This is a genomic window from Inquilinus limosus DSM 16000 (genome assembly GCF_000423185.1).
Classification (GTDB): domain Bacteria; phylum Pseudomonadota; class Alphaproteobacteria; order DSM-16000; family Inquilinaceae; genus Inquilinus; species Inquilinus limosus.
Window position 1 is genome coordinate 1 of the sequence record NZ_AUHM01000037.1, and the last position, 81,282, is coordinate 81,282.

Annotated in this window: 75 protein-coding genes and 1 tRNA gene; 55 read left to right on the plus strand and 21 right to left on the minus strand. The window is 69.8% G+C overall.

Features of this window, described 5'->3' with window-relative positions:
• Together G537_RS0125675 and G537_RS0125680 are read left to right on the plus strand one after the other, a co-directional pair.
• Window positions 1–237, plus strand: a 237-nt coding sequence (locus G537_RS0125675) for a transposase (RefSeq protein WP_026872550.1), incomplete at its 5' end; no start/stop codon positions are given.
• A 747-nt stretch (window positions 238–984) separates the two neighbouring features.
• Window positions 985–3,207, plus strand: a complete 2,223-nt coding sequence (locus G537_RS0125680; protein WP_026872551.1) for a calcium-binding protein — start codon at window positions 985–987, stop codon at window positions 3,205–3,207.
• Between the two features lie 148 nt (window positions 3,208–3,355).
• Here G537_RS0125680 and G537_RS42705 read toward each other — a convergent pair whose 3' ends face one another.
• Window positions 3,356–3,682 carry a hypothetical protein gene (locus G537_RS42705; protein WP_081689042.1) on the minus strand — a complete coding sequence of 109 codons (327 nt, stop codon included), beginning with the start codon at window positions 3,680–3,682 and terminating at the stop codon, window positions 3,356–3,358.
• 305 nt (window positions 3,683–3,987) lie between these two features.
• Between G537_RS42705 and G537_RS0125690 the strand changes: the two genes are divergently transcribed.
• The 9 genes from G537_RS0125690 to G537_RS0125730 all read left to right on the plus strand — a co-directional run bounded on the left by G537_RS0125690 (window position 3,988) and on the right by G537_RS0125730 (window position 10,861).
• Entirely contained in the window at window positions 3,988–4,707 is a 720-nt protein-coding gene (locus G537_RS0125690; RefSeq protein ID WP_026872553.1) for a hypothetical protein, read from the plus strand.
• Between the two features lie 281 nt (window positions 4,708–4,988).
• A complete protein-coding gene (locus G537_RS0125695; protein ID WP_026872554.1) occupies window positions 4,989–5,195 on the plus strand; it encodes a cation transporter in 207 nt (68 codons plus the stop codon).
• A gap of 228 nt (window positions 5,196–5,423) precedes the next feature.
• Complete coding sequence (locus G537_RS0125700) at window positions 5,424–5,921, plus strand: invasion associated locus B family protein (protein WP_245579144.1); 498 nt, start codon at window positions 5,424–5,426, stop codon at window positions 5,919–5,921.
• Window positions 5,922–6,176: 255 nt separating this feature from the next.
• Window positions 6,177–7,319, plus strand: a complete 1,143-nt coding sequence (rlmN, locus tag G537_RS0125705; RefSeq protein WP_026872556.1) for a dual-specificity RNA methyltransferase RlmN — start codon at window positions 6,177–6,179, stop codon at window positions 7,317–7,319.
• Between the two features lie 162 nt (window positions 7,320–7,481).
• Window positions 7,482–7,715 (plus strand): hypothetical protein, encoded by a 234-nt coding sequence (locus G537_RS39870; protein ID WP_034853041.1) that lies wholly within the window; start codon window positions 7,482–7,484, stop codon window positions 7,713–7,715.
• Window positions 7,712–7,981: a hypothetical protein gene (locus G537_RS39875; RefSeq protein WP_155888774.1), complete on the plus strand. Its 270-nt coding sequence runs from the start codon at window positions 7,712–7,714 to the stop codon at window positions 7,979–7,981. Before G537_RS39870 ends, G537_RS39875 begins: the two co-directional genes overlap by 4 nt.
• A complete protein-coding gene (locus G537_RS0125720; RefSeq protein ID WP_026872557.1) occupies window positions 7,978–8,529 on the plus strand; it encodes a hypothetical protein in 552 nt (183 codons plus the stop codon). Before G537_RS39875 ends, G537_RS0125720 begins: the two co-directional genes overlap by 4 nt.
• A gap of 103 nt (window positions 8,530–8,632) precedes the next feature.
• On the plus strand, window positions 8,633–9,511 hold the full coding sequence (gene yghU, locus G537_RS0125725; RefSeq protein ID WP_026872558.1) for a glutathione-dependent disulfide-bond oxidoreductase: 879 nt from the start codon (window positions 8,633–8,635) through the stop codon (window positions 9,509–9,511).
• A gap of 120 nt (window positions 9,512–9,631) precedes the next feature.
• On the plus strand, window positions 9,632–10,861 hold the full coding sequence (locus G537_RS0125730) for an argininosuccinate synthase (protein WP_026872559.1): 1,230 nt from the start codon (window positions 9,632–9,634) through the stop codon (window positions 10,859–10,861).
• A 62-nt stretch (window positions 10,862–10,923) separates the two neighbouring features.
• Here G537_RS0125730 and G537_RS0125735 read toward each other — a convergent pair whose 3' ends face one another.
• On the minus strand, window positions 10,924–11,958 hold the full coding sequence (locus G537_RS0125735; RefSeq protein ID WP_081689043.1) for a calcium-binding protein: 1,035 nt from the start codon (window positions 11,956–11,958) through the stop codon (window positions 10,924–10,926).
• A 690-nt stretch (window positions 11,959–12,648) separates the two neighbouring features.
• Between G537_RS0125735 and G537_RS0125740 the strand changes: the two genes are divergently transcribed.
• Window positions 12,649–12,855, plus strand: coding sequence for a cold-shock protein (locus tag G537_RS0125740; RefSeq protein WP_026872561.1), 207 nt, complete (start codon window positions 12,649–12,651; stop codon window positions 12,853–12,855).
• An 83-nt stretch (window positions 12,856–12,938) separates the two neighbouring features.
• On the opposite strand, the gene G537_RS0125745 is transcribed toward G537_RS0125740, so the two are convergent.
• From G537_RS0125745 to G537_RS39880, 3 genes are all read right to left on the minus strand, one after another.
• Window positions 12,939–13,280, minus strand: a complete 342-nt coding sequence (locus G537_RS0125745) for a MucR family transcriptional regulator (RefSeq protein ID WP_026872562.1) — start codon at window positions 13,278–13,280, stop codon at window positions 12,939–12,941.
• A gap of 262 nt (window positions 13,281–13,542) precedes the next feature.
• Entirely contained in the window at window positions 13,543–16,230 is a 2,688-nt protein-coding gene (gene acnA / locus G537_RS0125750) for an aconitate hydratase AcnA (protein WP_026872563.1), read from the minus strand.
• 88 nt (window positions 16,231–16,318) lie between these two features.
• Window positions 16,319–17,164: an alpha/beta fold hydrolase gene (locus tag G537_RS39880; RefSeq protein WP_081689049.1), complete on the minus strand. Its 846-nt coding sequence runs from the start codon at window positions 17,162–17,164 to the stop codon at window positions 16,319–16,321.
• An 85-nt stretch (window positions 17,165–17,249) separates the two neighbouring features.
• Between G537_RS39880 and G537_RS0125760 the strand changes: the two genes are divergently transcribed.
• From G537_RS0125760 to G537_RS43160, 24 genes are all read left to right on the plus strand, one after another.
• Window positions 17,250–18,332: an esterase-like activity of phytase family protein gene (locus tag G537_RS0125760; protein WP_026872564.1), complete on the plus strand. Its 1,083-nt coding sequence runs from the start codon at window positions 17,250–17,252 to the stop codon at window positions 18,330–18,332.
• Between the two features lie 96 nt (window positions 18,333–18,428).
• Window positions 18,429–18,854: a VOC family protein gene (locus G537_RS0125765; RefSeq protein WP_026872565.1), complete on the plus strand. Its 426-nt coding sequence runs from the start codon at window positions 18,429–18,431 to the stop codon at window positions 18,852–18,854.
• A 92-nt stretch (window positions 18,855–18,946) separates the two neighbouring features.
• Window positions 18,947–20,356, plus strand: coding sequence for a cell envelope integrity protein CreD (creD, locus tag G537_RS0125770; RefSeq protein WP_051249137.1), 1,410 nt, complete (start codon window positions 18,947–18,949; stop codon window positions 20,354–20,356).
• A 197-nt stretch (window positions 20,357–20,553) separates the two neighbouring features.
• Window positions 20,554–21,942 (plus strand): Ca2+-dependent phosphoinositide-specific phospholipase C, encoded by a 1,389-nt coding sequence (locus tag G537_RS0125775; RefSeq protein WP_081689045.1) that lies wholly within the window; start codon window positions 20,554–20,556, stop codon window positions 21,940–21,942.
• A 129-nt stretch (window positions 21,943–22,071) separates the two neighbouring features.
• Window positions 22,072–22,689 carry a heme ABC exporter ATP-binding protein CcmA gene (ccmA, locus tag G537_RS0125780; RefSeq protein ID WP_026872568.1) on the plus strand — a complete coding sequence of 206 codons (618 nt, stop codon included), beginning with the start codon at window positions 22,072–22,074 and terminating at the stop codon, window positions 22,687–22,689.
• Window positions 22,686–23,351, plus strand: coding sequence for a heme exporter protein CcmB (gene ccmB / locus G537_RS0125785; protein ID WP_026872569.1), 666 nt, complete (start codon window positions 22,686–22,688; stop codon window positions 23,349–23,351). The genes ccmA and ccmB overlap by 4 nt, the downstream gene beginning before the upstream one ends.
• A gap of 89 nt (window positions 23,352–23,440) precedes the next feature.
• Window positions 23,441–23,683, plus strand: coding sequence for a type II toxin-antitoxin system Phd/YefM family antitoxin (locus G537_RS0125790; RefSeq protein WP_026872570.1), 243 nt, complete (start codon window positions 23,441–23,443; stop codon window positions 23,681–23,683).
• A complete protein-coding gene (locus tag G537_RS0125795) occupies window positions 23,683–24,105 on the plus strand; it encodes a type II toxin-antitoxin system VapC family toxin (RefSeq protein ID WP_026872571.1) in 423 nt (140 codons plus the stop codon). The genes G537_RS0125790 and G537_RS0125795 overlap by 1 nt, the downstream gene beginning before the upstream one ends.
• Window positions 24,106–24,205: 100 nt before the next feature.
• The gene (locus G537_RS0125800; protein ID WP_026872572.1) at window positions 24,206–24,607 is read left to right on the plus strand and encodes an SET domain-containing protein; all 402 of its coding nucleotides are present in this window, start codon (window positions 24,206–24,208) and stop codon (window positions 24,605–24,607) included.
• 61 nt (window positions 24,608–24,668) lie between these two features.
• Window positions 24,669–25,445 (plus strand): heme ABC transporter permease, encoded by a 777-nt coding sequence (locus G537_RS39885; RefSeq protein ID WP_051249138.1) that lies wholly within the window; start codon window positions 24,669–24,671, stop codon window positions 25,443–25,445.
• Window positions 25,442–25,621: a heme exporter protein CcmD gene (gene ccmD / locus G537_RS39890; RefSeq protein WP_034853046.1), complete on the plus strand. Its 180-nt coding sequence runs from the start codon at window positions 25,442–25,444 to the stop codon at window positions 25,619–25,621. Before G537_RS39885 ends, ccmD begins: the two co-directional genes overlap by 4 nt.
• A complete protein-coding gene (gene ccmE / locus G537_RS0125815) occupies window positions 25,618–26,103 on the plus strand; it encodes a cytochrome c maturation protein CcmE (RefSeq protein ID WP_026872573.1) in 486 nt (161 codons plus the stop codon). The genes ccmD and ccmE overlap by 4 nt, the downstream gene beginning before the upstream one ends.
• Window positions 26,100–28,067, plus strand: coding sequence for a heme lyase CcmF/NrfE family subunit (locus G537_RS0125820; protein ID WP_026872574.1), 1,968 nt, complete (start codon window positions 26,100–26,102; stop codon window positions 28,065–28,067). Before ccmE ends, G537_RS0125820 begins: the two co-directional genes overlap by 4 nt.
• Before the next feature lie 10 nt (window positions 28,068–28,077).
• Window positions 28,078–28,629, plus strand: coding sequence for a DsbE family thiol:disulfide interchange protein (locus G537_RS0125825; protein WP_026872575.1), 552 nt, complete (start codon window positions 28,078–28,080; stop codon window positions 28,627–28,629).
• Window positions 28,630–28,832: 203 nt separating this feature from the next.
• On the plus strand, window positions 28,833–29,306 hold the full coding sequence (locus G537_RS0125830) for a cytochrome c-type biogenesis protein (protein ID WP_026872576.1): 474 nt from the start codon (window positions 28,833–28,835) through the stop codon (window positions 29,304–29,306).
• Window positions 29,303–30,676, plus strand: coding sequence for a c-type cytochrome biogenesis protein CcmI (ccmI, locus tag G537_RS0125835; protein ID WP_051249139.1), 1,374 nt, complete (start codon window positions 29,303–29,305; stop codon window positions 30,674–30,676). The genes G537_RS0125830 and ccmI overlap by 4 nt, the downstream gene beginning before the upstream one ends.
• Window positions 30,677–30,831: 155 nt before the next feature.
• Window positions 30,832–31,629, plus strand: a complete 798-nt coding sequence (locus tag G537_RS0125840) for an ABC transporter ATP-binding protein (protein ID WP_026872578.1) — start codon at window positions 30,832–30,834, stop codon at window positions 31,627–31,629.
• A 103-nt stretch (window positions 31,630–31,732) separates the two neighbouring features.
• Window positions 31,733–32,527, plus strand: coding sequence for an ABC transporter substrate-binding protein (locus tag G537_RS0125845; protein ID WP_051249140.1), 795 nt, complete (start codon window positions 31,733–31,735; stop codon window positions 32,525–32,527).
• Between the two features lie 99 nt (window positions 32,528–32,626).
• Window positions 32,627–33,424: an ABC transporter substrate-binding protein gene (locus G537_RS0125850; protein ID WP_026872580.1), complete on the plus strand. Its 798-nt coding sequence runs from the start codon at window positions 32,627–32,629 to the stop codon at window positions 33,422–33,424.
• A gap of 55 nt (window positions 33,425–33,479) precedes the next feature.
• Window positions 33,480–34,217 carry an ABC transporter permease gene (locus G537_RS0125855; RefSeq protein WP_051249141.1) on the plus strand — a complete coding sequence of 246 codons (738 nt, stop codon included), beginning with the start codon at window positions 33,480–33,482 and terminating at the stop codon, window positions 34,215–34,217.
• Window positions 34,218–34,219: 2 nt separating this feature from the next.
• Window positions 34,220–34,915, plus strand: coding sequence for an ABC transporter permease (locus G537_RS0125860; RefSeq protein ID WP_026872582.1), 696 nt, complete (start codon window positions 34,220–34,222; stop codon window positions 34,913–34,915).
• A gap of 47 nt (window positions 34,916–34,962) precedes the next feature.
• Complete coding sequence (locus G537_RS39895) at window positions 34,963–35,439, plus strand: GNAT family N-acetyltransferase (RefSeq protein WP_051249142.1); 477 nt, start codon at window positions 34,963–34,965, stop codon at window positions 35,437–35,439.
• Window positions 35,440–35,534: 95 nt separating this feature from the next.
• Entirely contained in the window at window positions 35,535–35,969 is a 435-nt protein-coding gene (locus G537_RS0125870; RefSeq protein ID WP_026872583.1) for a CBS domain-containing protein, read from the plus strand.
• Between the two features lie 132 nt (window positions 35,970–36,101).
• Window positions 36,102–36,266 (plus strand): DUF1328 domain-containing protein, encoded by a 165-nt coding sequence (locus G537_RS43160; protein ID WP_211230512.1) that lies wholly within the window; start codon window positions 36,102–36,104, stop codon window positions 36,264–36,266.
• An 88-nt stretch (window positions 36,267–36,354) separates the two neighbouring features.
• Here the strand turns inward: G537_RS43160 and G537_RS0125880 are convergent.
• Window positions 36,355–36,430: transfer RNA gene (locus G537_RS0125880), tRNA-Ala, on the minus strand.
• A gap of 193 nt (window positions 36,431–36,623) precedes the next feature.
• Here G537_RS0125880 and G537_RS0125885 point away from each other — a divergent pair.
• Window positions 36,624–37,586, plus strand: coding sequence for a complex I NDUFA9 subunit family protein (locus G537_RS0125885; protein WP_026872585.1), 963 nt, complete (start codon window positions 36,624–36,626; stop codon window positions 37,584–37,586).
• 94 nt (window positions 37,587–37,680) lie between these two features.
• Here the strand turns inward: G537_RS0125885 and G537_RS0125890 are convergent, their stop codons facing one another.
• The 3 genes from G537_RS0125890 to G537_RS0125900 all read right to left on the minus strand — a co-directional run bounded on the left by G537_RS0125890 (window position 37,681) and on the right by G537_RS0125900 (window position 40,847).
• Window positions 37,681–38,694, minus strand: coding sequence for an alpha/beta hydrolase (locus G537_RS0125890; RefSeq protein ID WP_026872586.1), 1,014 nt, complete (start codon window positions 38,692–38,694; stop codon window positions 37,681–37,683).
• A 62-nt stretch (window positions 38,695–38,756) separates the two neighbouring features.
• Window positions 38,757–40,295, minus strand: a complete 1,539-nt coding sequence (locus G537_RS0125895) for a glycosyltransferase family 39 protein (protein ID WP_026872587.1) — start codon at window positions 40,293–40,295, stop codon at window positions 38,757–38,759.
• Between the two features lie 219 nt (window positions 40,296–40,514).
• On the minus strand, window positions 40,515–40,847 hold the full coding sequence (locus G537_RS0125900; protein ID WP_026872588.1) for an antibiotic biosynthesis monooxygenase family protein: 333 nt from the start codon (window positions 40,845–40,847) through the stop codon (window positions 40,515–40,517).
• A 329-nt stretch (window positions 40,848–41,176) separates the two neighbouring features.
• On the opposite strand from G537_RS0125900, the gene G537_RS0125905 reads away from it, so the two are divergent.
• Together G537_RS0125905 and gltB are read left to right on the plus strand one after the other, a co-directional pair.
• A complete protein-coding gene (locus G537_RS0125905; RefSeq protein WP_026872589.1) occupies window positions 41,177–42,619 on the plus strand; it encodes an NAD(P)-dependent oxidoreductase in 1,443 nt (480 codons plus the stop codon).
• 22 nt (window positions 42,620–42,641) lie between these two features.
• The gene (gene gltB / locus G537_RS0125910) at window positions 42,642–47,198 is read left to right on the plus strand and encodes a glutamate synthase large subunit (RefSeq protein WP_026872590.1); all 4,557 of its coding nucleotides are present in this window, start codon (window positions 42,642–42,644) and stop codon (window positions 47,196–47,198) included.
• Between the two features lie 175 nt (window positions 47,199–47,373).
• Here gltB and G537_RS0125915 read toward each other — a convergent pair whose 3' ends face one another.
• Window positions 47,374–48,870 (minus strand): FAD-binding oxidoreductase, encoded by a 1,497-nt coding sequence (locus tag G537_RS0125915; protein ID WP_026872591.1) that lies wholly within the window; start codon window positions 48,868–48,870, stop codon window positions 47,374–47,376.
• Between the two features lie 94 nt (window positions 48,871–48,964).
• Window positions 48,965–49,345, minus strand: coding sequence for a tautomerase family protein (locus G537_RS0125920; protein ID WP_026872592.1), 381 nt, complete (start codon window positions 49,343–49,345; stop codon window positions 48,965–48,967).
• Window positions 49,346–49,463: 118 nt separating this feature from the next.
• Between G537_RS0125920 and G537_RS0125925 the strand changes: the two genes are divergently transcribed.
• From G537_RS0125925 to G537_RS0125935, 3 genes are all read left to right on the plus strand, one after another.
• Complete coding sequence (locus tag G537_RS0125925; RefSeq protein WP_026872593.1) at window positions 49,464–50,315, plus strand: LysR family transcriptional regulator; 852 nt, start codon at window positions 49,464–49,466, stop codon at window positions 50,313–50,315.
• A 134-nt stretch (window positions 50,316–50,449) separates the two neighbouring features.
• Window positions 50,450–51,121: a glutathione S-transferase family protein gene (locus tag G537_RS0125930; RefSeq protein ID WP_026872594.1), complete on the plus strand. Its 672-nt coding sequence runs from the start codon at window positions 50,450–50,452 to the stop codon at window positions 51,119–51,121.
• A gap of 174 nt (window positions 51,122–51,295) precedes the next feature.
• Window positions 51,296–51,871, plus strand: a complete 576-nt coding sequence (locus G537_RS0125935; protein ID WP_051249144.1) for a nitroreductase family protein — start codon at window positions 51,296–51,298, stop codon at window positions 51,869–51,871.
• Window positions 51,872–51,877: 6 nt separating this feature from the next.
• On the opposite strand, the gene G537_RS0125940 is transcribed toward G537_RS0125935, so the two are convergent.
• The gene (locus tag G537_RS0125940; RefSeq protein ID WP_026872596.1) at window positions 51,878–52,804 is read right to left on the minus strand and encodes a LysR family transcriptional regulator; all 927 of its coding nucleotides are present in this window, start codon (window positions 52,802–52,804) and stop codon (window positions 51,878–51,880) included.
• 115 nt (window positions 52,805–52,919) lie between these two features.
• On the opposite strand from G537_RS0125940, the gene G537_RS0125945 reads away from it, so the two are divergent.
• Window positions 52,920–53,945, plus strand: a complete 1,026-nt coding sequence (locus tag G537_RS0125945) for an aldo/keto reductase (RefSeq protein ID WP_026872597.1) — start codon at window positions 52,920–52,922, stop codon at window positions 53,943–53,945.
• Here G537_RS0125945 and G537_RS0125950 read toward each other — a convergent pair whose 3' ends face one another.
• From G537_RS0125950 to G537_RS0125960, 3 genes are all read right to left on the minus strand, one after another.
• Window positions 53,946–54,335 (minus strand): type II toxin-antitoxin system death-on-curing family toxin, encoded by a 390-nt coding sequence (locus tag G537_RS0125950; protein ID WP_026872598.1) that lies wholly within the window; start codon window positions 54,333–54,335, stop codon window positions 53,946–53,948. It lies immediately after the preceding gene.
• Window positions 54,336–54,560, minus strand: a complete 225-nt coding sequence (locus G537_RS0125955) for an AbrB/MazE/SpoVT family DNA-binding domain-containing protein (protein ID WP_026872599.1) — start codon at window positions 54,558–54,560, stop codon at window positions 54,336–54,338.
• 81 nt (window positions 54,561–54,641) lie between these two features.
• The gene (locus tag G537_RS0125960; protein WP_034853053.1) at window positions 54,642–55,400 is read right to left on the minus strand and encodes an MOSC domain-containing protein; all 759 of its coding nucleotides are present in this window, start codon (window positions 55,398–55,400) and stop codon (window positions 54,642–54,644) included.
• Between the two features lie 266 nt (window positions 55,401–55,666).
• On the opposite strand from G537_RS0125960, the gene clpB reads away from it, so the two are divergent.
• Complete coding sequence (gene clpB, locus G537_RS0125965; RefSeq protein ID WP_026872601.1) at window positions 55,667–58,276, plus strand: ATP-dependent chaperone ClpB; 2,610 nt, start codon at window positions 55,667–55,669, stop codon at window positions 58,274–58,276.
• Window positions 58,277–58,318: 42 nt separating this feature from the next.
• On the opposite strand, the gene G537_RS0125970 is transcribed toward clpB, so the two are convergent.
• On the minus strand, window positions 58,319–59,224 hold the full coding sequence (locus G537_RS0125970) for a LysR family transcriptional regulator (protein WP_026872602.1): 906 nt from the start codon (window positions 59,222–59,224) through the stop codon (window positions 58,319–58,321).
• 111 nt (window positions 59,225–59,335) lie between these two features.
• On the opposite strand from G537_RS0125970, the gene G537_RS0125975 reads away from it, so the two are divergent.
• The 6 genes from G537_RS0125975 (at window position 59,336) to G537_RS42365 (ending at window position 70,250) form a co-directional block, all read left to right on the plus strand.
• Window positions 59,336–60,076 carry an SDR family oxidoreductase gene (locus G537_RS0125975; RefSeq protein ID WP_026872603.1) on the plus strand — a complete coding sequence of 247 codons (741 nt, stop codon included), beginning with the start codon at window positions 59,336–59,338 and terminating at the stop codon, window positions 60,074–60,076.
• Between the two features lie 12 nt (window positions 60,077–60,088).
• A complete protein-coding gene (locus G537_RS45200; RefSeq protein ID WP_034853054.1) occupies window positions 60,089–60,451 on the plus strand; it encodes an Atu4866 domain-containing protein in 363 nt (120 codons plus the stop codon).
• A gap of 75 nt (window positions 60,452–60,526) precedes the next feature.
• Window positions 60,527–60,928, plus strand: a complete 402-nt coding sequence (locus tag G537_RS0125985; protein ID WP_034853055.1) for a VOC family protein — start codon at window positions 60,527–60,529, stop codon at window positions 60,926–60,928.
• Between the two features lie 236 nt (window positions 60,929–61,164).
• On the plus strand, window positions 61,165–63,519 hold the full coding sequence (locus G537_RS0125990) for a FecR domain-containing protein (protein WP_026872605.1): 2,355 nt from the start codon (window positions 61,165–61,167) through the stop codon (window positions 63,517–63,519).
• 68 nt (window positions 63,520–63,587) lie between these two features.
• On the plus strand, window positions 63,588–68,438 hold the full coding sequence (locus tag G537_RS44770; protein WP_026872606.1) for a PKD domain-containing protein: 4,851 nt from the start codon (window positions 63,588–63,590) through the stop codon (window positions 68,436–68,438).
• An 18-nt stretch (window positions 68,439–68,456) separates the two neighbouring features.
• Window positions 68,457–70,250: an adenylate/guanylate cyclase domain-containing protein gene (locus tag G537_RS42365; RefSeq protein WP_051249145.1), complete on the plus strand. Its 1,794-nt coding sequence runs from the start codon at window positions 68,457–68,459 to the stop codon at window positions 70,248–70,250.
• Here the strand turns inward: G537_RS42365 and G537_RS39910 are convergent.
• The 3 genes from G537_RS39910 to G537_RS39915 form a co-directional block, all read right to left on the minus strand.
• Window positions 70,214–71,368 (minus strand): NAD(P)/FAD-dependent oxidoreductase, encoded by a 1,155-nt coding sequence (locus G537_RS39910; protein ID WP_051249146.1) that lies wholly within the window; start codon window positions 71,366–71,368, stop codon window positions 70,214–70,216. The genes G537_RS42365 and G537_RS39910 overlap by 37 nt on opposite strands.
• The gene (locus G537_RS0126010) at window positions 71,365–73,353 is read right to left on the minus strand and encodes a LodA/GoxA family CTQ-dependent oxidase (protein WP_026872607.1); all 1,989 of its coding nucleotides are present in this window, start codon (window positions 73,351–73,353) and stop codon (window positions 71,365–71,367) included. The genes G537_RS39910 and G537_RS0126010 overlap by 4 nt, the downstream gene beginning before the upstream one ends.
• 218 nt (window positions 73,354–73,571) lie before the next feature.
• On the minus strand, window positions 73,572–74,552 hold the full coding sequence (locus G537_RS39915) for an amidoligase family protein (RefSeq protein WP_064742214.1): 981 nt from the start codon (window positions 74,550–74,552) through the stop codon (window positions 73,572–73,574).
• Window positions 74,553–74,729: 177 nt separating this feature from the next.
• On the opposite strand from G537_RS39915, the gene G537_RS0126020 reads away from it, so the two are divergent.
• From G537_RS0126020 to G537_RS0126040, 5 genes are read left to right on the plus strand one after another with little or no spacing between them, the layout of a single operon-like run.
• The gene (locus tag G537_RS0126020) at window positions 74,730–75,311 is read left to right on the plus strand and encodes a cytochrome c oxidase assembly protein (RefSeq protein ID WP_034853069.1); all 582 of its coding nucleotides are present in this window, start codon (window positions 74,730–74,732) and stop codon (window positions 75,309–75,311) included.
• Window positions 75,312–76,439, plus strand: a complete 1,128-nt coding sequence (locus tag G537_RS39920) for a c-type cytochrome (RefSeq protein ID WP_064742215.1) — start codon at window positions 75,312–75,314, stop codon at window positions 76,437–76,439.
• Window positions 76,436–77,422, plus strand: a complete 987-nt coding sequence (locus tag G537_RS0126030; RefSeq protein ID WP_026872609.1) for a c-type cytochrome — start codon at window positions 76,436–76,438, stop codon at window positions 77,420–77,422. The genes G537_RS39920 and G537_RS0126030 overlap by 4 nt, the downstream gene beginning before the upstream one ends.
• Window positions 77,423–79,972, plus strand: a complete 2,550-nt coding sequence (gene ctaD / locus G537_RS0126035) for a cytochrome c oxidase subunit I (RefSeq protein WP_026872610.1) — start codon at window positions 77,423–77,425, stop codon at window positions 79,970–79,972.
• Window positions 79,972–80,331: a hypothetical protein gene (locus G537_RS0126040; protein ID WP_026872611.1), complete on the plus strand. Its 360-nt coding sequence runs from the start codon at window positions 79,972–79,974 to the stop codon at window positions 80,329–80,331. Before ctaD ends, G537_RS0126040 begins: the two co-directional genes overlap by 1 nt.
• A 27-nt stretch (window positions 80,332–80,358) precedes the next feature.
• Here the strand turns inward: G537_RS0126040 and G537_RS0126045 are convergent, their stop codons facing one another.
• Window positions 80,359–80,757 (minus strand): RidA family protein, encoded by a 399-nt coding sequence (locus tag G537_RS0126045; protein WP_026872612.1) that lies wholly within the window; start codon window positions 80,755–80,757, stop codon window positions 80,359–80,361.
• A gap of 288 nt (window positions 80,758–81,045) precedes the next feature.
• Window positions 81,046–81,282 (minus strand): transposase (locus tag G537_RS0126050; RefSeq protein WP_026872550.1); only part of this gene is annotated, 237 nt, incomplete at its 5' end.

Here is an 81,282-nt window from a genome sequence, read left to right on the forward strand (position 1 = left end):
CCTGCTGCCGTGCGCAGCGCCATCGAAGGCACCGGCGCCAAGCTGCGCTTCCTGCCGGCCTATAGCCCAGACTTCAACCCGATCGAGATGGCCTTCTCCAAACTCAAGGCCTTCCTCAAGAAGCTCGCCCCCAGGACCGTCGACGACCTCTGGCAGGCGATCGCACTGGCCGTCGACGCCTTCACACCTGACGATTGCCAGAACTACTTTACTGCTGCCGGATATGACCGCGACTGATCGGAAAATGCTCTAGCCGGGCGCCCGCAAGGCGTCCGGCCCTGCCGTGCCGGCTGGCGGCCATCGGGTGCCAGCGACTGAGGTCGAGGTTGATGTCCGCCGGCCGGCCAACCTCCGTGCGCGGGTCGAGGCGCGAGCCGATCAGCGCCGACACGTTGCCCGACCTCGTGTTCCGGTGGGGCCCTCGGCCGTGCTGCTCCCCATCGATGCTCCGCAATGCGGGCGCGGATCGCCGCGTCCGCGCCTCGGCTGCTGTAGGGGCATGCTCTTCCCCGACGCGGGCGCGGCCAGGCGTCCGGCCTGTGACATCCGTCCCAGGCGCAACGCGGCGGCCCGTCGCCGGCGGCCACGCTGGATGCTGGGGGCGTGGAGGTCGCAACCGGAATGATGTTTGCCAAGTGTATTTGAATCATTCTTGTCTCATGACGATTCTTCTGTTCGCGGTGTAATACCCAAGCATCTACAAACAAAAATTATCTAGGAATTGAAGCAACAAAGACCTTGCGCAGAGCGCAATGTTTGCTATTGAATCGCCGATGGTAGGTGGTGCGTCCTACCGATAATGACACTTTTGTTGAAGCCTCGGTTCTGGGGAAGCGGATTGTTGTGCCCAATATTTGCCGCCCGGCAGGAACAATACAGCCGGGGCACCGCGGAGGAGACGCCGGAAACGGTCTCCATCTCGTTTCCGGCGTCTCGCGCTCTCCCAAATCGTCACGGCTTCTCTGGCTCTAAAAGGACTTCATCATGGCCAACATCAACGGAAACAATAACCCCAATACGCTGAACGGCACCGGTGCCGCCGACACCATCTGGGGCTGGGGCGGCAACGACGTCATCAACGGCGGGGCGGGTGACGACACCATGAACGGCGGGGCGGGTGCCGACCGGATGAACGGCGGCGACGGCACCGACGCGATCACCTATTCGGACGCGGCCTCGGCCGTCAGCATCAATCTGCAGACCGGCGCCGTGGGCGGTGCCGCCGCGGGAGACAGCTGGACGGGTGTCGAGAACGTGACCACCGGCGCCCACAACGACACCATCGTCGGCAATGCGGGCAACAACCAGCTCTGGGGCCTGGGCGGCAACGACAACATCAACGGCGGCGACGGCAGCGACAATCTGAACGGCGGGGCGGGTGCGGACACGCTCAACGGCGGCGCCGGCATCGACTGGCTCAGCTATTGGAGCGAGACCGTCGCTGTCTCGGTCAACCTCACCGCGGGCACGGCCAGCGGGGGCAACGCGGCCGGCGACCGCTATTCGAACATCGAGAATGTCTACGGCACCAGCGGCGCCGACACCCTGATCGGCAACGCTGTCGCGAATGCTCTGTCGGGCGACGAAGGCAACGACACCCTCCGCGGTGCGGGCGGGAACGACACGCTCAACGGCATGGTCGGCAACGACATCGTCGCCGGGGAGGCAGGGGCAGACACGCTGTATGGCGGCGCCGGCAATGACAACATGAATGGCGGGACCGAGAACGACACCGTCTATGGCCATGAAGGCACCGACACCCTCGTCGGCGATGCGGGGGACGACCTGCTGTTCGGCGGCGCCGGCGGCGACACCATCAACGGTGGGGCCGGCACCGACACGGCCAGCTACACGACCGGGACCGTGGCCGTGAACGTCAATCTCACCACCGGCACCGGCTCCGGCGGCGACGCCGCCGGCGACCGGCTGACGGCGATCGAGAATGTGAGCGGCACCGTCGGCAATGACACCTTGATCGGCAATGCGGCGGCGAATCTGCTGTGGGGTGGCGACGGCAGCGACAATCTGCAGGGCCGCGACGGCAATGACAATCTCCAAGGCGCGAACGGCAACGACACCCTGTACGGTGAGGTCGGAACCGATACCCTCGGCGGCGGTGAAGGCAATGACAACCTTATCGGGGGTGCCGGCAACGACACCATCAATGGCGGCAACGGCATCGATCTGGCGAATTACAGCACGTCGACGGCCGGCGTGACGGTCGACCTCACCGCCGGCACCGGCGTCGGCGGCGACGCGCAGGGGGACAGGCTGGCCGCCATCGAGAACCTGCTCGGCTCGAACCACAATGACCGTCTCTATGGCAGCGCGGTCGCCAATTCGATCAATGGCGGTGCCGGCGACGACTATCTGCAAGGCGGCGCGGGCGCGGACACGCTCACCGGCGGCGCCGGGGTGGATTGGACGGATTATTGGGACTCGACCGCCGGCGTCACGGTCAACCTCACGACCGGCACGGGCAGCGGCGGCGAGGCCCAAGGGGACAGGATCTCCGGCGTCGAGAACATCGCCGGGTCCAATCTGAACGACACCCTGGTCGGCGATGCGGGGGTGAACCGGCTCAACGGCCGTGCCGGTGCCGACAGCCTCAACGGCGCCGGCGGCAATGACCTGCTCGTCGGCGGCGCCGGGGCCGACGTTCTGGTCGGCGGCGCCGGCTACGACAGCGCGCTGTACGACAACGCCACGGCCGGCGTGACCGCGAACCTGGCCAATGCCGCGGCCAACACCGGGGATGCGGCCGGCGACACCTACAGCAGCATCGAGCATCTCGTCGGCAGCCGGTTCGCAGACACCCTGACCGGCAGCGGCGCCTCCAATTTCCTGTCCGGCTGGGGTGGTGACGACAGGCTCAGCGGCGGCGCCGGCGTCGACGTCCTGGATGGCGGCGCTGGTGCGGACACCTTCGTCTTCTCCGCTTACAGCGACGCCCCGGCCGCGGCCCCCGACCGGATCAACGACTTTTCCCAGAGCCAGGGCGACAAGATCGACCTGTCGGCCATCACCGGCGGCAACGGCAGCTTCATCGGCTCGGGAGAATTCGGCAATAACGCCGGCGAAGTCCGCATCGACGTGGGCACCACCCAGACCGCCGTCTACGTCGACATCAACGGCAACGGCACGGCCGATCTGCAGATCCGCCTCATGGGGGCGATCACGCTGACCGCGGACGATTTCGTCCTGTAACTCCCGTCGGCCCGGGCGTCTCGCGCGCCCGGGCCGTCATCCCGCGACCGGGTTCGACCGGTGCGCTCCGTCATGCGGGACGTCGGACGAGCAGGCCATCGCCGATGCCGCAAGCGCGAGGGCCGCACCGGGCGATGGCGAAGGCGCGTCAGTCGAACGGGATCGTCACGGTGATCCCCGGCGGCGGGGCCGGGGCCACCACCACCGGCGGGCGCTCATAATAGTAGGTGGGCGGACGCTCATAATAGACCCGCGGCCGGTACTGGCGCGGTCCGTCGCACTTCACCTCTTCCTTGTACTCGCCGTCGTCCCATTTGCGCTCGTATTTGCAGCGGCCGTCGCGCCATTCCTGCTTGTAGTCTCCGCCGCGCCAGCCCCAGCCATGACCGCTCTCGTCCTTCCACGGGTCGGCCATGGCGACGGCCGGCGTCAGGAGGAGTGCGACGGCGACCGCGTATTTCAACATCCTGTCCATCTCGATCTCGCCTTTCGGCGTCGGTTGACCCGTTCGCATGCTGAAACGAGCGCCCCGGGCGAACGTTCCGGGCGGGCACCCGCTGTTGAGCTCCCCCCGTCCCAAAAAGAACCCCGCCGGGGGCGGGGCTGAGGGGTCCAGTGGAAGGGAGCTGCAGAGCCCCCCGATCCAGGACGATGATCGGTCGCCGGTTATTCCGAAAAAAATCCGGCGAACGCCGGCCACCTCGGATTGGACCTGTCCAAGACCGTGCGCTCCCACGATCCATATGGACTTAAGTCACGTCTTTGTTCATGATATGTTCCATGAACATGGTGCAGACCGATGGCGAGGCGGGCGAGGCCCGGCCGTCCGATCCCGATCTGAACTGGACGGGATGGGCGCTGGAGAAGCTGCGCGAGGTGGTCGAGATCGACATCCGCAGCAAGCGGCTGACCGAGCGGCAGCAGCAGGCGACCCCGGCGGAGCCGCAGGAGCCGCCGGATTTCCCGCTGATGCAGTCGCGCCTGTCGCGCTCGATCCGGCTGTCGATCGCGATGGCCGAGCGGATCCGCGGCGACTACCTGCACCGCCGGGCCGAGGGCGAGGAGTCGGGGGCGCTGGAGCGCCGCCGCCGGCGGCGGGAGCAGGCCGTCAAGGCCGTGGTCGAGGCGGTCGCGGCGGCCGAGGCTGCGGACCTCGCCGCGGCCGGCGAGGCCGTCGACCCCAAGGAGACCGAACGCCTGCGGGAGCAGGTGTGGGAGCGGCTGGCCGAGGACGAGGTGCTGGACGTGCAGCTCGACACCCTGTCGGCCGGGGAGTTCGTGCGGGAGGTCTGCCGCTGGCTCGGCCGCCGGCTGGACCCGAGCCGGCTGCCGCAGGGCTGGGACGATGTCGCCGGGGTCCGTGACGATGCCGGCTCGGCCGGTGAGGGCACGGCTGCCGTCGCCGTGGCTGCCGAGGCCCGGCACGACTGGCCTCCACAATCGGACGTGCTCGAAGAGGGCCACCCTCCGTCCAGCCCCCCGAAGCCGGACAGCAGCTGAGTCTTGATGCGGCGCGCGACCGCGTAGGTTGGGTTCGCCGTCGGGCGAACCCAACATCTCACCGCCGCGCCTATGCCCATTGGGTTCGCGTGCCCCGAACCCAACCTACGAAGCCGCCATGCCTTCCACATTCCCCCTCCCCATGCGGGAGCGGGCAGGGGGAGGGGGCTGCGCGCGTCTGCGCGCCTGTGCGCGGCCCGGGACGACATCCACCCGGCGGGTCTTGACCTTCCCACTGCTGGAAGCCCCATTTCGGGGGAAGAACACTCCAGGAGGACGGAATGGAACTCGAAGTCGAAGGCATGACCTGCGGCGGCTGCGCCGAGGCGGTGAGGCGCGCGGTCCGGGCGGTGGCGCCCGGCGCCGAGGTCGCGGTCGACTTGGCCGGCGGCCGGGTGACGGTGTCGCCTTCGGGTGCCGCGCCGGATGCGGCGGCCGTGGCCGCGGCGATCGACCGGGCCGGTTTCCACGCCCGGGTGACGGGCTGATCGGGTATCGACGGGAAGAAGGAGAACGGGCGCCGGCCGGCGCTTCGCGCCGTGCCGCCTGCCGACGGGAATGGGATTAATAACCCCGCATGCGTTCGGGTGGTTCCCGTCGCGCGCAAATCCATGTATGTCCTGGGGTCGCCTCGGGCCGCGTCGTCCTGCCTTGCAACCCCGAATCAGAGTGGCGCTATGCTGAGAACCCGTCGTCGCAAGTCTTTCCTCGGTGTCATGGCCGGCCTCGTTCTCGCGGCCGGCGTTGCTCTGCCGGGCGCGGCCTCGGCGCAGAACGTGCAGTACATCTCCTCCAGCCGCGACTGGCACGCCTTCCAGTTCACCGAGAACGGCAGCAAGGCCTGCTACATCGCCTCGAAGCCGACCAAGGCCGAGCCCGCCAATGTCCGCCACGGCGACGTGTTCATCCTGGTCACCAACCGGCCGGCGGAGAAGCAGAAGAACGTGGTCAGCCTGCAGGTCGGCTACACGCTGAAGCAGGGCGCCGACGTCACCGCCAGCATCGGCGGCCGCAACTTCCAGCTCTTCACCGACGGCAACACCGCCTGGTCGCGCGACGCGGCGGCGGACGACGCGCTGGTCGGCGCGATGAAGGGCGGCTCGACCATGACGGTCAAGGCCACCTCCTCGCGCGGCACCGCCACCAGCTACACCTTCTCCCTGGCCGGCATCACCGCGGCGCTGAACGAGATCAACAAGGCCTGCGGCGCCTGACCGCAGGTCCTCTAGCCAGCAGTCGTCAGACCGCATTCGTTCATGTAAAGCAACGCGGCCCCTTCCCTTGGGGAGGGGCCATTGCCATTTGAAAGCCCGTCCGAGAATGCGCTGGAGTGAGTCGGCTGGTGGTGATGTCGAGAACCGGCGCGCAGCGGACATGAGTCCGTGAGCACCGGAAGCGGAGACAGCGCCGCCAGACGGCCGCTCCAGTAGCATTATCGGATGGGCTTTCAGGGTCCTCCGGAGGTCCCGATGGGTATTGAGACGCACGCCACGACATTCGCGCCGCCCGCGCCCCGCGCCGACGGCCGCATCAACCTGGTCGGCCTCGACCGTGCCGAGCTGGCGGAGACGCTGGCGGCGCTGGGCGAGCCGGCGTTCCGCGCGCGCCAGCTGTTCGGCTGGATCTACAAGCGCGGCGCCACCGATTTCCAGGCGATGAGCGACCTGGCCAAGGGCCTGCGCGCCAAGCTGGCGGACGGCTTCGCCCTCGACCGGCCGCTGGTGGTGCGGCAGCAGCAGTCCTTCGACGGCACCCGGAAGTGGCTGGCGCGGATGGAGGACGGGCAGGAGATCGAATCGGTCCACATCCCCGAGGAGGACCGCGGCACGCTCTGCGTCTCCTCCCAGGTCGGCTGCACCCTGACCTGCCGGTTCTGCCACACCGGCACCCAGCGCCTGGTGCGCAACCTCGAGGCGTCGGAGATCGTCGGCCAGGTCATGCTGGCCCGCGACGTGCTGCAGGACTGGGGGCGGGAAGGGGACGACCGCCAGCTCACCAACATCGTCATGATGGGGATGGGCGAGCCGCTCTACAATTTCGAGAACGTGAAGCGGGCGCTGAAGCTGGTGATGGATCCGGAGGGCATCGCCCTCTCGCGCCGCCGCATCACCCTGTCGACCGCCGGCGTGGTGCCGCTGATGAAGCGCTGCGGCGAGGAGCTGGGCGTCAACCTGGCGGTGTCGCTGCACGCGGTGACGGACGAGCTGCGCGACCAGATCGTGCCGATCAACAAGAAATACCCGGTCAAAGAGCTGCTGGACGCCTGCCGCGAGTATCCCGGCGTCAACAACGCCCGGCGCATCACCTTCGAATATGTGATGCTGAAGGGCGTCAACGACACCCCGGCCGATGCGCGCGAGCTGGTGCGCATCCTCAAGGGCATCCCGGCCAAGATGAACCTGATCCCCTTCAACCCCTGGCCGGGCGCACCCTTCGAATGCTCGACGCCGGAGGCGATCGAGCGCTTCGCCGACATCCTGATGGAGGCCGGCTACGCCAGCCCGGTGCGGACGCCGCGCGGCAGCGACATCCTGGCCGCCTGCGGCCAGCTGAAGTCGGACAGCGTGCGCCAGCGCGCCTCGGCCCGCGCCGCCGCGGCCGCCGTGCACTGATCCGCCGCTGATGATCCAGAGCTTTCCGCGATGTCCCATGCCGTCATGGCGAGCCCCGAAGGGGCGCGGCCATCCAGGGCGGCTCGCACCGGCCCCTGGATGGCCCCGGCGCTGCGCGCCTCGCCATGACGGTGTGGATTGGGTCTTCGGAAAGTGCCGCGCATGACCGTCGCCGAGTTCCTCCGCACCCCGGGCGCCTGGGCGCTGCTCTTCGCCCTCCTGGCGATGCCGGCGCTGGCCCGCATGCTCGGCCGCGCCGGCCTCGCCCGCGGCTGGGCGCTGCTGGCGCTGGTGCCGCATGTCGGCGTGCTGCTGGTCTTCGCCGTGCTGCTGTTCCGGCGCTGGCCGGCGGTCGCGGCGGCGGGAGGCGCTTCGGCCGGGGAGGGGAAGCGATGAGTGGCGTGCTCGAGACGCTGTCGGCGCTCTACGGCCCCGGCTGGATGGCGGCGCTGCCGCATTGGGGCATCAACCTCGTCATCGGCGTCTACATCGTGCTGCTGATGAGCTTCGCCGCCTATGCGCTGGTCAAGGCGCGGGTGACGCCGCTGTGGTCGATCCTGCTGCTGGTGCCCTATCTCGACGTCATCGTGCTCTGGGTCATCGCCTTCATCCGCTGGCCGCGCATCGACGGGCCGCGGCCGCACGTCGTCCACCGCGGATGAGGCGGGTCCGCCCGGCGCTGGTCCTGGCCTGGCTGGCCGTCTGGTCCGGCGCCGCGGGGGCGGAGGCCGACATCCGCGGCTGGGACGGCCTCACCTGGGGCATGACCGCGGACCAGGTGCGGACGGCACTGCCGCAGGCGGTGCCGCTGTCCCCGCCCTGGGACTTCGGCCCGCTCTATGCCGACCGGTTGGTGCGGGGCGTGGTCGTCGGCGGCATCGCCTTCGACCTGGTGCCGGAGCTGGCGCGGAAGGACGGAAGGCTGGCCCAGATCCTGTTCGAGCGGCGGTCGCCGATCCCCGGCCCGGCGGAGCTGCAGGCCTTCGTCAACGACCTGCATGCCCGTCTGGGGCCGCCGGCCGAGAACTGCATGGTCGAGGCCGGCCTCGTCACCCGGCTGTGGCGCTTCCCCTCGTCCCAGGTGGCGCTGACCATGGTCGACTTCTCCGCCGACGGCAGCCGCGGACGGCTGCAGCGGCTCCTGCTGCGCTACACCGCCGCCGACCGCGCGCCGCCCTCGCCCTGCGAACGGGACGGAGCCGGAACGTGAACGCGATGGCAACTGATCGCTTTTTTTTGAAACGGCCGCGTTCTAGGGTTGAGACCCGTCGAACGCCGCATTCTCTCCACGTCTCCCAGCAGGAGCATCGCGAATGAGCAGCCCGTCCGAATACACGCCGCCGCAGGTCTGGACCTGGAACAAGCCGAGCGGCGGGCAGTTCGCCAGCATCAACCGTCCGATCGCGGGGGCGACGCACGAGAAGGAGCTGCCGGTCGGCCGCCATCCCTTCCAGCTCTATTCGCTCGGCACGCCGAACGGCCAGAAGGTCACGATCATGTTCGAGGAGCTGCTGGCCGCCGGCCACGGCGGCGCCGAATACGACGCCTGGCCGATCCGGATCGGCGATGGCGACCAGTTCGGCAGCGGCTTCGTCGCGATCAACCCGAACTCCAAGATCCCGGCGCTGGTCGACCGCAGCGGCCCGACCCCGGTCCGGATCTTCGAATCCGGCGCGATCCTGATGCATCTCGCCGAGAAGTTCGGGGCCTTCCTGCCGGCCTCCGGCCCCGCCCGCGCCGAATGCCTGTCCTGGCTGTTCTGGCAGATGGGCAGCGCCCCCTTCCTCGGCGGCGGCTTCGGCCATTTCTACGCCTACGCCCCGGTCAAGATCGAATACGCGATCGACCGATACGCCATGGAGACCAAGCGCCTGCTCGACGTGCTCGACCGGCGCCTGGCCGAGACCGAATACGTCGCCGGCGATCAGTACACGATCGCCGACATGGCGTGCTGGCCCTGGTATGGCGGTCTGGCGCTGGGGCGGGCCTACAACGCGGCCGAGTTCCTGGATGTCCAGAGCTACAAGAACGTGCAGCGCTGGGCCAAGGCGATCGACGCCCGGCCGGCGGTGAAGCGCGGCCGCATCGTCAACCGCATGACCGGCGACCCGTCGGAGCAGCTGCACGAGCGCCACGACGCCGGCGACTTCGAGACCCGGACCCAGGACAAACTCGCCGCGGCCGGGGGCTAGCCGTTCCACGCCGATCAGGGCGCGGACGCGTCCGCGCCCTGATCGCGCCGCATGGCTCACATGTTGCCCGCCCGCCGCGATGCTCCTAATGTCCGGCGGTTTTTCCTTGTGGAGGCAGGCATGGCGGCCGACGGACAGCAGCAGGTCAAGAAGGTGGTTCTCGCCTATTCGGGCGGGCTCGACACCTCGGTCATTCTGAAGTGGCTGCAGGAGACCTATCGCTGCGAGGTCGTGACCTTCACCGCCGATCTCGGCCAGGGCGAGGAGCTGGAGCCGGCGCGGAAGAAGGCCGAGCTGCTCGGCATCAAACCGGAGAACATCTTCATCCGCGACGTGCGCGAGGAGTTCGTGCGCGACTTCGTGTTCCCGATGTTCCGCGCCAACGCCCTCTATGAGGGCGTCTATCTGCTCGGCACTTCGATCGCCCGGCCGCTGATCTCCAAGCACCTAGTCGAGATCGCGGCCGAGGTCGGCGCCGACGCCGTGGCCCATGGCGCCACCGGCAAGGGCAACGACCAGGTCCGGTTCGAGCTCTCGGCCTATGCGCTCAATCCGCACATCAAGGTGATCGCGCCCTGGCGGCTGTGGGACCTGACCAGCCGCACCCGTCTCCTCGCCTATGCCGAGGAGCGGCAGATCCCGATCGCCAAGGACAAGTACGGCGAGCCGCCCTATTCGACCGACGCCAACCTGCTGCACATCTCCTATGAGGGCAAGGCGCTGGAGGACCCCTGGGTCGAGCCGGACGAGGCGATGTACACCCGCTCGGTCAACCCGGCCGCGGCGCCGGACGAGCCGACCTATGTCGAGATCGAGTTCGAGAAGGGGGATGCCGTCGCGATCGACGGCGAGCGCCTGTCGCCCGCGGCGCTGCTGACCAGGCTCAACGAGCTCGGCGGCCGGAACGGCGTCGGCCGGCTCGACCTGGTCGAGAACCGCTTCGTCGGCATGAAGAGTCGCGGCGTCTACGAGACCCCGGGCGGCACCGTGCTGCTGACCGCCCACCGGGCGATCGAGTCGATCACCCTCGACCGCGGCGCCGCGCATCTCAAGGACGAGGCGATGCCGCGCTATGCCGAGCTGATCTACAACGGCTTCTGGTACTCGCCGGAGCGCGAGGCCATCCAGGCGCTGATCGACAAGACCCAGGAGCGGGTCAACGGCACCGTCCGGCTGAAGCTGTGGAAGGGCAACGTCATCGTCGCCGGCCGCAAGAGCCCGAACAGCCTGTACCGCCTCGACTACGTCACCTTCGAGGAGGATTCGGTCTACGACCAGCGCGACGCCCAGGGCTTCATCAAGCTGAACGCGCTGCGCCTGCGCCTCGGCGCCATGGCCCGCGGCAAGTAGCAACCCCAAAAGAAAAGCGCCCCGCCGGGCAGGCGGGGCGCGGTTCTGCCGGGCGGGGCCGATCAGACGTAGGTGAAGTCCGAGGCCGTCAGGCCCAGCGACGCCAGATCGGCCACGCTGTGGACGTTCGACAGCTGGACGAAGGTCTCCGCGTGGTCGGCCGAGGTGACATAGGCCAAGTTGGCGGTGCCGGTCGTGCTGTCATAGTAGGCGATGATGTCGCCGGCATGCTCGTTGGAGATCGCGCCCGCGGCGGCGGAGGCCGAGGTGAAGCCCTGGTCGGTGATCACGACCGCGTGCTCGCCATTCGCGCCGGACGCCGCGCCGCTGAAGAACGTATCCACCGCGCTGCCGGAGCCGCCGCTGGCGTTGTTGACGAAGTTCGCACCCGCGCCGTCGGTGCCGATCCCGACCGCGTCGAAGGCGAAGCTGTCGTGGCTCGGGTCGAAATCCCGGACGGTGGTGTAGCCCTGGATCGAACCGAACTTCGGGTCGTGGAAGCGGAACAGGAAGGTGTCGTCGCCGGCGCCGCCGGTGAGATAGTCCCTGCCGTCACCGCTGATGAGGGTGTCGTTGCCGGAATCGCCGTAGAGCTTGTCGTTGCCTTCGCCGACACCGGTGCGAGCGGTGTTGCGGCCGTTGTCGCCGGCGAGGACGTCGTTGCCCACGCCGCCGTAGACGGCGTCGTTGCCCTCGCTGCCGAAGACGTGGTCGTTGCCGGCGCCGCCATAGACGTGGTCGATGTTCTGGCCGCCGAAGACGAAGTCGTCGCCGTCGTCGCCATAGACGGTGTCGTTGCCCTGGTCGCCGTTGATGTTGTCGGCCCCGGCGCCGCCACGGACGGTGTCGTCGCCGAGATTGCCGACGAGGACATCGTTGCCGTCGTCGCCGCGGATCAGGTCGTTGCCCGAGCCGCCATCGATGTTGTCATGGCCGCCGCCGCCCTTGGCGACGTCGTTGCCCCACCCGGCCCGGATGACGTCGTTGCCCAGGTCGCCGTTGATCCGGTCGTGGCCCCAGGGATCGATGATCAGATCATCACCCGTGCCGCCGACAAGGATGTCGTCGCCCAGGCCACCCACGATAAGATTTGGCATGGCGAATACTCCCCTATGCTGCAAGTCTGTGTGCCCAAAGGCATGATACGCATATTCGTGACGGCTTCATGAATCATCACAAGATTTCGGGCATGTCTACTCTCAGAATCTGTTGTGGAATATGAGGTCAAGTCATCGATCGTTTTATGGATTTTAGATTAAAATGCTGTATATGGCCGTTGCCCTGGCTTTGCGGAATGCGAACCGGAAGCCGTGGATGACTCCCGTCCGCGAACTGGCCTGTATGGAATCTTCAACGGCGAACGATTTGAAATCCAATATTCTGCCGTTCGGTCTCCACAGAAACGAATCCGAAACCAGAATCGGAGATCGAAATTGGGCTGTTGGAGTATGATCGAGGTGTCGAAATCTTCCGGGGCCGGTCGGCAGCTTCCGCGCACGCTCAGCCGATCGACCGCGACGGCGCATCGGCTTTCACCATCGTCCCGAGGGCCGGTGGTCGCCGAACGTGTCGATCTGCGATGCCGCCATACCCGCATATTCCGGCCGGTTGCGGCTTCGGCCACCGCGTGGCCCGGATGCGCAAGTTTCGGTCGAATCCGCGCCCGGCGTCTAGGCGAGCGCCGGCGCGGTCCCTATGTGACTGGCTTCGGCCCACTTGGCCGGCCGGCCGGGACCTCATTCGGCCGTGAACGACGGCGGCTTCGGCCGCCCACTGGAGTAAGACGTATGGCGACAGGCACCGTGAAGTGGTTCAACACCACCAAGGGCTTCGGGTTTATCCAGCCGGACAACGGCGGCAAGGACGTGTTCGTCCACATCTCGGCGGTGGAGGCCGCGGGGCTGCGGACCCTCAATGAGGGGCAGCAGGTCTCGTTCGAGCTGGCGCGCGGCCGTGACGGCCGGGAGTCGGCGGCGAACCTGCAGGTCTCCTGACGGTCCGCAGCGAGCGCTGAATCGAAAGGGCGGCACCCTCGCGGGTGCCGCCCTTTTCCTTGGGATCGCCACGGCGATCCACGTCAGCGATGCCGCGATCGGAACCGCTCCCGCGGCGCCTCGCCGATCCGGGTGCCGGCGCGGGCGCCGCGCAGGGCGGTCGGCTCGCGCCAGGGCAGCGCCGTGCCCGGTTCGGCGATGATGCGGCGCCGTGCCGCGTCGCCGTCGATGGGGCGGGGCGCCTCCACCGCCCCCGAAGACCCTTCGACCAGCTCGGTCAGGGCGTCATAGACCTGCCGGATGATCTCCGGCACATGCGCCGTCGATGTCGCGGTGGTGCGGAGATGGGCGGCCACGATCGCGGTCGTGACCTCGAGAACCTGGTTCGGTGTCGCCAGCGCCGCTCCGATCTCATCGATGGGCATCCGGCCCCCTCATTGCTGTTGCTGTTGTCCGGTCACCCTCCAAGGACGTCCGGGCGGTGACGCCTATTCCGTCGGGGATCATCCTTTTGGGTGATCTCCCGGCCCGGCATCTCCACCGCCCCTCAAGGCGCGAGACGCGGTTCGGTTCCCTCATGCGGCTATGCTGCGCCGGATGGTCGCTGCGGCCGGGGACGATCCGGTCTCGGAAAACAGAAAAGCCCGGCTCGCGCCGGGCCTTTCCGAAGGTTCAGGTGAGAGAGGCTTACGCCGCCTGCTTCACCATGCTGCGCAGCACGTACTGCAGGATGCCGCCGTTCTTGAAGTACTCCAGCTCGTCCAGCGTATCGATGCGGCACAGCAGGGGCACGTCCTGGCGGCTGCCGTCGGCGCGGGTGATGGTCAGAACCATCTCCTGCCGCGGCTTCAGCCCGTCGGCGATGCCGAGGATGTCGAAGGTCTCGGTGCCGTCCAGCTTCAGGTCCAGGCGGGTGGTGCCGCCGGTGAACTGCAGCGGCAGGACGCCCATGCCGACCAGGTTCGAGCGGTGGATGCGCTCGAAGCTCTCCGCCACCACCGCCTTGACGCCGAGGAGGCGGGTGCCCTTCGCCGCCCAGTCGCGGCTCGAGCCCGTGCCGTATTCCTTGCCGGCGATGATCACCAGCGGCACGCCCTCGGCCTGATAGCGCATCGAGGCGTCGTAGATCGGCAGCACGTCGCCCGAGGGCTGGTGCTTGGTGAAGCCGCCCTCGACGCCCGGCACCAGCTCGTTGCGGATGCGGATGTTGGCGAAGGTGCCGCGCATCATCACTTCATGGTTGCCGCGGCGGGCACCGTAGCTGTTGAAGTCGAGCGGCCGGACCTGGTGCTCCAGCAGGTACTCGCCCGCCGGGCTGTCCTTCTTGATCGAGCCGGCCGGCGAGATGTGGTCGGTGGTGACGCTGTCGGCCAGCACCGCCAGCAGCCGGGCGCCACGCACGTCGGTCACCGGCTCCGGCTCCTTCTGCATGCCGGTGAAGAAGGGCGGGTATTGGACGTAGGTCGAGCCCGGGTTCCAGTTGTAGGTCTCGCTCTCCGCCGTCTCGATGCTCCGCCACTCCTGCGGGCCCTCGAACACATTGGCGTAGCGGCGGCGGAACATCTCCGGCGTCAGGCACTGCTCGATCGTCTCGGCGATCTCCCGGGCGGTCGGCCAGACATCCTTCAGATACACCGGCTGGCCGTCGCTGCCGGTGCCCAGCGGCTCGGTGGTGATATCCTTGGTCATGGTGCCGAGCAGGGCGTAGGCGACCACCAGCGGCGGCGAGGCCAGGTAGTTCGACCGCACATGCGGGCTGATGCGGCCCTCGAAGTTGCGGTTGCCGGACAGCACCGCCGCGACATTGAGGTTGCCCTTCTCGACCGCCGCCGCGATCTCGTCCGGCAGCGGGCCGGAATTGCCGATGCAGGTGGTGCAGCCGTAGCCGACGGTGTTGAAGCCGATGGCGTCGAGGTCGGCGGTGAGATTGGCGGCGTCGAGATACTCGGTCACCACCTGGCTGCCCGGCGCCAGCGAGGTCTTGACCCAGGGCTTGCGGGTCAGGCCCTTCTCGCGCGCCTTGCGGGCGACCAGGCCGGCCGCGACCATCACCGACGGGTTCGAGGTGTTGGTGCAGCTGGTGATGGCTGCGATCACCACGTCGCCGTGGTCGAGGTCATGGTCCATGCCCTCGACCTTGGTCGGGGCCGGGGCCGTGTTGGTGTCCGCAAGCTGCTTCTTGAACGCGCCGGCAGCCTGGGTCAGGGCGACCCGGTCCTGCGGCCGCTTCGGCCCGGCCAGCGACGGCTCGACGTCGCCCAGGTCCAGCTCCAGCGTGTCGGTGAACACCGGGTCGGACGTCGAGGCGTCGCGCCACATGCCCTGGGCCTTGGCGTAGGCCTCGACCAGGCGCACACGGTGCGGGTCGCGGCCGGAGAACTCGAGATAGCGCAGCGTCTCGGCGTCGATCGGGAAAAACCCGCAGGTGGCGCCGTATTCCGGGGCCATGTTGCCGATCGTGGCGCGGTCGGCCAGCGGCATGTGGTCCAGGCCCTCGCCGTAGAACTCGACGAACTTCCCGACCACGCCCTTCTTGCGCAGCATCTGGGTGACGGTCAGCACCAGGTCGGTGGCGGTGCGGCCTTCCTTCAGCTTGCCGGTGATCTTGAAGCCGATCACCTCGGGGATCAGCATCGACACCGGCTGGCCCAGCATCGCCGCCTCGGCCTCGATGCCGCCGACGCCCCAGCCCAGCACCGCCAAGCCGTTGACCATCGTGGTGTGGCTGTCGGTGCCGACCAGCGTGTCGGGATAGGCGACCTGGTTGCCGGTGTTGCGGTCCTTCTCCACCCACACGGTCTGGGCCAGGTACTCCAGGTTCACCTGGTGGCAGATGCCGGTGCCGGGCGGGACGACGCGGAAATTGTCGAAGGCGGTCTGGCCCCAGCGCAGGAAGGCGTAGCGCTCGTGGTTGCGCTCGAACTCCAGGTCGACGTTCTTCTGGAAGGCGGTCGGGGTGCCGAAGGCGTCGACCATGACCGAATGGTCGATCACCAGATCGACGGCCGAAAGCGGGTTGATCCGCTGCGGGTCGCCGCCGAGCGAGACCATCGCCTGGCGCATCGCCGCGAGGTCCACCACCGCCGGCACGCCAGTGAAGTCCTGCATCAGCACGCGGGCCGGGCGGTAGGCGATCTCGCGGTCGGACCGGCGGTCCTGCAGCCACTGCGCCATCGCCTTGACGTCGTCGACCGTGACCGAGCGGCCGTCCTCGAAGCGCAACAGGTTCTCCAGCAGCACCTTCAGCGAGAAGGGCAGGCGGGCGACGTCGCCCAGCTGGCCTTGGGCTGCTTCGAGGCTGAAATAATCGTAGCTCTTGCCGTCGACCGTCAGCTGGCGGCGGGTCTTGAGCGTGTCATGTCCGGTGAAGGTCACGGAAAGGCTCCTTCGGTCGAAGGCTGGTCGCGATGGGCTGTGCGGCCTTCATGTAGCGCGTCCGCGCAAGCCGTTCAAATGCAACGGGTTAAGAACCGTTCGCAACTGCGAAGACGGCGATCCGGGGCAGCACCCGGTCGGCCGCCTCGAAATGCGGCGCATGCCGGCAATCCGGCACCAGCCAGGTCTCGCAGGGGCCGGAAACCCCGGCCTTTATCGCATCCAGCTGGGCCGGCGTGCCGTATTCGTCCTCCACCCCCTGGATCGCCAGGACCGGGCAGCGGATCGAGGGAAGCAGATCGCGCATGTCGAAGCTGCGGAATCCGGGGGTCGGCCACAGCTCGGCCCAGTTGGCGAAGGTGAAGTCCGTCTTCTCGCCGTGATAACGGGCCAGGACGGCGCGCAGTTTCGATTCCGGGGCGTGGTAGGCGGCATGCGCGGCCGCTATGCCGGCCAGGGTCTCGTCCTCGACCATGACATGCGCCGCCTCGGTCGCCACCCAGGTGGTGCGGTCCGGCTGCGCCGCGGCGAAGATCAGGGCGATGCTGCCGCCGTCGCTGTGCCCGACCAGCCCGGCACGGTCGATCCCGAGGGCGTCGAGCACCCGCGGCAGCGCCTCGCGCCCCTCGCGGTACAGGTAGTCCGTGCCGCGCGGCCCCGGCAGTGGATCGGATCGGCCGAAGCCCAGCCGATCATGCGCCAGCACCGGGTGGCCGGTGGCGGTGGCGAGGCGGGCCGCGACATCGACGCCGCGGCGTGTCCACTGCGCGACGGAGCCGAGCCCTTCGTGTAGAAGAAGGATGGGGAGGCGCCCGGTGCTGCCGGGCGGATCGAGGCGCTGCCAGTACAGGCTGTGCCCGTCGACGCGGATGAAACCGTCGCTGCGCTGCAGCGCGGTGGAATCGTTCGCCGGGGTGGCCGCCGGGTTGTCCATCCGCCGCTCCGTCATCGAGGCAACACGCAGTCGTCATGCCGTTGTCGCGCCGCCGTGGTCAACAGGGCGCACAGGGGAGTGGGAAATGGCCAGGTTCGGAATCGTGCTCGGCGTGCTGCTGGCCTGTGCCGTGCTGCCGGCTCAGGCGGAGGGGATCGGCCGTCTGCGGCTGATCGGCGAGGCAACGCTGCCGAAGGGCTTGGATTACGAAGGCACGACCGTCGGCGGCCTGTCGGGGCTGGACTGGGATCCGGCGGCCCGGCAGTGGATCGCTTTCAGCGACGACCGCTCGGAAAAGGCGCCGGCCCGATTCTACGCGCTATCGATCGACTACGACGCCGAGGCCGTCCGCGGCATCGCCGTCACCGGCGTGACCCTGCTGCGGGACGCGGCCGGGCAGAGCTTCCCGCCCAAGAGCGTCGACCCCGAGGCGGTCCGCCGCGATCCCGCGACCGGCCTGCTGTACTGGAGCAGCGAGGGCGGGGTGAAGGCCGGGATCGATCCGACGATCAGCGTCGCCGCTCCGGACGGAGCCTGGCGGCGCGGCTTCGACCTGCCGCGGCGGTACCGGGTGTCCGAGGACAAGGACAGCGGTCCGCGGGACAACCTGACCTTCGAGGGGGTGGCGCTCGCGCCCGACGGGCGGACGCTGTTCGTGTCGATGGAGAGCGCCCTGGTCCAGGACGGGCCGGTGGCGTCTCTGGATGAAGGCAGCCCTGTGCGGATCGCCGGCTTCGACACCGCGACCGGCCGGCCGGGACCGGAATACGTGTATATGACGGACCCGATTCCGACGGCGCCGCTCCTGGGCGGTCACGCCGACAATGGCGTATCGGAGATCCTGCCCGCCGGCGACGGCACGCTCCTGGTGCTGGAGCGCGCCTATGCGCAGGGCCGCGGCAACTCGATCCGGCTCTACCGCGCCGATCCGGCCCTGGCGACCGACGTCTCCAGGCTCGATTCGCTGTTCGACGGCAGCTGGCTCGCCATGCCGAAGACCCTGCTGCTCGATTTCGGCACGCTCGGCGTGGCCCTCGATAATTTCGAGGCGATGGGCTGGGGACCGGCCCTCGCCAACGGCCACCGCAGCCTGGTCGTTCTGTCCGACGACAACTTCAATCCGCTGCAGGTGACCAAGGCCCTGGTGTTCGAGGTGCTGCCGGACTGAGCGCATGAGTCGTTCTCATCCGCGGGTGAGAAACCGCGATTGGACCGGCGCCGTCCGCCGCCTCACCCTGGCCTCCCGAAACGGAGGAGCCGAGGGATGGACGCGACACCGCGGATCAACGGGCTGGCCGAGACCTGCCTCTATGTCGAGGACGTCGACCGGTCGGCCGAATTCTACCAGCGGGTGCTAGGGCTGGAGGTGCTGGCTCGCTCGCCGCGGCTGGTGGCACTGGACGCCGGGCGCCAGGGCGCGCTGCTGCTGTTCCGCCACGGCCTGACCTCGGACGGCATGGTCGACGACGAGGGCACGATCCCGGGCCATGAGGGGCAAGGACGGTTGCACATGGCCTTCGCCATCGCGATGGAGGATCTGCCGGCCTGGCGGGCCCGGCTGGAGCGCGAGAGTATCCCGCTGGCCGGCGAAACCCAGTGGCGGCAGCGCGGGGGCCGCAGCCTGTATTTCCGCGACCCCGACGGCCATGCCATCGAGCTGGCGACGCCGGGGCTGCGCTCCAACTACTAGGCGCGGGCGCCCCGAGCTTTCCGCCGCACCGCCACGAAGCGGCCATCGGCGGCCCGGACGCTGCGGGCTTCGCATCCCTGAGCGAGCCCGCCATGAGCAACGACCCTGTCCCGCCGGCCGCCGCCTGGCCCGTCCGGCGCCTCCGCGCCGGGTCTCCGGCGCTGAAGGTCCTGGCCATCGTCCTCCTGACCATCGCCTTCCTGCTGCCGGTCTTCCTGATCTATGACGTGATCGGCGAGCGCGAGGACCGCTACCGTTCCGTGGTGGCGGAGATCGGCGGCAGCTGGGGCGGACCGCAGCGCGTCACCGGCCCGGTCCTGGTGGTGCCGTTCCGGGTGCCGTCCCCGCCCCATCCGGACGGGACCGCGGTGCCGCCGGTGGAGCGCCAGCTCGTCATCCTGCCCGACCGCTACGAGGTCGAGGCCAAGGCGACGCCGGAGACGCGCAAACGTGGCCTCTTCGAGACCGTGGTCTACACCGTCGACCTCGCCTTGTCCGGGCAGTTTCTGATCGGCGACGCCGCGGCCCTCGCCGGGCCGGAGGCGACGATCGACTGGGCCGGCGCCACTCTCTATGTCGGCGTGGCCGATCCGCGCAGCATCCGCGAGGGCGCGTCGCTGCGCTGGGACGGGCGCGACCTGCCGTTCCAGCCCGGCGCGCCGGGCGAGCTGGGCCAGCGCTTCGGCGCCGGTATGACCCTGCGCGTGCCCGGCCTGTCGGCGGCCTCGGCGCAGACGGCCATCCCGTTCTCCACCACGCTGCGGCTGAACGGCAGCCAGCGCCTCGACTTCCTGCCGCTCGGCCGCTCCACCCGGGTCACCGCCGGCTCGAACTGGCCGGATCCCAGCTTCGACGGCGCGTTCCTGCCGGTGCGCTCCAGCATCGGACCGCAAGGCTTCACCGCCGAGTGGGAGCTGTCCTATTTCGGCCGCGGCTATCCCCAGGCCTGGGTGGGTGGGGAGGGCGACTATCTCTCCGCCGTCTCCGGCTCCGCCTTCGGCGTGCGCTTCTTTCAGCCGGTCAACGCCTATCAGCAGACCGAGCGCTCGGCGAAATACGGGATGCTGTTCATCATCTTCACCTTCACCCTGTTCTTCCTGTTCGAGGCGGTGGCGCGGCTGCGCATCCACGTCTTCCAGTACGGGCTGGTCGGGCTGTCGCTGTGCCTGTTCTATCTGCTGCTGCTGTCCTTCGCCGAGCAGATCGGCTTCGCCGCGGCCTATGGCGTGGGCGCGGCGGCGGTGGTGGCGCAGATCGTGCTGTACTGCCGGCCGGTGCTCGGCACCTGGAAGCGCAGCCTGGTGCTGGGCGCGCTGCTGGCGATCCTGTACGGCGCCCTCTACGCGTTGATGCAGCTGGAGGATCTGGCCCTGCTGCTCGGCTCGGTCGGCCTGTTCCTGGCGCTCAGCGGCGTGATGTATGTGACGCGCCGGATCGACTGGTACGCCGCCGCGCCGACAACGCCCGCGGCCGTGCCCGATAGCGAGCCGCCGGCCTCGTGATCGGCAGGGGAGGAGGGCCGCGCGAACCGTCGGCCCTCCCGGCCCTTCGTCGAATGTCCACCGCTCCGCGAACACGTGTCCAATCGTCATGAACACGTGTTCAAACCGTCATCCGGGCGTCGTCGAAGCCGCCTAGCATCGCCGTCGCACGCCGGGCCGGGTCGGCCGGAACGCGGCGCTCGACGAAGGGGGAATCGATGGGACGGAACCTATTGTCCGGGGCGGCCGCGGCGGCCGTCCTGCTGCTGTCGGCCGTCGTGCCGGCCGCCGCGGAGGTGCCCGCCGGGCAGCCCGTGAGCTGGACGGCACCTTACAACCTCGCCTACTGGTCGCGACCGCACAACGCCTATGAGAAGGCGCATTTCGCCCGGCTGACCGACGTGCTCGACCGTGGCAACCAGGTGGTCGAGATCGACATCTACGACCAGAGCGGCTTCCCGGTGAAGCACGACCTGGGCGATTCGAGCACCGACAACAACTGCAAGGGCGGCGCCGGCGGCCTGCTGCAGGACTGCCTGCGCGACATCAAGGCGTGGAGCGATGCCCATCCCGGCCACCTGCCGATCACGGTGCAGCTCGACCTCAAGCCCAGCCAAGGCCTGTGGGGCTGGGACAGCAGCTACATGGCCGGGCTGAACTCCCTGGTCAGCCAGGAGTTCGGGGCCAAGGTCTTCCGGCCGGAGGATCTGCGCGCCTTCACCGGCTATGCCTCGCTGCGCGAGGGCGCCTACCGCGCCGGCTGGCCCACCACCGACTCGCTCCGGGGCCGCATCCTGGTGCTGATGATGGGCGGCCCGATCGGCGACAAGAACGACACCCAGGAAGAGTATGTGAACCAGTTCGGCAGCGCGGCGCAGATCTTCGTCTGCCCCGAGGCGCATGAGCCGAACGACTTCTATTGGAACGGCAACGCCAACGATTTCGACGACCCGAACACCAACAAATGGGTCGTCTGCGGCAACCACGAGGCGGTGAAGTACTGGTACAAGGACACGCTGACGGCCTATCAGAACAACCAGATCGTCAACCTCTGGTCCGGCACAGAAGCGCAGTTCGACGGTTTCCAGCAGATGTATCTCGCGGCCGGCTGGGGCGCCTCGATGATCAGCCGGGAGAGCCTCGAGACCTGGTCGAACAAGCTGCCGCTGAACGGCATGCGGCGGTCCGTCTCGACCGGCTTCCTGCTGCGCAGCGTGTCGAGCGGCCTCTGCGTCGAAGTCCAGAGCGGCCTCTACGCCAACGGCTCGGACCTCAATCAGCGTCCCTGCACCGGGAACGTGCCGCAGCAGTGGATCTACAGCGACGAGACCCAACTGCGCGCGGTCGGCAACGCCGAATACTGCTTCGACATCGAGGGCGGCAACGGCAACAACGGCGACCGGCTGCACATCTGGGACTGCGACGGCGGCTCCAGCGAGAAGTGGCAGCTGCAGCCGGACGGCCGGCTGATCGGCATGAACGGCCGCTGCGCCGACGTGGTCGACAACACCGTCGGTACCCGGCTGCAGATCCGCAACTGCACCGGCGGCGCCAGCCAGCGCTTCGACATCGTCAACAACCTGAACGCCAACAACCCGCATTACTGATCGGTTGTCGAGGGGCGCCGCGTCGCCGGGGCGGCGCGGAAGCATAGGGCAGGGCCGTCCGCGGCCCTGCCCCTTCCGTTCGGGGCGGTCGGGCTGCTATTGGCGGAGGATGACCGCCGCGACCCGCCGATGCCCGAGCCGACCCTGACCGCCGACGGCCTAGCCTGCCTGCGCGGCGGGCGGCTGGTCTTCGCCGACCTGTCCTTCCGGCTCGACTCTGGCGGGGCACTGGTGCTGACCGGGCCGAACGGCAGCGGCAAGTCCAGCCTGCTGCGCCTCGTGGCGGGGCTGGTGCCGCCCTTTGCCGGCCGGCTCGACTGGACCGGCGGGCCCGGCTCGATCGCCTATCTCGGCCATCAGGACGCGGTGAAGCCGGCGCTGACCCCGCGCGAATCCCTGCGCATCTGGGCTGCCCTTTCCGGCGCCTCGGCCGGCGACGGCGCGGTCAGGGCGGCGCTCGCCGCGGTCGGGCTCGAAGGGCTGGACGATCTGCCGTGCCGCTATCTCTCCGCCGGCCAGCGCCGCCGCCTTGCGCTCGCCCGGCTGGAGCTCGGCCACGCCCGACTGTGGCTGCTGGACGAGCCGACCCTCGGCCTCGACGCCGCCTCTGTTGCGCGGCTGGAGGGCCGCATCGCCCGGCACCGGGCCGCGGGCGGGCTCGTGATGCTGGCGACGCATGTGCCGCTGGCGCTCGACGGCGCGGACCGGCTGGCGCTGGAGGACTATGCCGCCGAGGCGCCGGCATGAGCGCCTTCTTCGCTCTGATCTGGCGCGACCTGCGCCTCGCCCTGCGCTCGGGCGGCGACGTCGCCGCGGTGCTGGCCTTCTTCGTCATCACCGTGGTGCTGTTCCCGCTCGGGGTGGGTCCGGAGCTGGCGCTGCTGGCCCGAATCGCCGCCGGCGTGGTCTGGGTCGCGGCCCTTCTGGCGACGCTGCTCGCGCTCGACCGCCTCTTCGCCCAGGACTACGAGGACGGGTCGCTCGACCTGCTGATGCTGTCGCCGCTGCCGCTCGAGGCCGCGGTGCTGGCCAAGGCGCTGGCCCACTGGCTGCTGACCGGCCTGCCGCTGATCCTGCTGTCGCCCCTGATGGCGGCGATGCTGGGGCTGGAGGCGCGGGCCTGGCCGGTGCTGATGCTGTCGCTGCTGCTCGGCACGCCCTGCCTCAGCCTGATCGGCGCCGTCGGCGCCGCCCTGACCCTCGGCGCCCGGCGTGGTGGAGCTTTGCTGGCGCTGCTGATCCTGCCGCTCTTCGTCCCGGTGCTGATCTTCGGCGCCGCGGCGGTGGAGGCGGTGGCGACCGGCCTGACGGCCCGCCCGCATCTGCTGCTGCTCGGCGGCTGCCTCGCCGCCGCCCTGCCGCTGGCCCCGATCGCGGCCGCGGCGGCGCTGCGCCAGGCGCAGTCCTAGGTCGCGTCGGCCACCGTGAATCCGAAGGTTCGGATGCAAATCGTTCGATGTCCGTGCTATATGACCATCTACATGGTCAGGAGCGTGGCATGGACACGATCAATCTGGCTGACGCCAAGGCCCATCTGAGCGAGCTCGTCGATCGGGTCGAGGCCGGTGAGTCGATCGCGATCACCCGTCGCGGCAAGCCGGTTGCGCGACTCACTGCAGTGAACGGACCCCGCAAGCGGATCGACATATCCATGCTCCGGGCGGTGACGGCAGCCATGCCGCCGCAGGCGCAGGGCGCCGCTGATCTGGTGCGCTCGATCCGGGATGGCGATCGCTACTGATGCTCTATGTCGACACGTCGCTGATCGTCGCGGCACTGTCCAACGAAACCGCGACCGCTCGCGCGCAGACATGGCTGGCGGGGCAGGACCCATCGCAACTTCTGATCAGCGACTGGACCATCACCGAGATGTCGTCTGCCATGGCGATCAAGCTGCGGACGGGTCAGATCACGCTCGAGCAGCGGGCGACGGCGCTGGCGACGTTCAACAAGCTGGTCGCCGAGAGCTTCACTGTCCTGCCGGTTGCCGGCGGCCATTTCAGGGTGGCGGCCACGTTCGTCGATCAGCACAGGCTCGGATTGCGGGCCGGCGATGCACTCCATCTCGCCACCGCATCGGCACACGGCGCCACCGTGCACACGCTGGACCAGCGGCTCGCCGAAGCGGGGCTCGCGCTCGGCATACCGACGCTGGTCATCTGATACATTCGCGGACGGCATGCCGTCATGCCGTCTCGGCCCTTCGTCCGGGGTGACGCGGCGCTCGGCCTCGCGTAATGCTTGGGGAAAAGGAACCCGGCCGATGCTTCTCGTCCCCACCACCGTCGGGCCCAGCCGGATCGAAGGGCTGGGCCTGTTCGCCACCGCGCCGATCGCCGCCGGCACCGAGGTCTGGCGCTGGCACCCGGTGTTCGACGTCTTCGTGCCGGACGCCGAGATCGCCAAGCTGCCGGAGCCCGCGCGCGACTATCTCGAGCGCTACGCCTATCCGGCGCCGGATCTGCCGGGCGGGCTGTCGCTGAACCTGGACGATGCCCGCTTCATGAATCACAGCGACGACCCGACGCTGGAGACGGTGGGCGAGGTCTGCATCGCCCGGCGCGACATCGCGGCGGGGGAGGAGCTCACCTGCGACTACGGCGCCTTCCACCCCGATCTCCGCGACGTGATCCGGGCCGGCACGGCCGCAGGGCGCGGCAATTGAGCCGGCGGACACGCGGCCTAGCTTTGTCTATCGTAGGATCCAACGACCGCCACGCCACGCCATGCACCGCTTCGCCAACCCGGCCCGCTTCCTGCGCCTGAGCGCCGCCCTGCGGCCCTGGGCCCTCGGCGTCGCCTTGCTGACGCTCGCCGCCGGGCTGTGGCTCGCCCTGTTCGATTCGCCGCCGGACTACCAGCAGGGCGAGACGGTGCGGATCATGTATGTCCACGTGCCCTCGGCCTGGATGGCGATGATGGTCTACGCCAGCATGGCCGTGGCCTCGGCCGTCGGCCTCGTCTGGAAGCATCCGGTCGCCGAGCTCTACACCAAGGCCGCGGCGCCGCTCGGCGCCGGATTCACGGCGCTGTGCCTCCTCACCGGCTCGCTCTGGGGCCAGCCGATGTGGGGCACCTGGTGGGTGTGGGATGCGCGGCTGACCAGCGTGCTGATCCTCTTCTTCATCTATCTCGGCTACATCGTGCTGGTCTCGGCTTTCGACGACCCGCAGCGCGGCCTCAAGGCCGGTGCGGTGCTGACCCTGGTCGGCGCCGTCAACCTGCCGGTCATCAAGTTCTCGGTCGACTGGTGGAACACGCTGCACCAGCCGGCTTCGGTGATGAAGCTCGACGGGCCGTCGCTCGACCCGGCGATGCTGTGGCCGCTGCTGCTGATGGCGGTCGCCTTCACCGCGCTGTTCGTCTGGCTGGTGCTGCTGCGCATCGAGACGGAGATCGCCGAGCGCCGCATCCGCGCCCTGCGCCTGGCCACCGCCATGGCCGCCACCAATCGTGGGGCAGGGGGCGACGAGGCGCCGGGGCTGGAGCAGCCGGTCGGATGACGGGTGTGGCCGAGTTCCTCGCGATGGGCGGCTACGCCGCCTATGTCTGGACCGCCTACGGCGCCGCCGTCGTGGTGCTGGCCGGCTTGGTCTTCGCCACCCTGGCGCGGCGGCGCAGCAGCCGGCGCAGCCTGGAGGCGCTGGAGCAGCTGCGCGGCCGCGGGAGACGGGCATGACCCGCAAGCGCCGCCGGCTGATGCTGCTGGGCCTCGCCGCCCTCGGCCTCGGCACCGCCTCCGCCCTGGCCCTGACCGCCTTCCAGGACAATCTGCTGTTCTTCTACAGCCCGACCGAGCTGCATGACGGCAAGGTGGCGGAAGGCCAGCGCTTCCGGCTCGGCGGGCTGGTGGTGCAGGGCTCGCTGCAGCGCCTGCCCGACGGGCAGACCATCGCCTTCACGGTCACCGACACGGCCTTTGACGTGCCGGTGCGCTACGCCGGCATCGTGCCGGACCTGTTCCGGGAGGGGCAGGGCGTGGTGGCGCATGGCCGGGTCGGGCCGGACGGCGTCTTCGTCGCCGACGAGCTCCTGGCCAAGCACGACGAGAAGTACATGCCGCCCGAAGTCGCCAAGGCCCTGCAGGACGCCGGCCATCCCGGCGCGCCCGGCGCCGCCGGGAAGCCCGCCCTTCCCGCCGGCACGGTGGCTGCGCAATGATCCCCGAGCTCGGCCACTACGCCCTGGTCCTGGCGCTGCTGCTCGCCCTGGTGCAGTCGACCCTGCCGCTCTGGGGCGCGGCCAAGCGCCACCCCGGGCTGATGGCGGTGGCGGAGCCGGCGGCGACGCTGCAGCTCGCCGCGATCGCCGTCGCCTTTGCGGCGCTGACCTGGGCCTATGTCGTCTCCGACTTCTCGGTGGCGGTGGTCGCCGGCAATAGCCACTCGCTGAAGCCGCTGCTCTACAAGGTGACGGGCGTCTGGGGGAACCACGAGGGCTCGATGCTGCTCTGGGTCCTCATCCTGGCGCTGTTCGGCGCCGCGGTCGCGCTGTTCGGCAACAACCTGCCGCCGACGCTGCGGGCCCGGGTGCTGGCGGTGCAGGGCATGGTCGGGGTCGGCTTCCTGGCCTTCATCATCCTGACCTCGAACCCTTTCCTGCGGCTCGACCCGGCGCCGCTCGACGGCCAGGACCTGAACCCGCTGCTGCAGGATCCCGGCCTGGCCTTCCATCCGCCCTTTCTCTATCTCGGCTATGTCGGCTTCTCGATGGCCTTCTCCTTCGCCGTCGCGGCGCTGATCGAGGGCCGGGTCGACCCCGCCTGGGCGCGCTGGGTGCGGCCCTGGACGCTGGCCGCCTGGGCATTCCTGACCGTCGGCATCGCGCTCGGCTCCTACTGGGCCTATTACGAGCTCGGCTGGGGCGGCTGGTGGTTCTGGGACCCGGTCGAGAACGCCTCGCTGATGCCCTGGCTGTCCGGCACCGCGCTGCTGCACTCCGCTCTGGTGGTGGAGAAGCGCGACGCGCTGAAGAGCTGGACCATCCTCCTCGCCATCCTCACCTTCGGCCTCAGCCTGGTCGGCACCTTCCTCGTGCGCTCCGGCATCATCACCTCGGTGCACGCCTTTGCGGTCGACCCGGAGCGCGGCGTCTTCATCCTGCTGCTGCTGGCGCTCACCGTCGGCGGCGCCTTCGCGCTCTACGCCGTCCGCGCGCCGCGGCTGAAGCTGGGCGGCGTCTTCGCCCCGATCAGCCGGGAGGGGGCGCTGGTGCTGAACAACCTCTTGATCTGCACCGCCACGGTGACGGTGTTCATCGGCACGCTCTACCCGCTGCTCGACAAGACGGTCTCGGTCGGCAAGCCCTATTACCAGCTCACTTTCGTGCCGCTGATGACACCAGTGGTGGCGGTGATGGTGATCGCCCCGCTGATGGCCTGGAAGCGCGGCGACCTGCCCGGCGTGCTCGGCCGGCTGAAATTCGCCGCCATCGGCGCCATGATCGTGGTCCTTGCCGCGCTCTGGCTGCAGGGCCGCGGGCCGGTGCTGGCGCTGGTCGGCATCGCCTTCGGCACCTGGGTGGTGCTCGGCGCCGCCACCGAAATCGCCGAGCGGGTGCGGTTGTTCCGAATCCCGCTGCGCGACAGCCTGTCCCGCGCCATCGGCCTGCCCCGCAGCGCCTGGGGCACGGCCCTCGCCCATGCCGGGCTCGGCATCGCCCTCCTCGGCATGATCGGGTCGAGCTACTGGTCGACCGAGCGGCTGGTGGTCGCCGGGCCCGGCGACCGCATCGACCTCGCCGCCGGCTATGCGGTCGAGTTCGACGGCGTGACGGCGGGGCAGGGGCCGAATTACGAGACCCGTCTCGGCGACCTGAAGCTGCTGCGCGACGGCGGCTTCGTCACCGACCTCGCGCCCGAGAAGCGCTTCTATCCGGTGGCCCGCATGCCGACCAGCGAGGTGGCGATCCACACCACCCTGACCGGCGATGTCTATGTCGCGCTGGGCGAGGAGCAGGCGGACGGGCGCTGGAGCCTGCGCCTCTACCACCACCCGCTGGTGCCGTGGATCTGGGGCGGCGCCCTGGTCATGGCCTTCGGCGGCGTGCTCTCGCTCAGCGACCGCCGGCTGCGTGTCGGCGCGCCGCGGCGTGCGGTGGCGCCGGCCGTCGGATCGCCGGCCTGAAGGATCGTCGATGCGCCGTCTTCTGTTCGTCCTGCCGCTGCTTCTGCTCGCCGCCCTGGCCATAGGGATCGGGGTCAAGCTGCTGTCCGGCAGCGACCCGCAATCACTGCCTTCGGCCCTGATCGACAAGCCGCTGCCGGAATTCTCGCTGGCGGCGCTGCCGGGCCGGCCAGGTAACGTTGGGGCGGACGGCCTGGCCAGCACCGATTTCGGCGGTACGCCGATGCTGCTGAACGTCTTCGCCAGCTGGTGCGTGCCCTGCCTGGCGGAGCATCCGGTGATCACCAAACTCGGCCGCGAGGACGGCATCCCGGTCGCGGCGATCAACTACAAGGACAAGCCGGAGGACGCGCTGGCCTGGCTGAAGCGAAACGGCGACCCGTACCGCCGGATCGGCGCCGATGCTGATGGCCGGACCGCGATCGACCTCGGCGTCTACGGCGTGCCGGAGACCTTCGTGATCGACAAGGCCGGCCGCATCCGCTACCGCCACCCCGGCCCGCTGACGCCGGACATCGTCGATCGCGAGATCCGGCCGCTGCTGGCGGAGCTGGCGAAGTGATCATGGCCACCCCCCTCAGTAGAACCGCCATTTCTTGTCCCCCCTCCCCTTGCGGGAGGGGGGTAGGGGGAGGGGGTTGTCGAGGCCAGGACGGGATCGTTGCCGATCCGGGTGCAGTCCAGCCGCGGAACTCGGCGAAGACAGTGCGAGCGGAGGGAACTCCCTCCCCCTACCCCCCTCCCGCAAGGGGAGGGGGGACTCGGTTGGGGCAAGCGGTTCGGCTGGCGCTCACGGCTGTGTTCCTCTGCCTAACCTTCGCCGCCCCCGCCGGCGCGATCGAGCCGCAGGAACAGCTGGCCGATCCGGCGCTGGAGGCCCGCGCCCGCACGATCAGCCAGGAGCTTCGCTGCCTGGTCTGCCAGAACGAGTCGATCGACGATTCCAACGCCGATCTGGCCCGCGACCTGCGCCGCATCGTGCGCGAGCGGCTGACCGCCGGCGACACCGACGACCAGGTGCTGGGCTTCATCACCGCCCGCTACGGCGACTACGTCCTGCTGCGGCCGCCGCTCAAGCCCGGCACGCTGGTGCTGTGGTTCGGCCCGGTGGTGCTGCTGTTCGCCGCCATCGCCCTCTTGATCCTGCGCCGCCGGCGGCGTCCGGCGGAGGCGCCACCGCTGTCGCCGGAGGAGAGCCGCCGTCTGGCCCGGCTGTTGGACGAGGAATCGGCGCCGTGACCGGCTGGATGTTCTGGATCGTCGCGGCGCTGATGACCGCGGGCGCCGTGGCGCTGCTGCTGCGCCGCCTGTTCGCCGCGGGCGCATCGCTTCCCTCCGGCTCCGATGCCGCCATCTACCGCGACCAGCTGAAGGAGCTGGAGCGGGAGCTCGCGGCCGGCGAGATCGGCCCGGCCGAGGCCGAGGCGGCGAAGGCCGAGATCGGCCGCCGCCTGCTGGCCGCCGCCGGCGATGCCAAGCCGCTTCCGTCTTCGCCCGCAGTCCCGCCGCGCCGCGTAGCGTTCGGCCTCGCCGTGCTGCTGCCGGTGGCCGCCCTGGCGATCTATCTGGCGGAAGGCGCGCCTGGCCTGCCGTCGCAGCCCTTCGCCAGCCGCGACCCCGGCGAGCGGCAGGCGATCCAGACGGCTGTGGCGGAGGCGCGGGCGCTGGAGCAGCGTCTGGCCGCCTCGCCGCAGGACCGCGACGGCTGGATCGAGCTCGGCCGACGCTGGAGTCAGCTGGGCGACAGCGCCAAGGCGGCCGACGCCTATGGCCGTGCGATCGGCCTGGGCAACGCCGATGCCGAGCTGACCGGCCGCTACGGCGAGGCCCTGGTCGGCGCCAACGCCGGCACCGTGACCGACACCGCGCGTGCCGCCTTCGAGCAGGCGCTGAAGCTGCGGCCCGGGGACATCCGCGCCCGCTACTTCCTGGCGCTCGGCCACGCCCAGGCCGGCGACGACCGCGCGGCGCTGGAGCTGTGGCAGGGGCTGATGCGGGATTCGCCGGCCGACGCGCCCTGGGTTCCGTCCGTCCGTCAGCATCTGACCGAGGCGGCGCAGCGCCTCGGCCTCGACCCGAAGACCGCTGTCCCGGAGCCGCAGGCGCCGACAGCTCAGCCGCGCGGCCCGGCCGCGGCGATCGCCTCGCTGCCGCCGGACGAGCAGGCCAAGGCGATCCGCGGCATGGTCGACGGCCTGGCGGCGCGGTTGGAGCAGTCGCCGGACGATCTCGAAGGCTGGGTCCGCCTGGCCCGCGCCCGTCGCGTGCTGGGCGAGGTTGACGCCGCCGCCGACGCCTATGCCCGCGCCGCGGCTCTGGCGCCGGACGACACCGGCCTCGTCCGCGCCTATGCCGATGCGCTCCTCGCCGCCGGCCGGGGCGAGGAGGTGCCGCCGGTGCTGGAGACGGGGCTGCGCCGCGCGCTGGCGGCCGATCCCAAGGATCTCGTCGCCCTCTGGTTCCTCGGCGTCGCCGCACAGAAGGCGGGGCAGCCGGAGGAGGCGCGGCGCCTGTGGGGGCAGATGCGCGATCAGTTCCAGGAGGGCAGCCCGGAGCGCCGGGCGATCGAGCAGCGCATCGCCCAGCTGCCGGCGCCCGGCGCCGGATGACCGGAACCGACCGATCTTCGCAACAATCGTGATGAAAGCCGGCCCGGGACTTTCGCTCTCACGGCTGCGGCGGCGCGGCCTCGGGCCGCGGTTGACCCGCGCCGGGAAACAATGCTTGTTTCGGTACAATAAGAATTGGGCGAGGCTTTCCCATCGTGGTTTCTGTTGCTGAGGCCGCAGCGGCGCCGTCGGACGCGGCGATCGTCGTCGAGGATTTGCACAAGCGGTTTGGCGAGCTCGAAGTGCTGAAGGGCGTGTCGCTGCAGGCGCGGCAGGGCGACGTCATCTCCATCATCGGCTCCTCCGGCTCGGGCAAGAGCACGCTGCTGCGCTGCATCAACCTGCTCGAGATCCCCAATGACGGCCGCGTCTGGGTGAACGGCGAGCTGATCCGGATGCGGAAGCTGCGCTCCGGCGAGGCCGCGCCCGAGGACAGCAAGCAGGTCGACCGCATCCGCGCCTCGCTCGGCATGGTGTTCCAGAGCTTCAACCTGTGGTCGCACATGACCGTGCTCGAGAACGTGATCGAGGCGCCGGTGCATGTGCTGAAGGTGCCGCGCAGGGAGGCGGTGGAGCGGGCCGAGACGCTCCTGGCCAAGGTCGGCATCGCCGACAAGCGCGACCATTATCCGAGCCACCTGTCCGGCGGCCAACAGCAGCGCGCGGCGATCGCTCGGGCGCTGGCGATGCAGCCCAAGGTGATGCTGTTCGACGAGCCGACCTCGGCCCTCGACCCCGAGCTGGTGGGCGAGGTGCTGCGGGTGATCCGCCAGCTGGCGGAAGAGGGCAACACCATGCTGCTCGTCACCCATGAGATGCGCTTCGCGCGCGAGGTGTCGAGCAAGGTGATCTTCCTGCACCAGGGCCGCACCGAGGAGGAGGGGACGCCGGCCGAGGTGTTCGACAACCCGCGCTCGGAGCGGGTGCGTCAGTTCCTCCAGGTACAGCATTGATGGGCACTGCCGCCTCGCTGGGCTTGACCGGGCGTGGCGGTTTCGCGGAAATCGGCCCATCCAACCCGGGACCGTCGGGTCCCAGATCTGAACGGGAGACTTCATGATGAAGAGCTGGTTGTCGTTGATCGGCGCCGCGGCGCTCGTGCTGGCCGCCGGCACGGCCTCGGCCCAGGACACGCTGCGGGTCGGCACCGAGGGCGCCTATCCGCCGTACAATGCCACCGATGCCTCGGGCAAGCTGGTCGGCTTCGAGATCGACCTCGCCAACGAGCTGTGCAAGCGCGTCGAGATGAAGTGCGAGATCATCCAGCAGGACTGGGACGGCATGATCCCGGCGCTGCTGAACAAGCGCTACGACGCGATCATGGCCGGCATGTCGGTCACCGAGGAGCGGCTGAAGCAGATCAATTTCTCGAAGCCCTACAGCACCACCCCGGCCTGGTTCGTCGGTGCCAAGGACGGGATCCTGAAGGACGCCAAGACGCTCGACGACATCAAGGCCGCGCTCAAGGGCAAGGCGGTCGGCGTGCAGCGCTCGACCATCCACCAGAACTTCCTGGAGCAGAAGATCCCCGATGTCGACGTCCGGCTCTATGACACCCAGGACGACCTGAATCTCGACCTGCAGAACGGCCGCATCGACGCCGGTCTGGCCGACAGCCTCGGCTGGAAGGACTTCCTGGCCAGCGACGCGGGCAAGAACTATGACCATTTCGGCCCGGGTCTGACCGGCAAGGATGATCCGATCTTTGGTCTCGGCGTCGGCATCGGCCTGCGCAAGGAGGATACGGCGCTGAAGGAGAAGCTGGACAAGGCACTGGATTCGATGAATGCCGACGGCTCGCTGACCAAGCTGTCGGAGCAGTGGTTCGGCTTCGACACCTCCATCAAGTAAGGCCGGGACGGCCGCGCCGGAGATCGGGTGGGCGTCGGCGGATGCGGCATCGGCGCCCGCCCCCCAACCGGGGCCGCAGGTCCCAGAACGGAAAAGATCATGAGAAAGATCTGGGTGTCCCTGGTCGGGGCGGTGGCGCTGGCGCTGGGTGCCGGCGCGGCATCCGCCGACACGCTGCGCATCTGCATGGAAGGCGCTTACCCACCCTTCAACAACACCGATTCCACCGGCAAGATCATCGGCTTCGAGGTCGACGTCGCCAATGATCTGTGCAAGCGGGCCGGCCTGACCTGCGAGGTCGTGGCGCAGGATTGGGACGGCTTCATCCCGGCACTGCTGAACAAGCGCTGCGGCGCCCTTATGGACGGCATGTCGATCACGGCCGAGCGGTTGAAGCAGATCGCCTTCTCCGTGCCTTACACCGACACCCCGGCGTGGTTCGTCGGCGCCAAGGACGGACTCCTCAAGGACGCCAAGACCCTGGCCGACGTCCATGCCGCGTTGAAGGGCAAGACCATCGGCGTGCAGCGCTCGACCACCCATCAGAACTTCCTCGAGGCCGAGTTCAAGGACGCGACCGTTCAGCTCTACGACACGGTCGACGACCTCAACTTCGACCTGATCAACGGCCGCATCGACGCCGGGCTGGGCGACAGCACGTCCTGGGACTCGTTCCTGAAGAGCGACAGCGGCAAGAACTACGCCCATTACGGCCCGACCCTGACCGGCAAGGACAACCCGCTGTTCGGTCAGGGCATCGGCATCGGCCTCCGCAAGGAGGACACGGAGCTCAAGGCCAAGCTGGACAAGGCGATCGAGTCCATGAAGGCGGACGGGTCGCTCGCCAAGCTGGCGGTCCAGTGGTTCGGCTACGATCCGCTGGCCCCCGGCAACTAAGAAGGTCGCGGGCGGCCTCACCGGCCGCCCGTTCCGTTCCAGGCAGCGGTAAGGCATGCAAGGATTGATCGATTCGCTGCTCCACTGGGCGCAGCTCTTCTCCTGGGGCGATCAGGGCTGGGGGGACGAGTTCGTCCAGGCCGCGGTGATGACCGTGCTGCTCTCCACGGTCAGCTACATCTTCGGTCTCGTGGTCGGGCTGATCGCCGCCTGCCTCAAGGTCTGGGGCGGTTTCGTGCTGCGCGGACTGATGGAGATCTACACCACCGTCGTCCGCGGCGTGCCGGAGCTCCTGATCATCTATCTCCTGTTCTTCGGCAACGAGCGGGCGATCAACGCCATCCTCGGCCTGCTCGGCGTTACCGAACCGTTTCGGTTGAACGAGTTCGTGATCGGCGTCCTCGCGGTCGGGCTGATCTCCGGCGCCTATTCGACCGAAGTGCTGCGCGGCGCCATCCAAGTCATCCCATATGGCCAGATCGAGGCCGGCCGGGCCTTCGGCATGCACGGCTTCATGGTGTTCCGCCGTATCATCCTGCCGCAGGCCATCCGCCTCGCGCTGCCCGGCCTCGGCAACGTCTGGCAGCTGATCCTGAAGGACACGGCGCTGGTCTCCGTCGTCGGGGTCACCGAGCTGATGCGGATCAGCCAGGTGGCGGCGCGGTCGACACGCGAGCCGTTCCCGTTCTTCATCACCGCGGCGGTGCTGTTCCTGGTCATCACCACCTTCTCGACCAAGATGTTCCGCAAGGCCGAGGCGCATTACGACCGCGGCGTGCGGCGGGCGGGCTGACCATGGATCTTGACCTGATCCTCGACACCTTCGGCCGGCTGCTCGGCGGTGCCCTGGTGACGATCCAGCTGATCGTGCCGGCGCTGGCCATCGGCGTCGTCCTGGCGATGGTGCTGGCGGTGATGCGGATGTCCGGCAACGGCATCCTGTCGCGCCTGTCCCGCGGCTATGTCTTCGTGTTCCGCGGCACGCCACTGCTGGTGCAGATCTTCCTGATCTATTTCGGCCTCGGCCAGTTCCGCCCGTTCTGGGAGATGCTCGGCGTCTGGGACTGGCCGCTGCGCGAGGCTTTTCCCTGCGCCGTGATCGCCTTCGCCATGAACACCGCGGCCTACACCAGCGAGATCATCCGCGGCGGGCTGCAGGCGGTGCCCTTCGGCCAGATCGAGGCGGCGCGCGCCTGCGGCATGTCCCGCTCCCTGGTGTTCCGCCGCATCACCGTGCCGATCGCGATCCGCCAGGCCCTGCCGGCCTATGGCAACGAGATCATCCTGATGGTGAAGGCCAGCTCGCTGGCCTCGATCATCACCATCATGGAGATCACCGGCATCGCCAAGCAGATCAACTCGCGCACCTTCGCGCCCTTCGAGGTGTTCACCGCCGCTGGCATCCTCTACCTCGCCATGAACTTCGTGGTGGCCCAGGGAATCCGGGCGGTGGAGTGGAAGCTGACCCCGCATCTGCGCCGGCGAAGCTGAAGCGGCTCCGGTCGTGACGGCAGGAAAACCCCGCTAGACTGGCGCGGATGTTCACCTTCACGCCGATCCGCCCCGCCGACCTGCCGCGCCTGCGCCTGTGGCTGACCATGCCGCATGTCCGCGCCTGGTGGGGCGATCCGGACACTGCGATCCGCGAGATCCGCCGGCTGATGGCCGCGGACTGGGCCGAGCCGATGCTGGTCGCCTGGCAGGGGCGCCAGATCGGCTATCTCCAGGCCTATGACGCGGTCTCGGCGGCGCCCGGCGGGGACGCCGAGCCCGGCAGCTTCGGCGTCGACCTGTTCATCGGCGAGCCGAGCTATGTCGGCAAGGGGCTCGGCACCGCCTTCCTCGGCGCCTACACCGACCGGCTGCTGAAGGGCGGCCGCGCCTTGCGCATCCTGGCCCGGCCGGCGCGGGCCAATCATCGCGCCATCCGCTGCCTGGAAGGGGCGGGATTCCACCGGCTCGACGACCCGGGCGGCCCGGTGCTGCCGATGGCGAAGGACCGGCCCGGCCTTTAGGGCAAGCCGGGAATCTGCCGAGTCGCTGTCCGGCGCAAGCGTGTTATGATTCCCAAAAAGAAACTTCCAAATTCAGAACTGATCGGGGAATCGCCATGAACGTTGCCCGTATTCTGAACGTGAAGGGGAACAGCGTCATCCATGTCGCGCCGGATCTCCGGCTGGCCGAGGCCGTGGCGCTGCTGCGCGACAAGCGCATCGGTGCCGTCGTGGTCTCGGGCGATGGCCGCCGCATCGACGGCATCCTGTCCGAGCGCGACGTCGTCCACCGCATCGCCGACCGCGGGCCGTCCGTGCTGGACGAGCCGGTCTCGGCCATCATGGTGCGGCCGGTCATCACCTGCGGCCTCGACGACACGGTGGCGGAGCTGATGGGGATGATGACCCAGCGCCGCTTCCGCCATCTGCCGGTGGTGGACGACCAGGGGCTGCTCTGCGGCATGATCAGCATCGGCGACGTGGTCAAGGCGCGCCTCGACGAGATCGAGAGCGAGGCCGAGAGCCTGCGCGAATACATCACCACGGGCTAGCGGGATCGGGGGCACGACGCAGCGAAGCGGGAACTGCCGAGCGGCAGGGCCTGTTCTCGTCTTGGAACGTCCGCGCCGGCGCTGCCGGCCGGGCCGGCTCACAAGCACGAGGTGCCCGACATGTTCGGCAGTCTGCTCCATTGGGCGATCGTCTTCCTGATCATCGCGCTGGTCGCGGCCCTGTTCGGCTTTGGCGGCGTCGCCGGCACCGCCATGGCCGGCGCCAAGATCCTGTTCTGGATCGCGCTGGTGATCTTCGTGATCACGCTGGTGGCCGGCCTGATGAGACGCGGCTAGCGCCTTTCCAGGGCAAGCACCGACGGCCGGGCGGCTCGGCGGGGACGTCCGGCCGTTGTCGTCTTCAGCGTATGGTCAGGGAAGGAGATGGTGGAGCTGAGCGGGATCGAACCGCTGACCTTCTCATTGCGAACGAGACGCTCTCCCAACTGAGCTACAGCCCCACGAATTCGGACCCGGGCGGTTGGGCATCCCGGCGAACGGCGCGGAATATCGTGTCCGCGTCATGGCTTGTCAAGCGCCTCATCCGGGGGCCTGTCGTTTTTCCGTGGCGGTACGTTTGAAACCCGCGGCGGCTCGGATATAAGGGGGCCGGGCCGCAGCCGTGGCGGCCGGTTCGGGTTTGCAGGCAGGACCATGACGGACTTCATCGGCCAAAAGACGGTCACCATCTTCGGCGGCACCGGATTCATCGGCCGCTACGTGGCGCAGCTCCTGGCCCAGCGCGGCTGGCGCATCATCGTCGCCTCGCGCCATCCCGACCGGGCCCTGCCGCTGAAGACCGCGGGCGCGGTCGGCCAGGTGGTCCCGGTCTTCGCCGATATCCGCGACGAGGGCTCGGTCGCGGCCGCGGTGGCCGGCGCCGACGCCGTGGTCAACCTGGTCGGCATCCTGTTCGAGCGCGGCAAGCAGCGCTTCGACGCCATCCATGCCGAGGCCGCGGGCCGCGTCGCCCGGGCCGCAGCCGCCGCCGGCGCCGGCCGCGTCGTCCACATCTCGGCGATCGGCGCCTCGGCCGACAGCCCCTCGGCCTATGCCCGCAGCAAGGCGGCCGGCGAGGCGGCGGTGCGCGCGGCCTTCCCGGGCGCCGCGATCCTGCGGCCCAGCATCGTCTTCGGGCCGGAGGACGGCTTCTTCAACCTGTTCGCGACCCTGGCCCGCACCGCGCCGTTCCTGCCGCTGTTCGGCGGCGGCACCACCCGGTTCCAGCCGGTCTATGTCCGCGACGTCGCCGCGGCGGTGGTCGCCTGCCTGGAGCAGGACGGCGCCGCCGGCCAGACCTATGAGCTCGGCGGGCCGCGGGTCTACACCTTCCGCGAGCTGATGGAGCTGACCCTGAAGCAGACCGGCCGCAAGAAGCGCCTGGTCTCGCTGTCCTGGGGCGTGGCGTCGCTGGAGGCGCGGCTGTTCAGCCTGCTGCCGAAGCCGCTGCTGACGCCCGACCAGGTGGCGCAGCTCAAGATCGACAACGTCGTGGCGCCGGGCGCGAAGACGCTGGCCGATCTCGGCATCTCGCCGACCCCGGCCGAGCTGATCCTGCCCAGCTATCTCGACCGCTACCGCCCGGGCGGCCGCTTCGGCAACCGAATGGTGGCCTGATCCGGCGTAGGCTGGGGTCGCGGCAAGCGAACCCAACAGGTCATGGCGGGGTTGAGATGTTGGGTTCGCCGGAGGGCGAACCCAACCTGCGTCGCTATCCCTCCGTCAGCGCCCGGCCCAGGAAGGGCAGGCTCTCGTCCATCCGGTAATCCACCGAGCTGTGGTTGTCCGGGAACTCTTCGTAACGGTGCGGCACGCCCAGCCGCTCCAGCGATCGGCGCAGCCGGCGGGCGCCGTAGATCAGGTTGTACTGATCGATGTCGCCGCAATCGATGTACAGGCCCTTCAGCGACCGCAGCGCGTCGGCGCATTGGTCGACGATCAGCACCGGGTCCCATTTCAGCCAGTTGGCCCAGCGCTCCTCGATCACCTCGCAGGTGTCGAGGGTGACCGGCAGGCGGATGCCCAGGAACTGCGACGGGTCCGGATCGTAGGTCGCGGCCATCGCCAGCTGCATCAGGATGTGAATATCGGCATCCGCGGTCTTCTTCGCCGTCTCCAGCGTGGTGACGAAGCGCTCGATCGAACCCTCGTGCTTGGCCAGCGCCCGCAGCACGTTCGGCATGTCCTGCAGATACACCAGCTCGAACCCCATGTCGCCGGAATGGCAGGCCGCGGCGCTCCACACATCGGCCCGGCGCATGGCGTGGATGATCGCGCCGAAGCCGCCGGAGCTCTTGCCGAACACGCCGCGCCGGCCCGGCCCGCCGCAGCCCAGCCGGGACTCGACCGCGGGCAGCATCTCGTCGATCAGGAAGTCCTCCCACCGGCCCATGGCGGCGGAGTTGACGTACTGGTTGCCGCCGAGGCGGGTGAAGCAGTCCGGGAAGGCGATCACCACCGGCGGCAGCTTGCCTTCCGCGATCAGCCGGTCGGCGCGCTCCGGCACGTTCTCGCCGAAGTTCTTCCAGTTGGTGTGCGACGGGCCGCCGCCGGTGAAGCCGACCAGGTCGACCAGCAGCGGCAGGCCGCGCCCGTCATGCCCGGCGGGGATGTAGAGGTCGACCCGCCGCTCCGCCGGGTCGCCCAGCAGGTTGCCCCGCAGCACCTGACTCTCGACGGTGATGCTCTCCACCCGCCCGCGCGGGGCGGCCTGGTTCTTGCGCATGCGCTCCCTCCATGGGTTGTGCCGCCACCCTAGACCGAGTCGGACGGGGCCGCACCCCTCCCTCAGAACGGGCGCAGCTTCACTGGATCCAGCGGCAGGGCCTGGCCGGGCTTGACGAAGACGACGACGAAGTCGAATGGCTGCCCGGTCAGCCCGAACATCCGCTTGGCGACGGTGAACCCGGTGCGCCAGCTGTCCAGCCCGTCATATTTCGCGGCCTCGCCCAGGCACCATTCGTCCGTCTTCAGACAGATCACCGCCAGCCCGCCGCGGCGCAGGCGGTCGGCGTCGACCCAGGGGGCATAGGCGCGGGCGAAGGCGGTGAAGTCGGTCGGGTGGCCGGGGCTGTAGAAGGTCGCGCCCAGGGCGTAGCTCTCGGTCCCGGCGACGATGGCCAGCGGCGTGCCGATCTGCCGGTGCCACAGCGCCGTCAGCTGCTCCGCCACCAGCCGCCGCGGCTCGGCCGCCTGCTGCACGTCGTGCTGCAGGGTCCAGGCCCCGGCCAGCGGCGCCGCCGCGAGCAGCAGCAGCGCCCCGCCGCCGGCCAGGACAGCCAGCCGGCGCAGCGCCTCCCGGTCGATCGCCGGGCGCAGCCGGACGATCGCAGCCAGCGGCGACAGGCTGAAGATCGGGATGGCGAAATGGGTGTTGATCCGCACCGAGAACAGGAGGGCGATCAGCACCGTCAGCAGGAACGGGCCGAGGGCGAAGATCGCCAGCGTGCGGGCATTGCCGGCGGACGGCGCCGCGGGCCGGCTGTCCGGGGGAGCGTTCCTTCCGCGCCGCCACAGCCAGACCAGCGCGCCCGCGAGCAGCGCGTGCAGGCCGGCGCAGCCGGCGACGAAGACCGCGGCCTTGCCGAGGATCTGGAGCGGCCTGGCGCTGCCCTTGCTGGCCAGGTACTGGATCGGCCCGATGGCGGCGCCGAGATGCCACAGCACATGCGGCGCCATCGCCGCGGCGAACACAGCCAGCGCCGCATAGGGGGCCGGGCTGGCGAAGAGGCGGCGGCGGTCGGGATGGGCCAGCGCCGCCAGGAGGCAGCAGGCCAGGATGACGCCGCTGTAGTATTTCGCCAGCATCGCGGCGGCGGCCGCCAGGCCCAGCGCCGCGCCGCTCGCCAGGTCGCGCCGCTCGATGGCGCGCAGGAACAGCAGCACGACCAGCGGCCAAAGCGACAGCAGCGCCGAATTGGCGTTGAAGTTGAAGGACTCGAAGGTGGTGAAGGGCAGGGCCTCCAGCAGCAGCACCGCGGCCAGCCGCGACGGGCCGGAGAGGTACCGGCCGGCGATGGCCCAGACCGCGGCCAGGCCGATCGCCGCGTTTACCGAGGACAGCAGATAGAAGGCCCAGTCCGTCGTCGGCATCAGGCCGAACCAAGCCCGCACCACCCAGGCGTAGAAGGGTGGGTGCTTGTAGTAGCCGAGCTGCGGCTCCTGCGCCCAGGAGAAGGCCTCGGTCATGTCGTTCGGCAGGTCGGACGGCGCCAGGTACAGAAGGCAGAAGCCGGTCCACACCGCGACATGCGCGGCCAGCAGCAGGAGGAGGCCGCGTGCATCGCTGCCGGAGCGGCGGAGCGGGGCGCTGATTGCGATCGACATGGGCGGGGCGGCGGGAGGTTGGACCGGCCCGAGCCGTTAGGCCCGGCCGGGGCCGGTGTCCAATTCCCTCTTCGTATGCCGCCGGCTGGCCCCAATACCGTCATTGCGAGGAGGCGAAGCCGACGAAGCAATCCAGGGCCGATGCAAGCCGCCCTGGATTGCTTCGCTGCGCTCGCAATGACGATCCGAAGGGCCGGGAAGGTCCAGCCGTCTGCGTGCTCAGACCTCCCCGACCTCATAAGCCGTCTCGTAGCCGCCGGGCACGGCGCTCTCCAGCAAAGGCTGGATCCGCGCCATATGCTCGGTGAAGCGCGGGTCCTGGCGGAAGCGCTGCGCATCCTCGATCGTCTCGAAGGCGGTGACCAGCACGACGCTGCGGCCGTCCAGCGCGCGGAACAGCCGGCCGCCGCGCAGCCCCTGGACCTGGCCGCGCACCCGATGATGCTGGGCCAGTTGCAGCGCCATGAACTCCTCGAACCGGCCGGGCTTCGGGGTGATCACGCTGATCGAGACATAGGGCTTGGCCGCTGCGGCGGCGTCGGTGGCGGTCATGGCTCGGCTCCGATAGGGCAGGAGCCATCCTGGTAGAGGTTCAAGCCGGCTTGAGGTCAAGTCCGGGTTGGCGAGGGATCGAAAATGCTACCGTGCATGGCCCGGAAGGATCGATTCTCTCGATAGTCTCATAGCGGCCTTAATTTTCTTGAAACAATCGATCGCAGGGGCACTCTCAACTGCGAATCGCTCTTAACAACGCGAAATTAGTCAACAAATATGACCTAATCGCGAAAAACTGCTCGCCACGGGCTGCCGAAATCCGTAAATGTCGCCGTGGGCCCCGCCGCTGCGGGGCTTATTCGACTCCGCGTGACGAGGGGCCGCCCATGGCGACGAAGATGCTGCAGTTCGTGAAGACCGCCGGCGAGATGCCGACGAAACGGACTGCCGAGATCCGCCGGCACGACTGGCTCGAAGTCTACGGACCCTATGTCCGCCAGAAGGCGGAGGAGCAGTCCTCGCGCTGCTCGCAATGCGGCGTGCCGTTCTGCCAAGTGCATTGCCCGCTGCACAACAACATCCCGGACTGGCTGAAGCTGACCGCCGAAGGCCGGCTGGAGGAGGCGTACGAGATCTCCTCGGCCACCAACTCCATGCCCGAGATCTGCGGCCGCATCTGCCCGCAGGACCGGCTGTGCGAAGGCAACTGCGTGATCGAGCAGTCGGGCCACGGCGCTGTCACCATCGGCTCGATCGAGAAATACATCACCGACACCGCCTGGGCCGAAGGCTGGGTCAAGCCGCCGGCGCCGCTGCGCGAGCGCAGCCAGTCGGTCGGCATCATCGGCGCCGGCCCGGCCGGCATCGCCGCGGCGGAGCAGCTGCGCCGGCTCGGCTACCAGGTCCATCTCTACGACCGCTACGACCGGGTCGGCGGCCTGCTGATCTACGGCATCCCCAGCTTCAAGCTGGAGAAGGAGATCGTCGCTCGCCGGGCGCAGTGGCTGGCCGATGCCGGCATCACCCTGCACCTGAACTTCGAGGTCGGCCGCGACGCGACGCTGCAGGAGCTGCGGTCGCGCCACGACGCGGTGCTGATCGCGACCGGCGTCTACAAGGCGCGCGACCTGCAGGCCCCCGGCTCCGGCCTCAAGGGCATCGTCGCGGCGCTGGACTACCTCACCGCCTCGAACCGCACCGGCCTCGGCGACGACGTGCCGGAATTCGCCGACGGCACGCTGAATGCCGCCGGCAAGCGGGTGGTGGTGATCGGCGGCGGCGACACGGCGATGGACTGCGTCCGCACCGCGGTGCGCCAGGGCGCCGTCTCGGTGAAGTGCCTGTACCGCCGCAACCGCGCCAACATGCCGGGCAGCCAGCGCGAGGTGCAGAACGCCGAGGAGGAGGGCGTCGAATTCGTCTGGCAGGCGGCGCCGGAAGCCTTCCTCGGCGACGACGTCGTCGCCGGCGTGCGCGCCCATTCGATCCATCTCGGCGTCGCCGATGCCACCGGCCGGCAGACGCCGGTGGTGATCGAGGGCTCGGCCCACACCATCGAGGCCGACCTGGTGGTCAAGGCGCTCGGCTTCGACCCCGAGGACCTGCCGACCCTGTTCGACGCGCCGGGCCTGCCGGTGACCAAATGGGGCACGGTCAAGGTCGACCACAGGACCATGATGACCGCGGTCGACGGCATCTTCGCCGCCGGCGACATCGTTCGCGGCGCCAGCCTCGTCGTCTGGGCGATCCGCGACGGCCGCGACGCCGCCGCCGCGATCGACAGCTACCTCGCCGCCAAGGTGGCCGCCCCGGCGGTCGCGGCGGAATAAGCGCAGCCGGAAGGAGCCAGCCATGAGCCAGTTCGAGCAGAAGTCCCCCGGCCAGCGCTTCGTCGAGGAATACGACGCCAACATCGCCCGGCTGATCGAGGCCCATGCCTACGACCCGGCGGAGGAGCACGACGCCTGCGGCGTCGGCTTCGTCGCCGCCCTCGACGGCAAGCCGCGGCGCGAGGTGGTGCAGGCCGGCATCGATGCGCTGAAGGCGGTGTGGCACCGCGGCGCGGTCGACGCCGACGGCAAGACCGGCGACGGCGCCGGCATCCATGTCCAGATCCCGCAGCAGTTCTTCCACGAGCATATCGAGCGCGTCGGCCACCGGCCGCTGCCCGGGCTGATCGCGGTCGGCCAGGCCTTCCTGCCGCGCACCGACCTGGAGGCGCAGGAGAAGTGCCGCTGCCTGGTCGAAGGCGAGATCCTCAGCTTCGGCTACTACATCTACGGCTGGCGGCAGGTGCCGATCGACGTGGCGATCATCGGCGACAAGGCGAACGCCGCCCGGCCGGAGATCGAGCAGATCATGATCGCCAACACCAAGGGGGTGTCGGAGGAGGAGTTCGAGCGCGACCTCTACGTCATCCGCCGGCGGATCGAGAAGGCGGCCCAGGCGGCCGGCATCGCCGATTTCTACCTGTGCTCGCTGTCCTGCCGGTCGATCATCTACAAGGGCATGTTCCTGGCGGCGCAGCTGACCGCCTTCTATCCGGACCTCCTGGACGAGCGCTTCGTCTCCAACTTCGCGATCTACCACCAGCGCTATTCGACCAACACCTTCCCGACCTGGCGCCTGGCCCAGCCCTTCCGCATGCTGGCCCATAACGGCGAGATCAACACGCTGAAGGGCAACACCAACTGGATGCGCGCGCACGAAACGCGCATGGCCAGCCCGGTGTTCGGCGACGCGATCGAGGACATCAAGCCGGTGATCCAGGGCGGCAGCTCGGACTCGGCGGCGCTCGACGCGGTGTTCGAGGTGATGGTCCGCGCCGGCCGCGACGCGCCGATGGTCAAGGCCATGCTGGTGCCGGAGGCGACGCCGGTCGAAGCCGACATCCCGGCCACGCACCGCGCCTTCGTCAGCTACTGCAACGCGGTGATGGAGCCGTGGGACGGTCCGGCGGCGCTGGCGATGTATGACGGCCGCTGGGTGATGGGCGGCATGGACCGCAACGGCCTGCGGCCGATGCGCTACACCATCACCAATGACGGCCTGCTGATCGCGGGGTCGGAGGCCGGCATGGTCCGGCTCGAGGAGGGCCGCATCGTCGAGAAGGGGCGGCTTGGCCCCGGCCAGATGCTGGCGGTCGATCTCGGGGAGGGGCGCCTCTACCACGACCGCGAGATCAAGGAGGTGCTGGCCGCCCGGCAGCCGTTCCAGGACTGGACCAAGCGGATCAAGGTGATCGACGGGCTGATCCGCGCCGGCGGCGAGGGCACCGAGCCGGCGATGAGCCGGGAGGAGCTGCGCCGGCGTCAGGTCGCCATGAACATCACCATGGAGGATCTGGAGCTGATCCTGCACCCGATGGTGGAGGAGGCGAAGGAGGCCGTCGGGTCGATGGGCGACGACACGCCGATCGCCATCCTGTCCGACCTGAACCGGCCGCTGCACCATTTCTTCCGGCAGAACTTCAGCCAGGTCACCAACCCGCCGATCGACAGCCTGCGCGAGCGGCGGGTGATGAGCCTGCGCACCCGGCTCGGCAATCTCGGCAACATCCTCGACGAGGATGCCAGCCAGTGCGACCTGCTGCAGCTCGACAGCCCGGTGCTGACCAACGCCGAATACGAGGCGATGCGGGCCTATATGGGCTCGACCGCGGCGGAGATCGACTGCACCTTCGACCGCAACGGCGGCGAGCATGCGCTGCGCGACGCGCTGCGCCGGGTCTGCCGCGAGGCCGAGGATGCGGTGCGCGGCGGCGCCACCCACATCGTCCTGACCGATGAACATGTCGGGCCGGACCGGGTGGCGATCCAGATGATCCTCGCCACCGGCGCGGTCCACACCCACCTGATCCGCCAGTCGCTGCGCACCTTCACCTCGCTGAACGTGCGCTCGATGGAATGCGTCGACGTGCACCATTTCGCGGTGCTGATCGGCGTCGGCGCCACCACGGTGAACGCCTATCTGGCGCAGGAGGCGATCGCCGACCGGCAGCGCCGCGGCCTGTTCGGCGACCTGTCGCTCGACGCCTGCATGAAGCGCTACCGCCAGGCGGTGGATGACGGGCTGCTCAAGATCATGTCGAAGATGGGCATCTCGGTGATCTCGTCCTACCGGGGCGGCTGCAACTTCGAGGCGGTCGGCCTGTCGCGCTCGCTCGTCGCCGAGTTTTTCCCGGGCATGCCCAGCCGCATCTCCGGCCTCGGCATGGCCGGGCTGCAGATGAAGGCGATCGAGATGCACGAGGCGGCGTGGAACAAGAACGTCGTCACCCTGCCGATCGGCGGCTTCTACCGCTACCGCCAGGGGCAGGAGCGTCACGCCTGGGAAGGGCGGATGATCCACATGCTGCAGCAGGCGGTGGCGACCGACAGCTATTCGCTGTACCGCAAGTACTCCGACATGGTGCGGCACCAGGCACCGGTGGCGCTGCGCGACCTGCTGGATTTCGTGCCGGTGCGCGAGGCGATCTCGATCGACGAGGTCGAAAGCATCACCGAGATCCGCAAGCGCTTCGTCACCCCCGGCATGTCGCTCGGCGCGCTGAGCCCTGAGGCGCACGGCACGCTCAACGTCGCCATGAACCGGATCGGCGCCAAGTCCGACTCCGGCGAGGGCGGCGAGGATCCGGCCCGGTTCCGCCCGGACCGGAACGGCGACAACTGGAACTCCGCGATCAAGCAGGTCGCGTCGGGCCGCTTCGGCGTCACGGCGGAATACCTGAACCAGGCGCGCGAGCTGGAGATCAAGGTCGCCCAGGGCGCCAAGCCCGGCGAGGGCGGCCAGCTGCCCGGCTTCAAGGTGACGGTGGAGATCGCCAAGCTGCGCCACTCCACCCCCGGCGTGATGCTGATCAGCCCGCCGCCGCATCACGATATTTACTCGATCGAGGATCTGGCCCAGCTCATCTACGACCTGAAGCAGATCAACCCGGACGCCAAGGTCACGGTCAAGCTGGTCAGCCGCACCGGCATCGGCACCATCGCCGCCGGCGTGGCCAAGGCCAATGCCGACATCATCCTGATCTCCGGCCATGTCGGCGGCACCGGCGCCTCGCCCCAGACCTCGCTGAAGTTCGCCGGCGTGCCCTGGGAGATGGGCCTGTCCGAGGTGCATCAGGTGCTGACCCTGAACCGGCTGCGCCACCGCATCCGGCTGCGCACCGACGGCGGCATCAAGACCGGGCGCGACGTGGTGATCGCCGCGATCCTCGGCGCCGAGGAGTTCGGCATCGGCACCGCCAGCCTGATCGCCATGGGCTGCATCATGGTCCGGCAGTGCCATTCCAACACCTGCCCGGTCGGCGTCTGCACCCAGGATCCGGAACTGCGTGCCAAGTTCACCGGGTCGCCCGAGAAGGTGGTGAACCTGTTCAGCTTCATCGCCGAGGAGGTGCGCGAGATCCTGGCCCAGCTCGGCTACCGCTCGATCAACGAGATCGTCGGCCGCACCGAGCTGCTGCGCCAGGTCAGCCGCGGTGCCGCCCATCTCGACGACCTCGACCTCAACCCGCTCCTGGCCAAGGCCGATCCGGGCGAGCACGCGATGTACTGCACGCTCGAGGGCCGCAACCCGGTGCCGGACACGCTGGACGCGCAGATGATCGCCGACGCCCGGCCGCTGTTCGAGCTCGGCGAGAAGACGCAGCTGACCTACTCGATCCGCAACACGCACCGCGCCGTGGGCACGCGGATGTCGGCGATGATCACCCGCAAGTTCGGCATGACCGGGCTGCAGCCGGGCCATGTGACGGTGCGGCTGCGCGGCAATGCCGGCCAGTCGCTCGGCGCCTGGGCGGTGCAGGGGCTGAAGCTCGAGGTGTTCGGCGACGCCAACGACTATGTCGGCAAGGGCCTGTCCGGCGGCACCATCGTGGTCCGGCCCTTCGCGGCGTCGACGCTGAAGACCAACCAGAACACCATCGTCGGCAACACGGTGCTGTACGGCGCCACCGCGGGCAAGCTGTTCGCCGCCGGCCAGGCGGGAGAGCGCTTCGCGGTGCGCAACTCCGGCGCCACGGTGGTGGTCGAGGGCTGCGGCTCGAACGGCTGCGAATACATGACCGGCGGCACGGCCGTGATCCTGGGGCCGGTCGGTGACAACTTCGCGGCCGGCATGACCGGGGGCATGGCCTTCGTCTACGACACGGACGGCAGCTTCGCCCGCCGGGTCAATCCGGAGAGCGTGATCTGGCAGCGGATCGAGACCCGGCACTATGACGAGCTGGTCCGCGCCCTGATCGCCGAGCATGTGCGCGAGACCCAGAGCGCCTGGGCGACCTCGATCCTGCACGACTGGCCGATCGAGCGGGCGAAGTTCTGGCAGGTGGTGCCGAAGGAGATGGTATCGCGGCTGCAGCACCCGATCCGCGAGGAGGAGGCGGCGCGCATCCCCGCGGAGTGATACCGGTGGCCTTTGAGATCGACTCGTCGGTCTCTTCCCGTCATGGCGAGGCGCGTAGCGCCGTGGCCATCCAGGGGCCGGTGCGAGCCGCCCTGGATGGCCACGCCCCCCAAGTAGGTGCAAGGAGCGGGGCTCGCCATGACGGGTCAATATTTCAAGCTGCTGGAATGACCGGTCACGCCTCGGCATAGCGTTCGAACAGCCCGTTGCGGAACACGCCCTTCGGGTCGTGCCGGCGCTGCGCCGCGATCACTTCGTCCCAGGCCGGATAGGCGCGGCGCAGCTGCTCCCCGGTCGCGTGCAGCCGGTAGGGCAGGTAATAGGTGCCGCCGGCCTCGATCGCGGCGTCGATCAGGCCGCGGGTCATGCGCCGCATCCGCTCCTCCCCGGCGGTGGAGCGCTCCTGCACGAACAGCATCACCAGGCCGAACACGTCCTCACGGGCATAGGCCAGGGCGCTGCGGTCGTCGCGCCGGATATCGCGCACCGTGACGTTCAGCAGGTTGCCTTCGTCCCGTCGGATGATCCGCCGCGCGGCGTCGACGAAGTCCCACAGCCTTGCCTGCGGCACGAAGTATTCGTGCAGGATGTCGGTCGCCCCGGCTTCGCGGTTGGCGAAGACCGCGGCCGGCTCGTTCAGCAGGCTGTTGCGGCTGACCCGCTCGGCCAGCCAGGGCCCGGCCTCGCGCTCCAGCCACCAGCGCAGCGCCTTGCCGGCATCGCTGCCGGCGGCGTTGCGGAACACCAGGCGCTGCATGCCGCCATGGGCCACGGCGGGCAGGGGCAGCACGGTGCCGCGCGTTTCCGGCACCGGCGTGTAGCAGCCCAGCACCGCCTCCTCGAACAGCCGCTCCGGATCGACCGACAGCCGGCCATAGACCATCTCGACCGACGATCCCGGGGCGTAGACACGCTCGGCGAAGGCCGCGGCGTAGTCGCGGGTCGGCATCGTGGCGAAATCCGGCGTGTAGACCACGTTCGGCAGCACCGCGATCTCGGCCTCCAGGATCACGCCGAACAGGCCGTAGCCGCCCAGCGCCAAGCCGAACAGCTCGTCGTCCGGGCCGCACTCCACCACCGCGCCGTCCGCGGTCAGCAGCCGCAGGCGCCGCACGGTGCTCGCCGCCGGCGGGCTGTTCGCGTGCCAGCCATGGGCGTTGACGCTCAGCGTGCCGCCGATGCTGAAGTCGTTGTTCGACTGCATCACGGCGGGGGCAAAGCCGGCAGCGTTCAGCGCCGGCACGACGTCGCGCCACAGCGCCCCGCCGCCCACCCGCATCACCCGGGCTTCGGCATCGATCGCCAGGCCGTTCAGCGGCAGCGCGTCCAGCACCCAGCCGTCGCGCATCAGGCTCTGCCCGCCCATGGAGTGGCGCGCGCCGGAGACGGCCAGGCCCGGCTCCCGCCCGGCCGCGATCCGCTGCAGCAGCGGCGCCAGCCGCTCCGCCGTCGCCTCGGGCGCGGCCTCCGCGAAGGCGACGCCGCGCACCGGGGTGGGGTTCAGGCCGCTGGCATCGTCCAGCAGGGTCCGCGGCAGGGCAGGGGGCGGCAGCCGGGCCGCCTCGGCCAGGCGCTGCAGCCAGGCGCCGCCCACGCCTCCCAGCGCCGCCGCGCCCAGCGCCACGGCGCCCGTCGCCAGCACGCGCCGACGTGTCGATCCCTTCCCGGCCATGGCTCCCCCCCCCCCGCATCGCCTCGCCGGGCAATCTATCCCGGAAAGGACGAGGGATTGTGGCGGGCCGGCGGCGGCAAGAGGGCCGGACGCCTCAGACGTACTGCGCGATGCCGTTGCCGAAGGACCAGTTCTCCTTCGCCACCTCGATCAGGTTGATGAACACGTCCTCGCGGCGCAGGCCCGGATTCTCGGCCAGGCGATCGGCGATGCGGCGATACAGGGCCTGCTTCTGCGCCAGCGTCCGGGTGTTGCTGACGGTGGCCTGGATGAACACCACCTCGTCGGTCCGGGCGATGCCCGGATAGGTCGGGTCGTAGTCGAAGCCGGTCTCGTCATGCTCGTGCACCAGCACGAAGCGGTCGTTCTCCGGCACGTCGAAGGTCTCGCGCAGGGACAGGTAGACGGCATCGCGAATGGCCGCGATATGGCCGGCCGGCTTGCCCTTGCGCAGCGAGATGCGGATGAGGGGCATGGGGTCACCTCCGAGATTGGCGGCGGGTGCCGCGGCGCCTTGGATGTAGCGCCGGCTTGATCATTTCGGAATGAACTTGATATCACTATCAGTGATTTCGGATTGAAATGGCCAGGCCATGCGCTCCCTCGACCTCGATGCCGTCCGGGCCTTCGTCCTGGTCGCCGATCACGGCAGCTTCACCCGCGCCGCCGATGCGCTCGGCGCCACCCAGTCCGGCGTCAGCCTGCGGCTGAAGCGGCTGGAGGACCGGCTCGGCGCCCGGCTGGTCGAGCGCACGCCGCGGCTGGTGCGGCTGACGCCGCAGGGCGAGGTTTTCCTGCCGCGGGCGCGGCGGCTGCTGGAGGCGCAGGATGAGGCCGTCGCCGCGGTATCGGCCCGGCCGCGGCGCCTGGTGCTGGGCATCAGCGACCATGTCGCGGGGCCGGAGCTGCCGGGGCTGCTGGCCCGGGTGGCGGGGCAGGGGCCGGGGCTGGCGCTGGAGGTCCGTCTCGACTCGTCGCTGGACCTGCTCCGGGAATACGACGCCGGGTCGCTCGACGCGGTGATCGTCCGCCGCGACGCCGGCCGCCGCGACGGCGAGGTGCTGTTCCGCGATGAGTTCGGCTGGTTCGCCTCGACCGGCTGGCATCATCGGCCGGGCGAGCCCCTGCCGCTCGTCACCCACAGGGAGCGCTGCGGCGTCCGGGTCGCGGCGCTGCGCGCGCTCGACGCCGCCGGCATTCCCTGGGTCGAGGTCTTCGTCGGCGGCGGCGGTGCCGCCGTTGCGGCGGCGGCCATGGCCGGGCTCGGCGTGTCGCCGCTGGCGCGCCGGACGGCGCCGCCCGGCACCGTCGATGTCGGTCCGCGCCTCGGCCTGCCGGCCCTGGCCGCCACCGACGTGATGCTGCATTCGCGGCTGGCCGACGCCCGGCTCACCGCCGCCCTGCGCGGCCTCGCGGCAGCCTTCCGCCTGCCGGTGGCGGTGTGAGCCGTCGCGGCAACCTGACCAAAGGCGCAGCCTTGCCGGATGGTTCCCGGCCACGGCGCGGGGGTGGCATGTGTCGCCGCACCGCAACGCAGCCCTTACCGAACCTCCGCGGCATCGGTTAGAGTTCGCGCGCCATGCGAACCCTCTATCACATCTGGCTCTCCGCCCAGTCCCGCATCGTCCGGCTGCTCCTGGCCGAGAAGGACCTGCATTGCGACATGAAGGTCGAGCGGGTCTGGGAGCGACGCGAGGAGTTCCTCGCCCTCAACCCGACGGGCGAGGTGCCGCTGTTGATCGAGCCGGACGGCACGACCCTGACCGATGTCTGGGTCATCGTCGAATACATGGAGGAGATGCACCCCGAGGTGCCGCTGCTGGGCGAAACCGCGCTGGCGCGGGCCGAGACCCGGCGCCTCCTGGTCTGGTTCGACCAGAAGTTCGGCCGCGAGGTGACCGAGAACCTGGTCGGCGAGAAGTTCATGAAGCGGGTGATGCGCACGGGGCAGCCGCCCAGCTCCGACGCGATCCGCGCCGGCCGGCAGAACGTGCACTACCACCTCGAATACATCTCCTACCTGGCCGAGACGCGGCGCTGGCTGGCCGGGGACGAGTTCAGCCTGGCCGACATCGCCGCCGCCGCCCATCTCTCGGTGGTCGACTACCTCGGCGACGTGCCCTGGGACGCCCATCCCGAGGCGCGGCAGTGGTATTCGCGCATAAAGTCCCGGCCCAGCTTCCGGCCGCTGCTGGAGGACCACGTCCCCGGCATCCCGGCGCCGGCGCATTACCGCGACCTGGATTTCTGATCCGGGTGCCCTTATGTTCGTCGTTGAGAGTGAATCTCAACAAGTTGGACTCACAATGATCGTCATGGCGAGCCCCGAAGGGGCGTGGCCATCCAGGGCCGCTCGCACAAGCCCCTGGATCGCCGCGTCGCTGCGCTCCTCGCGATGACGGTAAGGGGTGCGAAAATGGATGCGATGGATCTTCTGCTGAAGCGCCGCTCGGTGCCGGCCCGCAACATGGTCGAGCCCGGGCCGGATGCGGCGGCGCTGGAGCGGATCCTGCGCGCCGGCACCCGGGTGCCGGACCACGGCAAGCTGGCGCCCTGGCGCATCCAGGTGCTGCGCAAGGACGGGCAGCAGCGGCTGGGCGAGGCGATGGCCGAGATCTTCGCCCGCGAGAATCCCGACGCCAACGAGGCGCAGATCGAGGCGATGCGGCAGAAGCCGGCGCTGGCTCCGCTGCTGCTGGTCGTCACCCACAAGCCCCAGCCCGGCAAGATCCCGGAGCTGGAGCAGATCCTGTCCGGCGGCGCGCTGTGCCAGAACATCCTGGTGGCGGCGCACGCCCAGGGCTATTGCGGCAGCTGGATCACCGGCTGGCCGGCCTTCCACCCGCAGATCATCGAGCTGCTGGGCCACAACCCGGCGACCGACAAGATCCTCGGCTTCATCTATCTCGGCACCCCGTCCGAACCTATGGAGGACCGGCCGCGCCCGGCCCTGTCCGACATCGTGTCCGAATGGTCCGGCCCGCTGGTGCAGGTGGCCTGAGGCCGCTCACGCCGCCGCGGCGACGCGGTGCGAGTCCAGCAGCAGCGCCAGGAATTCCCGCGCCGCGGGGTTGACCGGGCCGTCCCGGGTGCCGCGCTCGGCATGGGCGACGCCCAGCTCCCAGCAGATCTCGGGCGGGGCCAGCGTCGCCACCGCCAGGGGCGGCCGGTGCGGGTCGGCCGGATGGGCGGCGACGATCTCCTCCGGCACCAGGGCGATGCCGAGGCCGAGGGCGACGAGGTCCAGCGCCGTGGGCAGGTCGTTGACCTCGAAGCCGGTGCGGCGTTCCACCCGGATCCGGGCGAAGGCCTGGTCGACCAGCTGCCGCGTGCCCCAATCGGTCTGGAAGTCGACGAAGGTCTCGCGCCCCAGCCGGCCGAGCGGCACGTTCTTGCGCCCCGCCAGCGGATGATCGGCGCTGCAGGCGGCGACCAGCTCCTCGCAGGCCAGCATCGTCGCCCGGATGTCGGGCGGCGGCGCCGGCTGCATCGGCACGAAGGCCAGGTCCAGCCGGCTGTCGCGCAGCTTCTCGAACAAGCGGTCGGAGCCGCCCTGGCACAGCCGGATCTCGACCCCGGGATGGGCGGCGTGGAAGCGGGCCAGCAACGCCGGCAGGTCGACGAAAGGGGCCAGGCTGTGGGTGGTGCCGATGGCGAGGCGGCCGCGCGCCAGCCCCTGCACCGCGGCGACGGCGTCGCGGGCGCCCTGCGCCGCCGTCAGCACCCGCCGCGCCTCCTCGGCCAGCACCCGTCCGGCGGCGGTCAGGTCGACCCGCCGGGTGCTGCGGATGAACAGCGGCGCGCCCAGCTCCTCCTCCAATGCCCGGATCGAGGCCGACAGGCCGGACTGAACGATGTTCACCCGCCGGGCGGCGCGGGTGAAATGCTGCTCCTCCGCCACCGCCAGGAAATGCTCCAGCTGCCTCAGATCCATGGTCCCGCCCGTCCGCTGATTGTTCTTCGATCATGCTGAATGCGATCTGAACATTCAATTGGAACGCTGAATGCACTGCCGCCATCATCTTGTCGGACATGATGGGAGCACAGCGATGAGCGACACCAAGGTCTGGACCCACCTGCCGACCCGAGCCTTCGGCACCACCGACATGGCGATCACCCGGGTCGGCTTCGGCGCCTGGGCGATCGGCGGCGCCGGCTGGGCGGCGTCCTGGGGCAGCCAGGACGACGACGCCTCGGTGGCGGCGATCCGCCACGCCGCGGAGGTCGGCATCAACTGGATCGACACCGCCGCCGTCTACGGCCTCGGCCATTCCGAGGAGATCGTCGGCCGCGCCCTGCGCGAGATCCCGGCGGACCGGCGTCCCTATGTCTTCACCAAGGGCGGGCTGGTCTGGGACGAGGCCAACCGCCTCGCCCCGCCGAAGCGCGTCGGCGCGCCGGACAGCCTGCGGCGCGAGGTCGAGGCCTCGCTGCGCCGGCTCGGGGTCGAGCGCATCGACCTGTACCAGCTGCACTGGCCGGCCGAGGACGGCACCTCGATCGAGACCCTCTGGCAGACCTTCCTCGACCTGAAGAGGGAAGGGAAGGTGCGGGCGATCGGCCTGTCCAACCACAATGTCGAGCTGCTGACGCGGGCCGAAACGGTCGGCCATGTTGACACGCTGCAGCCGCCCTTCTCGGCGATCCGGCGCGACATCGCGGGGGCGGAGCTGCCCTGGTGCGCCGAGCACCGCACCGGCGTCATCGTCTACAGCCCGATGCAGTCCGGCCTGCTGACCGGCACCTTCACGGCGGAACGGGCGGCGGCGCTGCCGCAGGACGACTGGCGCTCGCGCTCCCCCCATTTCACCGGCGAGGGCCTGGCCCGCAATCTGGCGCTGGCCGAGGCGCTGAGGCCGATCGCGGCGCGGCACGGCACCTCGGTCGCCGCGGTGGCGGTGGCCTGGACGCTGGCTTGGCCGGCGGTCACCGGCGCCATCGTCGGCGCCCGCAGCCCGGCCCAGGTCGACGGTTGGCTCGACGCCGCGACGCTGGAGCTTACGGCGGAGGACCTGGACGAGATCGCCGCCGCGATCGAGCAGACGGGTGCCGGCACCGGGCCGGTGCGGCCGTAACTACGCCAGAGGCTTGAGCCGCGGCCGCAGCCAGGCCGCGAGCTCGGCCTCCGATACCTCGCCGGCGGCCAGCGACAGCCAGACGGAGAGGCATTCGGCATCGTCTGCGGCGATCTCCTGCCCCGCGAGCGCCAGGAAGGTTTCCGCGACGACGAAGGCCACCCGCTTGTTGCCGTCGACGAAGGGATGGTTGCGGATCAGGCCGAAGCCATGGGCGGCGGCAAGCGCGGCGAGATCGGGCTGGCCGTAGGCGAACAGGCTCCGGGGCCGGTCGAGTGCGGATTCCAGCAGGCCGGGGTCTCGCAGCCCCGAAGCGCCGCCATGCTCCGCCAGCTGTTCGTCATGCAGCGCCAGCACGACCGCGCGGCTGATCCAGCGCGGCTCGTCCACCTATTTCGCCAGCTCCCGCAGCAGGTTGCGGCGTTTCTTCATGACCTTGCGCGCCGCTTCCATCTGCCCCTCGAACTCCGGGTCGTAGGGGGTCAGGCGGTACCCATCGGGCGCCTCGGTCAGGTAGAGCGTATCGCCCTCCCGGACGTGCAGCCGGTTCAGAACGTCCTTGGGCAGGACCGCCCCGACGGAATTGCCGATGGCACGCAGCTTCAGGGCGACCATGGAAAAAACCTCTGGGTCGTGATTACATGCGTAATAACATGCGATCGGCCGTGATCTGGTCAAGACGCCGCCGTCGGAGATCTACGCAACCGTCACCGCATCCCCCTCCGCGATCCGGCCGCCGGCCAGCACCTCGGCGTAGACGCCGCAATCGGCGTGGCCGAAGCCGGTCATCAGGGCCTTGGGGATGTTCAGGTCGCGGTCGCCGCTCGCCGGGTTGACGTTGGTCGCGGCGCAGCGGGTGATGCGCGACACGACCCGCAGCCGCGTCGGCCCGATCGCCAGCTCCCGCCCGACCCAGTCGAACTCGGCCCAGGCGGGCACGCCCTCGAGAATGAGGTTGCCGCGGAAGCGGCGCGGGTCGACCGGGGCGCGCGTCACCCGCTCGATGTCCTTCACCGAGGCCAGGCTGATCAGCGAGACCAGCTTCTCCGGCTTGTCGGTGAAGGCGACGCCGGGGGCGGAGACGATCTTCAGTGCGCCGCGCGGGTCCTTCATGAAGGCGTTGAGGAACTGGTTGATCAGCTCCTGCCCGATCGGCATCGACAGCAGGCCGCGCGCCACCTGCTTGCCGTCGCGCTTCAGCGTCAGCGCCTCGGTGGCGTCATCGTAGTCGATGCCCAGCTGCGCCAGCCGCTCGTCGGTCAGCAGCTGCAGGAACTGCCGCTTCGGCTGCCAGCTGGGCGCCGCGGGGTCGCATTGGCTGGCGCCGTGCACGATGGCGAAGCGCCGGTCGTGGGGCAGCGTCTCGCCCGGGGCGAGGTCGATGGCGGCGAGCTTCTGCCCGGCCAGGCCCTTGACGGGATAGCGGAAGAGGGCGGCGAGGCGGGCGACGGTCATGATGGCGCTGACTGGCAACGGATCGGACGAAGACCCTAGCGCGATCCTGCCGGCGGAAACAATCAGCGCACCGAGGATCGCCGCTATGCGCGAATGGGACCGGCTTCGTGCCGGTCCGTTCGCGGCGGCGGGCTCCCGGCCACCCTTGTGGCCGCAGGGCCACACCCCTACATCAGTCCTGCATCCTCCCGGATCGCACTGACGTGGATCAAGGCGGGGTCGGGCTTCGTGCAAGACGATCCTGCCGGACAGTGGAGACAGAGTTTATGGACCTTCAGAAGTTCACCGAGCGCAGCCAGGGATTCCTCCAGGCCGCCCAGACCGCGGCGGTGACCCGCGGCCATCAGCAGCTTCTGCCCGAGCATCTGCTCAAGGTGCTGCTGGACGACGAGGAAGGGCTCGCGGCCAACCTGATCCGCAGCGCCGGCGGCCGGCCCGAGGCGGCGGCCCAGGTGGTGGAGCAGGCGCTGGCGAAGCAGCCCAAGATCGAGGGCGGCGGCGCCCAGGTCTATCTGAGCCGCGAGCTGGCGCGCGTGCTGGACCAGGCGCAGGAGCAGGCGAAGAAGGCCGGAGACCAGTTCGTCGCGGCTGAGCGGCTGCTGCTGGCGCTCGCCATCGCCAAGGACAGCGAGGCCGGCCGCGCCCTGGCCCAGGCCGGGATCACGCCGCAGGCGCTGAGCCGCGCCATCGACGCCATGCGCAAGGGCCGCACCGCCGACAGCGCCTCGGCCGAGAGCCAGTACGACGCGCTGAAGAAATACGCGCGCGACCTGACCGAGGCCGCGCGGTCGGGCAAGCTCGACCCGGTGATCGGCCGGGACGAGGAGATCCGCCGCACCATCCAGGTGCTGTCGCGCCGCACCAAGAACAACCCGGTGCTGATCGGCGAGCCCGGCGTCGGCAAGACCGCGATCGTCGAGGGCCTCGCCCTGCGCATCGTCAACGGCGACGTGCCGGAGAGCCTGAAGAACAAGCGCCTGCTGGCGCTCGATCTCGGTTCGCTGGTCGCCGGCGCCAAGTTCCGCGGCGAGTTCGAGGAGCGGCTGAAGGCCGTGCTGCAGGAGGTGACGGCCGCGGCCGGCGAGATCGTGCTGTTCATCGACGAGATGCACACGCTGGTCGGCGCCGGCAAGGCGGAAGGCGCCATGGACGCCTCCAACATGCTGAAGCCGGCCCTGGCGCGCGGCGAGCTGCACTGCGTCGGCGCCACCACGCTCGACGAGTACCGCAAGCATGTCGAGAAGGACGCGGCGCTGGCCCGGCGCTTCCAGCCGGTCTTCGTGGCCGAGCCGACGGTCGAGGACACGATCTCGATCCTGCGCGGCCTGAAGGAGAAGTACGAGCTGCACCACGGCGTGCGCATCACCGACGGCGCCATCGTGGCGGCGGCCACCCTGTCGCACCGCTACATCACCGACCGGTTCCTGCCGGACAAGGCGATCGACCTGGTCGACGAGGCCGGGTCGCGGCTGCGCATGCAGGTCGACAGCAAGCCCGAGGAGATCGAGGCGCTGGACCGGCGCGCCATGCAGCTCAAGATCGAGCGCGAGGCCCTGAAGAAGGAGACCGACGCGGCCTCCAAGGACCGCCTCGCCAAGCTGGAGCAGGAGCTGGCGGAGCTGGAGGAGCAGTCCTCGACCCTGACCGCCGCCTGGACGGCGGAGAAGGAGAAGCTGTCCGCCGCCACCAAGGTGAAGGAGCAGCTGGACCAGGCTCGGTCCGAGCTGGAGCAGGTGCAGCGCGCCGGCAACTGGGCGCGGGCGGGCGAGCTGACCTACGGCGTGATCCCGGATCTCGAGAAGAAGCTCGCCGAGGCCGACGCGGCCCAGGCCTCGCACATGGTGCGCGAGGAGGTGCAGGCCGACGACATCGCCGCGGTGGTCAGCCGCTGGACCGGCGTGCCGGTCGACAAGATGCTGGAGGGCGAGCGCGAGAAGCTGCTCCACATGGAGGAGAAGCTGAAGTCGCGCGTCGTCGGCCAGGACGAGGCGGTGACCGCGGTCGCCAATGCGGTGCGGCGCGCCCGCGCCGGGCTGCAGGACCCGAACCGGCCGATCGGCAGCTTCCTGTTCCTGGGCCCGACCGGCGTCGGCAAGACCGAGCTGACCAAGGCGCTGGCCGAGTTCCTGTTCGACGACGAGACCGCCATGGTCCGCATCGACATGTCGGAATACATGGAGAAGCACGCCGTCAGCCGGCTGATCGGCGCGCCGCCGGGCTATGTCGGCTATGACGAGGGCGGGGCTCTGACCGAGGCGGTGCGGCGCCGGCCCTACCAAGTGGTGCTGTTCGACGAGGTCGAGAAGGCCCATCCGGACGTCTTCAACGTGCTGCTGCAGGTGCTGGACGACGGCCGCCTGACCGACGGCCAGGGGCGGACGGTCGATTTCCGCAACACGCTGATCGTAATGACCTCGAATCTGGGCTCGGAGCATCTCGCCTTGGCCTCGATCGAGCAGGGCGGCGACGAGGGCGAGATCGATTTCGTCAGCCGCGAGAAGGTGCTGATGGCGGTGCGCCAGCACTTCCGGCCGGAGTTCCTGAACCGGCTCGACGAGATGATCGTGTTCCGCCGGCTCAGCCGGGCGAACATGACCGGCATCGTCGAGATCCAGCTCGGCCGCCTGCGCCGGCTGCTCGAGGACCGCAAGATCGTGCTCGAGCTCGACGACCGGGCGAAGGCCTGGCTGGCGGAGCAGGGCTACGACCCGGTCTACGGCGCGCGGCCGCTGAAGCGGGTGATCCAGCGCGAGCTGCAGAACCCGCTGGCGACTGCGATCCTGGAGGGCCGCGTTGCCGACGACAGCACGGTCAAGGTGACCGCGGCCGAGGAAGGGCTGGTGCTCGAGCCCCAGCCGCTCGCCGCCGCGGCCTGACGACGAGACAGGAAGGGGCGCTTCGGCGCCCCTTCTTCCTGCCTACACCGCGATCTCGAAGACGAAGTCGAGGAAGGCGCGCACCCGGGCCGGCGGCAGGCCGCGCGAGCGGTGATAGGCGTAGACCGGGAAGCGTTCGTCCGACCAGTCTGGCAGCAGCCGGACCAGCTGCCCCGACGCCAGCAGGTCGCGCACGCTGAACTCCAGCGGCTGGCCGACGCCCTGGCCGCCCAGCAGGGCGCCGATCAGGCTGCCGGAATCATTGACGGTCAGCCGGCCCTTCACCGGCACCGACACCACCTCCGCCTTGCGCCGGAACTCCCACTCATAGGGCCGGCCGGTGGCGGCCTCCTTCACCAGGATGCATTCATGGCCGTCGCGGACCAGGTCCTCCGGGTGCCGCGGGCGGCCGCGGCGCTCGACATAGCCGGGTGAGGCGCAGGTCAGGACCCGCGTCTCCAGCAGCAGCCTGCTGTTCAGGCCCGACGGCTCCGGCTCGCCGAAGCGCAGGGCGATGTCGAAGCCCTCGGCCACCAGGTCGCCGATGCGGTCGCGGACCACCAACTCCAGCTCGATCTCCGGATGGCGCGCCATGAAGCCGGCCAGGCGCGGCGCGAGGACGGTGTGGCCGAAGGCGGCGTCGGCATTGACCCGCAGCCGCCCGCGCACCGCCGTGGCGGCGCCCGAAACCTCGGCCGCCCGCTCCGCGATGCCGGTCAGATGCGGCATCACCCCGTCATAGAAGCGGCGGCCCTCCTCGGTCAGCGTGATCGCGCGCGGCGTGCGGTCGAACAGGCGCACGCCCAGCCGGCCCTCCAGCCGGGCGATCGCGCGGCTGACGCCGGACTGGGTCAGGCCCAGGCTGTCGGCCGCGCGCACGAAACTGCCGGCCTCGACCACGGCGGCCAGGGCGCTGATCCCGCTCAGCAGGCGTCCATCGAAGGTCATAAGAACGACTTCCAGTCATCGAAATGATGTCCACTGTGCGCTCGTGTCCTGAACGGTCAAGCCATAGGGTCCCGGCAGCGGCGAAGGACGCCGCGGCTGATGGAGAACCCCATGTCGAGCATCGAAGGCAAAGTCGTCGCCATCACCGGCGCGTCGAGCGGCATCGGCGAGGCCACCGCCCGCCACCTCGCCGCAGCCGGCGCCGCGGTGATGCTGGGCGCCCGCCGGCTGCACCGGCTGGAGGCGGTGGCGGAAGAGATCCGCCGCGATGGCGGTCGTGTGGCGCTGCAGCGCCTGGACGTCACCAGCCGGGAGGATGTCGCGGCCTTCGTCCAGGCCGCGGCGGCGCAGTTCGGCCGGCTGGACGTGATCGTCAACAACGCCGGGGTGATGCCGCTGTCCCCGGTCTCGGACCTCAAGGTCGAGGAGTGGGACCGGATGGTCGACGTCAACCTCAAGGGCGTGCTGTACGGCGTCGCCGCGGCGCTGCCGGTGTTCCGGGCCCAGGGCTCAGGCCATGTGGTCAACGTCACCTCGATCGCCGACCGCCGGGTGGTTCCGACGGCCGCCGTCTACTCGGCGACGAAATACGCTGTCCGCGCCTTCTCCGAAGGGCTGCGGCAGGAGATCGGCGGCGGTATCCGGGTCACGGTGGTGGCGCCGGGCGCGACGGAGTCCGAGCTGGCCAACGGCATCTCCGACCCGGAGCTGCGGCGGGCCGCGATCGAGGACTACCGGCGTGACCTGATCCCGGCCGGTGCCATCGCGCGGGCGATCGGCTACGCGATCGCCCAGCCGGCGGAGGTCGACGTCAACGAGCTGGTCGTGCGCCCGACCGCCCAGGCCTATTGAGCGGAGGCGACGATGGTGCCGTCCCGCATCGCATTGGCCGCCTGGGCGGTTCTCTCCGCCCCGGCCGCCGAGGCCCAATCCCCGACCCTTCCCGCACAGGCCATCGACATGACACGCACCGACCTTTCCGAAGCCGATCTCATCGGCCTGTGGGTGACCGAGAACGGCCATATCCGCCTCGAGCTGCTGGCCGGCGGCCGCTATGACGAGGCGCGCGGCGCCCGGCGCAGCGCCTATACCGGCCGCTGGGAGATCCGGGGGCCGGGCCAGCTTTTCTTCGCCGACGATTCCGGGTTCACCGCCATGGGCACCGTCGCCGACGGGGTGCTCGAGGTCGGGGGCGACCTGTTCCGCCGCGAAGGCGGGTGGCGCTGACGGTCGCAGCGGGGTAGCGCTGCTGCAGCCCCTTGCCATCTTCATGGTATCGGACGGCTGGAAGGAGCGCTCGCGATGATCCGCATCGACCATCTCGACCATCTGGTGCTGACCGTGGCCAGCATCGAGGCGACCTGCGACTTCTACACGAGCGCGCTCGGCATGACGGTCGAGACCTTCGGCGCCAGCACACCGGAAGGAAGCCACCGCAAGGCGCTGCGCTTCGGCGACCAGAAGATCAACCTGCACCAGGCGGGGCGGGAGTTCGAGCCGAAGGCGCTGCGGCCGACGCCGGGCTCGGCCGATCTCTGCTTCATCGCCGCGACGCCGCTGGAGGAGGTGATGGCCCATCTCCAGCGCCTCGGCATCGCCATCGAGGAAGGCCCGGTGCCCCGCACCGGCGCCACCGGCCCGATCCGCTCGGTCTATCTCCGCGACCCGGACCAGAACCTGATCGAGATCTCCAATCCAGCGTAAGGACAGGGATGGTCCCGGTAGATCGCTCCGGCGTCGCGGAAGCGGATATCCGGCTGGGAACCTAAGGCGTGACAGGAAATTTCTCTCAAGGACATTTCTTATCATCTATGGGACAATTAATGCCAATTTTGCAGAAGTAGATCGAAAGAAACCACCGGATCTGGCGTTTGGCTCCAGCAGAATCCGCGAGCTTTTGAGAGGAGCCATCGGGGTCCTTCGCGGGTCCGGAGGCGTTCTTGGATCGTTTCCGCCTGATCAAATGGGCTGAATGGGCCGCTCCGGATGCCCTGGCCGCGCTGCTATTTGTCCTCATCGTTTCGCCTTCGGCCGCCCGGGCCGAGACCATCGAAATCCGCCTCGAGCCGAACCAGACCGTCCGGCAGCTGTCCGAGCGGTATCTGGGCGACCCCGATCTCTGGCCCGAGATCCTCAAGGCCAGCGGTGTGGCCTCGGTCACCCAGCTGGCACCGGGCCAGCCGCTGCGGATCCCCGTGGATCTCATCGCCGCCGCGGAGCGCGCCCTCGCACGCTGCGCCGACCAGATCAGGCTGGCGAACCTAGCGGGGGCCCAGCTCTTCGCGCCGGACGAGATCGGCCGTGCCATCGGCCTCTATGATCGGGCGCTCGGCCGCCGTATCGAACGCGCCTGGGCCGACGCCAAGGACCTCGCGCTCGAATCCCATTCGGAGGCCGCGAAGGCCCTCGCCATCTCGGAAGACCGGCGCGACGAGGCGGCCGAAGCGCTGCTGACCGACAAGAACGGGTGGGTCGAAGCCCAGAAGCCGAAGGACCTGGCGTGGAACGACATTCAGCTCCGTGCCCTGCTCGAGGAGCAGGAAAAGGTCCGCACCCTGTCGGAATCGACGGCCCAGCTCACCTTCCGCGATGCCAGCAGGCTCAGGCTCAACGCCAATTCGAACGCCATCATCCAGCAGATGCGCTACGACCCGCTGACCCGGCATGAGGAAGCGAAGGTCAGCCTGATCGAGGGCGACTTCTACGCCCTTCTGGCCAGCGAGAGCGAACGCACCAGCTTCGAAGTCGAGATCCCGGAGGCGCAGGCCCGCATCGAGTCCGGCGACTTCTGGGTCAGCAGCGGCGACGCCGGCGCCAAATTCACCAACTACGACGATCGGCCCGTCGCCGTCGCCACCAGCAGCGAAACGGTCGTGCTGGGCCGAAACGAGGGGCTCGTCCTCTCCGCCAAGGGCGAGGCCACCGAGAAGCGGGGCGTCCTCGACCCGCCCCGCCTGTCCGCGCCCGGGAACGACGGCATCGTCTACGCCACATCCTTCGATCTCGCCTGGGCGAGCTCCGAGGGGGCCGGGGGCTACTGGCTCGAGATCGGCGCCGACCAGGCGTTCGACACCATGCTGGTGTCCGAGTTCGGCCTTCCGAAGCCCGCCTTCCGTGTCGAACGCCTGCCTCCCGGCGAATACTACTGGCGGGTCTCGGCCCTCGACGCTTTCGGCCTGCCCGGCGAGCGAAGCGCCCCCTGGCGCTTCACCGTGGCGATCGACAAGGTCGCACCTTTCCTGCGGATCGACGCGCCGGGCGAGGGGGCGATCGAGCGTGACGCCGTGGTCGAGATCTGGGGCGAGACCGAGCCGGGCGCCGCCGTCACCGTGAACGGCCGCCCGGTCGACGTGACGGCCTTGGGGCGGTTCACCGGCCCGGTGGCCGCCAGCGAGGGGGAAAATCGCGTCGACATCGTCGCGACCGACCCTGCGGGCAATGCCACCCGGCTCCTGCGCCGGTTCAGCCACATGCCGGACCGGTCGGAGGCGGTCGTCCTGGATGCCGCGGTTGCGCGCGATCCGGGGGGCCGAATCCTGAGCAGCGGGGACGTCGCGTCCCTTTCCGGCCGCACGAAACCGGACTCCCGCATCGATATCGTCGGAGCCGACGGCATTCTGCGCGGATCGACCGCCAGCGATTCAGCCGGCCGCTTCGCCCTCAACATCGGGCTGGGCGCCGACGAGGAGGCGCTCTCGATCGTCGTGACCGCGCCCTCGGGCTTCCGCACGGCGCACGGGATCGAGGTCGTGGTCGACCGCACGCGGCCGACCATCACTCTTTCGGAGGAGTTGTCCCGCCTCACCGCATCTGAAACGCTGTTCGTCAGAGGCCGGGTGGCCAAGGCCGACGCTACGCTCCTGATCAATGGCCGTGAGGTCGGGCTGAAGGATGGCGCTTTCGACGAGATCGTCAGCCTGCGCGTCGGCGACAATCCGATCGAACTCGTCGCCACCGATACGCTCGACAACACCGAGGTCGCCCGGTTCACGATCACGCTCGACAAGGATCCGCCGCGGCTGGTCTCGGCGAAGATCATCCCCGAAGCGGGTGATGCCGGCTCCTTCGCGGCCGTCGAGGTCAGCGCCTCCGACAGCTCGGGGCTGGCGGCGACCGCGATCGCGACCGTGGCCTACGGATCGGAGACCGCCGATGCCGTGCTGCGGTTCAACCGGGCCACGCAGAGCTATCAGGGTTCGCTTCCCGTGCCGCGCGGCGGGCTGAGGGCGGCGGCGGTCAGGACTGTGGATCTCACCGACGCGGCCGGCAATCGGCAGTCCTACCGCATCGAGTGAGCGGGAGATCATCTGGGGCAGGCTCGGTCGGGGCCATGGGCATGAAGGCAGGTCGAACGAAAGGAACGTTGGTCGTCATCGCCCTGGCGGTTCTGCCGGGTGGATGGACATCGCCGGTGCGGGCCGACGAAAGGCCCGCCCTCATCACCTACGGCCCGAAGGCGCTCACCCGCGAAGGCGACTTCTACCGCGAGCAGACGATCTATATCGGCGTGCCCGAGGGATCGGGCGAGCGGCTGTGGATCAATGTGTTCGATCCCGGGATCAGCGCGGAATACGACCAGTCGATAGGCCCGCCCGGGGCGAGCCGGACCCGCTACGCGGTGTTCGGCGGCTCCGGCGCCGTCGCGGTCCCGCCGCTCGTTCCCGCCGCTCCACCGCCGGAGCAGTCGGCTGCGGGCACGCTGATCGCGGAGAAGACCTTCGGCGACGAGCCGGATGCGGTCGGCCAATGGAGGACGGTGGCCGTCGTCGATCCGCGCCAGGGCGAAGCCGTCGACGGGCGGAGGGTCTTCCGTCTGCTGGTGCAGGGCCTGGAGGGGGCCGCCGGCAATGTCTTCGACGTGGCGGTGAGCGCCCGCGAAACCAGGCATCTGAAGCCTGAAGGCCTGGAGATCTTCACCTACCGGCCGGTGGTCCGCGTCCCCGATCCGAGATCCTTCGCCGAGCTGCGGTTCCGTCCGCCCGCGGAGGCCGACCGGCTGGTCGTCCACAATTTCGACCTGGCCTTCGGGACCCTCGATCTGACGACCGCCTTCTCCTCGGTCCCGCTCAAGGCCTCCGGTCAGGACGAATGGCAGGCGACCGAGCTTCCTCTCGATCCCGGGGTGGGCGAGGCCGCTCTCGAATTCGGCCGCGGCGTGGAGATGCCGAACGACGCCACCTTCATGATCGCCGATGCCGCCGGCAAGCCCGTGCGGTTCGAGCTTCCGGTGACGCTCTGGCCGGCCCTCGTCCGGCCGAAGGCTGAGATCGACCAGTCGGAGCTGGCGGCCTGTGGATCGCTGTCCTTCGACGCCGGCCGCTCCGTGGACCCGAAGGGCGGGCATCTCACCTACCGGTGGGATTTCGGCGACGGCTCCACCGCCGAAGGCCCGCTCGTCCGCCATGACTACAGGTCGCCGGGCCGGTACAAGGCCCGACTGGAGATCCTCGGCTCCTCCGCCAGGATCGGCGACGGCGCCGCGGCCGATGTCGAGGTCGATGTGCCGGTGCCGCCGGATGCCCGCATCGAGGCCCCGCTCTCCGCCTCGGTCGGCGCGGACGTCGCCTTCGACGGCAGCACGTCGGTCGCGGGCCGGTTGCCGATCAAGCGCCTGACCTGGCGCTTCAACGACGGCAACACGCTCGAAGGGGCCCGCGTCGGCCGGCGGTTCGACCGGCCGGGCCGCTATCTCGTCAGCCTGACGGCTGATGACGGTTCCGGCCAGCCCTGCGGCGCCGATACCGCGGAAGCCTCGATCGTCGTCAACACGCCGCCGGTCGCCGCGCCAGGCCCCGCGCGGCGCGTCTCGGTGGACGAGGCCATCGCCTTCGATGCCCGCCAGTCCTTCGATCCCGATGGCCGGATCACGGCTTATTCCTGGGACTTCGGCGACGGCGCGCGGAGCGACGCCGCCCAGCTGTCCCATGCCTATGACCGGCCCGGCACCTACACCGTCAGCCTGACCGTCGCGGACGACGCCGGGCTGCCCAATTCGACGGCGGCGGCCACGACCACCATCGTTGTCAATGCCCCGCCTGTGTCGGTCGCCGGTGCCGACAAATCGGCCGCCATCGGCGAGCCTCTGGTGTTCGACGGATCCGCCTCCAGCGACCCGGACGGCCGCCTTTTGACCTGGGACTGGGATTTCGGCAACGGCGACAAGGGGACGGGGGAGGAGACCACCTACGCCTTCGACCGGCCCGGCACCTATCAGGTGCGGCTCACCGTCCGGGATGACTCGGGGACCAGCTCGGCCACGGGTGAAAGCGTGCTGAGCGTGCGCGTCAACAATCCCCCGGTCGCCTCGGCCGGCCCCGACCAGCTGGTCACGGCCAGCGCCGTCATCTTCGACGGCACCGGCTCCACCGATCCGGACGATGCGGTGGCCGCATACGCCTGGGATTTCGGCGACGGCAGCACCGGCACCGGGCCCAGCCCGACCCATGTCTACGAGGCCCCTGGCCGCTATCAGGTCCGCCTGACGGTGACGGATGCGTCGGGAACCAAATGGAACTCGGCGACCGACGGCATGACCGTGGTGGTCAATGCCCGCCCGATTGCCGATCCCGGGCCCGACCGCATCGTCGCGCCCGGCGAGAAGGTCGTGCTCGACGGCAGCCGCTCGCTCGACCCGGACGGCGACATCGTCGAGTATCGCTGGGATTTCCGTGACGGCAGCGAGGCGAAGGGCAGGGTCGCGTCGCACAGCTTCGACCGGCCGGGGATCTACGACGTCCGGCTGGCCGTGACCGACGACAGCGGCCATTCCGAGGCCGTCGACTACAAGGAGGCCAGGATCACCGTCAACGCCGCGCCGGTCGCCGACCCCGGCGCCGATCTCATCGCCGCGCCGGGCGACGTGGTCAGGCTGAGCGCCGCGAACTCCTATGATCCGGACGGCCGGGTCGTCAGCTATCGCTGGGACTTCAGCGACGACAGCGCCCCCGTGTCCAGCGCACAGGTCGAACGGACATTCGACGCGCCCGGGCTCTACACCGCCCGCCTCACGGTGGTCGACGACAGCGGCGCGGCCAACGGCTTCGATTCCCGCGAGATCGCGATCGCGGTCAACCACGCGCCGGTCGCCGATGCGGGCCGCGATACGCTGACCGAAAGCCTGATCGTCTCCTTCGACGGCACGGCCTCGATCGATCCGGACGGCGATGCCCTGACCTATCGCTGGGATTTCGGCGACGGCGGCTCCGCCACCGGCGCGAAGGTCCAGCACAGCTATGCGGTCGCCGGGACCTACCCGATCATCCTCGTCGTCGACGACGGGAAGGGGCTACGGAACTCCACCGACCAGACCGCCAGATCCCTCGTCATCCACCAGCCGCCGGTCGCGGATGCCGGCGGGAACCGCGAGGTCTGCACCGGGGACGTGATCACCTTCGACGGGTCGAAATCCCTCGATCCGCAGGGCGGCGCCTTGCGCTACGCATGGGACTTCGGCGACGGGACGACCTCCGACATCGTCAACCCTACCAAGACCTACCGTGGCGCGGGGGTCTATCCGGTCACCCTGTCGGTGAGGGACAGCGCGAACCTGCCGAACAGCGTCGATGTCGACAGGGTTTCGATCAAGGTCGACCAGGGCCCCCATGCGGATGCCGGCCCGGACATCGAAGCCTGCGCGATGTCTCCGATCGATTTCGATGCGTCGCGCTCCTTCGATCCGAACGGGACGATCAAGCGATACGACTGGGATTTCGGCGACGGCAAATTCGCCATCGGCGAGAGGCCGAACCACATCTACGAACGCCCCGGCGACTACCGGGCGTTCCTGAAGATCGAAGGCCAGCGCGTCGGCCGATGCGATCCGCACTCGATCGACGAGATGTCGGTCAGGATCCTGCAGGGACCGGTCGTCAGGATCGTTGCGCGCGCGGCGGCTCCGCTCGGCGAAGTCACCTTCGACGGCTCGGGCTCGGAAATGCCGGGGGGCAGGATCACCGGCTGGAGCTGGGATTTCGGCGACGGCAAGACCGCCGAAGGCGCCGTCGTCCGGCATGTCTTCACCGAACCCGGCCGGAAGAAGGTCGCCCTGACGGTGGTGAGCGATGCGACATCGCCCACCTGTCAGCGCGTGACCGGAACGCATGTCGTGGACATCAACGCCCCGCCGGTCGCGGTGATCACGGCGCCCGAAAGCATTTCCGCGGGTGAGGAGCTGTTTCTCGACGCCCGCCGGTCGCATGATCCGGACGGGGCGATCGCGGCGTATGACTGGGATTTCGGGGATGGCGGCAAGGCGTCCGGGGTCCTGGTCAATCATCGCTTCGCCACCCCCGGCACCTACAAGCTCCGCCTGACGGTCGCCGATGAAGCCGGTGTGGAGAACTCTTCCGCGACGGTGGAGACGGCGCTGGTCGTGCGCCCGCCGCCGGCGCCCGTCATCGGCCTGCCGGTCGCCGCCTGCACGGGCGAGGATGTCCGTCTCGTCGTCAAAGGGACGGCTGCGGCGAAGCCGGCGGAGGACGGCTGGCGCGATGCCGGCGAGACGGACGGCGCTCGCACCTTCATCCGGCGCTTCGAGCGGCCGGGGCGCTATGACGTGACGGTCATTCCCGACGACGGCCAGGCCTTGACCGCCAGCCGCCGGCCGCAGACCCGTATCCTCCACGTCAACCGGCCGCCGGTGCCGGTCCCCGGCCCGCAGCGCCTCGTCTGCCCCATGACCGAGGTCGCCTTCGACGGCACGCAGTCTTATGACGCCGACGGCCGCATCGTCCGCTATCAGTGGGATTTCGGCGACGGCGCGGGCGCCGAAGGCGCGAAGGCCACCCATGTCTTCGAGACGCCCGGGACCTACGACGTCGCGCTCACCGTGACGGACGACACGGACACGAGCTGCGCCGCGATCCGCCGGTCGGCGCGGGTGGTGGTCAACGCGCCGCCGGTTGCCGATCCGGGGCCGGCTTTCGAGGCCTTCGTGGGCGGCGCGGCGGATGCTGTTCTCCTCGACGGCTCCCGGTCGAGCGACCCCGATGGCGGTGGTCTCACGCATGTGTGGCGGATCGGCGACGGCACGGTCGAGTCGGGTGAGCGCGTCCGCCATCTGTTCCGGCAGACCGGCGATATCCCGGTGGAGCTCACGGTGACCGACAGCTCGGGTCTGCCCTGCGGCCAGGCGTCCGCCCGCACCATCGTCACGGTCCGCCAGCGTTCTCCGATGCTGGTGACCGAGGTGCCCGCGGCCGACGCTCGAAACTGAGGGCGACGGCATGGCGTCATGTCGCTGAACCTCCGCCGCAGGCTCCTGTCGCTGAGCCTCCGCCGAAAGCTGCTGCTGTTCTCGGCGCTGATCGCGGCGCTGCCGCTGCTGTTCGCCGGGCAGTCGCTGATCCGGATCGCCCGCGACGAGATGAAGAGCGCGGCCAATGAGCGGCTGGTCACGACGGTCCGCGAGGTGACGGGGCAGATCGATGACATCTATGAGCGCGCCTGGCTCGCCCCGCTCCTGCTGATCCGCAGCGCCATCGACAGCGACAAGATCAGCGTCGGGGAGAAGGTCGCCATCCTCACCCACGGCATCGCCCAGCTGCCGGACATCGTCGCCTTGCAGATCACCCTCGACGGCGGCCGCCTGCCGCTGGTGATCTCGCAGGACCGGTTCAGCACGAGGCTCACCGAGGCGGGGATCCAGCCCTTGAACGTGCTGCGGGCGTCGCCGGAGGTGATGCTGGCCACGGCGGCTGCCGATGACGACACGGCGGCGCGGATCACCGCCATCGTCTACGAGCCGAAGACCGAGACCTGGCTCGCGACCGTCGCGCTGCCGCTGGCAAGCCGGTTCAGCGGAGCGCGCGCCGTCCTCTCGGCGAGGATCGATCTCGGCCGGATCCAGGGCTTCATCATGAGCCAGCCGTTCCGTCAGGTCGGCATGATCACGACGGTCGACGCGGAAGGGCGGAAGCTCTTCGACACCGAGCTGGACGAGGCCGGCCGGGTCAAGCAGCTGGGCCGGCGCGACATCGTCAGCGAGGCGCTGGCCGCCCGCGAGGGCAACCGCTCGCGCGCGATCAGCGTCGACACCTATCTGCGGCCGGACGGCACGCCGATGCTCGGCACCTTCGCCTTCACCCGCAGCTTCGACTGGGCCGTCATCGTCGAGCAGAAGGAGGCGGACGCCTACTACGCCGCCGATGTCATGATCGACAGCCTGTTCTTCTGGGTGGTCGGCGGGCTCGCCGTCGCGGTGCTGGGGGCGGCCGTGTTCGCGCACCGCATCAGCCGCCCGATCCTGGCGATCGGAGAGGCCGCGAACGAGGTGGCCAAGGGAAACTACCACGTCCAGGTCAGGACCGTGCGCTCCAGGGACGAGATCGGCGAGCTGGCGAAGCGCATCAACCACATGATCGTGCAGATCAACGAACGGTTCGAGCTCGCCAAATTCGTGTCGCACGGCACGATGGACGCTATCCAGCATTCGGACGAGACCGGCGTCCATCTGGGCGGAAGCCGCTGCGAAGTCGCGATCCTCTTCGCCGATATTCGCGGCTACACGGCCTTCGCCGAAACCCGGGATCCGGAGACGGTGATCGAGACGCTGAATTTCTACCTCGCGGCGCAGGCCGATCTGGTGGCCGCCCACAACGGCGACATCGACAAATTCGTCGGCGACCAGGTCATGGCCGTGTTCCAGGGGCCGTCCATGGCCGCCGACGCGCTCCGCTGCGCCGTGGCCATGCAGCAGCACATGGCTGACGTCTCGGCCGCCAACCCGGACCAGGGCCTGTCGATCGGCATCGGCATCGATATGGGCGAGGTGGTGATGGGCGCGATCGGGGCGCGGGATCGCATGGACTTCACCGTGCTCGGAGATCGCGTCAATGTCGCCGCACGCCTGTGCTCGGCGGCGAAGCCGCGCCAGACGCTGGCGACCGCGGCCGTGGTCGAGGCCGCGACGACGTCACGACGCGACCTGCCGCTCACCACCCGCGCCCTCGACCCGATCACGGTCAAAGGCAAGAGCGCACCGCTCACCGTCTACGAAATCGAACCGGCGAGCCGGGTGGCCGCCTGAGGCCGGACGACGTCCGGTGGCGGATCGATCAGCGCCTGTCCCTGCCAGAAGCTCCGGTCGGCCCAGCGGCGCTCCGCCCGGTAGAGCGCGCGGCGGCGCATGGCATAGATCTCGGCGACCCGCGCCATCTCGTCGACATAGCGGCCCGCCTCCGCACCGCCCGCCATCGCCCCGGCGACCATCTCGGCGGCGGCGAGGCCGGAGCGCAGCGCGTTGAACAGGCCTTGCCCCGCGACCGGATCGAAGGCGAGCGCGGCGTCGCCGCAGGCAACCCACCCGGCGCCGCAGGGCGGGTCGAGCGCGCCGCCCCTGGCGTCGAGCGCCACGAGACCGGGATCGAAGCGCACGGGGCCGAGCAGCCCGTCAAGGCCGGGGGCGCCCGCGAAGATCTCGCCGGGGCGCTTGGACGACCGCAGCCGGGCAGCTTCCCGCGGCCGGGTGTGATAGCCGAACACCCAGCGCCCCGTGCCGAGCCGCCCCGCATAGATCCAGCCGTCCGGCCGCGCTTCGATGACGGTCCGGTCGAGATCGGCGTTCCGCCCGGGCACGCCGGTTCCGTAGAGCGCGACCAACGGCGCGGCCCATCGGCGGGAGCCGCCGAGCAGCCGGGCGATGCGGGCGCGCCGACCGGTCGCGTCGACGATCCAGGCGGCGTGCGTGGCACCCCCGTCGTCGAGATCGATGGTCCACCCCTGGCCGGACCGGGCGACGGCGGCGACATCCGCCGGCCGGTGCACGACGCCGGCGGCGATGCTGGCCGCCCTGAGATCCGCGTCGAATCTCCGCCGGTCGAGGCGCAGCCCGCGTCCCGCGGGGTCGCGCAGCGCGTCGGTCGGAACCAGCGTGTCGGTGTTCCACGCGACCAGCGATCCCCCGACCGGCCAATGCGGCCCGTCGGGCTCGTCCCGCGCCGCCGCGATCCCGCCGAGACCGAGGCGGTCCAGGAGCCGCAGCGCCGCTTCGGGCAGGGTCTCCCCGATCTTGGGCGTCGCCTTCGCCAAGCGGTCGACCATCAGCACGGCGAGACCGCTGCGCGCCAGGATTCGCGCGGCGGTCGCGCCGGCCGGGCCGGCGCCGGCGACGACGACGTCCCAGCGCCCAGCCTCCCCGAGCCTCATCGCCGCCGGACGCGGACCGAGCGGAATGCGTCGAGCTGCTCGCGGCTGGCCCAGCCGGCCTTCTCGACATTGCTCAGCGGCCGGCCGGCCGTTTCGAGGCGCGCGGCCGCCTGTATCGCCGCCTCCCGGATATGCCCGGCGGCGAGCGTCTCGACGTAGAGATACTCCGGAAAATCGGGATCATCCTTCACGCCCGGCCGGACTTCGACGATGCCGAGTTCACCGAAATGCTTGATCATCAGCATCATCGTCGGGGCCACGTCGGGCTCCTGGATGGCGCGAAGCCAGGACCGCCGCTGGTTGTACGCGGCCAGCCGCTCCTCGCGCTCCAGCGACGGATCGATCACCTTGCGGTAGTCCTCCTCCGTCAGCACCTGGTTGGGCACGCGCGCCGCCCAGAAGGTCGGCAGATATGGGTCGAACTCCGGATCGTAGCCCGACCGGCAGAACGCCGTGTCGCCCTGCCAGGGAAGCGCCATCCAGCGCGTGATGTCGCCGGGGCGCTGTCCGTAGAGGGGGCCGTCGACCAGCCGGACCTTGCCGGGCGTCAAGGTCGAGCCGTAATCCGGCTCGTGCGCGTCCGCCGCGCGATGGCGGATGCGGAACGGCTTCGCGTAGAGCGTGGCGTGGCGCATCGGCCACGTCATCTCGCAGCCCGGATGGAAGGTGTCGGCGAGGCAGTAGTGCAGCGCCGCCCGGTCCAGCATCTCCGGCTGCTCGGCCAGCGGCACCTCGTCGATCGAGGCGGAGGGCGGCGCGGCCGCCGGCCAGTCGGCGACGAACCGGCCTTCCACCCATCGCCGCAGCAGAAGCTCCTGCAGTCCGGTCATGGCCAGCATGTTGCCGGGGCCGTTCTCGGGGAAGCTGCCGAAGGCATCCCCGTAGATCCACGGCCAGACATGCGGCCAGGCCACCGGCTCGGCGACGCTCGGCAGCGGGGGGCGGAAGCAGTGATAGATCGCCCGGCGCAGCTCGGCATAGGGATCGGCCTCGTGCGGCCGTCGCGGCTGGTGCGCCAGCTTGGCGATGAACTCCGGGTTCTCGAAATCCATCGGGCCGCCCTTGCCGAAATAGGCGGCGAAGCCCTTGTTGACCCAGCCCAGCCGCGACAGCCGGTTCAGGATCGGCAGGATGTCCCGGCTGAACGACGGGGTCTCCGGCGGGATCAGCGATCCGGCCTGGACGAAGACATCGGCCATCAGGTCGTACATCGTCCGCCAGCTCACCACATCCGGCGCATAGTTCGGCGGGGCGACGACGACCCAGGCGGGCTCGACCGGCAGCTCGACGCCGTCGACCGACACCCTGGCCGTGACCGGGCCGTCGGATGTGTCGTCGTACCAGTCGTCGGCATTGTTGAAGCTGGTCGGGACGGCCGGGTCATAGACCGGCGCCCCCGTCGGAGAGGCGGAGTCGCCGGTGCCGCCGAGCACGAGGAGCCGCCCGTGCTCGTCGGTCCGGATCTCCCCGAGCGGCACCGTGACCGGCTGCGGGCCTGCGGCCTGGAAGGTGCCCGTGTCGAAGGCATGGTCCGGCCCTCCCGAGACCGAGCGTCCGGAGATGCTGCGGGGACCGGGGTCGATGGCCAGTCTGGATCGGTCGCCGACCTTCGGGTTCCGCAGCGGGAAGGCGTTGTCCGGGGCGTCCGCGGCCTCGGGGATGTCGAGCGCGTATTGGAACTGGTACCACTGCGCCTTGCGGTTGACGAGGTGGACCGTCCAGGTGATATCGGCATTGTCCGGCGTCAGTTCGCACACCACCTCGCCGGCGGCGTTGTAGCCGTACAGCCGGAACCGGGCGGCCTGCCGTTTGATCGCCCCGGTGCCGTCTCGATAGAAGGACGGGGGCGGCGCCTTCGACGGCGGCGGGTCGACGACCTCCGGCCCGATGAAGAACTCCGTCTTGCTGTCGCCGATCCGGCAGATGCCGATCCCGGGATGGATGACCGCACGCACGACGGTGCTGTCGCGATCGGGGCGGGTCATATTCCTCTCCTCTTTAGAATTAACTAAAAATCACAATAAAGTTCGCCAACGGACTTGATTGGCGCGAAATTTACACAATTGCTGCAGTAAGGCAGCAATATATCCCTACACTATCATCGTGATCCTGTCCCGCAATGCGCAATCTTTAAAGCCGAACGGGCCGGATCTTCGGAGGCGGAGAGGGCCATGGCCTCCCGGCGCGCTCCGGCCGCACGATCCTAGGCCTTGAGCGCCGCGGCGGCGTCCCGGGGGAGGGGGCCGCCTCCGGCGGGCCAGGCGCTGCCCTCGGCCCGATAGGCGCGGGCAGCCGCGGCCAGGCTCTCGGCGTCGGACGCCAGCCTCTCGACCGCCACCCAGCGGTTCCAGTCCGCCGCGATGCTCCACCCGGTCTCGCCGAGATGGGCCAGAGGCAGCCGATAGTGGAAGACCGGACGGCTGGCGATCTTCTCGTAGGGCAGCCTCGCCCGCACCCGCGGCGCATCCAGGCTCAGCAGCAGCGGCAGCAGGTCCAGGCCGCGGTCGCGGGTCGGGTTGGCGGCGAGGTAGTCGTCGATCAGCCCGGCCTGGTCGGGCCGGTAGTCGGGCGCCGCGATCCGATGCAGGAACTCCGGCGGGTAGGGCGGGGGCAGGTGCCGCTCCAGGCGGCTCCGCCCTTGCGCGATCTCCCGGCGCAGCCATGGTTCCATCAGCCCGAACGCCACCATCACGGCGGTAATCCGGCGCAGGTCCGCGGCCGGCGCCTCGATGTTGAAGTGCAGGCCCAGCGACCCGAACAGTGTCGCGCCTCTCCCCCCGGCGCCGGCCGCGCGCAGCACATCCAGGATGTGGTCGACCTCCGCCAGCCGTTCGACCGGCAGCGGCGGGATGATCAGCTCGCGCGGCACCACGCCGGACACCAGCCACCCCAGCCCCGCGGCGGCCTTCGGCCCGATGCGGACCGGCAGGGTCTTGCCGTGCCGCTGCGGGTGGGCGTAGCGCAGGTCGAGCTCCACCGCCATGTCGCCCAGGACGGTGCCCCGCACCGCGAAGGCATGGGCGTCCTCCGCGACGACGTCGCCTCCGATATCCGCGGCCAGGGCCTGCGCCGCCCGGCGGGCGCTGGGGCCCATGAACTCGATCTCGACGCCGATCCGGCGCTCGGTCTCGGGGACCGAAGCGGGAAGCGCCTGGAAGGAGTCGCTCGAAGCGGCACGCGGCATGGGCTGTCGGGACCTCATCGTGTCGAGGAAAGAGCCTCCGGGCCGATATTGGGAGCGGGACGGCCATGGTTAAGGCCATGGAACGTCGTGTCGCGCCGGCCGCGATCCCCCGCACCGTCGCCGCAGGGGAGGGCGAGGAACGGTCGTTCGAAACGTCGTGTTCCCGATTCCATGTTCATGGCCGAGGGATTTTTGACCCAGCATATGGCGGCGCATCTCGCGGCGATGAACATGGCCGCGCCGCTGTGCGTGGTGGCGTGGGATCGCCTCGCCCACGGTCGGGCGGCGGCAGACGCCATCCGCCTCCTTCCGGCGACGGCTCTCCAGGCCGTCCTGATCTGGGGCTGGCATCTCCCGGCCGTGTTCGCGGCCGCCTGCCGAAGCCCGGCGCTGGCCGCGGCGATGCACCTCTCGCTGTTCCTGTCGGCCTGCTGGTTCTGGCTCGCCGTGATCCGCGCGGCCCGGCGCGCCGCCTGGACGCCGCTGGCCGCCCTGCTGGCCACCGGCAAGCTGTTCTGCCTTCTCGGCGTCCTCCTCGCCTTCTCTCCGCGCCCGATCTACGCGACGCCGGCGCTGCCGCCCGCCTGCTTCGATCCGGCCTCGCCCCGGCTCTGGGTGGAGGACCAGCAGCTCGCCGGGCTGCTGATGCTGACGGCCTGTCCGCTGGTCTACGGAACGGCGGCGATCCTGACCGCACGCCGCTGGCTCGCCGCGCTGGCCCGCGACGGCGGCTGGCGCCTCGGCCGGAGGGCCGGCTGAATGGCTCCGCCCGCGACGACGCGCCGCCGCGCCCTGGCTCTCGGCGCGCTGATCGCCGCGGCCGGCGCCGTCGTCCTCGCCGCGATCATCGTCCTTTCGGGCGTCTACAACGTCGCCGCGTCGGTCCCGCATTTCCATGTCACCGACCGGCTGCTCAAGCTGGTGCTCTGGCGCTCCGTGGACACGCACAGCGCCGGCATCGAGGCGCCCGACCTCGCCGACGCCGGCCTCGTCCGCCTCGGCGCCCGGCACTTCGCCGCGGGCTGCGAGCCCTGCCATGCCGGGCCCGGGATCCGCCAGGACCCCGTCGCCGCCGCCATGTATCCCGCCGCCCCGGCGCTGGGCGGAAAGGTCGCCGACTGGGAGACGCGGGAGCTGTTCTGGATCGTCCGCCATGGGCTGAAGTTCACGGGCATGCCGCAGTGGCCCGGCGACGGCAGGGACGACGAGGTCTGGCCCGTGGTCGCCTTCCTCCGCCGGCTCCCCGGCCTGTCGCCCGGCGACTACGCGGACCTGGCCGGGCTCGACGAGGCCGGCACGCCCTCCGGCTTCATGGCCGACAGGCCCGGCGCCGCCGGCTGCGCCCTCTGCCATGGCGATGCCGTTCGGGCCCCGGTGGCGGATCCGGCGCCGGCGCTGCAGGGCCAGAGCAAGGCCTATCTCCTGCGCGCGCTGGAGGAATACGCCGGCAACGCGCGCCAGAGCGGCATGATGGAAGCCGTCGCCGCGGCGCTCTCGCCCCGGGAACGGGAAAGGCTCGCCGGTGAATTCGCCGCCATGCCGCCCCGGGCCGGCGACGCGCGCCAGGACCCCGAGCGGGTCGCGCGGGGCGCGGCGATCGCCTCCGGCGGCGTTGCCGAACGGAACGTCCCACCCTGCCTCGCCTGTCACGCGGGGCGGAGATCGCCCCAGTTCCCCCGGCTGGAGGGACTGTCCGCCGGCTATATCGGAACCCAGCTCCGGCTGTTCCGCGACGGTGTCCGGGGCGGCACGCCCTACGGCGCGATCATGGCGCCGATCGCCAAGCGCCTGACCGACCGGGATATCGAGGACGCGGCCGCCTTTTTCGCGAGCCGCGGGAGGCCCGCCTCGGAGATGGCGACCGACGCGGGCGAAGCGGCGCCATGAGCCGCCGCCGGACATCCGCCCCGGCCCTCGCGGCGCCGCTCTGCGGCTGCGCGGGTGTCCAGTCGGCGCTGGTCCCGCGCGGGACCGAGGCGCAGGAGATCGACGCGCTGTTCTGGACCGTTACCGGAGTCGCGGTCGTGGTCACGGCCCTGGTCCTGATCGCCACCGCGCTGGCCCTTTACGGGCCGGCCGGCTGGCGCCGGTTCCTCGCCGCCGACCGGATGGTCGTCGGCGGCGGCATCGTGCTGCCGGTCGTCGTGCTCAGCGCCCTTCTGGCCTGCGGGCTGCTGGTGATGCAGGCGGGCGCGGCGCGGTCCCGCAGCGCCGAGGGGCCGGGGGTGACGATCACCGGCAAGCGCTGGTGGTGGCAGGTCGTCTACGAGGACCGCGACGGGCGCCGGATCGTCAGCGCCAACGAGCTGCGCCTGCCGGTCGGCCGGCCGGTCGCGGTCCGGCTCGAGACCGACGACGTGATCCACAGCTTCTGGGCGCCGCAGCTCGGCGGCAAGCTCGACATGATCCCGGGCCGGACCAATGTCCTGACGCTGGAAGCCACCGAGGCCGGCGTCAGCCGGGCGCAATGCGCGGAGTATTGCGGCGGCGCCCATGCGCTGATGTCCCTGTATGTCGTGGCGCTCGAACCCTCTGCCTATGACGCTTGGCTCGCCGCCGAGGCCGCGCCGGCCCGACCGCCGGCATCCGAGCCGGCGCGGCGCGGCCTGCAGCTGTTCCTGCAGAACGGCTGCGGCGCCTGCCACGCCGTGCGCGGCACGGAGGCGGCCGGCACGATCGGCCCCGACCTGACCCATGTCGGCGGCCGCCTCTCGCTCGGCGCCGCGGCGCTGCCCAACGATGCCGAGGCGTTCATGCGCTGGATCGCCGACAACCAGCACGTCAAGCCGGGCAACCTGATGCCGCCCTACCGCAGCCTGTCGCAGGACGAGCTCGCCGCCATCGCCGCCTATCTGGAGGGGCTGGACTAGGTGAAGGACGACGCCCGACACCGGCTGCCGAACCCGGGACCGCGTCCGGAGGGCGAGGAGGAGCAGCTGCTGCGGATCTGGGCGCGGCCGCGGGGCTGGCGGATCGTCTCCGACGTCAACAACACCACCGTCGGCATCGCCTATCTCGGCGCGGCGTTCCTGTTCTTCCTGCTGGCCGGGATCCTGGGGCTGCTGATGCGCACCCAGCTGGCCGTGCCCGGGAACGACGTCGTCGGCCAGGACCTCTACAACCAGATGTTCACCGTGCACGGCACGACGATGATGTTCCTGTTCGCCGTGCCGGCGGTCGAGGCGCTGGGCGTCATGCTGCTGCCGCAGATGCTGGCCGCCCGCGACCTGCCGTTCCCGCGGCTCAGCGCCTTCGCGATCTGGGCCTATATCGTCGGCGGCCTGGTCTTCTTCTCGACCATCCTCTACGACCTCGCGCCGTCCGGCGGCTGGTTCATGTACACGCCGCTGACGCTGAAGGAGTTCTCGCCGGGCGACAATGCCGACTTCTGGCTGCTCGGCATCGGCTTCATCGAGATCTCGGCGATCGCCGGCGCGGTCGAGATCGTCGTCGGCACGCTGAAGACGCGGCCGCCGGGCATGTCGCTGGCGAAGATGCCGATCTTCGCCTGGGCGATGCTGATCTTCGCGGCGATGATCATCTTCGCCTTTCCGGCCGTCATCCTCGGCACCATGCTGCTCGAGATCGAACGGTCCTTCGGCTGGCCCTTCTTCACCGCGGCCAAGGGCGGCGACCCGCTGCTGTGGCAGCACCTGTTCTGGTTCTTCGGCCATCCGGAGGTCTACATCATCTTCCTGCCGGCCGCGGGCCTGGTCTCGATGATCGTGTCGACCATGGCCCGGCGGCCGCTGGTGGGGCACGACCTGATCGTGGTCGCGCTGATCGGGACGGGCTTCTTCTCCTTCGGCCTGTGGGTCCACCACATGTTCACGACGGGCATCCCGTCGCTCAGCCTCGCCTTCTTCTCCGCCGCCAGCATGGCGGTGGCGGTCCCGTCGGGCATCCAGGTCTTCTCGTGGATCGCGACGATCGCGGCGAGCCGGGGCCGCTTCCGCATCACCACGCCGTCGCTCTTCGTGCTCGGCTTCCTCGTCATCTTCACCATGGGCGGGCTGACCGGCGTCATGGTCGCGCTGGTGCCGGTCGACTTCCAGGTGCACGACACCTATTTCGTCGTCGCCCATTTCCACTACGTGCTGATCGGCGGGATGGTGTTCCCGCTGTTCGCGACCTTCTACTACTGGATCCCGATGGTGAGCCGGAGGATGCTGTCCGAGCGGCTCGGGCGCTGGGTCTTCGGGCTGATGTTCGCCGGCTTCCACATCGCCTTCTTCCCGATGCACCTGGCCGGGCTGCTCGGCATGCCGCGCCGCGTCTGGACCTATCCCGGCGATCTCGGCTGGAACACGCTGAACCTGGTCTCGACCGTCGGCGCCTATGTCCTCGCCGCCGGCGTGCTGCTGTTCGTGGTCGATCTCTGCCGCAACTTCCGGCCGGCGATCGGCGCCTCCGGCGGGCCCGAAAATCCCTGGGGCGCGGGCACGCTGGAATGGCTGCCGAACAACGTCTATTCGACCCGCAGCATCCCGCTGGTGACCAGCCGCGAGCCGCTCTGGGACCAGCCGGACCTGTCGGGGGAGGTGAGGGAGGGCCGGCATTTCCTGCCCGACGCCCCGACCGGCGGCCGCGAGACCATCGTCACCAGCGCGATCGAGGGCCGGCCGCAATACGTCATCCGCATGCCCGGGCCGGGCTTCGCGCATGTGGTCGCCGCGGTGTTCACGGCCGCGTTCTTCCTGTTGCTGACGGTCAAGCTCGTCACCCCCGCCATCCTCTGCGGGGTTGTCGCCGTCGCCGCCTGCCTGGCCTGGACCTGGGGGCTCGACAAGGGGCCCGGCCGGGGGCCGGTCGAGATCGGCGGCGGCATCCGCCTGCCGACCTACAGCACCGGCCCGATATCGCATTCCTGGTGGGCGACGACGGTGCTGATCCTCGTCGCCGGCTCGCTCTATCTCGCCTTCGTCTTCTCCTACCTCTATCTCTGGATCGTGTCGCCCGAGGTCTGGGCGCCGCGGGGATCGCCGGCGCTGCCGCATCCTGGCTGGCCCCTGGGCGCCGCCGGCCTCGCGCTGGCGGGCATGGCGGCGACCGTCGCCGGCGGCCGGCTGCTTCCGTCGCCCGGCCGCCGCGGCTTCGGCGCCCCGGCGCTGTTCGCGCTGGCCGCGGCCTGCCTCGCCGGCGCGGTTGCGCTCAGCCTCTGGAGCCACTGGCAGGCCGGGCTGCGGCCGACTGGCAACGCCTATGGCGCGATGGTCTACATGGCCGGTGTGCTCGACGCCCAGCTCGCCTTCGCCGTGGTCATGCTCCTCGCGGTCGCCATCGCCCGCCACGCGGCCGGCCGCCTCGACCGTGAGCGGCGGGTCGGCTACGAGATCGCCGCGCTGCTCTGCGCCTATACCGTCGGGCAGATCCTGTTCGGCCTGCTGCTCGTGCACGGCTTCCCCAGGGTGGCGGGCTGATGCGAAGGCGCGAACCCTCGACCCTCGGCACGCTGGCCTTCCTGATGTGGGGGCTGGTGGTCTGGGGCCTGCAGTTCACGGCGATCTATCTCGGCCATGCCTGGCTCTGCGCGCTCGGCGCGCCGGCCGGCGCGACCGCCGTCCTCGCGGCGGTCCTTACGGTCCTCGCCGTCGCCGCGATCCTGCCGGTGGCGTGGTCGCCGGCCCGGCCGGCCGCGCTCGCGGGGATCGGGGCGCTGGCCGGCGATCCCCGCCATCTGATGGCGATCGCCCGCGCCGTCGCCCTGCTGTCGATCGTCGCCGCGCTCTGGACCGGCGCCGCGGCGGCTTTCGTCGACGCCTGCGCGCCGGCCCGGTGACGGGCGGTCGGGTCCGTCGCGGGCCGGTCAGGCGGCCTGGGGCAGGCGCGCGATGACCTTGATCTCGAAATCGAAGCCCGCCAGCCAGTTCACGCCCACCGCGGTCCAGTTCGGGTAGGGCGGCTCGCCGATCATCTTCAGCCGGATCGGGACGATCGTCTCCCACTGCCTGGCCGGATCGGTGTGGAAGGTGGTCACGTCGACGACGTCGTCGAAGGTGCAGCCGGCGGCCTTCAGCACGGCCGCGAGATTGTCGAAGGCGAGCTGGACCTGCTTGGCGAAGTCCGGCTCGGGCGACCCGTCCTCGCGGCTGCCGACCTGGCCCGAGACGAACAGAAGATCGCCCGATCGGATCGCCGCCGAATAGCGGTTGATCTCGTACAGCGCCTGCCGTCCGGCAGGGAAGATCGCATCGCGTTTGGCCATCGTTTCACTCCTGGTCTGGCAGGGCAGGCCGACCGCCACGGCATCGTGTCGCCGGGAACGGCGAGGGACGTCCGCCCGGGCCGTTGCGTTCCGGTATTCGGGGGCGTGCACTGACATACGCCCCGTATGCCGACATATCGGCGCATACGTGCCGTATGTCAATGCGCATACGCAGCGTATGTCACTGCGGAAGATGGCGATGGTCCGATCTGCGCCGCAGGCCCGCGCCGCTCCGCCGGCGCGGGCCTTCCGGCCACCTGCGGCCCTTGCCGCTAGAGCATTTTCCGATCAGTCGCGGTCATATCCGGCAGCAGTAAAGTAGTTCTGGCAATCGTCAGGTGTGAAGGCGTCGACGGCCAGTGCGATCGCCTGCCAGAGGTCGTCGACGGTCCTGGGGGCGAGCTTCTTGAGGAAGGCCTTGAGTTTGGAGAAGGCCATCTCGATCGGGTTGAAGTCTGGGCTATAGGCCGGCAGGAAGCGCAGCTTGGCGCCGGTGCCTTCGATGGCGCTGCGCACGGCAGCAGG

What these genes read in the sequence shown, in the direction of transcription:
- G537_RS0125680 (WP_026872551.1), top strand. Translation starts at nt 985, where the DNA reads ATGGCCAACATCAACGGAAACAATAACCCCAATACGCTGAACGGCACC.
- G537_RS42705 (WP_081689042.1), bottom strand. Translation starts at nt 3,682, where the DNA reads ATGGACAGGATGTTGAAATACGCGGTCGCCGTCGCACTCCTCCTGACG.
- G537_RS0125690 (WP_026872553.1), top strand. Translation starts at nt 3,988, where the DNA reads ATGAACATGGTGCAGACCGATGGCGAGGCGGGCGAGGCCCGGCCGTCC.
- G537_RS0125695 (WP_026872554.1), top strand. Translation starts at nt 4,989, where the DNA reads ATGGAACTCGAAGTCGAAGGCATGACCTGCGGCGGCTGCGCCGAGGCG.
- G537_RS0125700 (WP_245579144.1), top strand. Translation starts at nt 5,424, where the DNA reads ATGGCCGGCCTCGTTCTCGCGGCCGGCGTTGCTCTGCCGGGCGCGGCC.
- rlmN (WP_026872556.1), top strand. Translation starts at nt 6,177, where the DNA reads ATGGGTATTGAGACGCACGCCACGACATTCGCGCCGCCCGCGCCCCGC.
- G537_RS39870 (WP_034853041.1), top strand. Translation starts at nt 7,482, where the DNA reads ATGACCGTCGCCGAGTTCCTCCGCACCCCGGGCGCCTGGGCGCTGCTC.
- G537_RS39875 (WP_155888774.1), top strand. Translation starts at nt 7,712, where the DNA reads ATGAGTGGCGTGCTCGAGACGCTGTCGGCGCTCTACGGCCCCGGCTGG.
- G537_RS0125720 (WP_026872557.1), top strand. Translation starts at nt 7,978, where the DNA reads ATGAGGCGGGTCCGCCCGGCGCTGGTCCTGGCCTGGCTGGCCGTCTGG.
- yghU (WP_026872558.1), top strand. Translation starts at nt 8,633, where the DNA reads ATGAGCAGCCCGTCCGAATACACGCCGCCGCAGGTCTGGACCTGGAAC.
- G537_RS0125730 (WP_026872559.1), top strand. Translation starts at nt 9,632, where the DNA reads ATGGCGGCCGACGGACAGCAGCAGGTCAAGAAGGTGGTTCTCGCCTAT.
- G537_RS0125735 (WP_081689043.1), bottom strand. Translation starts at nt 11,958, where the DNA reads ATGCCAAATCTTATCGTGGGTGGCCTGGGCGACGACATCCTTGTCGGC.
- G537_RS0125740 (WP_026872561.1), top strand. Translation starts at nt 12,649, where the DNA reads ATGGCGACAGGCACCGTGAAGTGGTTCAACACCACCAAGGGCTTCGGG.
- G537_RS0125745 (WP_026872562.1), bottom strand. Translation starts at nt 13,280, where the DNA reads ATGCCCATCGATGAGATCGGAGCGGCGCTGGCGACACCGAACCAGGTT.
- G537_RS39880 (WP_081689049.1), bottom strand. Translation starts at nt 17,164, where the DNA reads ATGGACAACCCGGCGGCCACCCCGGCGAACGATTCCACCGCGCTGCAG.
- G537_RS0125760 (WP_026872564.1), top strand. Translation starts at nt 17,250, where the DNA reads ATGGCCAGGTTCGGAATCGTGCTCGGCGTGCTGCTGGCCTGTGCCGTG.
- G537_RS0125765 (WP_026872565.1), top strand. Translation starts at nt 18,429, where the DNA reads ATGGACGCGACACCGCGGATCAACGGGCTGGCCGAGACCTGCCTCTAT.
- creD (WP_051249137.1), top strand. Translation starts at nt 18,947, where the DNA reads ATGAGCAACGACCCTGTCCCGCCGGCCGCCGCCTGGCCCGTCCGGCGC.
- G537_RS0125775 (WP_081689045.1), top strand. Translation starts at nt 20,554, where the DNA reads ATGGGACGGAACCTATTGTCCGGGGCGGCCGCGGCGGCCGTCCTGCTG.
- ccmA (WP_026872568.1), top strand. Translation starts at nt 22,072, where the DNA reads ATGCCCGAGCCGACCCTGACCGCCGACGGCCTAGCCTGCCTGCGCGGC.
- ccmB (WP_026872569.1), top strand. Translation starts at nt 22,686, where the DNA reads ATGAGCGCCTTCTTCGCTCTGATCTGGCGCGACCTGCGCCTCGCCCTG.
- G537_RS0125790 (WP_026872570.1), top strand. Translation starts at nt 23,441, where the DNA reads ATGGACACGATCAATCTGGCTGACGCCAAGGCCCATCTGAGCGAGCTC.
- G537_RS0125795 (WP_026872571.1), top strand. Translation starts at nt 23,683, where the DNA reads ATGCTCTATGTCGACACGTCGCTGATCGTCGCGGCACTGTCCAACGAA.
- G537_RS0125800 (WP_026872572.1), top strand. Translation starts at nt 24,206, where the DNA reads ATGCTTCTCGTCCCCACCACCGTCGGGCCCAGCCGGATCGAAGGGCTG.
- G537_RS39885 (WP_051249138.1), top strand. Translation starts at nt 24,669, where the DNA reads ATGCACCGCTTCGCCAACCCGGCCCGCTTCCTGCGCCTGAGCGCCGCC.
- ccmD (WP_034853046.1), top strand. Translation starts at nt 25,442, where the DNA reads ATGACGGGTGTGGCCGAGTTCCTCGCGATGGGCGGCTACGCCGCCTAT.
- ccmE (WP_026872573.1), top strand. Translation starts at nt 25,618, where the DNA reads ATGACCCGCAAGCGCCGCCGGCTGATGCTGCTGGGCCTCGCCGCCCTC.
- G537_RS0125820 (WP_026872574.1), top strand. Translation starts at nt 26,100, where the DNA reads ATGATCCCCGAGCTCGGCCACTACGCCCTGGTCCTGGCGCTGCTGCTC.
- G537_RS0125825 (WP_026872575.1), top strand. Translation starts at nt 28,078, where the DNA reads ATGCGCCGTCTTCTGTTCGTCCTGCCGCTGCTTCTGCTCGCCGCCCTG.
- G537_RS0125845 (WP_051249140.1), top strand. Translation starts at nt 31,733, where the DNA reads ATGATGAAGAGCTGGTTGTCGTTGATCGGCGCCGCGGCGCTCGTGCTG.
- G537_RS0125850 (WP_026872580.1), top strand. Translation starts at nt 32,627, where the DNA reads ATGAGAAAGATCTGGGTGTCCCTGGTCGGGGCGGTGGCGCTGGCGCTG.
- G537_RS0125855 (WP_051249141.1), top strand. Translation starts at nt 33,480, where the DNA reads ATGCAAGGATTGATCGATTCGCTGCTCCACTGGGCGCAGCTCTTCTCC.
- G537_RS0125860 (WP_026872582.1), top strand. Translation starts at nt 34,220, where the DNA reads ATGGATCTTGACCTGATCCTCGACACCTTCGGCCGGCTGCTCGGCGGT.
- G537_RS39895 (WP_051249142.1), top strand. Translation starts at nt 34,963, where the DNA reads ATGTTCACCTTCACGCCGATCCGCCCCGCCGACCTGCCGCGCCTGCGC.
- G537_RS0125870 (WP_026872583.1), top strand. Translation starts at nt 35,535, where the DNA reads ATGAACGTTGCCCGTATTCTGAACGTGAAGGGGAACAGCGTCATCCAT.
- G537_RS0125885 (WP_026872585.1), top strand. Translation starts at nt 36,624, where the DNA reads ATGACGGACTTCATCGGCCAAAAGACGGTCACCATCTTCGGCGGCACC.
- G537_RS0125890 (WP_026872586.1), bottom strand. Translation starts at nt 38,694, where the DNA reads ATGCGCAAGAACCAGGCCGCCCCGCGCGGGCGGGTGGAGAGCATCACC.
- G537_RS0125895 (WP_026872587.1), bottom strand. Translation starts at nt 40,295, where the DNA reads ATGTCGATCGCAATCAGCGCCCCGCTCCGCCGCTCCGGCAGCGATGCA.
- G537_RS0125900 (WP_026872588.1), bottom strand. Translation starts at nt 40,847, where the DNA reads ATGACCGCCACCGACGCCGCCGCAGCGGCCAAGCCCTATGTCTCGATC.
- G537_RS0125905 (WP_026872589.1), top strand. Translation starts at nt 41,177, where the DNA reads ATGGCGACGAAGATGCTGCAGTTCGTGAAGACCGCCGGCGAGATGCCG.
- gltB (WP_026872590.1), top strand. Translation starts at nt 42,642, where the DNA reads ATGAGCCAGTTCGAGCAGAAGTCCCCCGGCCAGCGCTTCGTCGAGGAA.
- G537_RS0125915 (WP_026872591.1), bottom strand. Translation starts at nt 48,870, where the DNA reads ATGGCCGGGAAGGGATCGACACGTCGGCGCGTGCTGGCGACGGGCGCC.
- G537_RS0125920 (WP_026872592.1), bottom strand. Translation starts at nt 49,345, where the DNA reads ATGCCCCTCATCCGCATCTCGCTGCGCAAGGGCAAGCCGGCCGGCCAT.
- G537_RS0125925 (WP_026872593.1), top strand. Translation starts at nt 49,464, where the DNA reads ATGCGCTCCCTCGACCTCGATGCCGTCCGGGCCTTCGTCCTGGTCGCC.
- G537_RS0125930 (WP_026872594.1), top strand. Translation starts at nt 50,450, where the DNA reads ATGCGAACCCTCTATCACATCTGGCTCTCCGCCCAGTCCCGCATCGTC.
- G537_RS0125935 (WP_051249144.1), top strand. Translation starts at nt 51,296, where the DNA reads ATGGATCTTCTGCTGAAGCGCCGCTCGGTGCCGGCCCGCAACATGGTC.
- G537_RS0125940 (WP_026872596.1), bottom strand. Translation starts at nt 52,804, where the DNA reads ATGGATCTGAGGCAGCTGGAGCATTTCCTGGCGGTGGCGGAGGAGCAG.
- G537_RS0125945 (WP_026872597.1), top strand. Translation starts at nt 52,920, where the DNA reads ATGAGCGACACCAAGGTCTGGACCCACCTGCCGACCCGAGCCTTCGGC.
- G537_RS0125955 (WP_026872599.1), bottom strand. Translation starts at nt 54,560, where the DNA reads ATGGTCGCCCTGAAGCTGCGTGCCATCGGCAATTCCGTCGGGGCGGTC.
- G537_RS0125960 (WP_034853053.1), bottom strand. Translation starts at nt 55,400, where the DNA reads ATGACCGTCGCCCGCCTCGCCGCCCTCTTCCGCTATCCCGTCAAGGGC.
- clpB (WP_026872601.1), top strand. Translation starts at nt 55,667, where the DNA reads ATGGACCTTCAGAAGTTCACCGAGCGCAGCCAGGGATTCCTCCAGGCC.
- G537_RS0125970 (WP_026872602.1), bottom strand. Translation starts at nt 59,224, where the DNA reads ATGACCTTCGATGGACGCCTGCTGAGCGGGATCAGCGCCCTGGCCGCC.
- G537_RS0125975 (WP_026872603.1), top strand. Translation starts at nt 59,336, where the DNA reads ATGTCGAGCATCGAAGGCAAAGTCGTCGCCATCACCGGCGCGTCGAGC.
- G537_RS45200 (WP_034853054.1), top strand. Translation starts at nt 60,089, where the DNA reads ATGGTGCCGTCCCGCATCGCATTGGCCGCCTGGGCGGTTCTCTCCGCC.
- G537_RS0125985 (WP_034853055.1), top strand. Translation starts at nt 60,527, where the DNA reads ATGATCCGCATCGACCATCTCGACCATCTGGTGCTGACCGTGGCCAGC.
- G537_RS42365 (WP_051249145.1), top strand. Translation starts at nt 68,457, where the DNA reads ATGTCGCTGAACCTCCGCCGCAGGCTCCTGTCGCTGAGCCTCCGCCGA.
- G537_RS39910 (WP_051249146.1), bottom strand. Translation starts at nt 71,368, where the DNA reads ATGAGGCTCGGGGAGGCTGGGCGCTGGGACGTCGTCGTCGCCGGCGCC.
- G537_RS0126010 (WP_026872607.1), bottom strand. Translation starts at nt 73,353, where the DNA reads ATGACCCGCCCCGATCGCGACAGCACCGTCGTGCGTGCGGTCATCCAT.
- G537_RS39915 (WP_064742214.1), bottom strand. Translation starts at nt 74,552, where the DNA reads ATGCCGCGTGCCGCTTCGAGCGACTCCTTCCAGGCGCTTCCCGCTTCG.
- G537_RS0126020 (WP_034853069.1), top strand. Translation starts at nt 74,730, where the DNA reads ATGGCCGAGGGATTTTTGACCCAGCATATGGCGGCGCATCTCGCGGCG.
- G537_RS39920 (WP_064742215.1), top strand. Translation starts at nt 75,312, where the DNA reads ATGGCTCCGCCCGCGACGACGCGCCGCCGCGCCCTGGCTCTCGGCGCG.
- G537_RS0126030 (WP_026872609.1), top strand. Translation starts at nt 76,436, where the DNA reads ATGAGCCGCCGCCGGACATCCGCCCCGGCCCTCGCGGCGCCGCTCTGC.
- G537_RS0126040 (WP_026872611.1), top strand. Translation starts at nt 79,972, where the DNA reads ATGCGAAGGCGCGAACCCTCGACCCTCGGCACGCTGGCCTTCCTGATG.
- G537_RS0126045 (WP_026872612.1), bottom strand. Translation starts at nt 80,757, where the DNA reads ATGGCCAAACGCGATGCGATCTTCCCTGCCGGACGGCAGGCGCTGTAC.